General features: G+C 66.0%; 116 protein-coding genes and 2 pseudogenes (1 of these 118 cut by a window edge). 69 read left to right on the top strand and 49 right to left on the bottom strand.

Annotated features, from left to right (window positions below):
* The 3 genes from ACYQ8K_RS07690 to ACYQ8K_RS07680 all read left to right on the top strand — a co-directional run.
* Positions 1-874, top strand: the 3' portion of a protein-coding gene (locus tag ACYQ8K_RS07690; protein ID WP_459967877.1) for an acyl-CoA dehydrogenase family protein. The gene continues 32 nt to the left of window position 1, outside the view; 874 of the gene's 906 nt are visible here — the last part of the coding sequence; its start codon lies beyond the left edge, outside the window; it ends in the stop codon at positions 872-874.
* A complete protein-coding gene (locus tag ACYQ8K_RS07685; RefSeq protein ID WP_459967876.1) occupies positions 861-1,943 on the top strand; it encodes an acyl-CoA dehydrogenase family protein in 1,083 nt (360 codons plus the stop codon). Before ACYQ8K_RS07690 ends, ACYQ8K_RS07685 begins: the two co-directional genes overlap by 14 nt.
* A 63-nt stretch (positions 1,944-2,006) precedes the next feature.
* A complete protein-coding gene (locus tag ACYQ8K_RS07680) occupies positions 2,007-2,777 on the top strand; it encodes an enoyl-CoA hydratase/isomerase family protein (protein ID WP_459967875.1) in 771 nt (256 codons plus the stop codon).
* A gap of 21 nt (positions 2,778-2,798) precedes the next feature.
* Here ACYQ8K_RS07680 and ACYQ8K_RS07675 read toward each other — a convergent pair whose 3' ends face one another.
* Positions 2,799-3,653: a proline iminopeptidase-family hydrolase gene (locus ACYQ8K_RS07675; RefSeq protein ID WP_459967906.1), complete on the bottom strand. Its 855-nt coding sequence runs from the start codon at positions 3,651-3,653 to the stop codon at positions 2,799-2,801.
* 186 nt (positions 3,654-3,839) lie between these two features.
* On the opposite strand from ACYQ8K_RS07675, the gene ACYQ8K_RS07670 reads away from it, so the two are divergent.
* The 3 genes from ACYQ8K_RS07670 (at position 3,840) to meaB (ending at position 6,531) form a co-directional block, all read left to right on the top strand.
* On the top strand, positions 3,840-4,358 hold the full coding sequence (locus ACYQ8K_RS07670; protein ID WP_459967874.1) for a phenolic acid decarboxylase: 519 nt from the start codon (positions 3,840-3,842) through the stop codon (positions 4,356-4,358).
* A 138-nt stretch (positions 4,359-4,496) separates the two neighbouring features.
* Entirely contained in the window at positions 4,497-5,636 is a 1,140-nt protein-coding gene (locus ACYQ8K_RS07665; protein WP_459967873.1) for a thiolase family protein, read from the top strand.
* A gap of 7 nt (positions 5,637-5,643) precedes the next feature.
* Entirely contained in the window at positions 5,644-6,531 is an 888-nt protein-coding gene (gene meaB / locus ACYQ8K_RS07660) for a methylmalonyl Co-A mutase-associated GTPase MeaB (protein WP_459967872.1), read from the top strand.
* A gap of 203 nt (positions 6,532-6,734) precedes the next feature.
* Here meaB and ACYQ8K_RS07655 read toward each other — a convergent pair whose 3' ends face one another.
* From ACYQ8K_RS07655 to ACYQ8K_RS07640, 4 genes and pseudogenes are all read right to left on the bottom strand, one after another.
* Entirely contained in the window at positions 6,735-7,979 is a 1,245-nt protein-coding gene (locus tag ACYQ8K_RS07655) for an HNH endonuclease signature motif containing protein (protein ID WP_459967871.1), read from the bottom strand.
* A 216-nt stretch (positions 7,980-8,195) separates the two neighbouring features.
* Positions 8,196-8,967 (bottom strand): annotated as a pseudogene (locus tag ACYQ8K_RS07650) (methyltransferase domain-containing protein).
* A 201-nt stretch (positions 8,968-9,168) separates the two neighbouring features.
* The gene (locus tag ACYQ8K_RS07645; RefSeq protein WP_459967870.1) at positions 9,169-10,785 is read right to left on the bottom strand and encodes an FAD-dependent oxidoreductase; all 1,617 of its coding nucleotides are present in this window, start codon (positions 10,783-10,785) and stop codon (positions 9,169-9,171) included.
* Positions 10,786-10,799: 14 nt separating this feature from the next.
* The gene (locus tag ACYQ8K_RS07640) at positions 10,800-11,477 is read right to left on the bottom strand and encodes an IclR family transcriptional regulator (RefSeq protein ID WP_459967869.1); all 678 of its coding nucleotides are present in this window, start codon (positions 11,475-11,477) and stop codon (positions 10,800-10,802) included.
* Between the two features lie 126 nt (positions 11,478-11,603).
* Between ACYQ8K_RS07640 and ACYQ8K_RS07635 the strand changes: the two genes are divergently transcribed.
* Genes ACYQ8K_RS07635 through ACYQ8K_RS07600 form a run of 8 tightly spaced genes read left to right on the top strand, consistent with a single transcriptional unit; the run spans position 11,604 to position 20,753 of the window.
* Positions 11,604-12,467, top strand: coding sequence for an alpha/beta fold hydrolase (locus ACYQ8K_RS07635; protein ID WP_459967868.1), 864 nt, complete (start codon positions 11,604-11,606; stop codon positions 12,465-12,467).
* Positions 12,467-14,188 (top strand): bifunctional 3-(3-hydroxy-phenyl)propionate/3-hydroxycinnamic acid hydroxylase, encoded by a 1,722-nt coding sequence (locus tag ACYQ8K_RS07630; RefSeq protein ID WP_459967905.1) that lies wholly within the window; start codon positions 12,467-12,469, stop codon positions 14,186-14,188. Before ACYQ8K_RS07635 ends, ACYQ8K_RS07630 begins: the two co-directional genes overlap by 1 nt.
* Positions 14,136-15,053 carry a 3-carboxyethylcatechol 2,3-dioxygenase gene (locus ACYQ8K_RS07625; protein WP_459967867.1) on the top strand — a complete coding sequence of 306 codons (918 nt, stop codon included), beginning with the start codon at positions 14,136-14,138 and terminating at the stop codon, positions 15,051-15,053. The genes ACYQ8K_RS07630 and ACYQ8K_RS07625 overlap by 53 nt, the downstream gene beginning before the upstream one ends.
* Positions 15,054-15,061: 8 nt before the next feature.
* Entirely contained in the window at positions 15,062-16,789 is a 1,728-nt protein-coding gene (locus ACYQ8K_RS07620; protein ID WP_459967904.1) for an FAD-binding protein, read from the top strand.
* A gap of 2 nt (positions 16,790-16,791) precedes the next feature.
* Entirely contained in the window at positions 16,792-18,093 is a 1,302-nt protein-coding gene (locus tag ACYQ8K_RS07615) for an LLM class flavin-dependent oxidoreductase (protein WP_459967866.1), read from the top strand.
* Positions 18,094-18,133: 40 nt separating this feature from the next.
* Positions 18,134-18,961: a coniferyl-alcohol dehydrogenase gene (locus ACYQ8K_RS07610; RefSeq protein WP_459967865.1), complete on the top strand. Its 828-nt coding sequence runs from the start codon at positions 18,134-18,136 to the stop codon at positions 18,959-18,961.
* Complete coding sequence (locus ACYQ8K_RS07605) at positions 18,949-19,938, top strand: cyclase family protein (protein ID WP_459967864.1); 990 nt, start codon at positions 18,949-18,951, stop codon at positions 19,936-19,938. The genes ACYQ8K_RS07610 and ACYQ8K_RS07605 overlap by 13 nt, the downstream gene beginning before the upstream one ends.
* Positions 19,938-20,753: an alpha/beta fold hydrolase gene (locus ACYQ8K_RS07600; protein WP_459967863.1), complete on the top strand. Its 816-nt coding sequence runs from the start codon at positions 19,938-19,940 to the stop codon at positions 20,751-20,753. Before ACYQ8K_RS07605 ends, ACYQ8K_RS07600 begins: the two co-directional genes overlap by 1 nt.
* Before the next feature lie 3 nt (positions 20,754-20,756).
* Here ACYQ8K_RS07600 and ACYQ8K_RS07595 read toward each other — a convergent pair whose 3' ends face one another.
* The gene (locus ACYQ8K_RS07595; RefSeq protein WP_459967862.1) at positions 20,757-22,370 is read right to left on the bottom strand and encodes a multicopper oxidase family protein; all 1,614 of its coding nucleotides are present in this window, start codon (positions 22,368-22,370) and stop codon (positions 20,757-20,759) included.
* 208 nt (positions 22,371-22,578) lie between these two features.
* Positions 22,579-23,346 carry an SDR family oxidoreductase gene (locus ACYQ8K_RS07590; RefSeq protein ID WP_459967903.1) on the bottom strand — a complete coding sequence of 256 codons (768 nt, stop codon included), beginning with the start codon at positions 23,344-23,346 and terminating at the stop codon, positions 22,579-22,581.
* A gap of 151 nt (positions 23,347-23,497) precedes the next feature.
* Here ACYQ8K_RS07590 and ACYQ8K_RS07585 point away from each other — a divergent pair, with 151 nt between their 5' ends.
* The 10 genes from ACYQ8K_RS07585 to ACYQ8K_RS07540 all read left to right on the top strand — a co-directional run bounded on the left by ACYQ8K_RS07585 (position 23,498) and on the right by ACYQ8K_RS07540 (position 34,412).
* Positions 23,498-24,304, top strand: a complete 807-nt coding sequence (locus tag ACYQ8K_RS07585) for an SDR family NAD(P)-dependent oxidoreductase (protein WP_459967861.1) — start codon at positions 23,498-23,500, stop codon at positions 24,302-24,304.
* Positions 24,305-24,464: 160 nt separating this feature from the next.
* Positions 24,465-25,130 carry a TetR/AcrR family transcriptional regulator gene (locus ACYQ8K_RS07580; RefSeq protein ID WP_459967860.1) on the top strand — a complete coding sequence of 222 codons (666 nt, stop codon included), beginning with the start codon at positions 24,465-24,467 and terminating at the stop codon, positions 25,128-25,130.
* Positions 25,131-25,140: 10 nt separating this feature from the next.
* Positions 25,141-25,335 carry a ferredoxin gene (locus ACYQ8K_RS07575; RefSeq protein ID WP_459967859.1) on the top strand — a complete coding sequence of 65 codons (195 nt, stop codon included), beginning with the start codon at positions 25,141-25,143 and terminating at the stop codon, positions 25,333-25,335.
* Position 25,336: 1 nt separating this feature from the next.
* Entirely contained in the window at positions 25,337-26,593 is a 1,257-nt protein-coding gene (locus ACYQ8K_RS07570) for a cytochrome P450 (RefSeq protein WP_459967858.1), read from the top strand.
* A 153-nt stretch (positions 26,594-26,746) separates the two neighbouring features.
* The gene (locus tag ACYQ8K_RS07565) at positions 26,747-27,808 is read left to right on the top strand and encodes an amidohydrolase family protein (protein WP_459967902.1); all 1,062 of its coding nucleotides are present in this window, start codon (positions 26,747-26,749) and stop codon (positions 27,806-27,808) included.
* Positions 27,808-29,052: a M24 family metallopeptidase gene (locus ACYQ8K_RS07560; protein ID WP_459967857.1), complete on the top strand. Its 1,245-nt coding sequence runs from the start codon at positions 27,808-27,810 to the stop codon at positions 29,050-29,052. Before ACYQ8K_RS07565 ends, ACYQ8K_RS07560 begins: the two co-directional genes overlap by 1 nt.
* Positions 29,042-30,169, top strand: a complete 1,128-nt coding sequence (locus ACYQ8K_RS07555) for a M24 family metallopeptidase (protein WP_459967856.1) — start codon at positions 29,042-29,044, stop codon at positions 30,167-30,169. The genes ACYQ8K_RS07560 and ACYQ8K_RS07555 overlap by 11 nt, the downstream gene beginning before the upstream one ends.
* Before the next feature lie 2 nt (positions 30,170-30,171).
* Positions 30,172-31,170, top strand: a complete 999-nt coding sequence (locus ACYQ8K_RS07550; protein WP_459967855.1) for an enoyl-CoA hydratase/isomerase family protein — start codon at positions 30,172-30,174, stop codon at positions 31,168-31,170.
* Entirely contained in the window at positions 31,167-33,596 is a 2,430-nt protein-coding gene (locus ACYQ8K_RS07545) for a CaiB/BaiF CoA transferase family protein (RefSeq protein WP_459967854.1), read from the top strand. Before ACYQ8K_RS07550 ends, ACYQ8K_RS07545 begins: the two co-directional genes overlap by 4 nt.
* Positions 33,597-33,602: 6 nt before the next feature.
* Positions 33,603-34,412 carry an SDR family NAD(P)-dependent oxidoreductase gene (locus ACYQ8K_RS07540; protein ID WP_459967853.1) on the top strand — a complete coding sequence of 270 codons (810 nt, stop codon included), beginning with the start codon at positions 33,603-33,605 and terminating at the stop codon, positions 34,410-34,412.
* Here ACYQ8K_RS07540 and ACYQ8K_RS07535 read toward each other — a convergent pair.
* Complete coding sequence (locus tag ACYQ8K_RS07535; RefSeq protein ID WP_459967852.1) at positions 34,409-35,248, bottom strand: SDR family NAD(P)-dependent oxidoreductase; 840 nt, start codon at positions 35,246-35,248, stop codon at positions 34,409-34,411. The genes ACYQ8K_RS07540 and ACYQ8K_RS07535 overlap by 4 nt on opposite strands.
* 85 nt (positions 35,249-35,333) lie before the next feature.
* Here ACYQ8K_RS07535 and ACYQ8K_RS07530 point away from each other — a divergent pair, with 85 nt between their 5' ends.
* Together ACYQ8K_RS07530 and ACYQ8K_RS07525 are read left to right on the top strand one after the other, a co-directional pair.
* Complete coding sequence (locus tag ACYQ8K_RS07530; protein ID WP_459967851.1) at positions 35,334-35,825, top strand: MarR family winged helix-turn-helix transcriptional regulator; 492 nt, start codon at positions 35,334-35,336, stop codon at positions 35,823-35,825.
* Positions 35,826-35,842: 17 nt separating this feature from the next.
* A complete protein-coding gene (locus tag ACYQ8K_RS07525; protein WP_459967850.1) occupies positions 35,843-36,259 on the top strand; it encodes a DUF5313 domain-containing protein in 417 nt (138 codons plus the stop codon).
* A 3-nt stretch (positions 36,260-36,262) separates the two neighbouring features.
* On the opposite strand, the gene ACYQ8K_RS07520 is transcribed toward ACYQ8K_RS07525, so the two are convergent.
* Both ACYQ8K_RS07520 and ACYQ8K_RS07515 read right to left on the bottom strand, forming a co-directional pair.
* Positions 36,263-37,111, bottom strand: a complete 849-nt coding sequence (locus ACYQ8K_RS07520; RefSeq protein ID WP_459967849.1) for a mycofactocin-coupled SDR family oxidoreductase — start codon at positions 37,109-37,111, stop codon at positions 36,263-36,265.
* A gap of 238 nt (positions 37,112-37,349) precedes the next feature.
* Positions 37,350-38,000 (bottom strand): TetR/AcrR family transcriptional regulator, encoded by a 651-nt coding sequence (locus ACYQ8K_RS07515; protein ID WP_064951226.1) that lies wholly within the window; start codon positions 37,998-38,000, stop codon positions 37,350-37,352.
* 240 nt (positions 38,001-38,240) lie between these two features.
* Between ACYQ8K_RS07515 and ACYQ8K_RS07510 the strand changes: the two are divergent.
* Positions 38,241-38,858: pseudogene (locus ACYQ8K_RS07510) on the top strand (acyl-CoA dehydrogenase family protein); the annotation flags it as partial.
* 144 nt (positions 38,859-39,002) lie between these two features.
* A complete protein-coding gene (locus tag ACYQ8K_RS07505; RefSeq protein WP_459967901.1) occupies positions 39,003-39,428 on the top strand; it encodes an acyl-CoA dehydrogenase family protein in 426 nt (141 codons plus the stop codon).
* A gap of 8 nt (positions 39,429-39,436) precedes the next feature.
* On the opposite strand, the gene ACYQ8K_RS07500 is transcribed toward ACYQ8K_RS07505, so the two are convergent.
* From ACYQ8K_RS07500 to ACYQ8K_RS07465, 8 genes are all read right to left on the bottom strand, one after another.
* Positions 39,437-39,706: a DUF4190 domain-containing protein gene (locus ACYQ8K_RS07500; protein WP_459967848.1), complete on the bottom strand. Its 270-nt coding sequence runs from the start codon at positions 39,704-39,706 to the stop codon at positions 39,437-39,439.
* A gap of 126 nt (positions 39,707-39,832) precedes the next feature.
* Positions 39,833-40,663, bottom strand: coding sequence for an acyl-CoA dehydrogenase family protein (locus ACYQ8K_RS07495; RefSeq protein WP_459967847.1), 831 nt, complete (start codon positions 40,661-40,663; stop codon positions 39,833-39,835).
* A gap of 3 nt (positions 40,664-40,666) precedes the next feature.
* Positions 40,667-41,764, bottom strand: a complete 1,098-nt coding sequence (locus tag ACYQ8K_RS07490; RefSeq protein ID WP_459967846.1) for an acyl-CoA dehydrogenase family protein — start codon at positions 41,762-41,764, stop codon at positions 40,667-40,669.
* Positions 41,765-41,781: 17 nt separating this feature from the next.
* Positions 41,782-42,237: a nuclear transport factor 2 family protein gene (locus ACYQ8K_RS07485; RefSeq protein WP_459967845.1), complete on the bottom strand. Its 456-nt coding sequence runs from the start codon at positions 42,235-42,237 to the stop codon at positions 41,782-41,784.
* Positions 42,209-43,447 carry a metal-dependent hydrolase family protein gene (locus ACYQ8K_RS07480; protein WP_459967844.1) on the bottom strand — a complete coding sequence of 413 codons (1,239 nt, stop codon included), beginning with the start codon at positions 43,445-43,447 and terminating at the stop codon, positions 42,209-42,211. The genes ACYQ8K_RS07485 and ACYQ8K_RS07480 overlap by 29 nt, the downstream gene beginning before the upstream one ends.
* Positions 43,448-43,450: 3 nt before the next feature.
* Positions 43,451-43,774 carry a hypothetical protein gene (locus ACYQ8K_RS07475; RefSeq protein ID WP_459967843.1) on the bottom strand — a complete coding sequence of 108 codons (324 nt, stop codon included), beginning with the start codon at positions 43,772-43,774 and terminating at the stop codon, positions 43,451-43,453.
* Positions 43,758-45,035, bottom strand: coding sequence for an aromatic ring-hydroxylating oxygenase subunit alpha (locus tag ACYQ8K_RS07470; protein WP_459967842.1), 1,278 nt, complete (start codon positions 45,033-45,035; stop codon positions 43,758-43,760). The genes ACYQ8K_RS07475 and ACYQ8K_RS07470 overlap by 17 nt, the downstream gene beginning before the upstream one ends.
* A 17-nt stretch (positions 45,036-45,052) precedes the next feature.
* Positions 45,053-45,571: a carboxymuconolactone decarboxylase family protein gene (locus ACYQ8K_RS07465; protein WP_459967841.1), complete on the bottom strand. Its 519-nt coding sequence runs from the start codon at positions 45,569-45,571 to the stop codon at positions 45,053-45,055.
* Positions 45,572-45,957: 386 nt separating this feature from the next.
* Here ACYQ8K_RS07465 and ACYQ8K_RS07460 point away from each other — a divergent pair, with 386 nt between their 5' ends.
* From ACYQ8K_RS07460 to ACYQ8K_RS07420, 9 genes are all read left to right on the top strand, one after another.
* Positions 45,958-47,256, top strand: a complete 1,299-nt coding sequence (locus ACYQ8K_RS07460) for an amidohydrolase family protein (RefSeq protein ID WP_459967840.1) — start codon at positions 45,958-45,960, stop codon at positions 47,254-47,256.
* Between the two features lie 127 nt (positions 47,257-47,383).
* Entirely contained in the window at positions 47,384-48,550 is a 1,167-nt protein-coding gene (locus tag ACYQ8K_RS07455; protein WP_459967900.1) for an acyl-CoA dehydrogenase family protein, read from the top strand.
* The gene (locus ACYQ8K_RS07450; protein WP_459967839.1) at positions 48,547-49,374 is read left to right on the top strand and encodes an enoyl-CoA hydratase/isomerase family protein; all 828 of its coding nucleotides are present in this window, start codon (positions 48,547-48,549) and stop codon (positions 49,372-49,374) included. The genes ACYQ8K_RS07455 and ACYQ8K_RS07450 overlap by 4 nt, the downstream gene beginning before the upstream one ends.
* 2 nt (positions 49,375-49,376) lie before the next feature.
* Positions 49,377-50,531, top strand: coding sequence for a thiolase family protein (locus ACYQ8K_RS07445; protein ID WP_459967838.1), 1,155 nt, complete (start codon positions 49,377-49,379; stop codon positions 50,529-50,531).
* A gap of 127 nt (positions 50,532-50,658) precedes the next feature.
* Positions 50,659-51,273, top strand: coding sequence for a TetR/AcrR family transcriptional regulator (locus ACYQ8K_RS07440; protein ID WP_459967837.1), 615 nt, complete (start codon positions 50,659-50,661; stop codon positions 51,271-51,273).
* On the top strand, positions 51,270-51,776 hold the full coding sequence (locus tag ACYQ8K_RS07435) for a hypothetical protein (protein WP_459967836.1): 507 nt from the start codon (positions 51,270-51,272) through the stop codon (positions 51,774-51,776). The genes ACYQ8K_RS07440 and ACYQ8K_RS07435 overlap by 4 nt, the downstream gene beginning before the upstream one ends.
* A 164-nt stretch (positions 51,777-51,940) precedes the next feature.
* Positions 51,941-53,212: a cytochrome P450 gene (locus ACYQ8K_RS07430; RefSeq protein WP_459967835.1), complete on the top strand. Its 1,272-nt coding sequence runs from the start codon at positions 51,941-51,943 to the stop codon at positions 53,210-53,212.
* Positions 53,209-53,400, top strand: coding sequence for a ferredoxin (locus ACYQ8K_RS07425; RefSeq protein WP_459967834.1), 192 nt, complete (start codon positions 53,209-53,211; stop codon positions 53,398-53,400). Before ACYQ8K_RS07430 ends, ACYQ8K_RS07425 begins: the two co-directional genes overlap by 4 nt.
* Before the next feature lie 26 nt (positions 53,401-53,426).
* Entirely contained in the window at positions 53,427-53,711 is a 285-nt protein-coding gene (locus tag ACYQ8K_RS07420) for a DUF1330 domain-containing protein (RefSeq protein ID WP_067165397.1), read from the top strand.
* Between the two features lie 3 nt (positions 53,712-53,714).
* On the opposite strand, the gene ACYQ8K_RS07415 is transcribed toward ACYQ8K_RS07420, so the two are convergent.
* The 7 genes from ACYQ8K_RS07415 to ACYQ8K_RS07385 form a co-directional block, all read right to left on the bottom strand.
* Complete coding sequence (locus ACYQ8K_RS07415; protein WP_065031025.1) at positions 53,715-53,915, bottom strand: ferredoxin; 201 nt, start codon at positions 53,913-53,915, stop codon at positions 53,715-53,717.
* Between the two features lie 10 nt (positions 53,916-53,925).
* The gene (locus tag ACYQ8K_RS07410; RefSeq protein WP_459967833.1) at positions 53,926-55,131 is read right to left on the bottom strand and encodes a cytochrome P450; all 1,206 of its coding nucleotides are present in this window, start codon (positions 55,129-55,131) and stop codon (positions 53,926-53,928) included.
* A gap of 112 nt (positions 55,132-55,243) precedes the next feature.
* Positions 55,244-56,044: an NAD(P)-dependent oxidoreductase gene (locus ACYQ8K_RS07405; protein WP_459967832.1), complete on the bottom strand. Its 801-nt coding sequence runs from the start codon at positions 56,042-56,044 to the stop codon at positions 55,244-55,246.
* Positions 56,041-56,856: an NAD(P)-dependent oxidoreductase gene (locus ACYQ8K_RS07400; RefSeq protein WP_459967831.1), complete on the bottom strand. Its 816-nt coding sequence runs from the start codon at positions 56,854-56,856 to the stop codon at positions 56,041-56,043. Before ACYQ8K_RS07400 ends, ACYQ8K_RS07405 begins: the two co-directional genes overlap by 4 nt.
* A complete protein-coding gene (locus ACYQ8K_RS07395) occupies positions 56,856-57,806 on the bottom strand; it encodes an alpha/beta hydrolase (RefSeq protein ID WP_459967830.1) in 951 nt (316 codons plus the stop codon). The genes ACYQ8K_RS07400 and ACYQ8K_RS07395 overlap by 1 nt, the downstream gene beginning before the upstream one ends.
* A complete protein-coding gene (locus ACYQ8K_RS07390; protein ID WP_459967829.1) occupies positions 57,803-59,458 on the bottom strand; it encodes a thiolase C-terminal domain-containing protein in 1,656 nt (551 codons plus the stop codon). Before ACYQ8K_RS07390 ends, ACYQ8K_RS07395 begins: the two co-directional genes overlap by 4 nt.
* Before the next feature lie 138 nt (positions 59,459-59,596).
* Positions 59,597-59,920 carry a hypothetical protein gene (locus ACYQ8K_RS07385; protein ID WP_459967828.1) on the bottom strand — a complete coding sequence of 108 codons (324 nt, stop codon included), beginning with the start codon at positions 59,918-59,920 and terminating at the stop codon, positions 59,597-59,599.
* A 184-nt stretch (positions 59,921-60,104) separates the two neighbouring features.
* Between ACYQ8K_RS07385 and ACYQ8K_RS07380 the strand changes: the two genes are divergently transcribed.
* The 3 genes from ACYQ8K_RS07380 to ACYQ8K_RS07370 are packed head-to-tail and all read left to right on the top strand — an operon-like array spanning position 60,105 to position 62,752.
* Positions 60,105-61,028 (top strand): NAD-dependent epimerase/dehydratase family protein, encoded by a 924-nt coding sequence (locus ACYQ8K_RS07380; RefSeq protein WP_459967827.1) that lies wholly within the window; start codon positions 60,105-60,107, stop codon positions 61,026-61,028.
* A gap of 11 nt (positions 61,029-61,039) precedes the next feature.
* A complete protein-coding gene (locus ACYQ8K_RS07375; protein WP_459967826.1) occupies positions 61,040-61,783 on the top strand; it encodes a hypothetical protein in 744 nt (247 codons plus the stop codon).
* A 12-nt stretch (positions 61,784-61,795) separates the two neighbouring features.
* On the top strand, positions 61,796-62,752 hold the full coding sequence (locus tag ACYQ8K_RS07370) for an LLM class F420-dependent oxidoreductase (protein ID WP_459967825.1): 957 nt from the start codon (positions 61,796-61,798) through the stop codon (positions 62,750-62,752).
* On the opposite strand, the gene ACYQ8K_RS07365 is transcribed toward ACYQ8K_RS07370, so the two are convergent.
* From ACYQ8K_RS07365 to ACYQ8K_RS07355, 3 genes are read right to left on the bottom strand one after another with little or no spacing between them, the layout of a single operon-like run.
* Positions 62,753-63,928 (bottom strand): acyl-CoA dehydrogenase family protein, encoded by a 1,176-nt coding sequence (locus ACYQ8K_RS07365; RefSeq protein ID WP_459967824.1) that lies wholly within the window; start codon positions 63,926-63,928, stop codon positions 62,753-62,755.
* A gap of 27 nt (positions 63,929-63,955) precedes the next feature.
* Positions 63,956-64,252: a ferredoxin gene (locus ACYQ8K_RS07360; protein WP_459967823.1), complete on the bottom strand. Its 297-nt coding sequence runs from the start codon at positions 64,250-64,252 to the stop codon at positions 63,956-63,958.
* Entirely contained in the window at positions 64,249-65,553 is a 1,305-nt protein-coding gene (locus tag ACYQ8K_RS07355) for an NADH-ubiquinone oxidoreductase-F iron-sulfur binding region domain-containing protein (protein ID WP_459967822.1), read from the bottom strand. The genes ACYQ8K_RS07360 and ACYQ8K_RS07355 overlap by 4 nt, the downstream gene beginning before the upstream one ends.
* A gap of 36 nt (positions 65,554-65,589) precedes the next feature.
* Here ACYQ8K_RS07355 and ACYQ8K_RS07350 point away from each other — a divergent pair, with 36 nt between their 5' ends.
* Positions 65,590-66,063: a hypothetical protein gene (locus ACYQ8K_RS07350; RefSeq protein WP_459967821.1), complete on the top strand. Its 474-nt coding sequence runs from the start codon at positions 65,590-65,592 to the stop codon at positions 66,061-66,063.
* 17 nt (positions 66,064-66,080) lie between these two features.
* Here ACYQ8K_RS07350 and ACYQ8K_RS07345 read toward each other — a convergent pair whose 3' ends face one another.
* The 7 genes from ACYQ8K_RS07345 to ACYQ8K_RS07315 form a co-directional block, all read right to left on the bottom strand.
* Entirely contained in the window at positions 66,081-66,947 is an 867-nt protein-coding gene (locus tag ACYQ8K_RS07345) for an alpha/beta fold hydrolase (protein ID WP_459967820.1), read from the bottom strand.
* Positions 66,948-66,962: 15 nt separating this feature from the next.
* Positions 66,963-67,361, bottom strand: a complete 399-nt coding sequence (locus tag ACYQ8K_RS07340) for a Rieske (2Fe-2S) protein (protein WP_064882584.1) — start codon at positions 67,359-67,361, stop codon at positions 66,963-66,965.
* A 1-nt stretch (position 67,362) separates the two neighbouring features.
* Positions 67,363-68,508, bottom strand: coding sequence for an amidohydrolase family protein (locus tag ACYQ8K_RS07335; protein ID WP_459967819.1), 1,146 nt, complete (start codon positions 68,506-68,508; stop codon positions 67,363-67,365).
* A gap of 29 nt (positions 68,509-68,537) precedes the next feature.
* On the bottom strand, positions 68,538-69,629 hold the full coding sequence (locus tag ACYQ8K_RS07330; protein WP_459967818.1) for an amidohydrolase family protein: 1,092 nt from the start codon (positions 69,627-69,629) through the stop codon (positions 68,538-68,540).
* 251 nt (positions 69,630-69,880) lie between these two features.
* Positions 69,881-70,774, bottom strand: a complete 894-nt coding sequence (locus ACYQ8K_RS07325) for an NAD(P)-dependent oxidoreductase (RefSeq protein ID WP_459967817.1) — start codon at positions 70,772-70,774, stop codon at positions 69,881-69,883.
* Between the two features lie 52 nt (positions 70,775-70,826).
* Positions 70,827-71,219, bottom strand: a complete 393-nt coding sequence (locus ACYQ8K_RS07320) for a carboxymuconolactone decarboxylase family protein (protein ID WP_459967816.1) — start codon at positions 71,217-71,219, stop codon at positions 70,827-70,829.
* A gap of 11 nt (positions 71,220-71,230) precedes the next feature.
* The gene (locus ACYQ8K_RS07315) at positions 71,231-72,655 is read right to left on the bottom strand and encodes an aldehyde dehydrogenase family protein (protein WP_459967815.1); all 1,425 of its coding nucleotides are present in this window, start codon (positions 72,653-72,655) and stop codon (positions 71,231-71,233) included.
* 46 nt (positions 72,656-72,701) lie between these two features.
* Here ACYQ8K_RS07315 and ACYQ8K_RS07310 point away from each other — a divergent pair, with 46 nt between their 5' ends.
* The 6 genes from ACYQ8K_RS07310 (at position 72,702) to ACYQ8K_RS07285 (ending at position 79,195) form a co-directional block, all read left to right on the top strand.
* Positions 72,702-73,346, top strand: coding sequence for a TetR/AcrR family transcriptional regulator (locus ACYQ8K_RS07310; protein WP_459967899.1), 645 nt, complete (start codon positions 72,702-72,704; stop codon positions 73,344-73,346).
* A gap of 123 nt (positions 73,347-73,469) precedes the next feature.
* On the top strand, positions 73,470-74,816 hold the full coding sequence (locus ACYQ8K_RS07305; RefSeq protein WP_459967814.1) for a hypothetical protein: 1,347 nt from the start codon (positions 73,470-73,472) through the stop codon (positions 74,814-74,816).
* Complete coding sequence (locus ACYQ8K_RS07300; protein ID WP_459967813.1) at positions 74,813-76,207, top strand: acyl-CoA reductase; 1,395 nt, start codon at positions 74,813-74,815, stop codon at positions 76,205-76,207. The genes ACYQ8K_RS07305 and ACYQ8K_RS07300 overlap by 4 nt, the downstream gene beginning before the upstream one ends.
* Before the next feature lie 56 nt (positions 76,208-76,263).
* Positions 76,264-76,914: a nitroreductase family protein gene (locus ACYQ8K_RS07295; RefSeq protein WP_459967812.1), complete on the top strand. Its 651-nt coding sequence runs from the start codon at positions 76,264-76,266 to the stop codon at positions 76,912-76,914.
* Between the two features lie 123 nt (positions 76,915-77,037).
* On the top strand, positions 77,038-78,036 hold the full coding sequence (locus ACYQ8K_RS07290; RefSeq protein ID WP_459967811.1) for an acyl-CoA dehydrogenase family protein: 999 nt from the start codon (positions 77,038-77,040) through the stop codon (positions 78,034-78,036).
* Positions 78,020-79,195: an acyl-CoA dehydrogenase family protein gene (locus ACYQ8K_RS07285; protein ID WP_459967810.1), complete on the top strand. Its 1,176-nt coding sequence runs from the start codon at positions 78,020-78,022 to the stop codon at positions 79,193-79,195. The genes ACYQ8K_RS07290 and ACYQ8K_RS07285 overlap by 17 nt, the downstream gene beginning before the upstream one ends.
* Before the next feature lie 5 nt (positions 79,196-79,200).
* Here ACYQ8K_RS07285 and ACYQ8K_RS07280 read toward each other — a convergent pair whose 3' ends face one another.
* The 7 genes from ACYQ8K_RS07280 to ACYQ8K_RS07250 form a co-directional block, all read right to left on the bottom strand.
* Positions 79,201-80,595: an alpha/beta hydrolase gene (locus ACYQ8K_RS07280; protein ID WP_459967809.1), complete on the bottom strand. Its 1,395-nt coding sequence runs from the start codon at positions 80,593-80,595 to the stop codon at positions 79,201-79,203.
* Positions 80,596-80,838: 243 nt separating this feature from the next.
* Positions 80,839-81,411 (bottom strand): hypothetical protein, encoded by a 573-nt coding sequence (locus ACYQ8K_RS07275; protein WP_459967808.1) that lies wholly within the window; start codon positions 81,409-81,411, stop codon positions 80,839-80,841.
* Positions 81,408-82,301, bottom strand: coding sequence for a hypothetical protein (locus ACYQ8K_RS07270; protein ID WP_459967807.1), 894 nt, complete (start codon positions 82,299-82,301; stop codon positions 81,408-81,410). The genes ACYQ8K_RS07275 and ACYQ8K_RS07270 overlap by 4 nt, the downstream gene beginning before the upstream one ends.
* Before the next feature lie 32 nt (positions 82,302-82,333).
* The gene (locus ACYQ8K_RS07265; RefSeq protein WP_459967806.1) at positions 82,334-82,747 is read right to left on the bottom strand and encodes a hypothetical protein; all 414 of its coding nucleotides are present in this window, start codon (positions 82,745-82,747) and stop codon (positions 82,334-82,336) included.
* Between the two features lie 126 nt (positions 82,748-82,873).
* A complete protein-coding gene (locus tag ACYQ8K_RS07260; protein ID WP_459967805.1) occupies positions 82,874-84,238 on the bottom strand; it encodes a cytochrome P450 in 1,365 nt (454 codons plus the stop codon).
* A gap of 45 nt (positions 84,239-84,283) precedes the next feature.
* Positions 84,284-84,484 (bottom strand): ferredoxin, encoded by a 201-nt coding sequence (locus ACYQ8K_RS07255; RefSeq protein WP_007777307.1) that lies wholly within the window; start codon positions 84,482-84,484, stop codon positions 84,284-84,286.
* A gap of 53 nt (positions 84,485-84,537) precedes the next feature.
* Positions 84,538-85,239: an SDR family NAD(P)-dependent oxidoreductase gene (locus tag ACYQ8K_RS07250; RefSeq protein WP_459967804.1), complete on the bottom strand. Its 702-nt coding sequence runs from the start codon at positions 85,237-85,239 to the stop codon at positions 84,538-84,540.
* 364 nt (positions 85,240-85,603) lie between these two features.
* On the opposite strand from ACYQ8K_RS07250, the gene ACYQ8K_RS07245 reads away from it, so the two are divergent.
* The 9 genes from ACYQ8K_RS07245 to ACYQ8K_RS07205 all read left to right on the top strand — a co-directional run bounded on the left by ACYQ8K_RS07245 (position 85,604) and on the right by ACYQ8K_RS07205 (position 96,840).
* Positions 85,604-86,809: a CaiB/BaiF CoA transferase family protein gene (locus tag ACYQ8K_RS07245; RefSeq protein WP_459967803.1), complete on the top strand. Its 1,206-nt coding sequence runs from the start codon at positions 85,604-85,606 to the stop codon at positions 86,807-86,809.
* Between the two features lie 383 nt (positions 86,810-87,192).
* Positions 87,193-88,011, top strand: a complete 819-nt coding sequence (locus ACYQ8K_RS07240) for an MlaE family ABC transporter permease (protein ID WP_459967802.1) — start codon at positions 87,193-87,195, stop codon at positions 88,009-88,011.
* A 9-nt stretch (positions 88,012-88,020) separates the two neighbouring features.
* Positions 88,021-88,866, top strand: coding sequence for an ABC transporter permease (locus ACYQ8K_RS07235; protein ID WP_067832306.1), 846 nt, complete (start codon positions 88,021-88,023; stop codon positions 88,864-88,866).
* Between the two features lie 19 nt (positions 88,867-88,885).
* Complete coding sequence (locus ACYQ8K_RS07230; protein ID WP_459967801.1) at positions 88,886-90,148, top strand: MCE family protein; 1,263 nt, start codon at positions 88,886-88,888, stop codon at positions 90,146-90,148.
* Positions 90,145-91,167 carry an MCE family protein gene (locus tag ACYQ8K_RS07225; protein ID WP_459967800.1) on the top strand — a complete coding sequence of 341 codons (1,023 nt, stop codon included), beginning with the start codon at positions 90,145-90,147 and terminating at the stop codon, positions 91,165-91,167. Before ACYQ8K_RS07230 ends, ACYQ8K_RS07225 begins: the two co-directional genes overlap by 4 nt.
* Entirely contained in the window at positions 91,167-92,285 is a 1,119-nt protein-coding gene (locus ACYQ8K_RS07220; protein ID WP_459967799.1) for an MCE family protein, read from the top strand. Before ACYQ8K_RS07225 ends, ACYQ8K_RS07220 begins: the two co-directional genes overlap by 1 nt.
* 8 nt (positions 92,286-92,293) lie before the next feature.
* Positions 92,294-93,709 carry an MCE family protein gene (locus ACYQ8K_RS07215; RefSeq protein ID WP_459967898.1) on the top strand — a complete coding sequence of 472 codons (1,416 nt, stop codon included), beginning with the start codon at positions 92,294-92,296 and terminating at the stop codon, positions 93,707-93,709.
* Entirely contained in the window at positions 93,706-95,058 is a 1,353-nt protein-coding gene (locus tag ACYQ8K_RS07210) for an MCE family protein (protein WP_459967798.1), read from the top strand. The genes ACYQ8K_RS07215 and ACYQ8K_RS07210 overlap by 4 nt, the downstream gene beginning before the upstream one ends.
* Complete coding sequence (locus ACYQ8K_RS07205) at positions 95,059-96,840, top strand: MCE family protein (RefSeq protein WP_459967797.1); 1,782 nt, start codon at positions 95,059-95,061, stop codon at positions 96,838-96,840.
* A 57-nt stretch (positions 96,841-96,897) separates the two neighbouring features.
* On the opposite strand, the gene ACYQ8K_RS07200 is transcribed toward ACYQ8K_RS07205, so the two are convergent.
* The 3 genes from ACYQ8K_RS07200 to ACYQ8K_RS07190 form a co-directional block, all read right to left on the bottom strand.
* Positions 96,898-97,419, bottom strand: a complete 522-nt coding sequence (locus ACYQ8K_RS07200) for an Rv2253/PknI dimerization domain-containing protein (RefSeq protein ID WP_459967796.1) — start codon at positions 97,417-97,419, stop codon at positions 96,898-96,900.
* Between the two features lie 131 nt (positions 97,420-97,550).
* Positions 97,551-98,192, bottom strand: coding sequence for a hypothetical protein (locus tag ACYQ8K_RS07195; RefSeq protein ID WP_459967795.1), 642 nt, complete (start codon positions 98,190-98,192; stop codon positions 97,551-97,553).
* Positions 98,189-98,974 carry a hypothetical protein gene (locus ACYQ8K_RS07190; RefSeq protein WP_459967794.1) on the bottom strand — a complete coding sequence of 262 codons (786 nt, stop codon included), beginning with the start codon at positions 98,972-98,974 and terminating at the stop codon, positions 98,189-98,191. The genes ACYQ8K_RS07195 and ACYQ8K_RS07190 overlap by 4 nt, the downstream gene beginning before the upstream one ends.
* A 214-nt stretch (positions 98,975-99,188) precedes the next feature.
* Here ACYQ8K_RS07190 and ACYQ8K_RS07185 point away from each other — a divergent pair, with 214 nt between their 5' ends.
* Positions 99,189-99,578, top strand: coding sequence for a hypothetical protein (locus ACYQ8K_RS07185; protein WP_459967897.1), 390 nt, complete (start codon positions 99,189-99,191; stop codon positions 99,576-99,578).
* 3 nt (positions 99,579-99,581) lie between these two features.
* On the opposite strand, the gene ACYQ8K_RS07180 is transcribed toward ACYQ8K_RS07185, so the two are convergent.
* Positions 99,582-100,184, bottom strand: coding sequence for a TetR/AcrR family transcriptional regulator (locus tag ACYQ8K_RS07180; RefSeq protein ID WP_459967793.1), 603 nt, complete (start codon positions 100,182-100,184; stop codon positions 99,582-99,584).
* Positions 100,185-100,284: 100 nt separating this feature from the next.
* Between ACYQ8K_RS07180 and ACYQ8K_RS07175 the strand changes: the two genes are divergently transcribed.
* The 6 genes from ACYQ8K_RS07175 to ACYQ8K_RS07150 all read left to right on the top strand — a co-directional run bounded on the left by ACYQ8K_RS07175 (position 100,285) and on the right by ACYQ8K_RS07150 (position 104,260).
* The gene (locus ACYQ8K_RS07175; protein ID WP_459967792.1) at positions 100,285-101,070 is read left to right on the top strand and encodes a hypothetical protein; all 786 of its coding nucleotides are present in this window, start codon (positions 100,285-100,287) and stop codon (positions 101,068-101,070) included.
* Positions 101,067-101,882 (top strand): hypothetical protein, encoded by an 816-nt coding sequence (locus ACYQ8K_RS07170; RefSeq protein ID WP_459967791.1) that lies wholly within the window; start codon positions 101,067-101,069, stop codon positions 101,880-101,882. Before ACYQ8K_RS07175 ends, ACYQ8K_RS07170 begins: the two co-directional genes overlap by 4 nt.
* 53 nt (positions 101,883-101,935) lie before the next feature.
* Complete coding sequence (locus ACYQ8K_RS07165; RefSeq protein WP_459967896.1) at positions 101,936-102,457, top strand: cytochrome c oxidase subunit 3; 522 nt, start codon at positions 101,936-101,938, stop codon at positions 102,455-102,457.
* The gene (locus tag ACYQ8K_RS07160; protein ID WP_459967895.1) at positions 102,457-102,744 is read left to right on the top strand and encodes a cytochrome C oxidase subunit IV family protein; all 288 of its coding nucleotides are present in this window, start codon (positions 102,457-102,459) and stop codon (positions 102,742-102,744) included. Before ACYQ8K_RS07165 ends, ACYQ8K_RS07160 begins: the two co-directional genes overlap by 1 nt.
* 72 nt (positions 102,745-102,816) lie before the next feature.
* Positions 102,817-103,698 (top strand): SDR family NAD(P)-dependent oxidoreductase, encoded by an 882-nt coding sequence (locus ACYQ8K_RS07155; protein ID WP_459967790.1) that lies wholly within the window; start codon positions 102,817-102,819, stop codon positions 103,696-103,698.
* A complete protein-coding gene (locus ACYQ8K_RS07150; protein WP_459967789.1) occupies positions 103,688-104,260 on the top strand; it encodes a nuclear transport factor 2 family protein in 573 nt (190 codons plus the stop codon). Before ACYQ8K_RS07155 ends, ACYQ8K_RS07150 begins: the two co-directional genes overlap by 11 nt.
* Positions 104,261-104,288: 28 nt before the next feature.
* Here ACYQ8K_RS07150 and ACYQ8K_RS07145 read toward each other — a convergent pair whose 3' ends face one another.
* Positions 104,289-105,584 carry a cytochrome P450 gene (locus ACYQ8K_RS07145; RefSeq protein WP_459967788.1) on the bottom strand — a complete coding sequence of 432 codons (1,296 nt, stop codon included), beginning with the start codon at positions 105,582-105,584 and terminating at the stop codon, positions 104,289-104,291.
* Positions 105,585-105,779: 195 nt separating this feature from the next.
* On the opposite strand from ACYQ8K_RS07145, the gene ACYQ8K_RS07140 reads away from it, so the two are divergent.
* Entirely contained in the window at positions 105,780-106,499 is a 720-nt protein-coding gene (locus ACYQ8K_RS07140; RefSeq protein WP_459967787.1) for a TetR/AcrR family transcriptional regulator, read from the top strand.
* Here the strand turns inward: ACYQ8K_RS07140 and ACYQ8K_RS07135 are convergent.
* The gene (locus ACYQ8K_RS07135; RefSeq protein WP_459967894.1) at positions 106,415-106,780 is read right to left on the bottom strand and encodes a hypothetical protein; all 366 of its coding nucleotides are present in this window, start codon (positions 106,778-106,780) and stop codon (positions 106,415-106,417) included. The genes ACYQ8K_RS07140 and ACYQ8K_RS07135 overlap by 85 nt on opposite strands.
* Before the next feature lie 68 nt (positions 106,781-106,848).
* A complete protein-coding gene (locus ACYQ8K_RS07130; protein WP_459967786.1) occupies positions 106,849-107,604 on the bottom strand; it encodes an enoyl-CoA hydratase/isomerase family protein in 756 nt (251 codons plus the stop codon).
* Between the two features lie 110 nt (positions 107,605-107,714).
* Here ACYQ8K_RS07130 and ACYQ8K_RS07125 point away from each other — a divergent pair, with 110 nt between their 5' ends.
* From ACYQ8K_RS07125 to ACYQ8K_RS07105, 5 genes are all read left to right on the top strand, one after another.
* The gene (locus tag ACYQ8K_RS07125; protein WP_459967785.1) at positions 107,715-108,134 is read left to right on the top strand and encodes a lipoprotein LpqH; all 420 of its coding nucleotides are present in this window, start codon (positions 107,715-107,717) and stop codon (positions 108,132-108,134) included.
* An 87-nt stretch (positions 108,135-108,221) separates the two neighbouring features.
* A complete protein-coding gene (locus tag ACYQ8K_RS07120) occupies positions 108,222-109,412 on the top strand; it encodes an amidohydrolase family protein (protein WP_459967784.1) in 1,191 nt (396 codons plus the stop codon).
* Positions 109,413-109,500: 88 nt separating this feature from the next.
* Positions 109,501-110,919, top strand: a complete 1,419-nt coding sequence (locus ACYQ8K_RS07115) for a FadD3 family acyl-CoA ligase (protein ID WP_459967783.1) — start codon at positions 109,501-109,503, stop codon at positions 110,917-110,919.
* Positions 110,916-111,542: a fatty-acid--CoA ligase gene (locus ACYQ8K_RS07110; protein ID WP_459967782.1), complete on the top strand. Its 627-nt coding sequence runs from the start codon at positions 110,916-110,918 to the stop codon at positions 111,540-111,542. Before ACYQ8K_RS07115 ends, ACYQ8K_RS07110 begins: the two co-directional genes overlap by 4 nt.
* 10 nt (positions 111,543-111,552) lie before the next feature.
* Positions 111,553-111,738 carry a (2Fe-2S)-binding protein gene (locus ACYQ8K_RS07105; protein WP_459967781.1) on the top strand — a complete coding sequence of 62 codons (186 nt, stop codon included), beginning with the start codon at positions 111,553-111,555 and terminating at the stop codon, positions 111,736-111,738.
* The last annotated feature ends 73 nt before the right edge of the window (positions 111,739-111,811 follow it).

Below are 111,811 nucleotides of genomic sequence, written 5' to 3'. Positions count from 1 at the left end.
ATTACGCGATGCCGCCGCCAAGCTGGCCGACGATCTCGGGCCGGCAGCAGTGCAGGATCTCGACGACCAGGCTCGAATCACCCGTCTGGACAAGCAGATCGAGAACACCGGCTGGCGGTCGTTGCGCTCCGACGGCGCCTCTGGTGTCGAGGTGGCCATCGTGGCCGAGGAATTCGGCCGCCGGCTGGTTGACACACCGTTCCTGGGTCCCGTGCTCGCTGACGATTTGGGCCGCCACATCGGCGCCGACGTATCGGCGGCGACCGTGGCGGTCGACGAGCGAGTGATCGATGCCCGCGGCGCGCGGCGCGCCCTGTCGCTCTCGGGTGCCACGGTTCTCGCCGCCGATGTGCAGGTCGCGCCGCAGAGCGTCGACCTCACGCGGGCCGACGGCGCGATCGCGGGATCGCCGGAGGCGTTGGGCGACGTGTCCCCCGAGGTAGCCGAGCAATGGCGAACCCTCGCGCTGGTCACCACGACGGCGGATCTGGTGGGCATCGCCCGCGGCGCACACGCCGTCGCGTGTGACTACGCGAAAATCCGTGAACAATACGGCAAGCAGATCGGCTCGTACCAGGCCATCGCTCACCTGCTGGCCGAAAGCCTTGCGCTGATTGAGGGTTCGGTGAGTGTGTTGCGACACGCCGCGTGGGGCGTCGACGAGCTTGCGCCCGCCGAGGCGATTCGGGCGGCTCAAATCGCAAAGGTCTACTGCGCGCGCGCCACCCGGACCGTCTGCGAGACGGCCATCCAGGTGCACGGCGGTATCGGCAACACCTGGGAATGCGTGGCGCACGTCTACCTGCGCCGCGCCCTCACATCGACCGAGCTGTGGCCGGTCGCGTTGAAGGAGATCGATTTTGGACTTTCGTGACTCACCCGACGAAGCCGCCTTCCGGGAGCGGCTGCGCACCTGGCTTGCCGCACACGCCAAGGAGTACTCCGGCTCGGGTGACGAGTACTGGGTGCGCATGGCCGACTGGCACCGCGCTTTGTACGAGAACGGCTTTTTCGGCCTATCGTGGCCACGCGACTGGGGCGGCCAGGACCTGGCGCCGGTCTACGACGTCATCGTCGACGAGGAACTCGTGCGTGCCGGTGCGCCACCGCGCCCCAGCGTCGGCTATCTGGTGTACGGGATCGGTGCCCACGCCAGCGAGGAGCTCCGAAAGCGCTTCCTGCCCGGCATCATCAACGGCACCGAGCGCTGGTGCCAGGGCTTCAGCGAACCGGGCGCCGGCTCGGACCTGGCGTCGCTGACCACCACCGCTCGCCTCGAGGGCGACAACTATGTGGTGAACGGGCACAAGATCTGGACCAGTTATTCCGACGTGGCGGATCGGTGTCTGTTGCTGGCGCGCACCGACCCGGAAGCCAAGCGCCACCGCGGCTTGTCGGCGTTCGTCCTCGACATGAAACAGCCCGGCGTGCAACAGCGCCCGCTGCAGATGATCAACGGGGTCACCAACGAATTCGGCCAGGTGTTCTTCGACGATGCGACGGTGCCGGCGGACCGGATGGTCGGCGCGCCCGGCGATGGGTGGGCCGTGGCCATGACGGTCGTCGGGCACGAACGCGAGCCGTCCACGCTCGGCTACGCTGCCCGCTACGGCAAGCTGGTACGAGAGCTGTTGTCGCGCAACGACGGTGAACTACCCGAAGAGCTGGCGTGGGCCGCCGTCCAGTCGGATATGCTGACCCATCACGTCCGGCGGCGGCTGTCCGAACAGCTCGACGGGGTATCGCACGGCTCGGACGGCTCGCTGGACAAGCTGCTGATGACCTGGGTCGAACAATCCGTCGGGCATGCGGCCCTCGCCGTCGCGGGAACCCGCGATCCCGATCTGCTGAGCGCCTACCTGTACAGCCGGGCGCAAAGCGTCATGGGGGGAACATCACAGATTCAAAAGAACATCATCGCTTCACGGATCTTGGGATTGTAGGAGTGATCGCGAACGCGGGCGAAGCCCGGGTGAAGCGGGTCACGACCATCGAAGGAGTCTGACGTGTACGACATGCCTACCGAAATCGACGTTCAGGCCGACGGTGCCCTGCGCATCATCACGCTCAACCGTCCGGATTCGCTCAACTCGGTCAACGACAACCTGCACGTCGGACTCGCGCGGCTCTGGCAGCGACTCACCGACGACCCCACCGCCCGTGCCGCGGTGATCACCGGTGCCGGTCGGGCGTTTTCGGCCGGCGGCGATTTCACGTATCTGGAGGAGCTGGCGAACGACGCTGAGCTGCGCGCCAAAACCATCCGGGACGGGCGCGAGATCGTGCTGGGCATGGCCCGCTGCCGCATCCCGGTGGTGGCGGCCGTCAATGGCCCCGCCGTCGGGCTGGGCTGCAGCCTGGTGGCGCTCAGCGACATCGTCTACATCGCCGAAAGCGCCTATCTGGCCGACCCGCACGTGCAGGTGGGTCTGGTGGCTGCCGACGGTGGTCCGCTGACCTGGCCGCTGCACATCAGCCTGCTGCTGGCCAAGGAATTCGCCCTCACCGGCACCCGGATCAGCGCACAGCGGGCCGTCGAGCTCGGCTTGGCCAATCACATTGCGGACGACCCGGTTGCGGAGGCGATCGCCAGCGCCAAAAAGATCTTGGAGCTGCCGCAGCAGGCGGTGGAGAGCACCAAGCGGGTGCTCAACATTCATCTGGAACGGGCCGTGCTCGCCAGTCTGGACTACGCGCTGTCGGCCGAGAGCCAGTCGTTCGTGACCGAGGACTTCCGGACCAACGTCGCGAAATTCAATGCGGCCAAGAAGAACTGAGGTTGTGGCCGCAAGTCGGCTTCAGGCATCATGCCGGCGCAGGAAGTCGCGCATCACCGCGTCGAACTTGTCCGGTTCCTCGATGAACGGCATGTGGGCGCTGGCCTCGAACAGCTCGAACCGCGAACCCGGTATCCGCTGGTGCATTTCCCACATGTGCTCGGGCACGCACTCGTCGTGCCGGCCCGCGAGTACCAGTGTCGGCACAGCGATTTCGCTGAGCCGATCGACCACATCCCAGTTACGGATCGTCCCCACGATGTGAAAGTCACTGGGGCCGAACATGGTCTCGAAGACTTCGGCGCCCATGTTGCGGAACGCATCCTCGAGCTCGCGCGGCCACGGGTGTACCCGGCACAGGTAGGTCTCGTTCCAGGTTCGGATGGCGGCCTGATACTCCGCCGCGTGCGTGCTGCCGGCGGCCTCATGCCGGTCGATGGCGGCCTGGGTGGTGGGGTCCAATTCGGACTTCAAGCGTGCCACCATCTTCGCGAACTCCGGGATGGATGCGATGCTGTTAGAGATGGTCAGGCTCGCGGCGCCGGCGGGCGCCGCGTCGAGCACATACTGCTGGGCCAGCATCCCGCCCCACGAGTTGCCGAACAGGTGGAAGCGGTCCAGCCCCAGGGCGCGTACCACGGCGTCCACCTCGGCCACCGAGCGCTCCATCGTCCAAAGCTCGCGGCTGGGTGGGCATTTGGACCTTCCGCAGCCGAGCTGATCCCAGAAGATGACCTCGCGCTCCGTGGCCAACCGCCCCAGCGACCGCAAGTAATCGTGCGGCAGGCCCGGACCGCCGTGAATCACGAGCAGCGGAACACCCGCCCCGCCACCGGTCCGCTTGAACCACACGTTGCCGCCCGGGACCGCGACCATTCCCTGAGTCATTCACCCACCATCGCAAATCAACGCGATTCCTGCAGCCCTGCCCCCGAGCGCCGCTGTGCTCCTGACAGGATCTAGTGATGACGAACCGGTAAGCAGTTGGCCCGCCTGACCGATCGGCCCGACAACTGTCCGGTGGCCGCCAACGCAGTTGCTGTCCAAATGGGAGGAAAGGCAATGACCAGCGTCACGAATCCGATCCCGTCGCAAGATCTTTCGGGAATTATCGGACATCGCTTCATCTATACCTACGCCAACGGGTGGCAGTACGAAATGTACGTCAAGAACGCCACCACCATCGATTACCGCATCCACTCCGGACATGTCGGAGGCCGCTGGGTCAAAGGTCAGGAGATCAACCTCGTCCAACTCGACGACGACAGCTTCAAAGTTTCCTGGACCGAACCGACCGGCACTTGTGTGGCCGTCAACGTCCTGCCCGCCAAGCGCCGCATCCATGGCGTCATCTTCTTTCCGCAATGGATCCGCGTGCACGGTGAACACACCGTCTGCTTCCAGAACGACCACCTGGACGAGATGCGGGCCTACCGTGACCGGGGACCGACCTATCCCATCTACGAAGTCCCCGAATTCGCCTACATCACCCTGTTCGAATACGTCGGAGCCGACGACGAGACCGTCATCGACACCGGTCCCGAAAACCTGCCGGCGGGATGGTCGAACCGCACCAACTAAAGGACACTGCCGCCGCGTCGCGCAGCGCACCCGGCGCTGGTTGCGACTCTTACTCTCGTAATGAGAGAATATGATTCTCATGAATGTCCGGATGGCTCTCCGGGCGCCCGCACCTGATGGTTGAACTGGAGAAGACCCGTGGCTGAAGCCGTTATCGTGTCCGCCCTGCGCACCCCCATCGGCACCGCCCGCAAGGGCACACTGCGCGACACCAGTGCGTTCGATCTGGCGCAGCACGTGGTGACCGAAGCGGTGAGGGACCTGGACCCCGCGCAGGTCGACGATGTGATTTTGGGCGAGGGCCTCTACGGCGGCGGCGTGATCGCCCGCCACGCGGCCATCACCGCCGGGCTGTCCCACGTGCCCGGGCTGGCCAACAACCGGCACTGCGCGGCCGGGCAGGCGGCGGTGCAGAGTGCGGCGGCCAGCGTGCGCGCCGGGATGGACGAGCTGATCATCGCCGGCGGCGTCAATGCGGCGTCGACGTCACCGCGCTCACGCATCCAGGTGGACGGCGAGTGGATCGACTGGTTCCCCCCGACCCACCCCGACCGGCCCGACGCGCCGAACATGGACATGTCGATCACCGTGGGCTGGAACGCCGCGGTCAAGGCCGGCGTGAGCCGCGAGGAAATGGACGCCTGGGCACTGCGGTCACACCGCAATGCCATCGCCGCCATCGACGAAGGCCGCTTCAAGGAGGAGATCGTCCCGATCGAGACACCGCACGGCCTGTTCTCGGTCGACGAGCATCCGCGCCGCGACACCACGATGGAGAAGCTGGCCGCACTCAAACCGCTGCACCCCGAGATCGAGGGCTTTTCGATCACCGCCGGCAACGCGTGCGGCGCCAACGACGGTGCGGCGGCGCTCGTCATCGCCAGCGACCGGCTCGGCATGCCCGCGCTGGCCACCATCCGGTCCTGGGCATCCGTCGGCGTCGACCCCGCGATCACCGGCCTGGCGCCGGTGGAGGTGATACCGAAAGCCCTTAAGCGGGCTGGACTTTCGACCTCCGACGTCGATCTCTTTGAGATCAACGAAGCCTTCGCGGCGATGTGCGTGGCCACCATCAAACTGCTCGAGATCGACCCCGACACGGTCAACGTCAGCGGCAGTGGCTGCTCGCTGGGGCACCCCGTGGCGGCGACCGGCGCCCGGATGCTGGTGACCCTGGTGCACGAATTGCGCCGCCGCGGCGGCGGCATCGGCGTCGCAGCGATGTGCGCGGGCGGTGGAATGGGCTCGGCGACCGTGATCGAGGTCCCGGCTCCATAATGCGTACATGATCATCGCTGACCTGATTGCCCGCGCGCGCAATGGATCTCCCCGCGCGGCCGGTCGGCTGCTCAGCCTGGTCGAGGGCGACCAGCGCGACGAGGTCCTGGCGAATATCGGTCCCGCACCGCACGGCATGGGGCCGGTTGTCGGCATCACCGGGCCGCCGGGCGCGGGAAAGTCGACGACGGTCGCCGCGCTGGTCGCCGCCTACCGCGAGCGCGGCAACCGGGTGGCGGTGCTGGCGGTGGACCCGTCGTCCCCGTTCAGTGGCGGAGCCCTGCTAGGCGACCGGATTCGGATGGCCGCGCACATCAACGACTCCGACGTACTCATCCGTTCGGTGGCCACCCGTGGGCACCTGGGCGGCCTGGCCGCCGCGGTGCCGGCGGCCATCCGGCTGCTGGGGGCGATCGGTTACGACGTAGTCCTGCTGGAGACGGTGGGGGTGGGGCAGTCCGAGATCGAGATCGCCGCCGTCGCGGACCCGACCGTCGTCATCCTCAATCCCGGCGCGGGCGACGCGGTTCAGGCGGCCAAGGCGGGAGTGCTGGAAGTCGCCGACATCGTGGCGGTCAACAAGGCGGATCGGGACGGTGCCGAACAGACGGTTCGGGACCTTCGGGCAGAAACCAGCGCCCCCATTGTTTCGCTGATCGCGGCCCGGGGTGAAGGCATCGAAGACCTGATGGCCGCCATCGAGGACCACCGCCGCACCGACAGCCGCGCTCGTCGCCTTGCCCGCGCCCGTGCACAGATTCTGTCGCTCGCGCAAACCCGGCTGCGCACGCAGCCCGATCTCGACCGGCTCGCCGAGGCGGTCGTCGACGGCGAGCGGGACCCATACTCGGCCGCGGACCAACTGATCTCACCTCCGCCGCCCGGAACGGACTGACGCCCGCTGTCCCCCGATCGGGGGACACGCGCATTCATCACCTTTGCGGGCCGATCGGCGGAGGTGCGTCGCGTGCGATCGCCCTGAGTTGAGCGTCGGGCAGATCACTTGAGACGCGTGCACGCGGCGTTGCTGTGCGTATCGTGAACGAAACTTCTATTGCCTCAACCGGTTTGGTCTTTGATCCGGTGCTGGTGAGCTACCTAATTGGTTGTCGGTGGTGGTTGGGGTTGGAAGGGGTCGTACCACCACCACTGGGCGCGCTCGCCGAGGGGCCCGGCACACGGCGGGATGGCGGGCGGGGGTCGGGTTGGTCGGCGGGCCAGCGATCCGGGGTGCAGGGGTCGCCCGGAGCTGTCGGTGACGGTAAGCGCGTCGGCGGGTCCGGTGATGGTGATGGCACCTCGATGGTGCAACCGGTGGTGATAAGGACACACCAGCACCAGGTTGTTCAGCTCAGTAGCGCCGCCGTCTTCCCAATGCCGCAGGTGATGGGCGTGCAGACCCCGGGTGGCACCACATCCCGGCACCGCGCACGTGCGATGGCGATGCTCGAGCGCGCGGCGCAGCCGCCGGCTGATCACCCGCGTCGCCCGCCCCGCACCGATCACCTCCCCGCCACGTTCGAACCACACTTCGGCGGTGGCATCACAGGTCAGGTAGCGGCGTTCGGCGTCGCTCAGCAACGGACCCAGATGCAGCGCCGCGGCGCGCTTTTCAACATCGACGTGCACCACCACGGTGGTGTGCTGCCCGTGCGGGCGCCGCGCCGCCTCAACATCCCAGCCCGCCTCGACCAGCCGCATAAACGCCTCGGCGCTCCCCGGCATCGGCGGCGCCTGATCGCCGGCGCCATTGGCGTGATCGTGCTTCCACTCGGCGATCAGCGCCTCTCGATGCGACGCCAAGGCGGCGTCGAACTTCGCCGCATCCAGGTGAGGAAGCGTGATCCGCCAGCAGCTGCCGTGCTCGGTGCTGGTCTTGGTGACCGAGGCCTCGAGCTCGGGCCGAGGCGCGGGGTCAGGTCGCGGTTCCAGCTTGACCGCGGTACGCAACTGGTTGACCGTGGCAACCGACGCCAGCTGCGCGTAATGCTCATCGGATCCCTCACCGGCGCGCGCGGCGATCACCCCCACCTGATCCAGCGACAGCCGGCCCTCCCGCAGGCCCTGGACGCAACGCGGAAACTCCTCGATCCGGCGCGCCACGGTGGTGATCGTGTGGGCGTTCGCCGACGAGCAACCCATCTTCCAGGCCACCAACGCCGGCACCGACCGCGCACCCGTCATTCCACAGAGCCCGTCGCGATCGATCTCGGCCACGATCTCCACCATGCGCCCATCAATCGCATTGCGCTGACCCGCCAACTGCGCCAACTCCTCGAACAGCACCTCAAGACGATCCTTAGGGCGCACCTCGACGCTGGCTGCACTCGCGGTCGGGGACATAACGACATCATCGCAGCCACCTACGACAACTCCCGGCCGCCCAAACGTGCCACGGTCGCGCCCAAGGCGCCGGATGTGGGTGCTGCGGCGACCGTTGCGTCCGGCATGAGGCGATTCCCATGTGCGCTATCACCGGCGCTATCGCGAAGCAAACTCGCCTGATGGTCGCGCAGCCGCGCGAGGAGCCGCCGCGGCCTGGTCGAAAGATGGTGGGATTTACGAGGATCGATTTGAAGCTGTGTGACAACCGCAATCGCTGACCAATAGGCGATAGCCGGCGTCCAGCTGTTGTTGTCCAAGCAGCCCCGCGTGCCGTTGATGCCACCGTCCGGTCCGCAGATCGGCCGCAAGCCGGGCCAAGCCGTCCGCCAGGGGCGCCTCGCCCGCATATGCCAGCATGGAGATACCGGCGCGGACAATGGGGTCAAGGTAAGCCTCGGGACGGCGCCAATAGGCGGCGCCGAATCCGTCGGTGCAGTCATGCGGTACCCGGCACAGCCTGAATCTGGGCCCCTCCCAGCAGCTCCACCAATCGCTCGATCGGTACGTGCAGCGCATCATTCATCCGAGCCGCATCGGGCAAATATTCACGCAGCAACCAAAAGTCGGCCAACACCGTCTGATCCCAAGTGAACACCACTATCCGGCGGCGGCTGACCCGGCGTAACTCGCGGATACCGGTGGCGAGATCGCTCCAGTGATGCACGGTCAACAGTGCCATCGCGGCGTCAACGCAGTTGTCTCGCAGCGGTAATGCCTCCGCGACGGCCTGAACACACGGTGCTGACCCCGGTGGACGCTGAGCGATCATCACCATGCTGGGCTCGATTGCGGCGACGGTCTGCGCCGGCTCATAGGAGCCGGGGCCGGCCCCGACATTGACGACGGCGCCCATCGTGGCGAGCGCGGTATGCACTTGCGAAGTGATCCGCGGGTCGGGCCGGCGAGTGCTGCGATAAGTGGCGCCGATCCGGTCGTAGGCAACCATCAATTCAGAATGACTTACGTTGAATCGATTCCGCCAGCACGAGCGTGAATTTCATTAGCATCGGTGGCCGTCGCGGGCATGCTTCTCGTCCCAGCGCTGGAGGAAGGCGGACTGCGCGTCGCCGGGCTCGACGATGATGAAGAAGCTCGCGTCCTAGAGCTACCGGCCACCCGTAGCTCGGCTCCCAACGCAACTACGCCGTTATTTCAGGTCGACGGACTTCCCGGTGGCGGCCGCGTGGCCCGCTCGGTAGCCGAAAACCATTGCCGGACCCAGCGTTCCGCCGGCGCCCCCGTAGGCCCGCCCGGTCACGCCGCCCATCGCATTGCCCGCGGCGAACAGGCCCGGTATCGGCTCGCCGCCGACATGCAGGACGCGGGCGTCGTGATCAGTGCGCGGGCCGCCCTTGGTGCCCATCGCGCCGATGCTCACCGGCACCGCGTAGAACGGGGCGGTATCGATCGGGCCCAGCGTCTTACCGGCCGGTGTGGTCGCGCTGTCATCGCCCCAGTAGCCGTCGTAGGCGCTGGAGCCGCGGCCGAAGTCGGGGTCCGCGCCCGCGGCCACGTGACGGTTCCAGCTCTCGACCGTGCGGACCAGACCGTCGGCGTCGATACCCGTCTTGGCGGCCAACTCGGTGAGGTCCGCCGACTCGCAGAACCAGTCGGGGACGAGTTGTCCCGGTTCGATGCCGAGAAAACCGTAGCGCTGCAGGTGAATCGAGTCGAACACCATCCAGCCGCGATCGTTGACGTAGCCGCCGCGCGGATCGAGGTAGTGGAAGGCGCCGGCCATCGAGTTGTAATCGCATGCCTCGTTGACGAAGCGCCGGCCGGCCGAGTTGACGATGATGCTGCGCGGCCGCGTTCGCTCCAGCCGCACGCTGCGGCTGCGCGGCTTTCCTTCGATGGTGTCGCCCGGGATCTGCACGATCGGCACCCACCAGGCTTCGCCCATGTTGGCCAGGTCGGCCCCGTGCTCCATCGCCATGCGCAAGCCGTCGCCGGTGTTGTTGGGCGGCGAGACCGCACCGTGCATGGGGCCGCGCAGAAAGGCTTGTGTCAGAGCCGTATCCCACTCGAAGCCGCCGGTGCCCAGGATGACCCCGTGCCGGGCGCGGACGCTGATCGGCCGATCCGGCAGGGCCACGCGCACCCCGGTGATCTCTCCGCCTTCGGCGATGAGGCCTTCGGCCCGGGCGTTGGTGTGTGGGGTGACCCCGGCATCCAGCAGGCCCTTGAGCAGGCCCGCGATCAGCGCGGTGCCGGCGACGCACAGATGGCTGGTTCGTTCGTCGATCGCCGCGTGCAGGCGCGCCCGGGTCTCGGCGTCGAAGCCGACGTTGGACCAGTCGGCCGGGAAAGACGTTATCCGCGTTGCCCATTCGCCGAGCTGAGCCAGGTCGAACGGTGCCGCGCTGAGCGACCTGCCGCCGCCCGGCTGCCCTCCCGGTAACTCGGGACGGTAGTCGGGGAATCCGGTCGCGATCTCGAACTGGAGACCGCTGTGGGCCTCGATGAAATCGAGCATCGCCGGCCCGGTGCGCACGAACGTTTCGACCAGCTCGTCGTCCATCGATCCGAGCGACTGGGCGCGCAGGTACCGCAGCGCGTCGGCGGGCGTCAATTCGCCGTCGGGAGAACGGTTATGGGCGGGGATCCACACGATGCCGCCGGACACGGCGGTGGTGCCGCCGACGGTCGGGGCCTTCTCGTAAACCTCGACCGAGGCGCCCGTGACGGCCGCGGTCAGTGCGGCGGTGAGGCCGGCGCCGCCGCTGCCGAGCACGACGACGTCGACTTCGTGGTCCCATGACATGGACTGCTATCCCTTCAGCTCAGTAGCTCCGACAACTGCTTGGCGGCCTTGACGACCGCATCCTTGCCGCGCATCACGACGTCTTCCCGGTGCGAGATGAGGTTGATGCACGTCGGCGGGGACGGCACCGGACGGCGCACCCCCACGGCCAGGCCGTAGGTGTTCGGTTCGATTTCACCGTAGGTCGTCACCCAACCCCGTTCGCGCGCACGGGAAACCAGCTCTCGTTCCCCCGGGCGTGGGGGCATGCAGGCGAGCAGGGCGATTCCGGCGGCGCCGCGGTCCAGCGGGTAGCGGCTGCCTTCGTGGAAGGAAAGCTGGTAGGCGACATGGCTGGGCACGATGACCGCGATCGCCACCTGCTGGTCGCCCTCGGCGATGAGCAGTGACACGGTGGTGCCGAGTTCATCGGCCAGCGCCCGCAGCGTCGGCAGGCTCAGTTGTCGCACGTTGCGGTCGAAGGATGCGCCGAGCACGGCCAGGCCCGCGGCGGGCCGGTAGCGGCCGTCCTCTCCCTTGGTCACGAGCCGGAACTCGGCCAGCGTCGTCAGCAGCCGATAGGCGATCGTGCGGTGCACCCCCACCTGATCGGCGAGCTGTTGCACCGTCAGTCCGCCGGGGGAGTCCGCCACCATCTGCAGCGCGGTCAGACCCCTGGCCAGGGTCTGCGAACCGGTACCGGACCCCGTCACAGCCTTGACAGACCTTGCCGCGAGAGCGAAGCTCTATATATAACGCACATCAGTGTGCGATATTAGCACATAAGATAAGCCAAAAACGAGAACGAGATTTCCCCGATCTGGAGGCCGGACAGCACCGTGGCGGAGTTCGAGAGCATCTGGAGCGATCTCCAGGGCGTCGCGTTTGAGCAGGGCTACCTCGACGCCGGAGGAATACGGACCCGCTACCTGCGTGCCGGTGATCCGGGCAAGCCGGTCCTGGTGCTGCTGCACGGGTCCGGTGGCCACGCCGAGGCCTACGTCCGCAATCTCGGCGCGCACGCGGAGCATTTCTGGACTTGGTCGATCGACATGCTGGGCCACGGATACACCGACAAGCCGGGTCACCCGCTGGAAGTCGCGCACTACGTCGAGCACCTGATGGCGGTGCTGCGCACCATCGGCGTGGACCGCGCCTACATCAGTGGCGAATCGCTCGGGGGCTGGGTGGCCGCCCGCACCGCCGTCGACCATCCCGACGTGGTCGAGCGGCTGGTGCTCAACACCGCCGGCGGTTCGCAGGCCGACCCCGTGGTGATGCAACGGATCATCACGCTGTCCATGGCCGCCGCCGAGAACCCGACCTGGGAGACGGTGCAAGCGCGGATCAAGTGGTTGATGGCCGACAAGTCGAAGGACTACGACGACCTGGTTGCCAGCCGCCAACGGGTTTATCGCCAACCGGGATTCGTCTCCGCGATGAGCGACATCATGGCGTTGCAGGATCCGGAGATTCGCGCGCGCAACATCCTGGGACCCGACGAATACGGGTCGATCATCGCCCCGACACTGGTGCTGTGGACCAGTGACGACCCCACCGCCGACGTGACGGAGGGACGTCGCATGGCGTCGATGATTCCGGGCGCGCGCTTCGAGGTGATGCCCGGTTGCGGCCACTGGCCGCAGTACGAGGACCCCAAGACGTTCAATCAGTTGCATCTTGACTTCCTGCTGGGCCGGTGATGGTCGCACCGGGGCAGCAGGTACCTGACATCGAGACCGACGTCCTCGTGGTGGGCGCGGGACCCGTTGGGTTGACCCTCGCCAACATCCTTGGCCTGCAAGGCATCCGCACGGTCGTCATCGACGAGCGCGACACTCTCATCGACTACCCGCGCGGGGTCGGCCTGGATGACGAGGCGCTGCGGACCTTCCAGTCGATCGGGCTCGCCGAGCGGGTGCTGCCGCACACGGTGCCCAACCAGATTCTCCGGTTCGTCGACGCCAAGCGCCGCGTGCTCGCCGAAATGGCACCGCCGGACGCACGTTTCGGGTGGCCGAAGCGAAATGGCTTCGTGCAACCGCTCGTGGACGCCGAGCTGCTGGCCGGCCTGGACCGTTTCGAACACGTCCAGGTGCGGTGGGGGCGGCCGATGACGGCATGCCAGGAGAGCGGTGACGGGGTGACCGTCGAACTCGGTGGCGCCGACAACGACGGTGACACCTCACGCGTGCGGGCGCGCTATGTGGTCGGGTGCGACGGCGGGCGCAGCATGACCCGCCGGGTGATGGGTGTGTCGTTCGACGGGACGACGTCGTCGACCCGGTGGCTGGTGGTCGACATCGCCAACGACCCGCTCGGGCATCCGAACAGTGAGGTCGGCGCCGACCCCGAACGGCCGTATGCCTCGATCTCGATCGCCCACGGGATTCGCCGCTTCGAGTTCATGATTCACGCCGACGAGACCGATGAGCAGGCCGAAGATCCCGCGTTCCTCACGCAGATGCTGGCCCGGATGGTGCCACACCCCGACCGGGTTGACGTGATCCGGCGCCGGGTATATACCCACCACTCGCGGATCGCCGGCGCGTTCCGCCAGGGCCGGCTGCTATTGGCCGGGGATGCGGCCCACCTGATGCCGGTGTGGCAGGGCCAGGGGTACAACAGCGGGATCCGCGACGCGGCGAACCTGGGCTGGAAGCTCGCCGCGGTGGTGAGTGGCCGGGCCGACGACAAGCTGCTGGACACCTATGACGTGGAGCGCCGCAAGCACGCCCGCGCGATGATCGACCTGTCCACCATGGTGGGCCGGGTGATCTCGCCCACCAGCCGCCGGGTCGCGACCGCTCGGGATCTGCTGGTGCGCTCGGCGTCAATTGTCCCGTCGCTCAAGCGATATGTGCTCGAGATGCGGTTCAAGCCGATGCCACGCTACGAACACGGAGCGGTGGTACACGCCGCGCCGGGCCGCACCGATTCGCCGGTGGGGACCCTGTTCATCCAGCCTCGCGTCGACACCCGGGACCAGCAGAACGTGTTGCTCGACGACGTGCTCGGTTCGTGGTTCGCCGTGCTGTGCTGGAACAACAACCCGCGCAAGATTCTCGGCGATGTGGCTTTCGCGAACTGGAAAGCCTTGGGCGCCCGGTTCTTTGCGCTGCGCCCGGTGACCCAGCTGCACTGGACCGGACACGACGACCCCGACGTCGTGGTCGTCGGCGACCGGAACGGGGGCCTCAAATCCTGGTTCGACACCCACTCCGACTCGGTGCTGTTCCTGCGCCCCGACCGGTGCATCGCGGGCGCCTGCATCGCTCAACGCGCCCCCGACCTGAGTGCCGCACTCCTCGACGCACTCACCCTCACGCCGCGAGGGGGTGAATCGCAAAGTGGCACTGGCTCTGTGCTGTATGTCGCACAGCCCTCTCCTGAATCTTCCGGGGCCGTCGCGGGACCTGCTTGACGACATCGAGGGCGCGATCGCCGCAGCGCGCGGCTTCGTTGACGAGTATGACCCCGAACTTGTGGTCAGTTTCTCCCCGGATCACTACAACGGCTTCTTCTACAAGGTGATGCCGCCCTTCTGTATCGGCACCAGCGCCTGCGGAGTCGGCGACTACGGCACCCATGCCGGCCCGCTGAACGTGCCGGAAGTGCTTGCGACCGAATGCGCGAAGGCGGTGCTCGACGCGGGGGTCGACATCGCGGTGTCGGCGAGCATGGACGTCGACCACGGCGCGGTCCAGCCGCTGGAAAAGCTCTTCGGCGACGCCACCGCCCGTCCCGTGATACCGATCTTCGTCAACGCCATCGGCGTGCCGCTGGGACCGATGCATCGCTGCCGTGCGCTCGGCAGGGCCGTCGGCGACTACCTGGTCACCCTGGACAAGCGAGTTCTGATCCTGGGATCCGGTGGGCTCTCGCACAGCCCGCCGGTGCCGACCCTGGCGACCGCACCCGCGCCGGTGCTGGAGCGGATCGTGCACGGCCGGCCGATGACGCCCGAGCAGCGGCAGGCCCGGCAAGCCGCGGTCATCGATGCGGCCAAGGGTTTCGCCGCCGGCGAGAGCGAGCTGCAGGCGCTCAACCCGGCGTGGGACCACCGATTTCTGGAGATCATCGACGGAGGATGGCTGAGCGAATTGGATGGGTGGTCGAATTCGTTTGTCGCCCATGAGGGCGGCAGCTCCGCGCAGGAGATCCGCACCTGGGTGGCGGCGTTCGGTGCGTTGGAAGCGGCGGGGCCGTACGAGACCACCGGGCGCTACTACAAGCCCGCACCCGAACTGATCGCCGGTTTTGCCATCAGAACGGCGCTTCCGAAATGACGGAGGCGTTGGACGGTTTCGATCAAGTTGTCGACGTGCTTATCGTCGGGTCCGGCGGTGGCGGCATGACGGCCGCGCTGACGGCGCAGGCGGCCGGGCTTGACGCGCTGGTGATCGAAAAGTCGTCGCACTTCGGCGGTTCCACCGCGTTGTCCGGTGGCGGCATCTGGGTGCCCGGGGCACCCGCGCAGCGGCGGGAGGGCTATGTGCCCTCGCCCGAAGCCGTCGTGGACTACCTCAAGCAGATCACCGACGGATTGGTCAGCGAGGCCCGGCTGCGGCAGTACGTCGAGAGCGCGCCGCAAATGCTGCAGTTCCTCGAGCAGCTGTCCGGATGGTTCGAATTCGTCTGGAAGCCGGGCTATGCCGACTACTACCCCGAGCTGCCCGGCGGCTCCGAGCTCGGCAGCACGATCAACGTGCCCGCGATCGACCTGCGGAAGTTGGGGCCCGACGAGCAGAGGCTGCTCGCGCCCCTGGCGCTGGCCCCGAAGGGAATTTGGTTGGGACCCAAGGACCTGCGCACGTTCTATCGGATCAGGCAGTCGTGGGCGGGCAAGGGCGTGCTGCTCAAGCTGATCGGGCGCATGGTCCGGGCGAGGGTGTTCGGCGAGCGGATGGCGGCGATCGGACAGTCGCTGGCGGCCCGGCTCCGGCTGGCGTTGCGGGAAAGCGGCATCCCGCTCTGGCTGGACTCGCCGATGTTGCAGTTGCTCACCGACGCCGACGGGTCGGTCACCGGCGCGGTGGTCGAGCGCGAGGGCCAGCCGCAGCGGATCGGTGCGCGGCTGGGCGTCATCCTGGCGTCCGGTGGGTTCGACCACGATCTCGCCTGGCGCAAAGAACTGCTGCCCGAGGTGGATCAGGACTGGAGCTTCGGCAATCCCGCGGCCATGGGCGACGGCATCCGCGCCGGCCAACAGGTCGGCGCAGCAACGGATCTGCTCGACGAGGCCTGGTGGTTTCCGGCGATCCAGTGGCCGGATGGCCGTATGCAATTCATGCTCAACGAACGGATGATGCCGGCGCAGTTCATCGTCAACGGTGCCGGCAAGCGATTCATCAACGAGGCGGCTCCGTACATGGACTTCGGCCACGCCATGATCGACGGCCAACGATCCGGTGTCACCCACATCCCGTGCTGGCTGATCACCGACCACAGATCGTTCAACCGCTACGTCGTCGGGGGGCACCTGCCGATACCCAAGATTCCGGGAGCCCCGGTGCCCACCGGCCGCAAGATCCCACCGGCCTGGCTGGAATCGGGCGTCGTCAGAGCGGCCGCGACGTGGGACGAAATGGCGGCCAAGATCGGCGTGCCCGCGGACCAGCTCGCCGAAACCGCCCGCCGCTTCAACGAACTCGCGCGCAAGGGCCACGACGACGATTTCAACCGCGGCGACAGCGTGTACGACAACTACTACGGCGACCACACCCTGCCCAACCCGAACCTGTATCCGGTTGGCGATCCGCCGTACTACGCCTTCCGCATCGTTCTCGGGGACCTCGGGACCTCGGGCGGCCTGCTGACCGACGAACAGGCCCGCGTGCTGCGGGACGACGGCAGCGTGATTCCCGGCCTGTACGCGGTGGGTAACACGGCCGCGCCGGTAATGGGCCGCAGCTACGCCGGTGCGGGCGCAACCATCGGCCCCGCCATGACCTTCGGCTATGTCGCGGCGAAACACGTTGCGGCCCAGGCAGCCAACCGAGCCATTAATACTCATAGGAGGTAACGATGAAAATCTCACTGTTCTACGAATTCGCTCTGCCGCGGCCCTGGGCACCCGACGACGAACACGTCATGCTCCAGGACTGTCTCAACGAGGTCGAGGCCGCCGACAAAGCGGGCTTCTCCACGGTGTGGCTGACCGAGCACCACTTCCTCGAGGAGTACTGCCACTCGACGGCACCGGAGATCTTCTTGGCTGCGGCCAGCCAGCGGACCAAGAACATTCGCCTGGGATTCGGCATCATGCACCTGCCGCCGGTGGTCAACCACCCCGCCCGGGTGGCCGAACGCATCGCCACGCTCGACCTGCTCTCCAACGGCCGCGTCGAATTCGGTACCGGCGAGTCGTCGTCGGTCGGTGAACTCGGCGGGTTCAACATCGACCCCGCCGACAAGCGCGCACAGTGGGAAGAGGCACTCGAGGTCTCGATCCGCTGCATGATCGAGGAACCGTTCACCGGCTTCAGCGGCGAACACGTTCAGATGCCCGCGCGCAACGTCGTGCCCAAACCGCTGCAAAAGCCGCACCCGCCGGTCTGGGTCGCCTGCACCCGGCCGGCCAGCGTGCAGATGGCCGCCCAAAAGGCGATCGGCGCATTGAGTTTCGCCTACACCGGCCCCGGACCCCTCACCGAGCGGGTCAACGGCTACTACAAGGAGTTCGAGGAGAACGGCGTGCCGGTCACTCCCCGGATCAACCCGAACATCCTGGCCATCGGCGGGGACCTGTCCATGATGGTGGCCAAGTCCGACGAGCAGGCGTTGCAGCGGCTCGGGCAGGGCGGGGGGTTCTTCTCGTTCGGAATCATGCACTACTACATGACCGGAGTGCACACGCCGGGGCGCACCGGAGTCTGGAAGCGCTATCTCGAAGAGGTGGAGAAAGATCCGACGCTGGCGTACGGGCCCGGCCGGGGTGCCATCGGCTCGCCGGCCACGGTGCGCGAGTTCCTGCGCGGCTACGAAGAGAGCGGCGTCGACGAGATCATCTTGCTGCTCAACCCGCGCAGCCACGAGGGCACCATGGAATCCATCGAGCTGATGGGCAAAGAAGTGCTGCCCGAATTCATCGAGCGCGACGCAAAGGCCGTGGCGGAAAAGGCGAAGCGGCTGGAGCCCGTCATCGAAAAGGTGGAGGCGCGCCGGCCGAAATCGACCGCGCCGCAATTCGACGAGGATTACTCGTTTGGTGGACTCCCGACCGGTCGCGGCGGTAAGTTCACCGCCAGCGAGATCCCCGAAGCCATGGCGGAGATCAACGAAGGCCGCGTGCAGGCCGCGCAGCGCGCAAAGGAACAGCAGAAGTAGGGCCGGACGGCATCTGAGCCGGGAGATTTCGAGGCGAGCCTTGGGAGAGATCGACGAGCTGTGGCGCTACGACGGCCGTCGTGCGGTGGTGACCGGATGTGCCTCTGGCATCGGCGAACACGTGGTGCGTCAGCTCACCGAGCTTGGTGCCGAAGTCATCGGGTTGGACAAACGGCGACCGGACTTCGCGATGGACGAGTTCCACGAGGTCGACCTCGCCGATCAGGCGTCGATCGAGTCGGCGGTGGGCGCGATGACGGGTCAGGTCGATGCGCTGTTCAACGTTGCGGGCGTGTCGTCCGGGATCGGCGATCCGCCACTCGTCGTGACCATCAACTTCCTGGGGATGCGCCACGCCACCGAGGCACTGATCCCGAAGATGGCCGCGGGGTCGTCCATCGTGAGCGTGTCGTCGCTCGCGGCGGCCGCATACCGCGAGCACCTCGGTGAGGTGGCGCCGCTGCTTTCCACCGCGACAATGCAGGAGGGAATCGACTGGTGCGCCGCGCATCCCGACGCGCTGGGCACCGGCTATCAGTTGTCCAAGGAAGCGGTCATCCTGTACACCATGCGCAGCGCCACGCCGCTGGGCGCGCGTGGAATTCGCATCAACTGCACCGGCCCCGGAGTAACCGAGACGCCGATCCTGGACCAGCTGCGCACGGCGTACGGACAGGGCTTCCTCGACGACATTCCCAAGCCGCTGGGCCGCGTCTCCGGCCCCGCCGAGCAGGCCTCGGTGCTGCTCTTTTTGAATAGCAATGCCGCCAGCTATATTTCGGGCCAGGTGTTGTGGGTCGACGGCGGTAACGTGGGCGCCGCAATCGCGCGTGAACTCGAGGAAGGGCGTGCCCCGTGGCCAGTGTGAGCGACTTTCGCCGGACCGCTCGCGATGTCAGCAACTGGGGCCGCTGGGGTGATGACGACGAACTCGGCACACTGAACTTCATCACCGAGGAGAAGATCGCCCAGGCCGCAAGCCTGGTCCGGCACGGCAAGGTGTTTCCACTCGGCGTGGACTTCGGTTCGTCGGGGCCGCAGGGCGCCTTCGGCTTTCGGCACAATCCGATCCACGTGATGACGGTCGACGGCGGTGACGCCAGCACGCTGGCCCAGTACGGGCCGGATTGGGAACGAAACCCGACGGCGGCGCAGATGGGCCCGTACTTCGTCGACAACCTGTTCCGGTTCAACGACGACATGATCATCATGCCGTTGCAGGCGGCCACCCAATGGGACGCGTTGTCGCATGTCTATTACGACGACCAGCTCTACAACGGAATCCCCGCGGGATCGGTGACCAGCCTCGGCGCCCGCCGGCTGGGCATCGAAAAAGTGGACGGTAAGGGCATCACCTCGCGTGGTGTGCTGCTGGATCTGGTGCGTCATCGCGACGCCGAGGTCTTCCTGGAGCACGGAAACCCCATCACGCCCCAGGAATTGGACGATGTGGTCCGCGCTCAGGGTGTGACGATCGAACGTGGCGACGTCCTGCTCATCAAAACCGGTTGGTGGACACGGTATCTGCAGACGGGCAACAAGACCGAACGATATTCCGGCCTGGACTGGCGATGTGCCCAGTGGCTGCACGACCACGAGATCGCGGCGGTCGCGTCCGACAATCTTCAAGTCGAAGACCCGGTGTCCGGGGTCGACGGCGTGTTCCTGCCCTTCCACCTGCTGACGCTGCGCGACATGGGGCTGATGCTCGGTGAGTACTGGGACCTGACCGCACTGGCGGCCGACTGCGCCGCCGACGGCGTGTACGAGTTTCAACTCGTCGCCCCGCCGCTGAGATTCGTTGGGGCAGTAGGCTCACCGGTGAACCCGATCGCGATCAAATGATGCAGCGCACGACCTTGTCGGTGGACGGCCTGGCCACCAGCTATTTGGAAGCCGGCGACGGCGACCCGGTGGTGTTGCTGCACGGGGGTGAGTTCGGCGCCGGGGCCGAACTCGGCTGGGAGCGCAACATCGCCGCGCTCGCCGCCCGCTATCGGGTCCTGGCGCCGGACCAGCTGGGATTCGGAGAGTCCGCGAAGGTCATCGACTTCGTCGACGGCCGCGGCATGCGGATCCGGCATGTGGCGCGGTTCTGCGAACTGCTCGGGGTCGACTCGGCGCACTTCGTGGGCAATTCGATGGGTGCCATCAACCTGCTCACCGACGCCACGTCCGACGCACCGCTGCTCCCGGTGCGCAGCTTGGCGATCATCTGTGGTGGTGGCGAGATCCAGCAGAACGAGCATTTCGAGGCGCTGCAGAACTACGACGCGACGCTGCCCGCGATGCGCCGCATCGTTGAGGCGCTGTTCTTCGACTCCGGCTATCCCGCCGACGACGACTACGTACGCCGTCGCTACGAGTCGAGCACCGCACCGGGAGCCTGGGAAGCCATCGCCGCGGCCAGGTTCCGCCGCCCCGGCGCCACGCCATCCGCAACCCCCTCGACCACCCGGGCCTACGAACGCATCGGCGTGCCAACACTTGTCGTCGAAGGGGCGGGGGACAAGCTCCTGCCAACCGGTTGGGCCGCCGAGATCGCCAAGCAGATCGACGGGGCCCGATCGGTTGTGATCGATAAGGCCGGACACTGCCCCCAGATCGAGCGGTCCTCGGTGGTCAATGATCTGCTGATGGATTTCCTGGGCGCACGCTGAACCTCAGAAAGCGTAATCCAGGCGGGTCATCATTCCGGCCATCTGATGATAGGTGTTGTGGCAGTGCATCACCCAGGTGCCGGGATTGTCGGCAACCAGGACGGCGGCCAGCTTCTGTTTCGGCAACACCATGACGGTGTCCTTGCGGGCCCCGGGGCTGCCGTCGGCCCTGATCACCTGGAACGTATGGCCGTGCAGGTGAATCGGGTGATACATCATCGTGGTGTTGTCGAACGTGATGGTGGGCCGTTGGCCCTGCCGGACGTGCAGCGGATTCGTCTTGCCGTAGGGCTCCCCGTTGATCGTCCAGTTGTATTGCATCATGTTGCCGCCCAGGATCACGGGGAGATCGAGGCCGGAATCGGGGCGTCCTAAGTTGACCGGCGTTGTGGCCGTGAACATCTCGACGGTGCCCACCCGCTTGGTGAGTTCGGCCGGCTGGAACTGCGGGTCGGGGGCGCTGCCCGAAGCCGTGGAGAACAACGCACGTGCCAGGCCATTCTTGCCTTCGGCGACAGCGACCAGTGGGAAGACGCCGTCCGCGGCGGTAACGGCTACGTCGTAGCGTTCGGCCATCCCGATGAGCAGCGCGTCAACCTGTGCGGGGACCACCGGGTAGCCGTCGGTGTGAGTCACCGTCATCGCGTGGCCGGCCAGTGCGACCCGAAAGGCGGTGTCGGACGCGGTGTTGATGAAGCGGATCCGGATGCGCTGGCCCGGATTGGCATTAAATGTCATGGGGGAGGCGGGAATTCGCCCGTTGATCAGGTAGTACGGGTAGGCGATGTCGCCGGCGTCGCCACCGAGCAGGTCGCTGGTGCCGACCCGTCCCGCCGCGGCCGGCGGTGCCGGACTGGCTGACGTCGTCGGGCTGGTCGACGTCGCCTCGGTGGACGATGTCTCGGTCGTCGTCGTCTCGCTCGTCGTCTCGGAAGTCGTCGTTTCGGGCGGGTTCTGCGGCGGTTTGTTCGGGTTGCTCAGTTCGCCGTAGAGCTGCTGCGGGCTCTTCGAGACGCCGTCGGTCCAATCGTCAAGGACGACGATCCATTCGGCGTCGTAATTGCCCTCGGTCGGGTCGTCGACGATGACCGGCAGATAAAGGCCGGTGTCCTCGTCCAGGCCGTTGTGCGGATGCGCCCAGTAAGTACCCGAATTCGGCACGGAGAACCGGTAGGTGAAGTTGTGGCCGGCCGCGATGTCGGGTGTGGCCGGCTCGGCGCCGTCCATGTCGTTGCGCAGCGCGATGCCGTGCCAATGCACCGATGTCGGATGATCGAGCCGGTTCGACACCGTCACCTCGACCTCGTCACCGATGCGGGCGCGGATCACCGGGCCCGGGATGCTGTTGCCGTAGGCCAGCGTGCGCACGACCGGCCCGCCCAGGTCGACCTCGACCTGCTGGGGTACCAGGTTGGCGGTGACGGTGCGGCCGCTATGCGGCCGGGCGGCCTCGGTTTCGGTGATGGCGGCGGTCAACCGGGCATTGCCCGTCGCCTCCGGTTTCGTTTGGCCGCACGCCGTCAGCGCCAATCCGCCGGCGATACCGGCGGCCATGAAACCGCGTCTGGTGAGCCGAGTTCTGTCGACAGGGACACCGCTTGTGGGCTGCACGGGCAATCGGTGCTCCTCGTCTTTGGCTCGCCCCAACGTTCTCGTGCTTGGATGCTAGGCGGAGCGCAACCGCGAGCGCTAGACCCTCGGATGATCGCGCGCAGGCATACCCTCGAGCGCGGTGATAATACGCAATCACTTCAATGTGATTCCGCGTAAACGTATCTGGGGCATCGCGCGATACTCGATGTCCCCACTTGCGCACTTCCCGACCCTACTGAGTACCGCTCTTTGCCTGCGCGGCCATCCAGTCGCTGAAGGTGGTGGGATAGACGGTCACTTCTTCGTCGTCGGTGGGAACGATGCTGCGGTCGTCGAGAACCGCACCGTAATAGCGTGCCGCGTTATCTGTCACCACCGTGCGCGCATCACCTGTGGCCGCAAACCGCATGCGGATGAAGTCGTCCATCCCATGCTTTTCCGGACCGGCGATGTTGATCACCGAGTTGACCGGATCGTCCGTCGCCGCGCGGGTGACCGCCAGGGCCACATCCGCGGCCGCAATCGGCTGAAACGCCCCGTGCGGGGCGCGGACGGTGTCGCCCTCGACCAACGAATCAGCAATGCCGTCAACGAATTCGAAAAACTGCGTTGCCCGCACGATCGAATACGGCTGTCCCGATTCTACGATCACTTTTTCCTGCGCGACCTTGGCTCGCATGTAGCCGCTTTCGGCCGCCCGGTCGGCTCCCACGATCGACAGGGCGACGTGATGCTGTACGCCCGCGGCCCGTTCCGCATCCAGCAGGTTGCGGGTAGACGTGGTGAAGAAATTCAGGACATCGTCGTCGGCCCACGACGGCGAGTTGGCGACGTCCACGACCGTGTGGACTCCGGCGACGGCGTCGGTGACACCTTCACCGGTCACGGCATTGACGCCCGTGCTCGGCGACGCCGGGACCGCCTCGTGTCCCAGTTCGGTGAGCCTGGCGACGACCTGGGATCCGATCAGCCCGCTGCCACCTATTACCAACACCTTCATGATCACGCCTCCCGTTTCCCAACGAACTGGCCTTCTCAGCATGGCCTTGACCGCGGCGGGCGGGAAGGCCGGGAGGTGCGCGGAGCGCGCCCCTTGCGAGCGTTAAATCAATTGCTTGACTTAACGCGGCGTGCGCCGATTAACTCGTCGTGTGGTTAACGAATTGGAGGGCAAGGTCGCCGTCGTCACCGGCGCGGCATCGGGCATCGGCCGCGGCCTCGCGGAGCGATTTGTGGCCGAGGGCGCACGAGTCGTCATCGCCGACGTCGAGGCCGACCGGGGCGAGGCGCAGGCGCAGTCGCTCGGTGCCAACGCCGTCTTCAGGCAGACCGACGTCTCCGACCCCGAGCAGGTGGCAGCGCTGGTGTCCGGCGCCGTCGAGACGTTCGGCGGCCTGCACGTCATGGTGAACAACGCCGGGATCTCCAGCCCGCTGCGCAAGCTGCTCGACGACGACCTCGCCGATTTTCACCGCGTCATGGGCGTCAACGTGCTGGGCGTGATGGTCGGTACCCGGGATGCCGCGCGGCACATGGCCGAACACGGCGGCGGGTCGATCATTAACATCACCTCGATCGGCGGCATCCAGGCCGGCGGCGGTGTGATGATCTATCGCGCGTCGAAGGCCGCGGTCATCCAATTCACCAAGGCCGCTGCAATTGAGTTGGCGTACCACGAGATTCGGGTCAACGCCATCGCACCCGGCAACATCCCGACGCCGATCTTGGGAAAGTCGGGGACCGGCATGGACCCCGAGCAGCTGAAGCAGTTCGAGGCCCGGATCCGCGAGACGATGCGGGAGGATCGGCCGCTGAAGCGCGAGGGAACGCCCGATGACGTCGCCGAGGCCGCGCTGTATTTCGCCACCGACCGCTCGCGCTATGTCACCGGGACGGTGCTTCCGGTCGACGGTGGGACGGTGGCGGGCAAGCCGATCCGATCCAAGAAGCAGGCCTGACGTCGCCGGAAGGAGCGAGCGTGACGATGCGGTCACGGTCGGCCTCCAGCGTGACGATGCGGTCACGGTCGGCCAGGGCACGGCGGGCGCGGGGCCCGTGGCGGCCATCAATTTAAATCAATCGCTTGACTTAAACTGGGCCAAGAGGTTGACTGATCCAATGACCACCGTCGGCCGGACGGTTCGCACCGAGCGGGCCAGTTCCACCCAAGAGGCGATCCTGGTGGCGGCCGAGCGCCTGTATGCCGAGCACGGCATGTTCGCGGTGTCCAACCGGCAAGTCAGCGAGGCCGCGGGCCAGGGCAACAACGCTGCCGTCGGGTACCACTTCGGCACCAAGGCCGACCTGGTGCGTGCGATCGAGCAGAAGCACCGCGGGCCCGTCGAGCACCTCCGTGAGCGGATGGTGTCCGAATTGCTCGACACGGGCGGTTCGACCGAAATGCGCAACTGGGTGGCCTGTTTGGTGCGCCCGCTCACCGATCATCTGGACGAGCTCGGCAACCCGACCTGGTACGCGCGTTTCGCCGCGCAAGCCATGACCGATCCGGCCTACTACAACATCATCGTCAAGGGCGCGCTCAGCTCCCGGTCGCTGGTCCAGGTGGTCGAGGGCATCAACCGCTGCCTGCCCGAACTTCCAGTCGAAGTGCACTTCGAGCGCAACATTATGGCCCGAAACCTGTTGATGCACACCTGCGCCGACCGTGAACGCGCGCTTGCCGCGGGCGCGGTGACGTCTCATCGTTCGTGGCGGGCCGCGGCATCCGGGCTCATCGACGCGATCGTGGGCCTGTGGCTGGCGCCCGTGACGGCGTACGAGTAAGGACTCGAAGATGAAAGTGACTGTCGATCAAGATATTTGCGCTTCTTCGGGGAACTGCGTGATGAACGCGCCCGACGTTTTCGACCAGCGCGATGACGACGGCGTCGTCGTCCTGCTCAACCCCAACCCAACACCCGAACAGGCCGAAGGGGCGCGGCGGGCGGCGGCGGCCTGCCCCGCGCTTGCCATCCACATCGAGGAATGACATGTCAGACACAATGACAAGCACCGCGACAGCGCAGACCTCCGATATCCCGGACTACCCGATGGCCAGGGAGCCACGCTGCCCGTTCGCGCCGCCACCAGACGTCATGGCGCTCGCCGCGGCCAAGCCGCTGTCCCGGGTGCGGATCTGGGACGGCAGCACTCCGTGGCTCATCACGGGCTACGAGCAAGTGCGCGAACTGTTTTCGGATTCGCGGGTCAGCGTCGATGACCGCCAGCCCGGCTTCCCGCACTGGAACGAAGGCATGCTCTCCACGGTGCACAAGCGCCCGCGGTCGGTTTTCACCGCCGACGGCGAGGAGCACACCCGATTCCGGCGCATGCTGTCGAAACCCTTCACGTTCAAGCGAGTCGAGAACCTGCGCCCGACCATCCAGCGGATCACCGACGACCACATCGACGCGATCCTCGCCGGACCGCGGCCCGCCGACCTGGTCGCCGCGTTGGCGCTGCCGGTGCCGTCGCTGGTGATCAGCCAGCTGCTGGGCGTTCCCTACGAAGACGCCGACATGTTCCAGCACCACGCCAACGTCGGCCTCGCGCGTTACGCCACCGGTGAGGACACCGTCAAAGGCGCGATGAGCCTGCACAAGTACCTCGCCCAGCTGGTCGAAGCCAAGATGGAGAATCCGGCCTCGGATTCCGCGCCAGACGCGGTGTCCGACCTCGCCGAGCGGGTGAAGGCCGGCGAGCTCAGCGTCAAGGAGGCCGCCCAGCTGGGCACCGGCCTGCTGATCGCCGGGCACGAGACCACCTCCAACATGATCGGGCTCGGCGTGCTCGCCCTGCTGGAAAACCCCGACCAGCTGGCCGTCATCCGCGACGCCGAAGATCCGAAGGTCGTCGCCAGCGCGGTGGAAGAACTTTTGCGCTACCTCAGCATCATTCAGAACGGTCAGCGCCGCGTCGCGCTCGAAGACATCCACATCGCCGGCGAGACGATCCGTGCCGGCGAGGGCATCATCATCGACCTTGCCCCGGCCAACTGGGATGCGGACGCCTTCGCTGAACCGGACCGCCTCTACCTGCATCGCTCGGGAGCCGATCGCAATGTCGCCTTCGGCTACGGCCGGCACCAGTGTGTGGGACAGCAGCTGGCGCGCGCCGAGCTGCAGATCGTCTTCCACACGCTGGCCCGGCGCATTCCCACACTGCAACTTGCCATTCCGATCGAGGAGGTTCCGTTCAAGGACGACCGACTCGCCTACGGCGTCTACGAACTGCCGGTGACCTGGTAGCCCAGCTCGCTACTTATCAAAACTGCGGATCCGAATGGAGGGTCAACGATGACGACTCAAGCAAGCACGCTCTACCCGCCCGGAGGTTATGGCGCTCCGAAGGATCGACGGGGCCACGCCGCGGGCAGCGACGTCGGTCTGCCGCAGGGGACCGTGGTCTTCTCGGCCGACAACCACATCTCGTTGGCGGATGACATCTTCTACCAACGCTTTCCCGACGATCTGAAGGACAAGGCGCCGCGGATCTGGTACGAGGACGGCGCCTACCAGGTCGGCCGCAAGGGACAGTCGTTTCTGCCGGGCGACTTCAGCGCCGTGCTGATGCAGTACGACGACCTGCCCGGCGCCGCCAGCACCAACATCGAGGCCCGGATCCAGGAGCTGCACGACGACGGCGTCGAAAAGGAACTGGCGTTCCCCAACGCGGTGCTGGCGCTGTTCCACTACCCGGACAAGCAGCTTCGCGAACTCGCCTTCCGCATCTACAACGAATACATCGCCGAGCTGCAGGAACGCTCGAACGGCCGCTTCTACGGCGCGGGCCTGATCAACTGGTGGGACCCACAGGGCACGCGGAAGACGCTGGAAGAACTGAAGTCCCTGGGCCTCAAGACCTTTCTGCTTCCCCTGAACCCGGGCAAGGATGACGACGGCAACGTCATCGACTACGGCAGCACCGCGATGAAACCCGTCTGGGACGAGATCGAGGCCGCGGGCCTTCCCGTGACCCACCACATCGGCGAGACCCCTCCGAAAACCCCCTGTCAGTTCAACAGCGTGGTGGTCGGCATGATGATCAACATCGACGGCTTCCGCGAGCAGTTCGCCAAATACCTCTTCACCGGGATTCTCGATGATCATCCTGGGTTGCGAATCGGCTGGTTCGAAGGTGGGATCGCCTGGGTACCTTGGGCTTTGCAGGACGCCGACCACCTGATGGGGTCGTACCAACACATGTTCAACCGGACGCTCGAGCACGAACCGCGCTACTACTGGGACACCCACATGAGCGCATCCTTCATGGTCGACCCGCTGGGCCTGCAGCTGATCGACCAGATCGGCGTGGACAAGGTGATGTGGTCCAGCGACTACCCGCACAACGAGAGCACCTATGGCTATTCCGAGAAATCGCTGAAAGCCGTTGTGGACGCGGTGGGGCCGGAGAACGCGGTGAAGATCGTCAGCGACAACGTCACGAACTTCCTGGGACTGTAGTGACGACGTTCGCGCAACTGGACACCAACACCGGCAACGGACTGGTGATCCCGGAAACAGCCGACCTGGCCCGCTTGCGCCGCGAGACGGGGGCCCGGCTGCGTTCGGCGATGGCCGAGCGCGGGGTCACCGCGATGATCCTGCTGGGCAACAACGCGGTGGTCTACGCCACCGGGGCCAGCTGGCCACTCGGCGACGCCGGATTGTCCTACGTCGAACGGCCGGTGGCCGTGGTGCTCGCCGACGACGAGTGGCCGCACCTGTTCCTGCCCTTCCGCGAGGGAGCGGCGCAGGAATCGGACCTGCCCGCCGACCACCTGCACGGTCCGGTGTATCTCGAATTCGACGAGGGCGTGCGGCATTTCGCACGTCAGCTGGCCGGGCTCGTTCCGGCCAACGCGGTAGTCGCCGTCGACGAGTTCACCGGCGCCATGTCGCGTGCCGCGAAGCTCCTGTTCCCGGGCGGTGCGCCCGTTGACGCCGCGGCCATCGTCGGCGCCGCCAAGTCGGTGAAGACGCCGGACGAATTATCGTGCATGCGCACCGCAATCCGGATCACCGACGAGGCGATGGTCGAGGTTCAGAAGAGCCTCGCCCCCGGAATCCGGCAAATCGATTTGTCGGCAAGCTTTTTGCGTCGTGCCTTCGAGCTGGGCGCCACGGCCAGCATGCTCGAGCCGATCTGGCAGGTGATGCCGCCGAGCAAGGCCGAGGGAGTGTGGACCACCCACGGCGATTTGGCGCTGCCGCTGCTGACCACCGAGCGCGAGCTGGCCGAAGGCGACGTGCTCTGGACCGACGTCAGCATCACCTATCAGGGCTACTGCTCCGACTTCGGGCGTACCTGGATCGTCGGGCGGGACCCGTCGCCTCGTCAGCGGGCGCAATTCGACAAGTGGTTCGAGATCATGAGCGCGGTGCTCGGGGTCGCCAAGGCCGGCGCCACCGCGGCGGACCTGGGACGGGCCGCGATCAAGGCGAACGGCGGCGCCAAGCCGTGGCTGCCGCACTTCTACCTGGGCCACGGCATCGGGGTCAACGCCGCCGAAATGCCGATGATCGGAACCGATCTCGGGCAGGAGTTCGACGAGAACTTCGTCTTGCAAGCCGGGATGGTGCTCGTGTTGGAGCCCGTGGTGTGGGAGGACGGCACCGGCGGCTACCGCAGCGAAGAGGTCCTGGTGATTACCGAGGAAGGCTGGATCCGTTTGACCGACTACCCCTATGACCCCTATGGCAACTGAAGTCCTGCCCGACGAGCGCACGCTGCGTTCGGGGCGCCGCCAGCGGGCGCTGGCTCAGATGGCGGCACACGATCTCGACATCCTGGTGCTCGGCCGCCAGGCCAATGTCCGTTACGTCACCGGGGCGCCGCAGCTGTGGGTCGCCGGTACCCGGCCGTTCGGCCCGACCTGCGTGCTGGTGCGTGAGACCGGCGCCGTGCACCTCCTCAGCACCTGGGACGAGGGCGTTCCCGAGGACATCCCTCACGAGAACCTCTACGGCATCTCGTGGGACCCGATGAACACGATGTCCGCCCTGCAGCGCGTCGACGGCGCGGCGACCGCGCAGCGCGTCGGAACCGACGCCCTCTCACCGGTTTTCGCGCAACTCCTGCCCACCGCGTTTCCGAACGCACAGCTGGTCGACGGCGAGCTCGCCATGCGGGCCGCGCGCCGGATCAAAACGGACGAGGAGATCGCCGCGCTGCGCGAGTCCGTCGCGGTGGCCGAGGCGGCCCTGGCGGCCGCGGTCTCCGAGTTGCGGCCGGGCGTAACCGAACAGGCGCTGGCCGGCGTCTTGCTCGAGGCCTCCGCAGCCGGCGGTGTGAGCACACCGTCGAATCAAGATGTCGCATGGGTGACATCGCGCACGCACCCGTGGCGGCGCGCCCACGGCGACGGCCGTATTCAGGACGGCGACCTGGTGGCATTCTCCGCCGGCGTGCTGGCGGGAGGCTACGTCGGCGAAGTGGGTCGGACCTGGCCCGCCGACAACCGACACGCGCCCGACGGCGCCACCGCCCTGCGCGGGCGATGGGAAAGCCTGTGGGACAAGCTGATTGCGTCCTGCCGGCCCGGTGCGGGCGCGAGCGAACTGCTCGAAGCCTACCGGGCCGCGGGCGAGCCCGAGCCGCCGATGCCGGTGGCCCGCGGCCTGGGCATGGGGTTCGACCCACCCGTCGTCTCCAAGCACCTGCCTGCCACCGCGGCCGACGAACGTCTGGAACCCGGGATGGTGCTGGCCGTGACGGGCTACGTGTGGGAAAAAGGAGTCGGCGCGGTATTCGGGCGAGAAGCGGTCCTGATCACCGCGGACGGCCCGGAAGTGCTCACCGCGAGCCCGTTCTGGCAGCCCTAGCCATGCCCGAGCCCTCGGAGCCGGCGGCCGAAGAAATCATTCGGTACCACAAGGACGCCGCGACGCGGATCGCCACGATCACGTTCGACCGGCCGGACCATCTCAACGCGCCTACGGTCGCCGCACGCCTGCGCTACGCGGATTTGTTGCACCGGGCCGGCATTGACGACGACGTCAAGGTTCTGGTGGTCCGCGGAGCGGGCGACGACCTTGGTTCGGGTGCGGACCTGACCGAGGTCATGCGGATGCGGGACGCGAAGGACCAGAGCCCGCGCCTGGCCGAATACCGGATCGGCGTCGACGAAGTCCGATACCCGCCGCAGGGTTCCTTCCGCAACGGCGCCACCCTGGGCCAGTGGTACGCGAACCCCAATTCGGGCATCCGCGGCCTGCAGGACTTCAAGAAGATCTCCATCCTGGAAGCCAAGGGCTATTGCTACGGCTGGCACTTCTACCAGGCCGCCGATGCCGATCTGGTCATCTCCAGCGACGACGCGCTGTTCGGACATCCGTCGTTCCGGTACTACGGTTGGGGTCCCCGGATGTGGTGGTGGGCGCAGACCATGGGCATTCGCAAATTCCAGGAAATGGTATTCACCGGAAGGGCTTTCACCGCCGCCGAGATGTATGACTGCAATTTCCTCAACAGTGTGGTGCCGCGCGACGAGCTCGAGGCGGAGGTGGAGAGGTATGCGTTGGCCTGCGCGAGTAACCGCCCCACCGACACGGTGTTCATGCAGAAGGTCTTCTTCGAGATCATGAAGCAGTTCCAGGGCGAATACCTGGGCAGCATGCTCAGCGGCGTCTTCGAGTCGATGGGCTCCCACGTGCGCCCGGATGGCGGCGATGAGCTGATGCTGGACGACGCGATGAGGCGGGGCCTGGGCGACGCGGTCAAGGACAACGACGACAAGTTCCCCGCCGAATGGCGGCTGAGCAAGAAGGCGCGCAAGAAGGCCCGTGCCGACAAAGACGCCAAAACAAAGAAAAAGAAATCATGACGCCACACCGCGTCGAACCGCCACTGGACGGCTATACGGTGATCGACTTGTCCACCGGTATAGCCGGCGCCTACTGCACCAAGCTGCTCGCCGACGGCGGTGCCGACGTGGTGAAAATCGAGTCACCCGAGGGCGATCCGCTGCGCCGGTGGTCCGCATCGGGCGCCACCATCCCGGCCGGCGGCGACGGCGCCCTATTCAGCTTCCTGGCCGGGGCGAAACATAGCGTCGTGGCCGATGCCGCCGACGAGGCCGATGCCGAACTGGTGAACCGGCTGCTCGCCTCCGCGGACGCGGTGGTGTGGTCGGCCGGCTCGAAAGTGGCCGAGCATCCGGACTTTGCGCCGGACGCCATTCACCGTCGCCACCCCCATCTCACCGTCACATCGATCACGCCGTTCGGGCTGGAAGGTCCCTGGCGCGACCGCGCCGCGACCGAGTTCACCCTGCAGGCGTGGTCGGGAGGGGTCGTCGGGCTCGGCCGCGGCGAGCAGGAGCGTCCGCCCGTCTTCGTCGGCGGTCAGGTCGGCGAGTACCTGGCCGGCGTCTACGCCAGCGCGGCCACCCTGGCGTCGCGGTGGCGCCGAATCGACGGCGGGGCAGGCGAATTGCTGGACCTGTCGATGCTCGAGACACAGATCCTGTGCCTCACCTATTACCCGGTGTCCTACTTCGAACTGCTCGGACGGCCGTGGCGCGACATGCGACGGCCGACGATTCCGGGGGTGGCCCAGGCCAAGGACGGGCTGGTGGATCTCGGCTGCGGGACCGCGCAGCAGTGGTTCGACCTGTGTGCGATGGTCGGCCACCCGGAGTGGATCGATGAGGAATCGCTGCTGTCGATCACCGAGCAGGCCAACATTCACGCCGAGGAGCTCTTCGCCTGGCTGGCGGAGACCCCGGTCGACGAAATCCGGGAACTGGCCTCGGCCTTCCGCATTCCCAACGCGCCGGTAGCCAACGGCGCCAACGTCACGTCCCTCGATCAGTTCGTGGCGCGCGATTCGTTCGTGCGCAATCCGCGCGACGGCTTTCAGCAGCCGAGCCACCCGTATCGTATGCGGCCCGCGCAACTGCGCCCGGCGCAGCCGGCGCCGCGGCTGGGTGAGCACACCGAGCGCTACCGCGGCGCACCCCTTACGGCGCGGCCTGCGCCGACCGGAGTGGCGAAAGCGCTGCCGCTCAACGGTATTCGGGTACTGGACATGACGATGTTCTGGGCGGGGCCGAGCTGCACCCATTCGCTGGCCCTGCTCGGGGCCGAGGTCATCCACGTCGAATCCACCCGCCGCCCGGACGGCGCACGCATGATCGCCGGCATACCGATCACCGAGGACCAATGGTGGGAGAAGTGCCCGATCTTCGAGGCCCTCAACACGAACAAGAAGGGCCTGACCCTGGACCTGCAGAGTCCGCGCGGCCGGGAGTTGCTGCGGGAGCTCGTCGCGACGTGCGACGTCGTGGTGGAGAATTTCACGCCGCGGGTGCTGGATCAGATCGGGCTGGATTTCGCCACGGTGCAGTCGATTCGGCCGGACATCGTGATGGTGCGGATGCCCGGCTTCGGCCTCGAAGGCCCGTGGCGGGACAACCCCGCTTTCGCGTACGTCATCGAATCCGCGTCCGGCCTGAGTTGGCTCACCGGCTACCCGGATCGAACGCCGTATGACCCGTATTCGATCGGTGACGCATGCGCGGGTGTCCACGCACTCAACGCGATACTGATCGCGCTCGAGCACCGGCGCCGCACGGGTGAGGGCGTGTTCATCGAGGCGGCGATGGTCGACGCCGCCCTGAGCATCGCCGCCGAGCAGGTCATCGAGTACACCGCGTACGGTGCGCTGCTGCAGCGGGCCGGCAACAGGGGGCCGACCGCCGCGCCGCAAAATCTCTACCTCAGCGCCGACGCCGACGAATTCGGCCGGCTCGACAGCTGGGTCGCCATCGCGGTGGCCACCGACGATCAGTGGGACGGTCTGTGCCGTGCACTCGGATCACCCTCCTGGGCAACCGATCCCAAGCTCTCTACCGCATCCGGCCGGCGCGCACACCACGATGCGATCGACGAGCAACTCGCGGCCTGGTGCGAGCACCGCAGCCGCGACGAAATCGTCGCAACCCTGTGGGGCGCCGGTGTGCCGGTCGCCAAAGTCATGCAGCCACATCGTCAAACCGAACTGGAACAGTTGGCGTTCCGGGATTTCTTCGAAGTGGTCGACCATCCGGTCAACGGCCCGGCTAGGCTCAGCAGCGTGCCGATGAGGTTTTCAGCCGGGCCCCACAAGTTCCACACTGAGCATGCGCCGCTGCTGGGGCAGCACAACCACGAACTACTGTCCGGCCTGGGCCTGTCCGATTCGGAGATCGCCGGCCTGGAAACCGACGGCGTGATCGGCAGGGCTCCGGCCATGCGCACGAGTAGCTGATCGGCCATGGCGATCGATCCCTCGAACATTCTGCTCACCAGCCGGGTGGCGGTGGTTACCGGTGGGGGAGCCGGCATCGGGCGCGGCATCGCCGCCGGGATGGCGGCATTCGGTGCCCGGGTGGCGATTTGGGAGCGCGATCCGCACACCTGTGCGCAGGCAGCCGAATCCATTGGCGCCCTGGGCATCGTCACCGATGTCCGAGACAGCGAGCAGGTCGACGCCGCGCTGCAGCGGACCATCGCCGAACTCGGCGCCCCCACGATCCTGGTCAACAACGCCGGCGGCGTGTTCTCCTCGCCGTTGCTGGAGACCAGCGAAAACGGTTGGGACGCCTTGTATCGCGCCAACCTGCGCCACGTGCTGCTGTGCAGCCAGCGGATCGCCCGGCAGATGGTGTCCGCGAACATGCCCGGCAGCATCATCTCGCTCACCTCGATCGAGGGCGTACGAGCAGCACCGGGCTACGCGGCCTACGCCGCGGCCAAGGCCGGTGTCATCAACTACACGAAGACCGCGGCGCTGGAACTGGCCCCGCACAACATCCGGGTCAACGCGATAGCGCCGGATATCACGCTCACCGAAGGTTTGGCGAACCTCGGCGGCGACGCCGCGACGGCCGCCATGGGCGACATAGTGCCGCTGGGACGTCCCGGCCATGTCGACGAAATCGCCAGTGCCGCGGTGTTTCTGGCCTCTAATATGTCGGCCTACCTGACCGGCCAGACGCTACACGTCGACGGCGGCACCCAGGCCTCCAGCGGCTGGTATCACGACCCGCAGACCGGCGACTACCGGTTGGGGCCGGCGAGCTAGTGCGTCCAGCCCTCGGCGGCCTGTTCGTCGAAGGTGCGGTCGATGCGCTCGAACCTGCGCTTGACCGACGCCCGGGCCGCCTCGTGCGGCAGGATGTACAAGCGGTTGGCCAAAATCGCGTCGGCCGTCAGCCGAGCCACGCCATCGACCGACACCGTGTCGTCCTGCGTCGGCGGGAGCTGTCCGAAGCCGCTCGTCAGGTCGGGCGCTGTGGCGAGCCCGTCATCCGCGCCGCGAATGCGTTCCGAGTTGGCGACCAACCCCGTCTCGATGACCATCGGGCAGAGCACCGAGACGCCGATGCCATGGTCCCTGACCTCGCGGGCCAGCGTCTCGGCCAGCCCGACGACGCCGTACTTGGCAACGCCGTATGCGCCGAGGCCGGCGTTTGGCACCAGCCCCGCAAAGGAAGCGGTGAACGCGATGTGGCCGCCGTTGCCCTGCTCGATCAACTTCGGCACGAAGGCCTCGACGGCGTGGATCGAACCCCACAAATCGATATCGATGACCCAGCGCCAATCCTCGTGCGTCATCGCCGCGAGCGGCCCGGCGACGACGATGCCCGCATTGCTGAAGACGACATCGACCTGACCCAGCAGCCGGAAGGACTCGTCCGCGAGGTGAACCATGTGATCGAGATGCCGCACGTCGCACGTCACCCCGTGCGCGTCGAAGCCCTCGGCCGTCAGCTGCGCCACGGCTCGCTGCAGCGCGGCCTCATCGACGTCCGCCAGGACCACGCGGGCCCCGCGGCGGGCGAATTCGGTGGCGGTGGCCAGACCGATGCCGCTCCCACCTCCGGTGATGACTGCCCCGCGTCCCTCGAAACCGTCCATGGATTCCGAGCGTATTACTCGCGCGGGAAACGCTGTGAGAGACATCATGTAGATAGGGCACTAACTATTAGGGCACCATACAAATATGGCCGCTCCGACTGCGCGCGACATCGACCCCCTGGCTCTTGAACGCCAGGTGTGCTTCGCGCTGGCGACGACCAACCGGGCGGTCCTGGCGGTGTACCGCCCGCTGCTGGAGCCGCTCGGCCTGACCCATCCGCAATACCTGGTAATGCTGGCGCTGTGGGATCACCGCAAAAACCCCGCGGCGGATCAGTTTCCGTTGTCGGTCAAGCAGATCGCCGCCGCGTTGCAGCTGGATTCCGCCACGCTGTCGCCCATGCTCAAGCGCCTGGAGGGGCAGGGGCTGATCACCCGTGCCAAGAACGCGGCCGACGAGCGCACCACCGACGTGATGCTGACTCAGCGCGGGATCGCCTTGCGGGAGCGAGCGGTTGAGATTCCGCCCGCGGTGGTGGCGCGTTTGGGTGTCGAGCTGGCCGAACTCGAGAACCTGCATCGGGTCCTCACTCGTATCAACGCCGCCGCCGTGGCGGCCGGCGCATTGCAATCCTGACACCCCGAGGAGCCATCGTGACCGACGCGAAACCCAATCTCTGGCAGCGGATCGGCTTTTCCTACGGCCGGCGACTGCCCGACTCGATGCGCACCTGGGTGGCCCGAGATCTGGCGGGGGAGGGAGCGATTCGGCGGCACATGATCAGATGGGCGATACCGCCCCTGCTGGTGCTCGCTCCGTTCTGGCTGCTGCCCGCGTCGCTCTACGTGCACACGGAGATGACCGCGCCGCTCTACATCTGGGCCCTGCTGATAACTCTTGCCCTGAACAAGGTTTGGCGCCGGTACCGGCTCGCGGTCCATGGGCTGGATCCGAACCTGGTCGACGTGATCGCCCGCCGGAAGCAGGCCCGGATGCACGAGGACTACATCGCCCGCTACGGGCCGCGACCCGAATCGGGCGAATGGCAGTCCAACAGCAGCCCCTTCTAGCGGCTACTTCAGGCAGCTGCCCGCGTCGATGGGCAGCGTCACGCCGGTGATGTAGCGGGCTTCGTCCGAGGCGAAGAACAGCACCGCGTTGCTGATGTCGATCGGCTCGACCCAGGGGATCGGCAGCGTGTGGAACAGCTGGCAGATCGGCGCCATGTCGTCCGGGCCCGGGTTTTCCAGATCCGGACGGAACATCTTGAAAGTGCCCTCGTTGTGCAGCATGGGCGTCTTGACGTGGGTCGGGTGCACGGAGTTGACGCGAATCATGTGCTGTCCCAGTTCAACTCCGAAGGCACGCATCAGCCCGACGACGCCGTGCTTGGCCGCGACGTAGTGGCCGGTGTGGGGGTAGGCCTTGAGCCCGCCCACCGAGCTGGTCAGGATGATCGAACCGCCGTTGCCGCCCGCGATCAGGTGTGGCACACCGGCTTTCACCGTCTTCCACACACCCGCGAGGTTGATGTCGATCATCTCGGTCCAGTCTTCTTCGCTGGTCTTGTCCAAAGTCTCGCCGCCGTTGCCGATTCCGGCGTTGGCCACGATGATGTCCAGCCGGCCGAGCTGCTCGACGCCGGTGTCCACCGCCGCCTTGAGCGCATCGAAGTCGCGCACATCGACCTCGGCCGTGAAGATCCTGCGGTTGTGCCCCTTGACCAGGTCGGCGGTCTCGGCGAGGTCTTCGGGCGTCGACGCCGGGATCGCGGTGTCCACCACGCCCTCGCGGATGGGCTTGCAGATGTCGACAGCGATGATGTCGGCACCCTCCTGGGCCAACCGCACCGCGTGGCTGCGGCCCTGACCGCGCGCCGCTCCGGTGACGAAAGCGACTTTGCCCTCAACACGTCCGGTCATGGCTACCTCAACTCCTGACTTGATCCGATCGGCATGCCTCAGCGGGGAGCAAACGTGTTCCACGGGCCCGCGGGTCTTGCCGCCCTTGAACTCTGTCATTCGGCCGTCGCGGGTGTCAATGACGAATCCGTTTCGGCTATCTCCGGTTCTAGATATTAGAGAATCTCATTCTCACCGGCAAACGGCGTGCGCTATTTGCTCATCGCGAGATGAGGGGAGTGGGGAGTGCTCGGATGTACTACGCGACGAATCCGCGTGAGCAGAAGTCCCATACTTCTTCGGCGGTGATGGGGTGCATCGTGGCGTCGTCGGGCCCGCCGCTGGATTGCGCGATGAACATGACGGTCTGCATGGTCATGGCGGCCACCCGCTTGGGATTGATGGTGGTGCGCAACTTGCCGGCGTCGTGAGCCGCGTCCATCAGCTCCGTTAGCAACGCGAGCAGGGGCGCGTGAGCGACCTTGACCTCGGCGGGATGGGTCACCAGCAACCGTGGAGCAAAGTCGGTGAACAGGGGGCGCTTGGCCGTGGGGTCCGGGCGGGACGCCTCGTAGAGGAGCTGGACCGCGACCTGCAGCCGCTCCAGGGGATCGGCTTGGCTCTCGGTGGCGGCGCGGATCTGGTCGGCCGATCGGCTCAGGGCGTCCTCGAAGAGCGCCAGCAGCAACTCGTGCTTGCCGTCGAATTGCAGGTAGAAGCTGCGCAGCGACTGCCGGGAGCGGTCGACCACCTCCTGCACGGTAAAGTCTGTGCTGCCCTTTTCGATGATGATGGCCTGGGCCGCGTCGAGGAAGCGCTGAACACGTTGCGCCGCGCGCAGTTTCGCAGTCTTGATGGACCGCTCGACGGCACGCTGCTTCCAGGCCGGCTCTTCACTGGGATTGGTCACGGCCGGCTCGGGTGATTGCCGCGAGGGGAGAACATGATTGGACTCTACCGGAGAACGCCGTGACATCGCTGCGCTCGACCCCCTCACGGATCACGTGTCGGAGATTGTAACTTTCTTACCACGAGAATACTATTCTCTTAGACGTGTGTATGGAAGCGTAATCGTAAGAGTGAACCCCGTCGTCGGCGGAAACCCGAATCTACCGACGGCGCGGCGCTCGAAATCATCCCGGGAAGTGCCGTGCAGCTGACGTTTGACGCCGAGGTGGAGGCGTTCCGAGCCGAATTCGTGGCTTTCCTCGACGCACATCTGCCTGCCGAGGCCGAGGCGCTGGTGCGGCCGCAGTCCAGTTCGGACATTCCGGAGTGGGCCCGCCGCTGGCAACGCCTGCTGTTCGACAGCGGATGGCTACAGCCCGGCAACCCGCCGGAGTTCGGCGGGCGCAACGCCACGCTGTTGCAGCAGTACGTGTACCAGGAGGAGCTGTCCCGCCGACGCATCTATCAGAGTTTCAATCCGCAGGGCGTGGGCATCATCGCCGCCTCATTGCTGTCGTTCGGCACACCCGAGCAAAAGCAGCGTTGGGCGATGCCGATCCTGCGCGCGGAGATCACCGCATCGCTGGGGATGAGCGAACCGGGCGCGGGCTCGGATCTCGCGTCGCTGAAGACGCGCGCGGTGCGCTCGTCTGATTCAGAAGGCGACCACTTCGTCGTCAACGGCCAAAAGGTGTGGACGTCGGGCGCCCATCACGCCGATGTGTTGCTGACATTCGTGCGCACCGACCCGGACGCGCCAAAACACAAGGGTATCAGCGCTTTACTGATCCCGACCGACACCCCCGGCGTGGTCCGTCGCCCCTTCGCGTCGGTGGGCGACATCGAAGACGTCGACTTCAACGAGGTCTTCTTCACCGACGCGCGGGTGCCGGCCGAGAACTTGGTGGGGGAACTCAACGCCGGCTGGCGCGTCGCGACCGGTTCGCTCGGCCGCGAACGCGCAATGCTGTGGCTGGATTACGCGGACATGTTGCACGCGTTGACCGTCGAGTCCAGGCCCGCTGGGTCCGTGCAGCGGGATCACTACGCGACGCTGGTGATGGATTTCTACGCGATGCGGCTGCTGGGGTCGGCGACGCTGGCCAAGGCCGCGCGCGGCGAGGAGGACGTGCCCGCCCAGTCGGTGCTCAAGCTGCTCGGCTCGGAGGCGATGCAACGCGCCAGCGAGGACGCGCTGGCCGCCAAGGACGGCGACGGATTGGCACTGCGTGCGGTCACCGCTCCGTTCGCGCCGCTCAATCTGGACAGTCACTATGGCAGCTGGTTCGACCGGTACACCCGGACCTTCGCCGCGACGATCGCCGGCGGTACGTCGGAAATCCAGCGCAATATCATCGCCGAACGCGTGCTCGGCCTGCCGCGCAATTGAGCTGTGCGTCAGTGATTCCGGGCGTCCAGCTGGGCATAGTAGCCGATGGCGACGAGACCCGCGACTATCGCGATCGCCCCTAACACCATGCCGGCGAGGGCGGTTCGTGGGTTGTTCGCCTCCCCGCGGGCGACCCTTCGGCGGGCGATATCGCCCGTCACCACCGCAGCGATGCCGAAGGGCACTCCGAGCAGCAACCAGCAGGTGAGGAGCCCGACCAGGCCGAGCAGCAGCGAGGCGACGCCGAACTGGTTCTGCGGTGCGTCGGGGTGACTCATTACGTCCCAACCTCCTCGGGCTGACGGCCGGCGCCGGTTGGTCGCCGCGCCCAGTCTGCTCCGAGCCGCGCCCGCGGGACAAGAAACCGGGTGCACCGGCGGCCCGACGGCCTCTGGGGGCGCCCGTTACAGCTGCGCGAGCCGTGGCGCAGATCCGGCCTCCACCACCGCTTTTCCGGCGGCACGCGTCAGTTCGCGAGAGCTGCCCAGCAGCCCGTCGAGAATCAGCGACCGCTTGACGTGGTGGTGCAGCGGATGCTCGGCGGTAAAGCCGATGCCGCCCAGCACCTGCTGGCAGTGGCGTGCGGAGGTCAGCGCGGCCTGGCCGGCCGCGGCCTTGGCCAGCAGGGAAGCGAGTCCCTGCGGGTCGTCACACTCCGTGGCGGCCTGCAGTGTGGCCTCGGCACCTTCGATCGCGACGAGCGTCTCGGCCAGCCGGTGCCGGATCGCCTGGAACGAGCTGATGTGCCGGCCGAACTGAACGCGGTCCAGGGCGTGCTGGCGGGCGAGTGACAGCATGGCGCGGCTGGTGCCGACCAGCCACCACCCCATGGCCCGCCAACCCGCCCGCAGTGCGGCTGACGGCAGCGGATCGTCTTGTGGCACATGATGTATCGGCAGCAGCTCGTCGATCGCCGAGCCCGGATGGTCGCGGCGCTCCCAGAGCACCCAGGAGCCGCCGGCGAACGGCAGCGGCAGCGTGCCCCCGGGCGCGTCGCCCGCCGCGCGCAGCATCACATCGTTGAGGACGGGGGCGTGCGCGCCGGTCTCACCGAGCAGCTTGAACACCAGAGGGATTGCGACGTCGGGCATTTCGTCGAGCATGTCGCGCCAGCCAAGGTCGGTCAGGGCCGCGTCAAGCTTGGCTCCGGAGGCGGCGCTCATCGTCGTGCGCAACGAGTCCGCCAGCAGGCGCAGCGATTCGGGGTCTGACTCAGTGTCTGCCGAGGGCGCCACGGTTCACTCCTTCCCGAGGTCGAGCAGCCGGCGGGCGATGATGTTGCGTTGGATCTCGGCCGTGCCGCCGTAGATCGTTGCCGCGCGCGAGTACAAATATTCCGAACGCCACGGCGTGTCTTCGAGCTCCAGCGTCCCGGGCAGCACGTCGCGGACGGTGTCGTAGAGCCGTTGCTCGGCGGAGGCCAGCAGCACCTTGTCGATGGAGGTGTCGGGTCCCAGGCGGGCCCCGTCGCGCATGCGGTGCTGAGTGGCACGCGACCGGCAGCGCAACGTGTGCAGCGCGAGATAGGCTCCGCCGAGCGCGGATTCGTCGGGCTCGGCGGTTTTGGACTCTGCTGCGATCAGGTCGTCGAAACGCGAATAGAGGTAGGCGATGCGCTGCCAGAAACAGGCGGAACGCTCGAAGGGCAGCAGGTCCATGGCCAGTCGCCAGCCATCCCCGGGCTTGCCAAGCATGCGGCTGGCCGGGATCACCACGTCGTCGTAGTACACCTCGCAGAATTCGTCGACGCCGTGCATCGTCCGCAGCGGGCGGACGGTGATGCCCGGCGTATCGAGGTCGACGAAGAACGCGGTGATGCCGTCGTGCCCGGGTGCGGTGCGAGTGAGCAGGACGCACCGGGTGGAGAACTGCGCGAAGCTGGTCCAGACCTTTTGGCCGTTGACGATCCAGTTATCGCCGTCTTGGACCGCGCGGGTGGTCAGCGATGCCAGATCGCTACCCGACCCCGGCTCGGAAAAGCCTTGGCACCATTGCTCTTCGCCGCTGAGCAGGCGCGGCACCATCTCCTTGGCGAGCTCCGCCGGCGCGTAGTCGATCATCGTGGGCGCGAGCACCTCGAGCATCGAGTAGGGGCCGGGTTCGGCCAGCCGGCGGCCCACCACCTCTTCGCCGACGATCGCGCGCAGCACCGCGGGGCCGCCCAGCCCACCGACCTCGACCGGCCAGCCGAACCGCATCCAATCGGCGTCGTAGAGCGCACGGCTGACCCGGGCGAACTGCCGCATGTGCCCCTGCAGCGTGTGGTCGGGCTCGGGGGTCAGGTCGTTGTCGTCTAGCCACGCGCGCAGGTCGGCCCGGAACTGCTCGACATTCACTTCGATGGGTCGGCTCCTTAAGTCGTTGCCTGGGCCGCGGAGTCACCGGCGGGACGCCCGATGGCGTGCGGGCGTCCGGAGTCGTGCACACCGCTGCGGCGGATGAAGGTCATGGCGCGGGTCTTCAACCGCCAACCGTCGGCGGTTCGCAGATAGGTGTCGCGGTAGTAGCCGATCCGCATGTCGTGGGTGGCGTGATCGATGAAGCACAGCGGCTGGGTGCCGCTGGCCGCATCCCCGTCCAGGTCGACCACCGCGGTTCCGGTGAGAAACAAGCCCTTTGGGGCTGCCGCCACCAATTCCGGGAATCGGCTGAGGCTGTAGGTCTCACCGAAAGCGCTGTAGGTGCCGTCGGGAGTGAACACGGCGACGAGGCCCTCGATATCCCCCTGGGTGATGGTGACCGCGTAGCGGCCGAGCAGCTGCTGGATCTCGACCAGGTCGTCAGTTCTGCTGGGCTGATTTGTCGACATAAACCTTGCCGCCTTTCATCACGAAGCCGACGTTGCGGGTAACGGTGATGTCTTCCAACGGGTTTCCGGGTACCGCGATGATATCGGCGAGCTGGCCCGTCGCGAGGCGCCCCCGGTCGGTGACATCGATCAGGTCGGCCGCGGTCGTGGTGGCGGCCCGCAGCACCGCCAACGGCGGCATGCCCCATTCCACCAGCGTGACGAGCTCGTCGGCGTTTTTGCCGTGTGGAATGGCGGGGGCATCGGTGCCGACCGCGATCTTCACCCCGGCCTCGTAGGCGGCCTTGATCGACGTTTCGGCCTTGGGGAACATCTCGGCCGCCTTGTCCTGCAACGCCTTCGGGGCGCGAGACACGTCCATCGCCTGGGCAAGTCGACGGGTGGTCACCAGGAACCTGTCGTTGTCGACCAGCATTTGGATGGCCTCGTCATCCATCAGGAAGCCGTGCTCGATGCAGTCGATACCGCACGCGACCGCGTGCTTGACCGCTTCCGCTCCGTGGGTGTGCGCGGCGACGCGCAGCCCGCGCCGGTGCGCCTCGTCAACGATCGCGCGCAGTTCCTCGTCCGAATAGTGTTGTGCGCCAGCCTCACCGGTCAGTGACATCACGCCGCCGGAAACGCACACCTTGATCAATTGGGCGCCGTGCTTGATCTGATAGCGCACGGCTTTGCGGATCTCGTCGACCCCGTTGGCGATGCCTTCTTCGATCGTGAGCTCGAGTGCGCCCGGCATGAACGCGGCGAACATCGTCGGGTCCAGATGCCCGCCGGTGGGTGTGATCGCGTGGCCGGCCGGGACGATTCGCGGCCCTTCGACCCACCCCGCGTCAATGGCCTTGCCCAGCGCCACATCGAGCAGGTAGCCGCCGGTCTTGACGAACAGGCCCAGGTTGCGCACGGTGGTGAAACCGGCGCGCAGGGTGCGTCGGGCGTTGCCGATCGCGCGCAGCACCCGCGTCGGCGGGTCGTCCTGCACCTGGGACAGCCCGGGCGTCTCGCCGCGCCCGCCCATCAGGAGGTTTACCTCCATGTCCATCAGACCCGGCAGCAGAATCTGGTCGCCCAGATCGATGACAGTGTCATCTGGGCCCGTCGGGCCCGAACCCCCGACGCCGACTATCCGATCGTCGTCAATCTTCAGGATGCCGGGCCGAACGATCTCGCCGCTGTCAACGTCGAGCAGCCCTGCGGCCTTGAGCGTCAGCACGTGTCAGATCACCGGCTCCCGGATCACTTCGACCCATGCCGCGCCGCTGTCGGGTACCCGCGGCTGCTTCCACGCCTCGATCGGGAACGACACCATGACCAACGACTGCATCATGTGCATCAGGCTCTTCGCGTCGTCCGGCAGGTCGTCCAGCGGGAACTTGTCGCAGTATGCGATAACGTCGTTCAGCTTCGGGAACGCGACGTCGTAGAACGCCTGCATCTCGGCCATCGTCGAGGCCAGCCGCTTGGCGTAGCGCTCGGGCTCGGTGGCCAGATCCCACTCCAAATAGGGCTCCAGGTCGGCGAATTCAGACGGTAGCGCCATTGCGCTGGTACTCCTTCACGTAGTTACTGGTCGTCTTGTGCAGGTGGCGGATCAGAACTTCCTGGTCGCACAGCAGGAATTCCTTGACCGCCCGGGTGCCGATCATGGTCTGGGTCGCTTCCAGGGTGTTGGCGTCCTGCAGCGCGTACTCCTTGAACGTCACGGCGGCCAGCTCCTGGGCCAGGCGCTCCCGCGCATTGCGGGGCGGCACGAAGTACAGCGTGGACTCGAAGATGTGCTTGTCGACCGCTGTAGGCCAGTAGTGGTAGGTGAGGAACCAGCCGGGCTCCCAGATCAGCAGCATGAAGTTCGGGTAGAAGAGCCACGAGTCGATACCCCACTGCGGCACCCGCTTCACGTTGACACCCGGTGGCAGCTCGAGGTTTTCGATGATCTCCGGCTTGTCCCACGGACCGAACAGACCGCTGCGCAGCACCTGGTCCATCGGCTTCACCATGCTCATGTCCACTGGCGGAGCCTGCCCACCCCACGTCGATTGCAGGTTGTGCGGGCCGGCCAGTTCGTAATGCAGCGCCTCGTAGCCGAACTTCTGGATCTTGGCGGCTTCTTCCTTGGTGTACTGCCCCTGGTGCAGGATCGGCGCGTGGTAGAACTCGACGAACGCGTCGATGAACAGCTTCCAGTTGCTGCCGACCTCGGCCCGGTAGGAATAGGTTTCCGTCATCTCGCCGAACGGGTAGCCCTCGATGCTCTTGGCCAGCGGCCCGAGGTAGTCGATCAGCGGCGCCGCGTTGTCGTCGAAGTTGATGAAGATGAAGCCTTCCCACACCTCGCAGCGGACCGCGGCCAGGCCGTAGTCGCTCTTGTCGACATTGAAGAACTCTTCCGGCTGCTGAATGAAGGTCAGGTCACCGTCGAGGCTGTAGCGCCAGGCGTGGTACTTGCAGGTGAACTGCCGGCAGGTGCCGGAGGTCTCCTCGTTGGGAAAGTCGTTCCACACCAACTTGTTTCCGCGGTGCCGGCAGACGTTGTGGTACGCCTTGACGGTCCCGTCCTTGGTCTTGGTGATGATCACCGAGGTGCCCTTGCCGGCCGACGGCAGTTCCCTGGTGAAGTAGCTGCCGGTGCGGGGGAGTCGCTCGACACGGCCGACGTTGAGCCAGGTCCTCTTGAAGACGGCTTCGCGCTCGGCTTCGAAGAACGCCGGATCGATGGAGTCGGTGTAGTCGACCGGCTCGGTCCCCAGGTCGGGGTAGTTTTCTGTCCAGCTGCCGGCGGCTGGCTTGGGGAAGTGCGGCAACGTTCTTACCTCTCTCGTCAGTGCTGTTCGGCGTGTTCGAGCTGAATGCCAAAAGTGTTGAAGGCCATGGCCAGCAGGGCGTAGCAGCCAACCGTGAAGACGAAATCCATGCGTTGCTGGTCATTGAGATGCTCACCGAGCGCCGCCCAGGTCTGGTCGGACAGCTCCGATTTCTCGTCGAGCTCGTCGACCCCGGCGATCACGGCCTGGTCGAACGTGTCGGCGGCCTCACCCCTCTGCAGGGCCGCGATTTGATCGTCGGTGATCCCTTCGTCCTTGGCCATCCGCACGTGGTGCGACCATTCGTAGGCGCACTGCCGGCGATGGGCCATCCGCAGGATGGCCAGCTCGCGGATGCGTGGCGGCAGGGTGGACGTCATCAATAGGTGGACGTTGAATCGGAGAAACGACTTGGCCAGCGCGGGGTGGTGAGCCAGCGTGGAGAGCGCGTTGTTGGTGTCCGCGCCCCGCATGGCCGAGAGCGCCTGCCGGGTCGCCTCGTCCCACTGGTCAGCGGGCAGCGGCTGCAAGCGCATTAGCAGTGTCCTCTCGGTGAAAGAGAATCAGATTCTCATTTGCAACTAACAGACTGGCACGAAACGCTCGTCCGGTCAATGCCGACGCGTCGCGCGGGTAGGAGGGCGTCGGCATCTGGCGCGCGGCCCGGCCAGGCGGCTCAAAACTCGGCGGCGTCCTCCGCCGGCATGTCGTGCCGCGTTCTACCTCATTGCATTGCCCCTGGGCGCCGGGAAAGTCGCCGCTTTGCTAGGCCGCTGGTCAGGCGGCTTGAGCCGACCGCAGCAACTGCTGGATGTTGATTCTCGTCTGGCGAGAAGATAGTTTTCATTTTAGTGATCTTGGCATGGGACAGCGATTCGCCGAGGCTGCAATCGATCCACTGGATCCGATGGAAGGGACGGCCATGAACAAAGAAGACATGATCCTGATCAGCGTCGACGACCACACCGTCGAGCCGCCTGACATGTTCAAGAACCACCTTTCGAAGAAGTATCAGGACGACGCTCCCCGGCTGGTGCACAACGCCGACGGTTCGGACATGTGGAAGTTCCGCGACACCGTCATCCCCAACGTGGCGCTCAACGCGGTGGCCGGACGGCCCAAAGAGGAGTACGGCATCGAGCCGACGGGGCTCGACGAGATCAGGCCGGGCTGTTACAACGTGGACGAGCGCGTCAAGGACATGAACGCCGGCGGCATCCTGGCCTCGATCTGCTTCCCCTCCTTCCCGGGCTTCGCGGGCCGCCTGTTCGCCACCGACGACAACGACTTCTCGATCGCGCTGGTGCAGGCCTACAACGATTGGCACATCGACGAATGGTGCGGCGCCTACCCGGCGCGGTTCATCCCGATGGCGATACCGGTCATCTGGGACGCCGAGGCGTGCGCCGCCGAGGTGCGACGGGTCGCCAAGAAGGGTGTGCACGCCCTGACCTTCACCGAGAACCCGGCCGCGATGGGCTATCCCAGTTTCCACGACGACTACTGGGCCCCGCTGTGGAAGGCGTTGTGCGACACCGACACCGTGATGAACGTGCACATCGGTTCCTCGGGGCGGCTGGCGATCACCGCGCCGGACGCGCCGATGGACGTGATGATCACGCTGCAACCGATGAACATCGTGCAGGCCGCCGCCGACCTGCTGTGGTCCAAGCCGATCAAGGAATACCCGGACCTCAAGATCGCGCTGTCCGAGGGCGGAACCGGCTGGATTCCTTACTTCCTCGAGCGCGCGGACCGTACCTTCGAGATGCACTCCGCCTGGACGCACCAGGACTTCAAGGGCAAGCTGCCCAGCGAGGTCTTCCGCGACCACTTCCTGACCTGCTTCATCAGCGACAAGGTCGGTGTGGCGCTGCGCAACGAGATCGGCATCGACAACATCTGCTGGGAAGCCGACTACCCGCACAGCGACTCGATGTGGCCGGGCGCGCCGGAAGAGCTCTGGGATGTCTTGTCCATCAACAACGTTCCCGACGACGAAATCAACAAGATGACGTTCGAGAACGCCATGCGGTGGTACTCGTTCGACCCGTTCACGCACATTTCGCGCGAACAGGCGACGGTCGGTGCGCTGCGCAAATCCGCCGAGGGGCACGACGTGTCCATCAAGGCCAAGGGCCACGATAAGGACAGCCGGGGCGGCTCGTCCTTCGCGGATTTCGCGGCCAACGCCAAAGCCCTTACCGGCAACAAGGACTGAACAACACGTCGCCGGAGGGCAAGTGCGCCCGTGGCGGTCGCAAGCGCGGCGCAGCCGGGCGCAGCGGGCCGACACTGAATGCCGGTGCATGTCGATCGAAGGAGAATGAGCAGTGCCCGGCGCTGGAATGAACTTTGAGCTGACCGATGACCAGGAATTGATCCGTCGGTCTGTCGCGGAGCTGGCGCGCAAGTTCGACGATCAGTACTGGATGGAAAAAGACCAGGCGCACGAATTCCCGACCGAGTTCTACCGCGCCATCGCCGATGGCGGCTGGCTGGGAATGACCATCCCCACCGAATACGGCGGCCACGGACTGGGCATCACCGAGGCGACGATCCTGCTCGAGGAGGTCGCCAAGTCGGGCGGCGCCATGAACGCCGCCAGCTCGATTCACCTGTCCATCTTCGGCATGCAGCCGGTCGTGGTGCATGGCTCCGCTGAACTCAAGGCCCGGACGTTGCCCGCCGTCGCGACCGGTGAGGTCCACGTCTGCTTCGGTGTCACCGAACCCGGTGCCGGGCTTGACACTTCGCGTATCACCACGTTCGCCAAGCGTGACGGAGACAAGTACATCGTCAACGGTCGCAAGGTCTGGATCTCCAAGGCACTGGAGTCCTCCAAGATCCTGCTGCTGACGCGGACCCAGAGCTACGACGAGGTCACCAAGAAGACCGACGGGATGACGTTGTTCCTCACCGACCTCGATCGCAGCCGCGTCGACATCCGCCCGATCCGCAAGATGGGCCGCAATGCCGTCAGCTCCAACGAGTTGTTCATCGACAACCTCGAGGTGCCGGTCGAGGACCGAATTGGCGAGGAAGGCAAGGGCTTTCAGTATATCCTCGACGGCCTCAACCCGGAGCGGATGCTGATCGCGGCCGAGGCCCTCGGCATCGGCCGGGTGGCGCTGGACAAGGCGGTGAAGTACGGCAACGAGCGCGAGGTCTTCGGTCGGCCCATCGGCATGAACCAGGGATTGCAGTTCCCGCTCGCCGATTCACTGGCCCGCCTCGATGCCGCCGAGCTGATGCTGCGCAAGGCCACCTGGCTTTACGACAACGGCAAACCGTGTGGGCGCGAGGCCAATACGGCCAAGTATCTGTGCGCCGACGCCGGTTTCACCGCGGCGGACCGGGCGCTGCAAACCCACGGCGGCATGGGGTATGCCGAGGAGTACCACATCACGCGATACTTCCGCGAGGCCCGGTTGATGAAGATCGCGCCGGTCAGTCAGGAGATGATTTTGAACTTCCTGGGAGCCAATGTCCTGAAGTTGCCGAGGAGCTATTGACCACAACCGATGGCCCCGTGCTGCTTTCGGAAGACCGCGACGGGGTACGCACCCTCACGCTCAACCGGCCACGCCGCAAGAATGCGATCAATCCGGAACTGTGGCTGGCCCTGCGAGACGCGCTCGATACCGCGGGCCACGATCCGGGCGTGCGCGCCCTGGTGATCACCGGTTCCGGGGGCAGTTTCTGCTCCGGCGCGGACATCTCGACTCCCGAGGACATTCACCCCAAGTACAAGCTGCAGCGGTTGACCGACGTCGCGCTGGCCCTGCACGAGCTGTCCGTGCCCACCATCGCCAAGGTGACCGGGGTCGCCGTCGGTGCGGGTTGGAACCTGGCGCTGGGCTGCGACCTGGTGGTGGCCACACCGGAATCGACGTTCTGCCAGATCTTTTCCAAACGTGGCCTGTCGATCGACCTCGGCGGTTCCTGGCTGTTGCCCAAAATCGTTGGCCTGCAACAAGCGAAGCGGCTGGCGCTGCTGGCGGACACGATAGATGCCGAGGAGGCGTGCGCCCTCAACCTGGTGACCTGGGTGGTGTCGGCCGCGGAAATCGACGTCTTCGTCACGGATCTCGCCAACCGCTTGGCCGCCGGCCCGCCGATCGCGCTGGCCCACACCAAGGCGTTGCTGAACGAGGGCGCCGACGGCACCCTGCGTGAGGCGCTGGCCAACGAGGCCCGCGCGCAGGGAGTCAACTTCGCAACGGCCGACACCGCCGCGGCCTATGCCGCTTTCGCGCAGCGGCGGGAGCCATCGTTTACGGGTCGGTGGGCCCTGTCAAAATCTGATGTGAATTCGGGCGAGAAGCAATCGGAGTAGATATGCGTGAAACAGTCATCGTCGAGGCCGTGCGTACACCGGTGGGGAAGCGCAACGGCGCGCTGTCCGGCATGCATGCCGCCGACCTCTCCGCGGTAGTCCTGACCGAACTCATCGAACGCACCGGCATCGGTCCCGACATCGTCGACGACGTGGTCTGGGGTTGCGTGTCCCAGGTGGGCGACCAGTCCAGCAACATCGGCCGCTACGCGGTCCTGGCCGCCGGTTGGCCCGAGACCATCCCCGGCACCACCGTCAACCGCGCCTGCGGGTCCAGCCAGCAGGCGCTGGACTTCGCCGTGCAGGCGGTGATGTCCGGCCAGCAGGACGTCGTCGTCGCCGGTGGGGTCGAGGTCATGAGCCGCGTTCCGCTCGGTTCGGCCCGGGCCACCGGTATGCCGTACGGCCCGAAAGTCCTTGCCCGCTATGACGATTTCTCCTTCAACCAGGGTCTGTCCGCGGAGATGATCGCCAAGAAGTGGGGATTCTCGCGCACCCGGCTCGACGAATTCTCCGTCGAATCCCACGAGCGCGCTGCCGCGGCGCTGGATGGCGGCGCATTCACCGAGCAGATCGTGCCGGTCTTCGTCGACGGGGCCGACAACAACGTCTTCACCGCCGACGAGGGCGTGCGGCCCGGCAGCACCGTCGAGAAGCTCGGCACGCTCAAGCCGGCCTTCGCCGAAGACGGCGTCATCCACGCGGGCAACTCCTCACAGATCTCCGACGGCGCCGCCGCGTTGCTGGTGACCACCGCCGAGATGGCGGTCGAGCTGGGCCTGACCCCGATCGTGCGGTACCTGGCGGGCGCCGTAACCGGGGCGGACCCGGTGCTGATGCTGACCGGCCCCATCCCGGCCACCGAAAAGGTGCTGAGCAAGGCCGGCGTCGCGTTGTCCGACGTGGGTGTCTTCGAGGTCAACGAGGCATTCGCGCCGGTGCCGCTGGCGTGGCTGGCGGAGACCGGGGCGGATCCGGCCCGGATGAATCCGCTGGGCGGCGCCATCGCGCTGGGGCACCCGTTGGGCGCGTCCGGCGCGGTCCTGATGACACGCATGGCGCATCACATGCGCGACAACGGGATTCGTTACGGCCTGCAGACCATGTGCGAGGGCGGTGGGACCGCCAACGCCACGTTGGTGGAGCTGGTCAGCTGACGGCGGCAGCCCGACGCGCGTAAAAGTGTGCACCGCGTGACCCTTGTCACAGCGGCCAAACTAACCTACTGTGTGTTCACTAGGTTGGTTTTCCGGCGTCGCAACAACTTGGGTTGAGGGGGTTCTGGTGCCCGTCGCACGGCGGTACGACACGCTCCTCGCCAAGGGCGAGGACCGCAAACAGCGGATTCTCGACGTCGCGCAACGCCTGCTCACCCGCAACGGCTGGCGCAGCACGACGCTCGCCCAGATCGCGGGCGAAGCCGGCGTCACTCCCGCGGGGCTGCTGCATCACTTCGAATCGAAGGAGCAGCTGCTGCACGCCGTGCTCGATGCCCGCGATCTCGACGACGACACCCACGCCGACCGGACCGGCGACCTGTTCGACCAGATCGCCGCGGTCGCGGACCGCATCCACCGGGCGCCCGAACTGGTGGGCACGTTCACGGTGCTGCTGGTCGAGAACATCCTGCCCGAGGCACCGCTGCACGACCGCATGCTGTCCCGGTACCGCGCCGCGACCGACATCGTCGCCGAGCTCATCCGTCGCGGTCAGGCCGACGGCCGGTACCGCGACGACATAGACCCCGCCGTCAAGGCAGTAGAAATCCTCGCCTTCGTCCACGGAATGGAAACGACATGGTTACTCGATCCTTCGATACCGCTAGCCGACGCGTTCAAGCAGTACGCCGAGACGCTGGCGCGGGATTTCGCGCCCCCGAAGAAGTCCGAGACGACATGAGGTACCGGCTGGACGTCGTCGCCGCCACCGTCGTCGACGTGGTGAGATTCGCCGGCGGCTGGATCTTCGACCGCTCGATGGCGGGCTGGGACGTCACCGTGCTGGTCGCCGACCACCCCGACGACCGGCCGCTGCAGATCATCGGCGCCCGGGTGCTCGACCTCGAGGAGGCGCTGGCGTCGGTGCACTCGCGGCCCCGGCCACAGGCCCTGGCCGCCGCGGCGGACCTGTTCGGCTGCGATGCGCGGGTGCGCCAGGGCGTGCTGCAGGCCCTCGATCACGGCGTCACCGAGGTCACGCTGTGGGGGGAGAGCTGGCCCTCCGAGCTCGACGAAAGCGTCGGCCTGGTGCAACACCAACTGAGCACGGCCGCGCAGACGTTCAAGGCCCAGGCGTTGGCGGCCGCGGCGGCGCCGCACGCCCCGGTCGGCCATGTGGAGACCTTCCGCAGCGGGCTGCTGGCGTGGCCGTCGGTCGCCGCCGACCTGGTGCCCGCCAGCTAGCTGCGCGGCCCGGCAAGCGCGCCACCACACAGACCGGCCGCTTGCGTGGGGCGGTCCGGCGCCGGGGCAGGGGCCCCGTCGTTGACGCCCACCAGGCCGTGTGGAAATGTAATACTCATCCGCGAGAGGCACGTTCTCACTAGCCGAGATTCAAGGAGCAGGAGATGGCGAAGGAATTCTCCGAGTTGGACTTCTTCCGCGGCACCGAGCTCATCGAGAATCCCTACCCCTACTACGAGGCGCTGCGCGAGCGCTGCCCCGTCACGCGGGAGAGTCATTACGACGTCACCATGATCACGGGTTGGGACGAGGCCTGCGCGGTGCTCAACGACGCCGAGACGTGGTCCTCGTGCATCTCGGTCACCGGCCCGTTTCCCGGCTTCCCGGTCCCGATCGAGGGTGACGACATCACCGAGCTGATCGAGCAGCACCGCGACGAGCTGCCCTTCAGTGACCAGCTGCCCACGCTCGATCCGCCGACCCACACCAATCACCGCTCCCTGATGATGCGGCTGATCACCCCCAAGCGCCTCAAGGAGAACGAGGACGCCATGTGGGCGCTCGCCGACCAGGCGCTCGACGACTTTCTCGCGCCGGGGCGTGGCGAGTGGATCAAGGGCTTCGCGGGGCCGTTCACGCTGCTGGTCATCGCCGACCTGCTGGGCGTGCCGATGGAGGACCGTGACAAGTTCGTCAAGGGCATCGCTGAGCACGCGGGTGGCGGCATCGGGGGCACCAAGGGGTCGCTGGCCCACAGCCCGCTGGAATTCCTCTACGGCCTGTTCTCCGACTACGTCCGCGACCGCCGCAGCGAACCCCGCGACGACGTCCTCACCGGGCTGGCGACCGCGACCTACCCCGACGGCTCGATTCCCGATGTCGAAGACGTGGCCCGCGTCGCCAGCAACGTCTTCTCCGCCGGCCAGGAGACCACCGTGCGGCTGCTGGGTGCGTCCCTGCAGACCCTCGGCGAGCGCCCCGACATCCAGGCGCAGTTGCGCAAGGACCGCAGCCTCATCCCGAACTTCATCGAGGAGTCGCTGCGCCACGAGAGCCCCGTGAAGGGGGACTTCCGGATGAACCGCAGGCCGGTCAACGTCGGCGGCGTCGACCTGCCCGCCGGCACCACGGTGATGATCGTGCAGGCCGCCGCCAACCGCGATCCGCGCCGGTTCGAAGACCCCGCCACCTTCGATCCGGCCCGCAAGAACGCCCGTCAGCACATCTCGTTCGGACGCGGCATTCACAGCTGCCCGGGCGCGCCGCTGGCGCGGGCCGAGACCCGGGTGGCGATCGAGCGGTTGCTCGACCGCACGACGGACATCAGGATCGACGAGAGCGTTCACGGGCCGGCGAATGACCGCCGCTACCAATATGTTCCGACGTACATCCTGCGCGGCCTGACCGAACTGCACCTGGAGTTCACGCTCGCATGAAAGTTTGGGTAGACGACCAGAAGTGTCGCGGTCACGGCATGTGTCTCACGCTGTGCCCCGACGTGTTCAGCCTGACCGATGACGGCTACGCCGAGGCCATAGACTCCGACATTCCAACGGAATTGGAGGCCGCGGCGCAAGAGGCAATCCAGTGCTGTCCCGAGCAGGCGATCAGCGAAAATAACTAATACACAGGCAGGCAAGGAGATTCGGCGTGGCAAAAGGTTATGTCATCCTCACCGAGGCGATCAAGGACCCGGAAGGCATGAAGGCATACGCGCAAGCCGCCGGATCGGCGATGAGTGGCGCCACCATTCTCGCGGTGGACACCGCGCCCAAAGTCATCGAAGGCGACTGGCACGGCGACCAAACCGTGGTCCTGGAATTCGAATCGGTGGATGCCGCCCGGGCGTGGTACGAGTCCGAGGGCTATCAGAAGGCGGCGAAATTGCGCCAGTCGGCGGCCGACTGCAACGCGGTCATCCTCTCCGGATTCTGATCGCTACTCTCCGACGATGGAAATCGCCTGCCGGGGGCATTGACGGACGGCCTCGCGCACGTCGGCCTCGTTCTCCGGGGTGACTTCTTCCTGGTGGACCGTCAGCATGTCGTCGTCGCCGAGCTCGAATATCTCGGGGTTGATGCCCATGCAGACGCCGTTGCTCTCGCAGAGTCCCCAATCGACTTCGATCTTCTTCGTCACAGCGATCCCCTTATCGAAGCACCTTGACGGGCACGTTCTTCCAGCCCGCGACGTTCTGCATGTTCACTCGTTTGCACCCCGCCCAGTCCACTTCGTAGCGCGGCATGAAGTCGAGCAGCCGCTCCAGCGCGATCCGGCTTTCCAGGCGGGCCAGCGCGGCGCCGAGGCAGCTGTGGATGCCGTACCCGAGTCCGAGGTGCTGCGCCTCGGTCTGGTCACGCTCGATGTCGAAGGTGTCGGCGTCGGTGAACGCCTCCGGGTCGCGATTCGCCGCGGCGCCGCAGAGGAATACGGGTTTGCCCGGAGGAATCACGCCACCGCTGACGTGGGCCTCTTTGAGGGTGTAGCGGACGTTGTATTGCACCGGTCCCTCGTAGCGCAGTAACTCTTCGACGGCCCCGGGGATCTTGTCGCGGTCCTCCTGCAGCTTCTGCCACTGGTCGGGGTGGTTGGCGAAGATGACCGCCGCGTTGCCCATGAGTTTGGTGACTGTCTCGGCGCCCGCGCCGCCCAGAAGGGTTGCGAATCCGCAGATCTCGATGTCGTCGAGCTTGCGCAGCTCGCCGTCTTCGCCGGGGATCTCGGCCGCGATCAGCCGGCTGATCATGTCTTCCTGCGGCTCCTGGCGCCGCTCCTGGACCAGGCTGAAGTAGTACATCGCCGTGTCGATGTTGGCCTGCATGCCGGCTTCGCTGATCTCGATCTGTCCCGGCTCGTGATGCAGGCTGGTGTCGATCCAGTGGCGGACCTGCTGGCGGTATTCCTCCGGCACGCCGGCCATCCGGGTGATGACCTCGACCGGGAACGGTCCGGAGAAGTCCTGCACGACGTCGAAGTTGTCGGAGTCGACGGCGCCCAGGTACTTGTCGATCACCTCGATGATCGTCTCGCGCTGCGATTGGATGGCCCGCGGAGTGAACGCCTTGTTGAGCAGGCTGCGCATGTGGCGGTGCTCCGGCGGGTCCATGAAGATGATCGACTTCTGCTCGGGGGAGATGCCCCGGCGCACCATCGCCAGGTCGCAGCCGCGCGCCGACGAATACGTCTCGAAGTCCTTGAACGCGGCCGCCACGTCTTCGTGACGCGTCAGCGCGTAGAAGTCCTCCTTCTCGTCGTAATACAGGGGCGCGTCCTCGCGCATCCGTCGATAGATGTCGAACGGATTGTTGAAGTAGTCCTCGGAGTACGGGTCGAAGACAACCTTCGCTTTTGTCACTGAATCCTCCTCAGCGGCGAGGTCGGGCTGAAACCTTTACAGCGGAGTCCCCGACTGTAACGCTAACGGTAATACCTTCGTGACGAACCGGAAAGACCAAAACGCTGGCATTTCAAACCCTCTTCGCGAAGTCGACCTTCTCGATGACGTGTTCCAGCGCACCCAAGCCGCCACCCCGTTCCCCGGCGATGCCGCGGACGACGGCCACGTCTTTACCCACGAAGCCGCCGGCGACCTCGACGAACGACGCGACGGAACCGCCTGCCGCGACGAGGTCCAGTACGCGGCTGGTCGCGCTGCCGTGCTGTAGGGCGGTTAGCAGCGTCGATTCCGGCAGGCCGAGGCGCTCTCCCAGGCGGATCGACTCGGCGAGCAGCCCGATCTGCGCGGCGAACAGCGCGTTGTTGACGAGCTTCACCTTCTGGCCGGCGCCCCTCGGCCCGACGTGCAGGACGGGATCTCCGTAGCAGCCCAGAAGCGGTCGCACCCGGTCAACCGCTTGGTCGGCGCCGCCCACGAACAGCGTCAGCCGGCCGGCCTCGATGTCGTGCGGCCCGCCGCTGACCGCGGCGTCGACGACGTCAACCCCGTCGGCGCGCTCGGCGATGGTCTCGATGGTGTCCGGGTTCGCGGTGGTGTGCACCACCAGCGCCGAACCGGTTCGCATGCTCGGCAGCAGCGCGCTGTCCAGGCAGACATCCCGCACCTGTTGGTCGGTGAACACGCAGAGCACCACCACATCGGCGTCCGCACCGGCCTCGGCCGCCGCGTTGACCGCCCGCGCGCCCAGTTGCTCGAGCTGACGGCACTTTTCGACCGTTCGGCCCACCGCGTGAACGTCGTGTCCGGCCGCCAGCAGACGGCCCACCATGGGGCGACCCATCCGCCCCGCGCCGATGAATCCGACCCTCACCGTGGGTGGTCCATCAGGGCCAGCGCCGCGTCGGCCGCATCGAGCACGGCGCCGCCGTTGGCCCCGACGCGGTCGGCGAGGTCGACCACCAGCCGGACGTCCTTCTGCAGCAGGCCTCCCGCGACACCGGCCAGCCGATCCAGGCCGCCGATACCGCCGAGGGCGTTGAGCGCGAAGCTGTTTCCGCTACTGCGGGAGACCACCTCGGTGAGACGGTCCGGCTCGACGCCCAGCTCTTTGGCCAGGGACAGGGCGGCGGCCGCCGTGGCCAGGTTGGCGGTGAACAACAGGTTGTTGAGCAGCTTCGTGGTTTGTCCGGAACCCAGCTCACCGAGGTGAACGACCGGATCGGCATAGGTTTCGAAGACCGGACGACAGCGCTCGACGACCTCGGACTCGCCACCGACCATCACCAGCAGCCGGCCCTCGGTCGCCGCGCCTCCGCCTCCGCTCACCGGCGCGTCGATGACGGAAACACCCTGCGGGGCGGCCTTGTTCGCAAGCTCTCGGCAGGTGTTCGGATGCACGGTGCTGTGGACGGCGATGACGCTGCCGGGTTGCATCGTCGTCAATAATCCGTTCTCGCCGCAGGCGAGTTCGTCGATGTCGGCATCGCCGATCACGCAGAGGCACACTAGATCAGTTGTCGCGGCCAGTTCGGCCGGAGAGCCGGCGAGTTTCGCCGGCGTGTCGGCGAACGCCTCGAGGGCCTCCGGCCTGCGCGCCCACAGTATGGTGGGGTACCCACCCTCGGCGATCCGCCGCGCCATGGGCCCGCCCTGGCTGCCCAAGCCGATGAATCCGACGCGCATCAACCGGCCTCCTCGTCCGCCGAGCGTGACATTGCCGCCACGTTCGGGCTCGAAAGTGACTGTGGCGTCGTATTCGAGGAGCCGTCTGGGCGTGAGGCCGCCTCGGCCACGCATTCCCGCACGAAATCAAGGACTTTCGAGTGATAGGCGGGGGCGGCGTGGCTGAGGCTGATGTTGTGCCCGGCGTCCGGCTGTCGATGGACGACGAACCGCGGCGCCCCGGTGAACAGGGCACCGACCTCGGCGACCGCCGCATCGTCGGCCTGCCAGACCTTTTCGTGCTCGGCGATGCTGTAGTGCACCGGGACACGCACGCCGGGCGCGAGCTCCGGGAAGGTCTGGCGCGCCCAGTCCGACACCATCTGGTCCTCGTATGACGGAGCCGACGGCGAAACCGTCGCGCCGCCGAGGACCTCGGCCGGATAGAGTTCCTCTGGGCTCCACAGCAATTCGCGCATACCCGACGGGCGACGTTCGCGGGTAGCGGTTTTCAGTATCTCCTTGGCAGCGGCGTGGTAGTGCCGGCCGGTGCCGGCCAATTCGATGCCGAGCAGCTCGGCGCCGCGCTCGTCGGCGGCCATCCGTATCGTCAGCTCGCAACCGCCCGAATGACCCCACACGAATACGCCCGCGCCCCGCGGTCGTTCGCCGAGGATGCGATCGACAGCACCGTAAGCCAGGTTGACGCGCTGTTCGCCGGAGATCATCGCTTCGGGATAGGGCGCCGAGCTGCCATAGCCGGGCCGATCCAGGGCCAGCACGGTGAATCCTGCTGCCGAGCCGGTCCGGGCGAGGGAATACGACGGCTGGCCCGGGCAGTCGAAATACATTGCGGTGGTACCGCCCCCGTGAATCGCCACGATCACGGCCCTGGGGTCCTCGGCGTCGGCGACCAACGCCGACATCGGCACCCCGTCCACGATCACCAGCCTCGGGCGCGGCGTACTCATCCGTCGGCCCGCAGCAAGAGCACCCCGCTGGGAGTGAGGCCGCCACTGCTGACCACACCGACGCGGGCGTCGGCGACCTGGCGGTCACCGGCCTCGCCGCGCAGCTGGGTGATCGCCTCGTGCAGGAGTCCCATGCCGTGCGTGCGGCCGTGCGAGAGTTGGCCGCCGTGGGTGTTGAGCGGCAACAGGCCGTCGCGCGCAATGTTCTTGCCGCCGTCCAGGAATTCCTTGGCTTCGCCGATTCCGCAGAAACCCAGCGCCTCGATCCAGGACAGACAGTTGAAGGAAAAGCCGTCGTAGAGCTCGGCGACGTCAACGTCGCTGGGCCGCAGCGAGGTACGCGTCCATACGTGTGCCGCCTGCCCCAACACCTGGGGCTCGTGGGTAAGGGTGCTCTGGTCCCAGTCGAGTCGCTCGACGATCTGCGTACCTACCGCCTCCACCAGCACCGGCGGCTTGGCCAGGTCGCGGGCGGCGTCGACGGCCGAGACGATGACGGCGATGGCGCCGTCGCATGGCACGTCGCAGTCGTACAGCCCGAACGGCGTGGTGATGGGCCGCGCGTTGAGGTAGTCGTCCATCGTCATCGGTGTCCGGTAGATGGCGGTCGGGTTGAGTTCGGCGTTGGCGCGCTGGTTCAACGCGATCCAGCCCAGCGTTTCCCTGGTGGTGCCGTACCGGTGAAAGTGCCGCTGCGCGTTCATCGCCAACGTGTGCGCCGCCGACGTCGCGCCGAATGGCATCTGCCAGCCCGACATTCGGCCCATCGACGGGGTGATCTTGCCCTGCTTCATCAGCTCGCCGTTGGTGGCTTCCCACAGCGTGCGAAAGCACAGCACGTGGCGCGCCAGCCCGCAGGCGACCGCGAGCATCGCGGCGATCACCGAACCGCCCGGGCCGAACGTCTCCATGGCGCCGTTGTGCCAAGTCGGGCGGATGCCGAGCGCGCCCTCGAGGGCGGTGGTGCCGCCCTCCCCGAAGCCGCCGACATTGATCGCGCCGGGGTAGGTGGACAGGCCGTCGATGTCGGCGTAGGTCAGGCCGGCGTCGGCGATGGCCGCTTCGCATGCCTGCACCGTCAACGCCAGCGGCAGCTGCATCAACCGGCGCCCGATCGGCGATGCGCCGATCCCGGTCAGCGCGACCTTGTCCTCGAACTTGTCGGCGGTCAGCATCGGCCGGACGTGCTCGCCGAACCGCTCCGGCGCGATCTCGTCGTCCGGCAAGGGGGCGGACTGCCCGTCGGCGCTCGGCTTGAACAGCGGAAACCACACGTCCTCGACCTGCTCGAACACGACCTCGACCTGCTGGCCGAGTTCGAGCTGATCGGGTTCGCACTCGACGATGTTGGTGGTCAATCGCACCCGGGGGTCCTCGGCGATCGCCACCTGCGCGATCACGTAGGGCGCCGCCAGGCCGGGCAGGCTGAATCGCTCGTTGATGGTGAATCCGGCGAGCGTCGCCCTGCCCGAGACCTCCCGTACGCCCACATCGAGCGAGCGGCAGTATCGGCAGACCGGCGCCGGTGGATGGATCAGCGATGCACAGGCTTTGCATTCCTGCAGCCGTAGTTTTCCGTCCGCGCCCGAAGTCCAGAAAAACTCGTTCTCCTGCGTGACCTGGGGCAATGGGCGGCCCGGTGCTGCTGACACGTCACCTCCGGGGGTCGCATGGCCGGCCCGGTAGGGCCATTATGCAAATCGGAGAATTACGTTATCACTCCAGCCAGGCGCGATCCAGACGCGTTGGCAGCGCTCGTGACGCAGGTCGGGTGAGATCGGCGCCCGCCGTCAGTACGGCACCCAGGTGCCGGTGAAATAGGTGCCCCATTGGTGAAAGCCGGCATTCCACATCGGTTCGTTCGGTGACCACCATGGCCGCGGCGGGGGCGGCGGTGGCACGTCCTGTGCGGCAAACGGCGGTGCATACGCGGGCGGGGATGCATACCACTCCGGCAACGCCGGAGGTGGTTTGCATTCGAACGTCGACACATTCCACGACATATTGGGATCGCACTGCGCCGAGCTGATTGCCGGCGTCGCGATCACCGCGACAGTCATCGCGACGAACGCGACAGCAATGACAGCGGTCAGGCGACCAAATAACCACCTCATGGCGGGCCTCCCCATTGGGGCCGTTCCGGTCCCGGCTGGTGCCAGCTTATTCCGTCGATTCCGCCGTGACCAGAGGAAACACTCGGCGCGACGCAACGCCGCGCCCGGTCGTCGTGGCGTTTCCTGCCGGCCGGAGGTTATGCTCGCTCCGGCGATATCAAGTACTTAACATTCGGAGGGCTGGTTGCTCGACGCACAGAAGGTCCTGATCACCGGGGCGACGGGCAAGATCGCGTTTCCGATCGCGCGTGCCCTGGCGGCGGCGGGCAATGAGGTGTGGGGCGCCGCGCGCCTGAAAGATCCCGCGGCCCGACAAAAACTAGTCGACGCTGGGATCAAGCCCGTGGCGCTGGATGTCAGCGCCGGCGACTTCTCCGCTCTCCCCAACGATTTCACCTACGTCTTTCATGCGGCCGTGGACCCGGGCACCGACGACTGGAGCCGATGCGTTGAAACCAACGCACACAACTCCGGCGAACTGCTCCACCACTGCCGCGCCGCAACGGGTTTCGTTTTCTGCTCCACCGGGTCGATCTATGCCTATCAGGGCCGCAGGCCCCTGACCGAGACCGATCCCCCGGGGGCGCCGCTGCGGGCGAACTACAGCTTCTCCAAGGTCGCCGCGGAAGCGGTGTGCACCTGGATCGCCAAGCGCTACCGGATTCCGCTGACCATCATCCGGATCTGTTCGACATACGGCCCTCAGGGCGGTGCGCCCGCAGACCGCCTCGATGCGATGTTGGCGGGCAAGCCCATTCGGCTGCATCCCGACAAGCCGAACAATTACAACCCCATCTACGAAGACGACTACGTGAAGCTGGGCATCCGCGCGATGGAAGTCGCCGCGATACCGCCCGTCGTGGTGAACTGGGCCGGGAGCGAGACCGTCAGTGTCGAGGAATACTGCGCGTTCATGGGTGAGCTGGTGGGTGTCGAGCCGATTTTCGAGTACACGCCCGAGGCGCACACCCCGCTATGGCCGGACGTGAGCCACATGCACGACGTTCTCGGCCGCACCCAGGTGCCCTGGCGCGAAGGGTTCCGGCGCATGGTCGCGGCTCGCCATCCCGAAATCGCGCTGCCAGAACACGATTCGACGAGACCCTGAGGACTGACGCCATGCAGCTGCCCGGCACACCATCGGACGATGTCGCCGAGATACTCGCCACCGGCGGTGGCGAGATCACCACCCTGTTCGTCTCGATGGCGACCCGGCACCCCGACGGCAAGGACGCCGAGTACCTGCGCTGGCACAGCCTGGACCACCGCCCCGAGCAGCACCGGCTGGCCGCGGTGCGCGCCTCGTTGCGCCTGGTGTCCACACCGGACTGTCGTGCCGCACGCGCGCTCAGCGGCGGCCCCTTGGACGCGGTCGACCACGTGATGACGTACTTCTTCACCGACACGGCCGGGCTGCAGGATTTCAATGAGTTGTCAACGGCGTTGGGCAATGCCGACCGCAAACTTCCGCTGCTGCCACCGGTGGAGCGTGGCGTGTACGAGGTGCAACGCAAGGCGGCCGCGCCGCGCGTCAGGGTCGGGTCCGACGTCCTGCCCTGGTTGCCCGTGCGCGGCGCGTTCGTATTGGTCGAGCGCGGATCGGCACCGCCGAACCCGCTGCTGGAGGTCGACGGTGTCGCCGGTGTCTGGTCCGCGCTGTCGCGCCGGGTCGACGCTAGCCTGGCCAGCGCCCGGGAGAACCAGACGATCACCTACTGCTTCCTCGATGACGATCCCATCGCCACCGCCGAACGGCTGCGCCCGGTGCTGAAGGACCGCTGGGTCGAATCGGACATCGAACCTCTTTTCGCCGCACCATTTTTCGCGGTCGTCCCATACGAGTGGGATCGGCATGTGCCATAGGGAAGGGGCAACGTGCGCGTCGGCTTGATGGTTGGTTCCGACAAGGAGCGCTCGCGCGCGGATCGGCTAGCCGGGCTGATCGCCGATGGTGTCGCGGCCGAAGGCGACGGGTTCACCGCGTTCTGGATGCCGCAGGTCCCCGGCTACCTCGACGCCATGACCGCGGTGGCCCTGATCGGGCAGGCGACCGATCGCATCGAGATCGGAACGGCAGTCGTTCCGATTCAGACTCGCCATCCGATGATCATGGCGCAACAAGCCCTGACCACCCAGGTCGCGTGCGGCGGGCGGTTCACGCTCGGCATCGGGCCCTCGCATCACTGGATCGTCAACTCGCAACTGGGCTTGCCCTACGATCGCCCGGCGCACCTGATGAGGGATTACCTAGCCGTGCTCGACGCGTCCTTCGCGGGACCGGGGACTGTCGACGTCGACAACGAAAACTATTGCGTCCATTCGCCGGTCGACGTCACGGACGCCTTCGGCATGCCGGTGCTGTTGTCGGCGCTCGGGCCGACCATGCTGCGTCTCGCCGGCGAGCGGGCCGATGGCACCATCCTCTGGATGGCCGACGAGCGGGCAATCGGAGACCACGTCGTTCCGCGCATCACCGCGGCGGCCGAACGGGCCGGGCGGGCCCCGCCGCGGATCGTCGCCGGTGTTCCCGTCGCGCTCTGCTCGGACAGCGAGGCGGACGACGCTCGCTCCTACGCGAGCGAGGTGCTCGGGCACGCGGACTTCTCGCCGAACTATGTCCGACTGCTGCAGCACGGTGACGCCGAAGACGTCGGGGACACGATGGCGGCCGGCGACGAGACGGCCGTCCTGGATCGGCTGCGCCGATATCGGGACGCGGGCGTCACCGACCTGGCGGTGCGAATCGTGCCGCTGGGCAAGGACATCAGCGAGCGGGTTACATCGCGACGCCGGACCCAGGAGTTCCTGTCGTCGCTATGTCCGGGGCTGTGATCAGCGTGACGGCAGTCCGAGCACGCGCTGGGCGATGATGTTGCGCTGGATTTCCGACGTGCCGCCCGCGATGGTGCCCGCGTAGCTGCTGATGTAGCGCGCGAACCAGCTGGCGGTGAAAAGGTCAGGCGCGTAAGGGTTGTACGGGGCGGTCAGCATTCTGTCGGGTAATCCGTCGACACCGGCCGCGTCGAGCGCGTGCCGCAGCGCGCTCTGCTCGGCCTCCGAACCGAAAACCTTCAGCACGGACAACGCGGCCATGTCCACTTCACCGCGGGCCGCTCGGCCCAACGCGGCCGATCCGAGCAGCCGCAACGCGTAGTAGTCCATCACGATGGTGGCATAGTGGTCCGCGTTCACCTCGTCGGCGGGGCGGTAGTCCTCCAGCAGTTGCTCGAGCCGGTTTGCGAAGGCCATCCACATCAGGGTGCGCTCGTGACCGAGCGAGCCGTTGGCGACCTGCCACCCGCCATTGAGCGGGCCGACCAGGTTGTCCGCGGGCACCCGGACATCGTTGAAGAACACCTCGTTGAAGTCCAGCTCGTCTGAGTCATAGACCGAGGGGAAGGGGCGACCCACCACCCCGGGAGTGTCGGTCGGGATGAGCAGTGCGCTGATTCCCTTGTGGCGGGGAGCGTTTGGGTCGGTGCGCACGAAGGTCAGGATCACATCGGCGTCATGGGCTCCGGAAGTCCATACCTTCTGTCCGTTGACCACGAACTCATCGCCGGCCAACTCCGCCTTCGTGCGCAGCCCGGCGAGGTCAGAGCCGGCTCCGGGTTCGCTCATTCCCAGCGACGCGGTCTTGTCGGCGCGCAGGATCGGAACGGCCCAACGCCGCTTCTGCTCCTCGGTGCCGAAGGACAACAGCGATGCCGCGATGATGCCGACGCCTTGGGGATTGAAGCAGTGATAGATCCGGCGCCGTGACAGCTCCTCGCGATGCACGAACTGCTGCAGGATGTTTGCGTTGCGGCCGCCGAATTCCGGTGGGTTGCCGGGCAGTAGCCAGCCGTGGTCGAACTGGAGCCGCTGCCAGCGACGCGACCATGCGGGCACGTGCGAGGTCGACGAGGGACGCTCCGCGGCTTGAGCCTGCGTCGGCAGGTGTTCGGTGAGGAAGCTGACGAACTCGGCGCGAAACGCTTCCACGTCGGCGTCAAAGGTCAGTTGCACGGCATTACATCTCCGGGCGGGGACCACTCAGCGCGTGAATCCCCACTCCGCCTCGTTCTCTTCGGTTTTGAGGTGCTGGGCCGGATCCTCGGTGTCGGCGAGGGGCGGCGCAGATGCGCGCGAGGTCCGCTGACCGATCTCGGTGATGGCATGCACGGGGCAGTCGAGCAGCGCGCGCATGACCGCATCGCGATCCGGCTCGGCCACCGTGCCGTCCCCGATCAGCGATGCGTAGCCCCAGTCGTCCAGCGAAAAATAGCCCGGAGCGTGCTTGGCGCAGATGCCGAAGCCGTCGCAAATGGTGCGGTCCAGACGGATTTTCATGCTTGCCTCACAGGTTCCGCCTCGTAGGGACGGTCCGCGCGGAACGCGTCGCGGGTGCAGTCCGCACAGGTGCCGTCGAGATGTGCGGCGACTTCGTCCGGGAACTGATCGAGCAGGCTGGCGGCGATGTTGGTGGCGGCATCCAACGTCGCGCACGCGCCGCGTCCGCGCAGCAGCACCGACCAACGGCGCAACCGTTCGACGTCCTCCGTCGTCGCGGCGCCGTCGCGCAGCGCCCCGGCCGCCGCGGCCATCGCCGCCGTTCCGTTGAAGCACGACCCGCATTGCCCGGCGTTTTCGCGGTCGAAGTACGCGAGCACCGATGCCGCCACCGCAACGGGGCAGTCGTCGGTGATGACCGAAATCGCGCCGCAGCCCAAACCGCTGCCGACGCGTCGCATCGTCTCGTGGTCCAGGGTCGTCTCCAACACGGAGCGGTTGAGCAGGCCGGCGAAGTAGCCGCCCATCAACGCGCCTCGCACCCGGTCGGCTGGAACACCGTGCAAGGTAAGCAATTCGGTGAACGCCAGGCCGTGCGGGAGTTCGTAGAGCACCGGCGGCTTACCGGCCCCGGTGATGGTGGCCAGGAAGGTGCCGGGCGACAACGTCGTGCCTTGCGACCGGTAATCAGCCGTGCCGTGGACCTGCAGGTAGGGCAGGTTCGCCAGAGTCTCGACGTTGCTTACCAAGGTGGGCCGGTCATCGACTCCCGCTTCGAAGGGCCGCGGCGGTTTGTCGGTCGGCTTGGCCGGGCCGCCGTTGATCGCCCGAACGGCGGCGGTCTCCTCGCCGGCGACGTATCCCGGCTGCACGGTGAGCATGTCGATGGTGACACCGAGCGCGTCGGGACCCAGTTCGTCCAGCGCGGATTCGACGCTGTGCGCCGCCTCCGGGTCGGACACGTAGATACAGGCGCGGTCAGCGGCGACGATCGTCGCGGCGAGGCGCAGCCCGTCCAAAACAAGATGAGGGCGATTGCGCAGCAGCCAGCGGTCCTTGGCCGAAGCCGGTTCTCCCTCTTCGCCATTCGCGACGACCACGGGAACGCCCAGCGAGCGTCCGTTGTCGCGCACCGTTCGCAGCTTTACCGCAAGGGGAAACGCCGCACCGCCACGCCCGATCAGGCCACTGGAATCGATTTCGCTCAGGAATGCGTCGGGGTCGGCAAGCGGGCGGTAGCCGCCGAGCTTGCGGTAGGTCGCCAGATCTTCGCGGGCCTGGGCGGCGTGCTCACTCAGCAGCCGCGGTGAGCACCCGGGGATGGTCGCGGTGGTGATGGTTGTGGACTCGGTGGTGTTCAAAGCTGGCCTGCCATCGTCTTAGTTAGGCTTGCGCACATGCGAACTGCGGTGGTGCGTGTCAACGTCGACCCGGACAGCGTGCTCACGCCCGCACAACTACGTGACGGCATGGCGGCTCTCCTCGAACTGGTGGCCACGGCCGGCGTGGGCGTGGTCGAGAACGACCTCGTGTCCATGCCCGCACACCGCCGCGAGGTCGAACTGCTCATTGCGGCCGACGACGGCGGCACGGCCAGAGACACGGCGATCGGATTGTGCGCCAGCGCGTTCGGCGGTGCTCCCGTTCCAGGCGTGATCACATTTGTCAGCCGGGGCACCGACGACGACGCGCACGGGGTCTTGTCCGCGTTCGGGTTGACCGGCGACATCGAGCGGACGCCCGGCGATGACGGATTCGACATCGTCCATGTGACGCTGCGGGAGTCCGACCTCGAGCGGATTCCGGAAAGCCGGGTTCACACGGCGCTGGAGGCGTCGCTCAACTGTGAGGTCCACATCCACACTCGGTAATGCACCGTTTCGCGCCATTACGAGCCCAGGAATTCGAGGATCGCGGGCGCCGCCTGCACCCACGTGTCGAACATGTTGAAGTGTTGCACCCGGCCCGCGGCGCGGTCTTCGGATGCGCGCTCCCAGGCGTCCTCGGGCCATGGCGGGTCGATGAGCTTCGATCCCTTGATCAGGCAGCTGACCTCCAGCGACGTCCGTTTCGGGTGATCCATGTCGTTCTCACCGCCACGAATGATCAACGTGGGCACCTTGATCCGGTCGAACATCTCGTCCTCGACACCCGGAATCGTTTGTCCCGGCTTGGAGACGAAGGCGTTGAGCCAGCGCAGCATCAGCTTGAGGAACTCATCGGAGTCGAAGTCGAGGAATCGCTGCTTGTTGTTCGGGTTCTCCTCGATGCGCTCACGCCATTCGGCCACCTTCATCACGCCGTCCATGCCGGTGCCGCGGACCGCGAGGATGCTGGGAATGATGTAGAACGAACCGAGCACGAAGGTGCCGTAGGTGCCGCCGACGATGTTCCACACCACGAGCTTGGTGACCATCTCGGGGTAGAGCATGGTGGTCAGCATGGAATCCCTTGCGCCGCCGGAACCTCCGGCCAGGATGCAGCGCTCGAAGCCCAGTCCGGTCACCAGCTTGTGCAGTGTCTCGGCGCGCATGTGCGATTCGCTCTGCCCATAGAACTGCACATCGGAGGCGCCGCAGTTGGGCCGGTCCCACAGCAGCACCCGGTATCCGCCGGCGGCCAGGGCGTCGGCCAGCGGACGCAGGCCGGGGATCTCCTTGCTGAACCGGCCGCCCGGCGTCAGGGTAATGAGATCGCCAGAGTCACCGAGGATTTCGTAGACGACATTTCCCCCGTTGATCTCGATAGAAGGCACCCGATTCTCCTGTAGTTAGGCCTGAACCAAAACGTCGTTGCCGACGACGCGCACCGGATAGGTACGGATACTCCATTCGGGCTTGACCGCGGTGGTACCCGTCGCCAGCTCGAAACCCCATTGGTGCCAGGGGCAGTAGATGTATTCCAGGTCGCGCACCATGACGGAGTCACCCGGCGCGGTCTCGTCGACGATCGTGCGTCCCCGCGCTCGTCCGGAACACAGCGGCCCGCCCTGGTGGGGGCAGTAGTTCGCGATGGCGTAGAAGGTGCCGTTGACGTTGTAGACGCCGACTCCGTGCCGCCCGATCGGTACCAGTTTGTGTGTGCCCGGCGGGATTTCGTCTACGGTTGCGACTACGTGCTCGCGGCCCTGGGCGAGACGTGGCTCGGGCCGTTTGGTCTCCTCCGTCAATTCAGAGCACCCGGGTCTGACCCTCGAGGACCGGAACGGTCTCGGGCAGGTGATAGGTCGCGATGCCGTTCTTGTACATGACCGCGTCGCGGGCGTGCTTGGGCAGGTGCTTGACCAACCAGCGCGGGTCGTCGAACGTCCAGTGCGGGTAGTCGGAGGAGAAGAGCAGGATCTTCTCACACTCCATCCATTCCAGCGCGCGGGTGAGTTCCGTCTTGTCCTCCGGGTAGTCCAGCGGCTGGGTGGTGAACTTGATGTGGTCCTTGACGTACTCGGACGGCTTGCGCTTGATATCCAGCCACGACTTGCGTGCGTCGTAGATCGCGTCCATGCGCCACATCAGCGGCAGGATCCAGCTGAACGCGTGCTCGACGAAGACGATTCGCAGCGTCGGGAACCGGTCGAAGACGCCGTCAAAGATCAGGCTCATCACCTGATTGGCCGCCAGCAGCGAGTAGGTGACCATGAAGTCGTGGTTGTAGCTGGGGAACCCCACCGGCGGGATCGGCAGCTCATCGAACTGGCTGCGTGACAGGTGGCAGCTCACGGTGATGTCGTGCTTGGTGGCCGCCGCCCAGATTGGGTCGTACTTCGGGTGGCCCCAGGACGGCCGCGGCTCGGCCTTGATCAGGATCTGCGCCATGAAGGGGTGGCCGGCCCAGCGTTCGATTTCGCGGACCGACTCTTCCGGCTCCTCGATGGCGATGCAGATGGACCCGCGCCACCGTTCGTGCCAGTTGTTGTGGTTGTCCAGCCAGTGATTGGCCTGCCAGTCGTTCAGCGCGGCCGACATCGCATGCTGCGCTTCGGGAATGCGCGCCGGGTAGGCGGCGGGTTCTAGGATCGCGATGTCGGAGCCGGCCTCCATGATCAGCTGACGGAACGCCAAATCCGGGTCGCTGCAGGGGAACTCGCCGTTGGCGGGGAAGGAGTCCACGCGCATGGCGTAGGAGTGTGCGTAGTCCGGGGCGTCGTAGTAGATCTGCTCGCCAACGGAGCGAGTGAGGAAGTACTTGCTGCGCCACGGCTCGGGGATGTACGGGAGCAGCTCTCCGCGCTTGGGCGCCGGGTGGACATCCGAGTCGACGCAGCGGACGGCTATGCGCTCGGTAGCGGGGACCCGCTCCTGCGAATGGGTCAACGTCATCTGGCTCTCCTCAGTCTTTCGCGGTACTTCTACTCTGCGCTCACCCCGGCGGGAATGTCTATGCCGTAGAGCTGCGCCGCGTTGCGCCAGCACAGCTTCTCGCGCTGCTCGGCGGACAACGCGCTGGGCAACGTCGTGACATCACCGCACTGCCAGTGTGGATAGCTCGAGCCGAACATCACCATGTCCTCTTTACCGGTGAAGCCGAACCATTCGCCGGCGAACTCGACGTCGCCGGGGCCGTCGAGACTGCCCTGAACGAAGTACACATGGCCGGGCAGGTAGTCGCTGGGAATCCGCGGGGCCCATGGCGTCTGCTCCAGGTGCGGCCGGCCGAAGGTGTCCATCCGCCAGATGAACGGCGTGATGAAGTCGGCGGCGCCGTCGCCCCACACGAACTTGAGACCGTCGAACCGCTCGAAAACTCCCTCGGCGATCATGTTCATCTGGTGATACAGGTAGTTCAGCGCCATGAAGCTGACGTACTGCTCGTAGGTACGGGTGTTCCCGGACGGCGTCGGCGGAAACGCAATGCCCGAGCCGACTTCGATGTGCGCGGCGACCGGCAGCCCGGCGTCGACGGCGGCCTCCCAGATCGGCCAGAACTGCGGTTTGCCGTAGAGCTCGCGCGACTGCAGCGGGACGCCGATCTGCACCACCCGCGGGTGGGCGCGCCACCTCTCGATCTCGCGCAACGCGCCGGGGATGTCGTCGGGGTTGACCCGGATGGTGCCGCGGAATCGCTCGCCGAACTCGCTGGACTCCAGCCAGTTCGACACCATCATCTCGTTGTGCGCGGCGTGCAGCGCGCTGCCCAGGTGCCGGTCGGGCATGATGCCACGCGCCATCGGATGAAGGACCGCAACATCGACGCCGCGCTTCGAAAACAGTTCATTGGCAACGAAATCCGGATCCGAACCGGGGTACTGGCGGTCCGGCCCCTCGGTGTTGGGCGCGTACTCACCACCGGGGGCGCCGTACCAGTCCATCTCGTAGTCGGGGAACCCGCGGCTCTTGAACGGCTCGCGCAGGGTCTTCCGCAGCGCCTTGTTGGACGGGAAGAAGATGTGCACGCTCGCGTCGATCAGCGGTGTGCTGGTTCCGTCAGCGTGTGTGATCACGAGAGCCATCCTTCGGCTCCGCCGGCCGAAGCCGGCCGTGCGAGGTCATATGATAGCCAATCTAACATTTTCTGCAGCGGTCCATCAATGGGTTTCCGGTAAGCATTTCGTTTAATCATCATCCCTGGTAGCGGGGCGTTTTGCGATCCTCTGAGCAAGTCGGGTTCTTATTTCCGGATAATACCATTCTCCGGGTTGCGGACGGATGCGATCCTGGCTGCTCGCCACCACGACGGCCGGGTCACGACGGGCTACTTTGAAGACCCACCCACCGTGACGCCGGCGGCCCGCTCGAACGGTTTGATCACCGTCGTGAAATCGGAGTCGGGCCCTTCGGCGCGGACGAGCGCCTCCCACAGCCGGCCGACGGTCTCGGCAACCTCGGCGGGCACACCGAGCGCTCTGGCTTCGTCGAGGTACAGGCGCACATCCTTGAGCATCAGCCCGGTGGTAAAGCCGTAGTCGAAGGTGCGCGGCAGGATCGCCCGGGGGAACTTGTCGCGGCTCGCGCTCGTCGCACCCGACCCCGCATTGAGCACCTCGATCATCACGTCGGGATCCAAGCCGGCCTTGACGCCCATCACGACCACTTCCGCGGTCGCGGTCAAGACGTTCGCCGCCAGAATGTTGTTCGCCAGCTTCATCGTCTGCGCCGAGCCGGGCTTGTCGCCGACGTACACCGGCCGGCCCAGTGCTTCCAGCGTGGTTCGCACGGCGTCGAATTCGCCGCGCGGGCCGGACACCATCAGCGCCAGGGTCCCTTTCCCGGCACCGCGGACACCGCCGCTCACCGGGCAGTCCATCGCCACGATGTTGCGCTGCGCCAGCAGTCCGTTGATCTGTACCGCCATTTGGCTACCGACAGTGGACAAGTCGACAAAGCGCTGCACCCGCGCGCCTTCGATCACTCCAGCCGGCCCGGTGGCCACCTCGAGTGACGCTCCCGGAGTGGGCAGGCTGGCCAGCACCGTTTCGGCGTGATCGGCGACGTCTCGGGGGGATGAGGCCGGGCGTGCTCCCAGGGCGACGACGCGCTCGAGGGCCTCGCCGCGCGTGTCGAAGGCGACGACGTCATGGTTTTCTTCGATGAGGCGACATGCCATGGGAAGGCCCATGTTTCCGAGCCCGATGAATCCGACGTCCATGATGCTCCCCTTACCCCGATGGTGGCGACCCGCCGCGCCCGGCTCCGCCGCGCTAGCGATCGCCACTGCCCCGGTCCAGTTCGGCGAACGCCTCGTTCGCGATGCGAAAGCTGTCGACGGCGGCCGGCACGCCGCCGTAGATGGCCACCTGCAGCAAGACCTCGCGGATCTCCTCGCGGGTGACGCCGTTGGTCAGTGCCGCCTTGACGTGGGTGCGTAATTCGTTGGGCCGGTTGAGCACCGAGATCATCGCCAGGTTGAGCATGCTGCGGGTCTTTCGCGGCAGTTCCTCACGGCCCCACACGGCACCCCAGCAATATTCGGTGACGAGGTCTTGCAGGGGCCCGGTGAAGTCGTCCGCGTTGGCCAATGCGCGGTTGACGTACTCCTCGCCGAGCACCTCGGAGCGGATTCGGAGTCCCCGCTGGTAGGTTTCGCGATCCAATGTTTTCTCCTTCAAAGGCGAACGATGACGGTCTTGGTGGCGCTGAATGTGTCCAGGGCTTCATACCCCTTCTCGCGGCCATAGCCGGACCGCTGGAAGCCGCCGAACGGCAATTCCACTCCGCCGCCCGCGCCATAGGTGTTCACGTAGACCTGGCCCGCGCGGATCTGGGCCGCCAGCCGGTGCGCGCGGGCCAGGTCGGTCGTCCATACGGCGCCGAGCAGCCCGTAGGGCGTGCCGTTGGCCAACTCGATCGCCTCGTCTTCGGTGCGGAATCGGTTGACCGTCAGCACGGGACCGAAGATTTCCTCTTGGGCGATCGGCGATGCGGGGTCTGCTCCGTCGATGATGGTGGGGAGGAAGTAGGCGCCGTCGGTCAGCCGCGGGTCGCACGGAGGCTCTCCGCCGCAGAGGATTTCGCCTTCGTCGTTGTCGGTGAGCATGGATTGGACCCGATCCTGCTGCTTTCGGGAGATCAGCGGTCCGAGGTCGTGGTCCTCGATCCCGGGCCCGATTGTCGCCGATGTCAACCGTTGTCGGACCATCTCGACCACTTTGTCGTGAATCGCGTCGTGCACGAGCAGCCGCGATCCCGCCGAGCATGTTTGTCCGGCGTTCTGCAGAATCGCCTTCGTGATCGACTCGGCGGCGGCGACCAGATCCGCGTCGGGAAAGACGATTTGTGCGGACTTGCCGCCCAGCTCGAGGGTGGTGGGGACCACGCGCTCGGCGGCGGCATGAGCGACTATCGATCCGATCTGAGTCGATCCGACAAAACCGAGGTGGTCGACATCGGGATGCGCGGTAAGCGCCGCCCCGGCCTCGGCGCCGATGCCGGTCACCACATTGAACACGCCCTGCGGCAGGCCGGCCAGCTCCGCCAAAGTCGCGAATTCCACTGCCGTTCTGGGTGTTTCGTCGGCGGGCTTGACCACCGCGCAGTTACCCGCCGCGATGGCGGGAGCCACCGCGCGCGCGAGCAGTTGCATCGGGTAGTTCCAGGCGATGATGTGACCGGTCACCCCGAACGGCTCGCGTCGCGTGTACACGTGCAGATCCGTTGAGAGCGGGATGGTTTGGCCGTAGTAGGAGTCGACGGCGTGGCCGTAGAACCGGAAGTACCGCGCGGCGACGCGGGCGTCGGCGCGCGCCTGGCTCAGCGGCTTTCCGGTGTCCTCACACTCCATTCGGGCCAACCGCTCGCGGTCCTCGTCGATGGCATCGGCGATCCGTGTCAGCAGGGTGGCCCGGGTCTCCGGTGCTGTGTCCGGCCAGTGCTTCGACGCCGATCGCGCCGCCCGGACGGCGCGATCCACTTCATCGCTGCCGCCGCGCGCTACGGGCCCCAGGGATCGGCCGGTGGCCGGATCGATGTTGTCGTACACGTCCGGTGAGGACACGGATTCGCCGTTGATGAAGGACTGCGTGATGGTCACGGTGGCCCTGGCCTCTTTCGTCGCGCCGACGGGTATCTACACGTTAATGTATATTTCCGTGGTCACGACAACCCGGCGTGGACGCCCGACGCAGGCCGAAGCCAAGAAGCTGCAACAGAAGTTGCGCAGGGCGGCCGTGGCGACGTTCGTCAAGCACGGTTACGACGGCACCAGCATGGACGCGATCGCCAAGGCGGCCGGCATCACGCGGCGCACCCTGTATGCGCGCTATCCCGACAAGCGCGCGGTTTTCCTCGACGTCATTCCCTGGGCGCTCACCCGCAGGACGGAACGTGAAGGCACCCACGGAGTGGAAGAGGGTGATCTGCGGACCGCCCTGGTCGAGGTCGGCCGGGCCGGTCTCGAGCGGGCGACCGATCCGGACATCGTGCGCCTGAAGCGCATCGCGATGAACGAATCGGCACGGTTTCCCGAATTCGCGGTCAGTGCGCACTCCATGACCTGGTCCCCACGCCACCGCCAGGTCATGGACCTGCTTCGTCGCCACCAAGAGGCGGGGGCCATCGAGATCGATGATCTCGAGTTGGCCGCCGGTCACTTCATCGCACTGGTCGAGCACCTACCGGCGCGATTGGCCGACTGCGGAATCCATCGCAGTCGCGAGGAGGACGAGCACCACCTACAGCACGCCGTGGACCTCTTCCTGCGCGGCATCCTGCGTCGGGACTGAGCCGAGGCCGTCGAATCAACCAGGGAAGCAACGGAATCTGTGCGTAAATCGCGGCCACCCCTGGACCATTAATATACGATAGTGTTTACTTAACTGCGGTGGTGTCAACCTAGGGAGCGCCGGATGACCTCTGCAGTAGAGCGCCTGGTAGCGATGGTCGGAGCGAAGGACTGCTTCGACATCGAGCCCACCGAACTGCTGCCCCTGCAGTTGCAAGCGGCCAACGAGCGGTTCGAGGCCCAGTCGCGACGCATTCCGCTGTTGGCCAACCGCGCGGAATCGGGCGGGGTCGAGCGCATCAAGCAACCCGCCGACCTGGTGCCGTTGCTGTTCGCCCACACCACGTACAAGACGTACGTCGAGGGCTGGCTCAGCGACGGTCGGTGGGACCGCATGGGCAAGTGGCTGGCCACCGTCTCCACCCGTGACGTCGACGGCCTCGACACCGGTGGCGTGCAGACGCTGGACGACTGGCTGAAGCGGCTGGAGACCGTCGGCCATTACCTGTCGTGTTCGAGTGGTACGACCGGCAAGCCCGCGATGCTGTCGTGCACCGAGGGCGACATCGAACTCTCGGCGCGGATCAACGTCGAGGCGCTGCTGTGGGCGACGGGCTTGACCCGCGGCGAGGATCGCAAATTCCTGGGCCTGGGCCCACAATTCGCCGCTCCCCGTGAGGATGCGATCCGCCAGGCGATGGTCGACTGTTTCTCGTCGAAATATCCGCCCTACCAGTTCGGCGAGGGCGAACCGATCACCGTCGGGTCGATGGTCGACATGATCACGTTGCGGCGCAAACTGGCCGACGGTACCGCACGCCCGAGCGAAATCGCGGACTTCGAACGCATCGCCGCGCGACGGGGCGCCGACATGGAGGCTTCGGCCAAGAAGGCCGTCGACGCGGTGATCGAGGCCCGGGCCGTGCCGCTGCTGGCCACCGGCATGTTCGCCACCTTGTATCAGATCGCGGAAGGCATTCGCGCCAACGGACACGGCGGTGACGATTTTCATCCCGGCAACGCGATGATGGTCGCCGGCGGCCTCAAAGGTGCTGTGCTGCCGGACAATTACCGCGAATACGTCTTGGACACGTTCAACGTCACGGAGGACCGGCTGTATCACGCTTATAGCATGCGTGAGATCAACGCGACCTTCCCGCTGTGCTCCGCGGGGCGGTATCACGTGTCGCCCTGGGTGATCATGCTGCCGCTGGATACTGCCGGCGAGAAATTGCTGGATCCGGCCGATGGCGAGATCGAGGCGCGGGCAGCCTTTTTCGACGCGTCGATCGAGGGCCGCTGGGGTGGCGTGATCAGCGGGGACCGGGTCAGTGTCAGCTTCGGCAAGTGTCGCTGCGGCCACCGGGGGCCGACGGTGGGCCGCGAGATCACCCGGTACGCCGATCTGCCCAGCGGCGACAAGATCACCTGCGCGGGCAGCATCGACGCCTACGTGCGGGGTGTCGCATGACCACATTGGTGGCGCCACACTTCGTGCGGGGCGTATTGGTCGAAGGGGAGGCGGACCGTCACCGGTCGCGCGACCTGGGCGCCGATTTCGTCACTCCCGCAATCGATCTCGATGCGCTCGTCATGCCACGGTCGCAGCTGCCGCCGCTGCTGGACGTCAAGCTCGCGGAGATCGTCGACTTCCTGGTGGAAACCGGCGAGCGCCTGCATCTGGATCGCAACCCGCACCTGCAGCAATGCCTGGAACTGATCGCGGCCACGAATCCGTTGCCGCGGCGCGTGGTGGAGAATCTCTATCGCCAAGCCCCGATGTATCTGAGCAGGCCGCTGCTGAACAGCATGATCGATTCGAACTTCGCCGATCGCGAGGCGCTGGACGGGTGGGTCGAGCGCGTCGACGTTCACGGCAACAAGGGGGCGGTACGCGCCTTCCCGTCCCGAATGATCCACATGCTGGCGGGCAACGCCCCGTCGGGCTGCGTCGCCTCGATTGCGCAGGGCGCCCTGGTCAAGGCTGTCAACGTGTTCAAGCTGCCCTCGAGTGACCCCTTCACCACGGTGGCGGTGCTGCGGACCATGGCCGAAATAGATCCGAAACACCCGGTGGTGCAATCGATGTCGGCGATCTACTGGCGGGGCGGTGACACCACCATCGAGCGCACGCTCTACCGGCCGCAGTACTTCGACAAGATCGTCGCCTGGGGAGGCGGCGAGGCGATCAACCACGTGATCCAGTACCTGGGCCCGGGCATCCAACTGATCTCCTTCGACCCCAAGTCCTCGATCTCGATGATCGGGCGCGAGGCTTTCGAGTCCGAGGACTGCGTCACCGACGTCGCCGATCGCCTGGCGGCCGACACCACGGTGTTCAACCAGGAAGCCTGCCTGGCGAGCCGCTTCGCATTCGTGGAAGGTGAACGGCCCCAGGTCGAATCGTTGTGTGCGGCGGTGGCGCAGCGGCTGGCCGTGGACCGCGATTTCGCCTCGGCCGTGGGGCCGCCGCTGTCGTCGGAGGTGCGCGACGAGATCCAGGTGATGGAGGCCATGGGCGACCTCAAGGTCTGGGGCGGCTTCGACGGGCGTGGCCTGGTGATCCTTTCGGACCGTCCCGTCGAATTCCAGCCCACCAACAAGACATCGAACCTCGTCATGGTCCCGTCGCTCGACGACGCGGTCCGCCATGTCAACGTCGCCACTCAAACCATCGGTGTGTACCCCTACGAACGCAAAGCGCAACTGCGGGATCGGCTGGCAAGCGCGGGCGCCCAACGACTGTGCCGGCTGGGAACCGCGAACGCGCACGTGCTCGGTAGCCCGCACGACGCGATGTATCCGTTGCAGCGGTTCGTGCATTGGATGGGCGACGACGACATCGCGGCGACCGACGGGTGAGCCCCGCCGCCGCTGCACGCTAGGTTGCGTGAGGGAGCCAGAGCTAAGGAGCGGCAATGACCGGAGCAACCGCGGACGTCTGGGAAGTGATGTCCACCGCCCGAACCATCCGGCGCTTCACCGACGAGCCGGTGGACGATGCGACGCTGGCGCGCTGCCTCGAGGCGGCGAGGTGGGCCCCTTCCGGCGCCAACGCGCAGGGCTGGCGCTTCGTGGTGCTGCGCTCGCCCGAGCAGCGGGCCGTGGTGGCCAAGGCCGCGGCCCACGCGCTGGACGTGATCGAGCCGGTCTACGGCATGAGCCGGCCCGCCCCCGACGACAACAGCCGCCGCGCCCGCACCTACCGCGCGACGTACGAATTGCACGACCGCGCCGGCGAATTCACCTCGGTTCTGTTCGCCCAGGCGCACTACCCGACCGCCTCGGAACTGCTGCTGGGCGGTTCGATTTTTCCGGCCATGCAGAATTTTCTGCTGGCCGCCCGCGCGCAGGGGCTGGGCGCGTGCCTGACCAGCTGGGCCTCGTACGGCGGTGAACAGCTGCTGAGACAGGCCGTCGGCATACCGGAGGGCTGGATGGTCGCCGGCCACATCGTGGTCGGCTGGCCGAAGGGCAATCACGGGCCGCTGCGCCGCCGCCCGCTCGCCGAGTTCGTGAACCTCGACCGCTGGGACAACGCCGCCGACGACCTTGTGACCAGCGGTTAGGTCGCCGCAGGAATTCCGCTCGTCACCGGCCTTCCGGTGACCCCATGCCCGGAATCCGAGATTATTACTTCCGCAACCGAGAATGTTATTCTCGCCTGACAGTCACGACGAGAGGCGGCGCGGATGCTGTTGGAGTTCGATGCTGATCAGCGACTGTGGCAGGACACCGTGCGCGACGCCGTCGCGAAGCAGTGCCCGCCGTCGCTGGTGCGCAGCGTGGCCGAAGAGGGCGTCGACCCGAGCCCGCTGTGGAAATCGTATGTAGACCAGGGTTGGACCGAGCTCAGCGAAGCGGACAGCGCCGTCGAGCTGGCCATCGTGCTCGAGGAACTCGGCCGCGCCACCGACCCCACCCCGTTCCTGGCGACGATGAGCCAGTTCGCGCCGCTCGCCGGGGACCGATTCGACCCGCACCAGTCGGGCACCGCGGTCTACGGCGGGGTCGCGGCGCACCGCGACGCCGAGGGCTGGGTGCTCGACGGCACGGCTCGCCATGTGCTCGACGGTGACCGCGCGGATCGGCTGGCCGTGGTGACCGACGCGGGGGTGTTCCTCGTGGAATCCAGTCAGGTATCGGCCCGGCGCTCGGCGGTGTTCGACCCGGTGCTGCACGTCGCCGACCTGTCGTTCGCGGAGGTTCGGGTGCCCGACAGCGAGCGGCTGACGGTCAATGCCGAGCGCGCGCATCACTTCGCGCTGACCGGCATGGCCATCACGATGGTCGGCGCCTGCCAACGCATCCTCGACCTGGTGCTCGAGCACGTCAAAAGCCGTCAGCAATTCGGCGTGGCGATCGGCTCGTTCCAGGCCGTGCAGCACAAGGCCGCCGACATGCACGTCGCGGTGGAACGCGCCCGCGCCCTCGCGTACTTCGCCGCGCTGACGATCGCCGCCGACGATCCCCGCCGCCGGCTGGCGGCCGCGATGGCCAAGGCATCGGCGGGGGAGTGCCAGTCGCTGGTGTTCCGGCACGGCCTACAGCTGCATGGGGCAATGGGATTCACCTGGGAAAACGACTTGCAGTTCGCGCTGAAACGAGCCAAAGCGGGTGAGCTGATGCTCGGCGGCGCGGCGGAGCACCGGGCGCGGATCGCGGAGGAATACCGTGCAGCTGACTTTTGATTCCGACGTCGAGGATTTCCGGGCGGAGTTCTCGGCGTTCCTCGACGAAAACCTGCCTCCCGCAAGCGAAACGCTGGAGCGGCCCCGGTCGGTCTCGCACATGCCGCAGTGGGCGCGCGAGTGGCAGCGGCTGTTGTTCGACAACGGCTGGCTGCTGCCCAGCCAGCCACCGGAATTCGGTGGCCGCAACGCAACGGTCATTCAGCAGTTCGTCTACCTCGAGGAACTCAGCCGTCGCCGGATCTACCACAGCTTCAACCCGCAGGGCGTGAACATCGTTGGGGCGTCGCTGTTGTCGTTCGGCAGCGACGAACAGAAGCGCCGCTGGGCGGTGCCGATCCTGCGGGCCGAGATCACCGCGTCGCTCGGGATGAGCGAACCGAGCGCGGGCTCCGACCTGGCGTCGTTGCGGACCCGCGCGGTGCGCGACGGCGATCACTTTGTGGTCAATGGGCAGAAGGTGTGGACCTCGGGTGCCCACGACGCCGACGTCCTGTTGACGTTCGTCCGCACCAACCCAGATGCGCCGAAGCACAAGGGAATCAGTGCGCTGATCATTCCCACCGACACGCCGGGCCTGGTGCGCCGTCCGTTCCCATCGATCTGCGGCATCGACGATCTGGATTTCAACGAGGTGTTCTTCACCGACGTGCGGGTGCCGGCCGAGAACCTGGTCGGCGAGCTCGACCAGGGTTGGCGGGTGGCCAACGGATCGCTGGGGCACGAACGCACGATGATGTGGCTGGGTTTCGCCGATCGGCTCGAGAACATGATCGACGACTTCCATCCCAGCACCGAGGTCGAGCGCGACCAGTACGCCAGCACGATCATGGACAGGCAGGCGCTGCGCCTGTTGGGTTCGGCGGCGCTGGCCCGCGCCGCGCGCGGTGAAGATGACGTGGCCGCGATCTCGGTGCTCAAGCTGCTGGGTTCCGAAGCCGAGTTGCGTGGCATGGAACTGGCGTTGACGTCCGCGGGATCCGAGGGGCTCGTGCATCCCGGGCTGACGGGCCCGTATGCCCACATGAACCTCGACCACTACTTCGCCAGCTGGTTCGAGCGTTACGCCCGCAGCTTCTCCGGGACCATCGCCGGCGGTACCTCCGAGATTCAGCGCAACATCATCGCCCAGCGGGTGCTCGGCCTGCCGCGCGGCTAGCGCGGTCAAAGGGCTTGCTGAGAGACGTTGCCGGCCAACGGCGTCCGGGGCACACCCGGAGTGCCCAGCTGACCTGCCAGCCACGGCAATGCGGTGGCAAACACCGTGCCGGCGGTCGGCCAGTCGTGCTTTCCGGGCTGGGCGACCACCGCGCAGTCGATGCCGTTCGCCCGGCCGAGCTGGCACAGGGAGGCGGCGGCCGCGGCCGGGTTGCCCGGGTCGGAGGCCGCACCTCGGCTTGCGACGGACAGCGCGGCGTTGTCGACGATGGTGATGTTGCGATGCGGCGTCGGCGAACCGCCAGAGGTGATCGCGAACCAGCCGGACACCCCGGAGTAGCGGCCATGCCGATTGATCACCGTGGTCGGGTCGAACTTCGCCCACGCGTTGGCGTCGCCGTCGAAGAGGTTGGCGATGGTTTGTTCCCTGGTTCCGGTGTTGGGGGTCAGGTCGCCCTCGATGTCGACGAACGAGCTGAACATGTCGGGGTGCATGACGGTGAGATCCACTGCGGTCGTCCCCCCCATCGACCAGCCGACGATGCCCCACCGGGACGGGTCGGGGCTGACCCCGAAGTTCGAGATCATATAGGGTACAACGTCTTTGGTCAGATGGTCGGCCGCATTGCCTCGGGTACCGTTGACGCCTTCGGTGTCATTGTCGAACGCCCCGCTCGGGTCCACGAACACCAGCACCGGCGCGTTGCCGTCGTGCGCGGCCGCAAAAGCGTCGACAGTCTGCACGGCGCTGCCGGCGCGCACCCAGTCGGCGGGTGTGTTGACCATGCCGCCGATCATCATCACCGTCGGAAGCTGCGGCGGCGGGGAACTCGCAAACCACGCGGGCGGCAGGTAGACGAGTTCCTCGCGGTGCTTGAAATGCGATGCGTCATCCGGAATCTGCACCGACACGAGGCTGCCGTGCGGCGGCTTGGTTCGCTTCGCCGCCAACGCGATCACGGCGGCCTTGTCGGTCTGGTTGGGCAACCGAGCTGAGGTGATCTGCTCCCACGCGCTCTGCACGGTTTGGAAGTAGCCGACCCATTGGTTGAGCACGAGCAGCGAGCAGAGCAGGCACAGCGGCACCGCCAGCATCGACAGCGCACGTCGCCACCACCGTGCGCCGCGCCAGCCGAGGATTAGCACCGCCGCGGCCATGCCGACCAGCGCGATCCACACATACAGCGCGTCCGGTGCCGACTTGGAGGCGCCGTCGGCGATGAGGGCGTGCGCCCCGACAGCCGTCATGACTCCGGCGACGGCGGCGGCCGGCAGCCACAGCAGACGCCAACGACGCGAGCGCCACCCCGCGGCGATCCCCAGCGCGATCGGCGTGACGATCTGGGCCGTGATCGGCACCCACCCGTGGATCAGAGATATGTGGTTGCCCAGAAGCGACATGGCGATTCCTCCTCTCAGCTGCGTGCGATCCAGCTGCGTGAGAAAAGGATCGGATGCCGACCTCGGCGGATCCTTGATGGATTCTTGGGCGGCGTATCGGGGTGGCCGGGCGGCGCCACAACCTCGGGTGTGAACTGATGGCGTCGCGTGTGCAGCCACGGCGGCTGCCGTCGGCGTGTCGCCGCCGTCAGCTCAGCGTCAAAACCGTGGGTTCACACTCGACGGTCGAACGGTTGAAGCGGCTCAGACCGGATCGAACTTGGTGATCAGCCAGCTGCCGTTGACCCGGGTCAGACTCACCAGCACGCTGCTCGATGCCATCGCGGGGTCGGGATTGTCCTTGCTCGTGGTGCTCTGGTCGACCAGCACCAGCACCACGGCCGAATTCGGATGCAGTTCCTGCACCGCGGCCCCCAGCACCCTGGCGTTGGTTTTCAGTGACTTCTCCTTGGCCGCCGGAGCCACGATTTGTTCGGTGAACTGGTTGTAGTACGACAAGAAGTCGCCGGACAGGTGAGTCTTGGCGGCGGCGAAGTCTTTGTCGAGTGTGTCGGGCGAGTACGACAGCAACGCGACCGTTCCGTCGGACGCCGCGTTGGCGACCGCGCTCGCGACGGTGGGGTCGGTCTGCTTATCCGGCCGGTACTGCTTGAAATACAGCCATGTCGCCGCGCCACCGGAAAGCAGCAGCAGCACAAGCAGAACCACGGGAACGACCTTCACCTTGCGCCGCGCACGTGGAGCGCTACTTTCCTCGCGGACGGCGTCCTCGGCAGAGTCCTCGACGGTGTCGATGCTGGGCTTGTCCTCGCTCATGGAATGAACTCCACGTTGGACATCTTGTATTGCCCGCCGTCGTTTTTGACGGTCACCTTGAGCCGCCAATTGCGTGGTGCGTCTTTGGCGCCCGCGGCGTTGGTGACGTGCGATGTCGCCGCGACGAGAACCAACGCGAAATCCCCGTTGATGGATTGCAGGGCCGCCGCATTAACAGTTCCTTGGGTGACCACTTTGGACTGCTCCACCACAGTCGTGAAATCTTTTGCCCGCGCTTGGAAGTCGTCATGGAACTGGCCGGTCGAGCTGTCGATCACCCGCTGGACGTCCTCCTTGGCCTTGTTGAAGTCCATGGAAGTCAGGTTGACGACGCCTTGTCGGGCCCCCGCGATGAAATTCGCGGCGCGCTGGTTGCGCTCGACGGTTTCATGACGCTGCCACATCATGTATCCGCTGGCCGCGACGAAGGCACAGATGAGGAGTATGACGACAGCCTTCCATGCCACGGACCACGAGGGCAGCCGCAGGCGTCGCCGAGAGCGGGCAGGCTTGGATTGCGATTCTGCGTCTTCGGTGGTGCCGTCGGAGACTTCTTCCTCGGTTTCCGCTTCGTCGGCGTCGGTCGCTTCCGCGGTATCGGCAACTTCGTCAGCGGCCGTCGCCTCGTCGGTCGCCGGCTCACCGGTGACGGTTGCGTCCTCGTCGGCGTCCGGGGCTTCTTCGACGGTCTCGGTCTCGGTCTCGGTGTCGGTCTCTTCCTGAGCTTGGGCCAGCGCTTCGCGCCGGAGCCGGGCCGCACGGGCGCGGGCGCGCGCCGCGGCGGCCAGCGCCTCGGCTTCGGCTGCCTCGGCCTCGGCTTCCTCGAGCAATGCCCTTGCCTCGGCTTTCGAGGTGGCCGAATCGTGTGGCGCTTTTTTCGCGTCAGCCATCGTGCTTACTGACTCCTGTACGTCTCACGCGGCTACCATCGCACGAGCGAGAACGGCCAACTGTTGGAGCCCCCCGGTCCGCCGCCGCAGCCGGTGTCGAACGTCGAGTCGACCTGACCCGCCAGCGTCACCGGATCCCACGAGTAGACGTCATGCGAGGGAAAGAACTGGACCACGCAACGCACACCGAAGGGATCGTCAGCGGCCATGACATAGCGGCCGTCGGTCAGGTGGGCCTCCCCGCGCCAGGGCGCGGCCTGCCCGTTGGGCTGCGGCGTTGCGTACACCTGCAGGCATCCCGGCGCTGGATGAACGCACGGGTTGATCGACCAGATCCAGCTGTGGCCGGGATCCCGGTTCGTGTCCACCCGGTAATTGGAATACAGCATGTCCGCGTGGGCGCTCGGCGTGACGGTCAGCGCAGCCATGGCAAGCGCAAGGCTCATTGCGAAAGTCTTCACCGATGCGTCTCCCTCTCTGCGCACGTGCCTGGCCCAAATATAGGGCGCTGTCATGCCGAACAGGCCTAGTCGGAAAAACTGCGGCGGTGCCGCCCGGTCGTCCGCGCCCACTCAGTCGATGACGGCGGCTTCCTTGCGTTCGGTGATCGGCCGGGCCAGTTCTTGCTCGTCGCAGATGCGTTGCAGCTTCTCCAGCGTCTCGTCCAGGCCGGCTCCGACCTTGCGGCCGGGCGTGAAGGTGGCCGGCAGCTTACGCATGCCCTGGATGACACCGATCGTTTCGTAGTGGACCGTGCCCTCTGGATCGCACCGGTAATCGGGCATCCGGTCGAGGACCGCGGTCAGCATGGATTTGAACACGGTGCGTGCCACGTTCGAGCCGATGCACCGGTGAACGCCCAGCCCGAAGCTGAAGTGCCGGTTGCCCTTACGGTCGAGGATGATCTGGTCCGGGTCGTGGAACACCGAGGGGTCGCGGTTGGCCATCGCCCACGAAATCCAGAGTCGCTCACCCTCTTTGAACTGCGTGCCGTCGAGCTCGGTGTCGTCGGCAAAGGTCCGGCCATCGCCGGGCGCCGGGGTGAAGTAGCGCAGGAACTCCTCGGTCGCGGGGTCGAGCAGGGTCTTACGCTCGTTGCTGAGCAGCTGTCGTTGCTCGGGGTGTTCCGAAAGCCATTCCAGTGAATGGGCGGTCAGGGCGGTCGTGGTGTCGAAGCCACCGCCGATGACCAGGCCCAGGTTGCCGAGGATTTCCAGGTCGGGGGCCGGCTCACCGTCGATGCGCATCTCGAGCAGGCCGTTCACGATCCCGGGCCGAGGATTCTCGCGGATCTCGTTCATGTTGTTGATCATGTCGATGCCCATTTCCCGGTGCATCGCGGTGACGCGCTCGATGTCGGGGGAGTGCTCGGGCGTATACACCGCCGCGTGCACCGGCTCGCTGTACATGTTCCACTTCTTCAGCGGGATGCCCAGCATTGCCAGCGTGAAGACGGCGGGCACGATGTTGGCCAGGTCGTCGACGAAGTCGATGCGGCCACCCTCGATCTTCTCGTCGAGGCAGGCGCGGGTCACGTCGTCGATGAAGGGTTCCCAGCGCTTGATCGCCGCCGGCGACAGGTACGGGTTGAGCACGGTTCGGTAGGTGCGGTGCTCCGGGTCGTCCATCTCCAAAATCCCGCCGCGCACCGCGCTGACCCGGCTGGCCGTGGGGATCGAAATGCCCTTGTAGCCGCGGCGTTCGCCGTGGATGTCGTGATCGTTGGAGACGGCGGGGCAGCGGGCCAGCTCGAACACCTCGTGGCTGCCGGCCGCAACCCAGTGCCCGCCATAGGTTTCCGTCCAGGCCATGGGGCACTTGGCGTGCATCTCTTCGGTGATCGCCTTGAACTTCGACCGGTACTCCGAGGAATGCCGGTCGAAGTGGTACCGGTTCTTCTTGCGGTCGCTGTCATTGACGACGTCGTCGACACTCAACGCTGCAGTCTCCCTACGTGTTTGGATGCCCGAGTACCGTGCCGCTCAGGCGTCGTCGGTGATCATGATGGCCTGCTCCGGACAGGACTGCGCGGCTTCACGCACCTGGTCCTCGCGATCGGCGGGCACCACCTCGTCGATTGCCGATGAACTGCCGTCAATGTCGCTGAGCTGGAACGATTCCGGAGCGATCATCGCGCACAGGGTGTGGCCCTGGCACCGCTGCGAATCCACCCAAACCTTCACGGGCTGTCTCCTCTCACACTGGTTGCCGGGCACCGCTGACGAATCGCCACCGCTCAGGTGTTTCGACCGCCGTTGACACCCAAGATCTGACCGGTGATGTAGCCGGCTTCCTCGGACACCAGAAATGCGCATGCCGCCGCGATGTCCTCGGGGGTTCCCATCCGGCGTACCGGGGTCCGCGCGATGGTCTCGTCGATGTTGCCGAGGAATCCGTTCTTCTCGGCCGCGCGCAGCATCGGGGTGTCGATGAAGCCCGGCGGCACCGCGTTGACGGTGATGCCCTTGGGCCCGTACTCGAGTGCGAGCGACTTCGTCAGGCCGTTGACCGCCGACTTGGCCGCCACGTAGTGACTCATATAGGGAGCACCCGAATGCGTGCTCGACGACGAGATGTTGACGATGCGTCCCCAGCCCGCCTCGACCATGTCAGGCAGCACCGCCTGGACGGTATGGAAGACGCCGTTGAGGTTGACGTCGATCACCCGGTACCAGTCCTCGAAGCTGATGTTGTTGAACTTCTTGAACCCGTCGAGGCCGGCCGCGTTGACCAGAACCGTCACGGGCCCGAGCTGAGTGCGAATGTCCGACAGCGCCGCATCGACCTGCGACCGGTCCGTGACGTCGGCCGTGAAAGCGAAGTCGACTTCCGACGGACGCAGGTCGATGGAGGCGACGTTCAAGCCGTCGGCGCGCAGGCGTTGCGCGACGGCCAGACCGATGCCGGACCCGCCACCGGTGACTACCGCAGTCTTCATGTTGAGGCCTCTGCTCCGAAGGGGGCCATTTCAGTCACAAAGAATCTCCCTTACAATTATGAGAACCTTACTCTCCACGCCGAGCGGCGTGCAACACGCGCACAACACCGCGTCCAGCCTGCAGGGAGAGGCCCAGGCCGACGGCGTACTGCCAGTTGAGGCGCAGGTCAGCACGCCGATCTCATTCCTGAGAGTTTCTTGAATTATCGAAACTCGAATGTAAGATTCGCCGGGGAAGAGAATGAAGTTATCGTGATCGCCACCACACTAGGGGGTACGGAATGCCTGCCCAGGACACGGCAAAGCCCGCCACTGGGACAGCAGTGACCATCGCGTTTGCCGTCTCAGCGAAGGGAGCCGGCGCATGAGGCCGCTCGAAGGCATCCGCGTCCTTGAAGTCGCCATGTACGGGTTCGTCCCGTCGGCGGGCGCCGTGCTCGCCGAATGGGGCGCGGACGTGGTCAAGGTTGAACACGCGGTGACCGGTGATCCCCAGCGCGGGCTGCGGCAGACCGGGATGCTGCGCGTCGAGGGCGATCCCAACCCGAACATCGAGCACGCCAACCGCGGCAAGCGCAGCATCGGGCTGGACATGTCGGTGCCCGAGGGCAAGGAAGTGCTCTACGAGCTGGCCCGTCGCGCCGATGTCTTCCTGACCAGCTTCCTGCCCGACCACCGGCAGAAGTTCGGCATCGACGTCGACGACATACGGGCGATCAACCCCAAGATCGTCTACGCACGCGGGAGCGCCCTGGGCCCGCGCGGCGAAGAGTCCACCAAGGGTGGCTACGACATGACCGCCTTCTGGTGCCGGGCCGGAACCGCCGCCACCATCACTCCCGCCGGCATGCCGGGCATGATCGCGCCGCCCGGACCGGCGTACGGCGACACCATCTCGGGTACCAACCTCGCCGGCGGCATCGCGGCGGCGCTGCTCAAGCGTGAGCGCACCGGCGAACCGTCCGTCGTCGACGTGTCTCTGCTGGGCAGCGGGCTGTGGTCGATGGGACACACCGTGGCGCTGACAAAACATTTGAACCAGCGGCTGGAGGCGCCGCCGCCCGGCGTGCACGGCGCCCCCAACAACCCATTGGTGGGGCTGTACACGACGTCCGACGGCCGCTATATCTCCTTCGTGATGATGCAGCCCACCAAGTTCTGGGCCGACGTGTGCCGCCACGTTGACCTGCCGGAGCTGGCCGACGATCCGCGCTTCGACACGGTGGAGAACATCGCCGCCAACACCGCCGACGCGGTGGAGTTGCTGACCAAAGCCATCGCCACCCGCACGCTGGCCGAGTGGAGCGAGCGCTTCGCCACGCTCTCCGGGCCGTGGGCACCCGTGCAGGACACCCTGCAGGCGGCCGACGACGCGCAGATCCGCTCGAACGAGTACATGGTCAAGGCGGGCGAACTCGAGCTGGTGGCCAACCCGGTACAGTTCGACGTCGCAGCGCCACAGACCGGGCCGGCCCCCGGGTTCGCAGAGCAGACCGACGAGATCTTGATGGAGCTCGGCCTCGACTGGGACCGGATCATCGAACTCAAGACGGCCGGCGCCGTCACCTAGGACTGGAGCAGCACTGACATGCTTGAGCCGACCGTCGCTTCCGTTGGGACGCAGTTACCTTGCCTCACTGCGCCGGCCGCGAGATGCGCGATAACGGTTATGCATTTTTTGCTCCGCCTGGACTCGGCATGAGTCATAATCGCCGGACGCTTCAAGACGTGGAGCCCCTCGTTTTGCGGCGCCATTTCACGCGACGGAACGGAGGTCTGTGGTGAGCGGACTCGCGGCTGTCGCATCGCAGACGGACGCCCGAACATGGCTGCCCGCTGAGCATTTCGCCCTCGTCAGCGCACCTATACAGCTGTCAATTAAGCCGAATGTACCGCACTCGTTGCGCCACAACAAGACTGTCGGTCTCGTAGCTTGGGAAGGGGCCGCCGCCGATGGCAACCAAGGGAGCTGACCACTGGTCGACGGGATTGCCCGCGCTCAAGCTCAAGTTCGACTTCTCTGGGCCGATGCACGCCGTCGGAGCGTTGTTCGCAATGTCGGCCGATGCGGTCAAGTTCCTGTTCCGCCGGCCGTTTCAGTGGCGTGAGTTCTTGGAGCAGTCCTGGTTCGTCGCGCGGGTGTCGCTGGCCCCGACCTTGTTGGTGGCGATCCCGTTCACCGTTCTGGTCAGCTTCACGCTCAACATCCTGTTGCGTGAATTGGGCGCGGCGGATTTGTCCGGTGCGGGTGCCGCGTTCGGTGCGGTAACCCAGCTCGGCCCGTTGGTCACGGTGTTGATCGTGGCCGGCGCGGGTGCGACCGCAATGTGCGCGGACCTGGGTTCGCGAACGATTCGCGAAGAGATCGACGCGATGGAAGTGCTGGGCATCAACCCGATCCAGCGGTTGGTCACACCACGAATGCTGGCTTCCGGTCTCGTCGCCTTCCTGCTCAACAGCCTCGTCGTCATCATCGGCGTCCTTGGCGGCTACGTCTTTTCGGTGTTTGTCCAAGACGTCAATCCCGGGGCCTTCGCCGCGGGCATCACCTTGCTCACCGGCGTGCCCGAAGTGGTCATCTCCTGCATCAAGGCAGCCCTCTTCGGTCTCATCGCGGGATTGGTCGCGTGCTATCGGGGCCTGTCGATCACCGGCGGTGGCGCCAAGGCCGTCGGCAACGCGGTGAACGAAACCGTCGTTTACGCCTTCATGTCCCTGTTCGTCGTCAACGTGGTCGTCACCGCGATCGGCATCAAGATGACGGCGAAGTAGGGGCTGCACATGGCGCTGAGGGCCGCGTATCCGCGATTAACCCGCCAACTCGAGAGGCCGGTCGCCCTGATGGGGCGGATCGGTGACCACACCCTGTTCTACGGCAAAGCGCTCGCCGGGGTGCCGTTTGCGGCCACCCACTACACGCGCGAAGTCGTCCGGCTGATCGCCGAGATCAGCATGGGCGCGGGCACTTTGGCGATGATCGGCGGAACCGTGGTGATCGTCGGCTTCCTGACGCTGGCCGCAGGCGGCACGCTGGCCATTCAGGGTTACACCTCGCTGGGCAACATCGGCATCGAGGCGCTGACGGGCTTTTTGTCCGCGTTCATCAACGTGCGTATCGCGGCACCGGTGGTGGCCGGGATCGGTCTGGCGGCCACGTTCGGTGCCGGGGTGACCGCTCAGCTGGGTGCCATGCGGATCAACGAAGAAGTCGATGCGTTGGAGAGCATGGCCATTCGGCCGGTTGCCTATCTGGTGAGTACCAGGATCCTGGCGGGAATGATGGCCATCACGCCGCTGTACAGCATCGCGGTCATCCTGTCGTTCGTGGCCAGTCAGTTCACCACGACGTTTTTGCTCGGCCAGTCGCAGGGGCTGTACCAGCACTACTTCAATACGTTCCTGAACCCGATCGACTTGTTGTGGTCGTTCCTTCAGGCCATCCTGATGGCGCTTACCATCCTGCTGATCCACACCTATTACGGCTATTTCGCGTCGGGCGGGCCGGCCGGTGTCGGCAACGCGACCGGCAACGCGGTGCGTACGTCGCTCATCGTCGTGGTGTCCGTGACGCTGTTGGTCTCGCTTTCTATTTACGGCACGAACGGCAACTTCAACCTGTCCGGTTAGCAGAGGAGGTGAAACAGCAGTGACGCAGAATGTTCCAGCGGGTCGCGGCGCGGTCGCGGGCCGACCGGCGCGCACCGGCCATGCGCGGCCGCCCGCCGGACGGAATTACCTGCCGCCCTTGCTCGGACTGGCCACCGTCCTCATCATCGGTCTGATCTTCGCCGTAGCGGTGGGTCTGTTTCAGGGCTCCTTCACCGAAACCGTTCCGGTCACGGTGATCTCGCAACGAGCCGGCCTGGTCATGAACCCGGACGCCAAGGTCAAGTTGCGCGGCGTGCAGGTGGGCAAGGTTTCCTCGATCGAGCCGCTGCCCAACGGCGAGGCGGCCATTCACTTGGCGATGGACCCGTCGCAGATGCACTTCATCCCCGGCAACGTGCTCGTGAACATCGCGTCATCGACGGTGTTTGGCGCGAAGTCCGTCGAGCTGGTGCCACCCGACCAGCCCTCGGCGCAGCGGCTCCGCGCCGGCCAGACGCTGCAGGGGCAGCACGTCATGGTCGAAATCAACACGGTGTTCCAGCAATTGGTGTCGGTGCTGAGCCACATCGACCCGCCGAAGCTCAATGAGTCACTGGGCGCGCTGGCACAGGCGTTCAGCGGGCGGGGCCCACAGCTTGGCCAGTCGCTGAGCGACCTGGATTCGTTCCTGGCCAGGCTGGAGCCCAGCCTCCCCGCCTTCCGTCATGACCTCGCGGTTTTACCGGCGGTGTCCAACGCCTATGCCGACGCGGCACCCGACCTGGTGAAGACCGCGGCCAACGCGACCAGGATCAGCAAGACGCTCGTCGATGAGCAGCACAACCTGGATGCGTTGCTGATCAGCGCGATCGGCTTGGCCGACATCGGCAACGACGTCTTGTCGACGAACCGCCAACCACTGACAAATGTGCTGCATCTGCTGGTGCCGACCACCGATCTGACCAATGAGTACGCGCCGGCGCTCAACTGCGCCTTCGCCGGGCTCGCACAGATGTCGCATGCCGCGCCATTGTCGGAACCGAGCATCAACATCTCGGCGAGTCTCACGTGGGGCGCCGAGCGTTACCGGTACCCGACAAACCTGCCCAAGGTTGCGGCGACGGGCGGCCCGCAGTGCGTGGGACTGCCGAAGCTGCCGTTCAACACGGCCCCACCGCAGCTGATTGCCGATACCGGTGCGAACCCCGTGAACTACGGAAACCCCCAGCTGTTGATCAACTCCGATCTCCTCAAGCAGCTGTTGTACGGGCCGATCGCCGGACCGCCACGCAACTCCGCGCAGATCGGAGAACCCGGATGAGAACGCGCGCAACGCTTATCAAGTTCGGCATCTTCGCGGTCGTGATGGCGATGCTGACCGCCTTCCTGTTCTTCATCTTCGGCCAGTACCGGACGGGTGCGACGACCAAGTATTCGGCGGTGTTCACCGACGTGTCGCGTCTCAAACCCGGCCAGTCGGTGCGTGTCGCCGGCATCCGGGTGGGCACTGTCAATAGTGTTTCGCTGCAACCGGATAAAAAAGTTGTCGTGAACTTCGACGCCGACCGCAACGTCGTCCTCACCGAGGGCAGCAGGGCGGCGGTCCGCTATCTCAACCTGGTGGGCGATCGCTACCTCGAACTCGTCGACGGTCCGGGCTCGCCCAAGCGGCTGCCGCCCGGCGCGCAGATTCCGGTCAGCCGCACCGCGCCGGCGCTTGACCTCGATCTGCTGCTCGGTGGGCTGAAACCCGTTACCCAGGGCCTGAACGCGCGCGATGTCAACGAGCTGACCTCTGGGTTGCTGCAGGTCTTCCAGGGGCAGGGCGGGACGCTCGAGTCGCTGTTCGCCAGGACGACGTCTTTTTCAAATGCCTTGGCCGACAACGACCAAACCGTGCAGCAACTGATCGACAACCTCAACATCGTGATCGGCACGGTTGCCAAGGACGGCAAACAATTCTCCGGCGCGATCGATCGCCTCGAGCAGCTTGTCAGCGGCCTGTCGGGTGACCGCGACACCATCGGATCCGCCATTGACGCCCTGGACAAGGGAACCGCCTCGCTGGCGGATCTGCTGGCCGAGGCCCGCCCGCCGCTGTCCGGCACCATAGCCCAGTTGAATCGGTTGGCGCCGATACTCGACGGCGACAAGGACCGCCTCGACGGGGCCCTGCAGAGGGCGCCGAAGAACTACCGCAAGCTGGTCCGACTCGGCGTGAACGGCGCCACCATCCCGTACTACATCTGCCAGTTCGGGCTTCGCGGCACGGACCTTTCAGGTAAAACCGTGCGCGCCAACATCTTCAGGTCAGATGCAGGAAGGTGCACGGAACCCTAATGCTCAAGTATCGCGGAGCGGGGCTGGTCAAGCCCGGACTCATCGGCGTCATCCTGGCGGTGATGGTCATCCTGGTGGGCCTGTCGCCCGACCGATTCATCGCATGGGCGACGATGGTTCGCTACCAGGCGCTGTTCACCGAAGCCGGCGGTCTGGCCGTGGGCAATCCCGTAGTCGTGTCGGGAATGAAGGTCGGCTCCGTGTCGGATGTGAAGCTGAGCCACGGCGACGCTCTGGTGACGTTCGCGATGAAGGGCAACATCCTGCTCGGCTCGGAGACTTCCGCGCACATTCGCACCGGCACGCTGTTGGGCGAGAGGATGCTGACGGTGGAGTCCGCCGGCAGCGGCACGATGCATCCGATGACTCTGATTCCCGTCTCGCGCACGTCTTCGCCCTACTCGCTGACGGAGGCTGTCAGCGACCTGACGTCGGACACGGCCGGCACCAACACCGCGGCGCTGAATCAGTCGCTGGACACGCTGGCGGCGACGCTCGACCAGATCGCACCCCAGATGGGGCCGGCCTTCGACGCGCTCACCCGGCTGTCGCGAACCCTCAACAGCCGCAACAAGAACCTGGGCGAGTTGTTCAAGAGCGCCGGCGACGTCACCGGGATACTTTCCGAACGCAGCATGCAGGTCAACAAGCTCATCCTCAACTCCGATTCTCTGCTCCAAGTGCTGGTCGCACGCCGGCAGGAGATCGTGGACCTGCTGGCCAACACCTCGGTGGTGGCCAAGCAGCTGACGGGCTTGGTGCACGACAACGAAAGCACGTTGGCGCCAACGCTGGAGCGGCTGAACCGGGTGACCGGGGTCTTGGAGAAGAATCGCGACAACATCGGCAAAGCGCTGCCGGGTCTCGCCAAATTCCAGATCACCGTCGGTGAGGCCATCTCCGGTATGTACGCCTACCAGGCGTTCGCCCCGAACTTCCTTATCCCGCAACTGTTCCAGGAGTTGTTCGACTACCTCTGGGGATTCCGCACCTTCGATACTTCAAAGGGCCCCGGCTTCCCGTCGCCGGTACCTCGGGCGCTGACCCCCTGGCCGTACAACTCCATTCCACAGTGCCCTGGCTGCACGTTGGGCGGACGGATCGGAGGATCACAGTGACCTCCCGGATGTCCCGGATTCCGCGCAAGCGGCTGGCGGCCGTGACGGCGGTCGTCCTGGTCGGGCTGATCGTTGCCGGCGCCGCCATGGTGGTCCGTAACACATTCTTCGGGCCGCGGACGATTACCGCCTATTTCACCACCGCCACCGCGATCTATCCCCATGACGAGGTGCGGGTATCGGGTGTCAAAGTCGGCAGCATCAAATCCATTCAGCCGCAAGGCACCCAGGCCAAGATGGTCTTCAAGGTCGACCGCGACGTGCCGATACCGGCGGATGCCAAGGCGGTCATCGTCGCCCCGAATCTGGTGGCGGCCCGCTATGTCCAGCTCTCACCGGCCTATCGCGACAGTGGGCCCGTCATGCGCGACGGGGCAGTGATCCCGGTTGAGCGCACCGCGGTGCCGGTCGAATGGGACGAGGTCAAAACCCAGTTGATGCGGCTGGCAACGGATTTGGGGCCCAAGAGCGGGGTATCGGGCACGTCGGTGGGCCGGTTCATCGACAGCGCCGCGAACGCGCTCGACGGCAACGGCGACAAGCTGCGGCAAACACTCGGTCAATTATCCGGGGTGGGCCGGATCCTCGCCAACGGCAGCGGCAACATCGTCGACATCATCAAAAACCTGCAGACCTTCGTCGGCGCGCTGCGCGACAGCAACGTGCAGATCGAGCAGTTCAACGGTCGTCTGGCCACGCTCACCAGCGTGGTCAACGACAGCAAATCCGACCTGGACGCGGCGCTGACCGATCTGTCGACGGCGGTCGGCGAAGTGCGGCGGTTCATCGCCGGGACCCGCAACCAGACCAGCGAACAGATCGCCCGGTTGGCCGATGTCACGCAGAACCTGGTCGATCACCACATGGCACTGGAAAACATTCTGCACGCGGCCCCGAACGCGTTCGGAAACTTCTTCAACGACTACAACGCCGACACCGGAACCATCGTCGGAGGGTTCGGGTTGATGAATATGTCGAATCCCACGTGGGGCGGTCAGGTCCTGCTGTCCGTATCGGGCTGCACGCAAATCGGCGCCGTCGAGAACATCACCGCGGTCGAATCGGGCAAGCTGTGCTCCCTGTTCCTGGGTCCCGGATTGCGACAGACCAGCTGGAACAACTCGCCAATTCCCATCAACCCGTTCATATCCAAATCGGTTGACCCGTCCAAGGTTCTCTACACCGAACCGCGCCTGGCGCCCGGCGGCGAGGGCCCGAAACCCGCAGCGCCCGAGATCCCGCCGGAGGTGTCGGCCTACACCGGCCTGCCGGGCGATCCGGTCGGACCGCCGGGGGCGGTGCCGCCGGAGCGGATACCGGGCGCGGCGATGCCGCTGCCGCCGCCACCGTCGACACCGGCGCCACCACCGCCGGCGCCGAGCGTGTCGGGCATGCTGCTGCCGGACGGAGGGCCACAACAATGAGCGCGCGGGTTGCGGTCAAGCGGGTATTCGCCACGGGCTGTTGCGTGGCGGTGACGGCGACGGGATGCGCGTTCCACGGCCTGAATTCACTACCGCTGCCCGGTGCGGTCGGACGCGGGCCCGGGGCCAACATCTACCACGTCGAACTCCCGAATGTCGGTACGATGGAGTCGAATTCGCCGGTGATGGTCAACGACGTCGTCGTCGGCAGTGTCGGTGCGATGAGGGTGCAGGGCTGGCACGCCGACGTCGAGATCTCGGTCAAGCGCGACGTGGTGGTCCCGGCCAACGTGGTGGCCACCGTCGGCCAGACCAGCCTGCTGGGGTCGATGCATGTGGAGCTCAACACTCCGCCCGGCCAGCAGGGAAGCGGACGGCTGCAGCCGGGCGCCACCATCCCACTCAGCCGGTCCTCGGCCTACCCGTCGACGGAGCAGACGCTGTCGTCGTTGGGTGCGGTGGTCAACGGGGGTGGACTTGGACAGATCGGGGAGGTCATCCACAACTTCTCGGCCGCCCTGTCCGGGCGCGAGGGGGCGGTGCGCGATCTGATCACCCGGCTGGACACGTTCGTGGGCACCCTGGACGACCAGCGGGACGACCTCGTCGCCTCCATCCAGGCGCTGAATCGGCTCGCCGGCACATTCGCCGAACAACGCGACGTCGTCACCGACGCGCTGCGGAAGATACCGCCGGCGCTCGAGGTGTTGGTCAAGGAGCGGCCGCGTCTGACCGCCGCCCTGGACCATCTTCGGGTGTTCAGCAACACCGCCACCAGGCTGGTCAACGATTCCCAGGCCGACCTGGTCGCGAACCTCAAAAACTTGGAGCCGACCATCAAGGCGCTCGCCGACGTCGGACCGGATTTCGGCGCGGCCATCGCGGCCTCGTTCGTGTTCCCGTTCACCCAGAACTTCGTCGACCGAGCGGTCCGCGGCGACTTCTTCAACCTGCATTTCGATTTCGACCTGACGATTCCGCGGCTGAAGAAGGGCCTGCTCCTCGGAACCCACTGGGGGCAGCTGGACATGCCCGTTCCACCGGTGCCCGGGGACCCGTATCGCATGAATTACACGCTCGATCCTTTGCATAACCCGCTGAGGCCGCCATGGGTCGATCCCAACGCGCTGCCGCTGCCGCCACCACCGCCGGGTGCGGTACCGGCGCCGGGGCCGGGGAACTATGGACCGTTGCCCGGGCCCCCGCCGGCCGCGGCCCCGCTGCCCGGTCCTCCGCCGAACGCGGTTCCGCTGCCCGGTCCTCCGCCGGGCGCGGCACCGGTGCCGGACGCGGGTCTTGGTCAATCGCCGGCGCCCGCAGAGGCGCCTGGAACGGGAGCGGGTGGATAGATGCTGACGCGCTTCGTCCGGATCCAGCTGGCGGTCTTTGTGATCGCCGGAATCATCGGCGTGATCGCGATGGTCCTCTTCTACATCCAAGCGCCGACCCTGCTGGGCATCGGTCGGATGACGGTGACGCTGGAGCTGCCGGCCACCGGCGGCCTGTACCGGTTTTCCAACGTGACCTACCGTGGGGTTCAGCTCGGCAAGGTGACCTCGGTGGGTTTGACGCCGACCGGCGCGAAAGCGACGCTGTCGCTTAGCACTTCACCCAAGGTCCCCGCGGACCTGACCGCGGAGGTGCTCAGTGTGTCCGCGGTGGGTGAGCAGTACGTGGACCTGCGGCCCAAGACCAATTCGCCGCCCTACCTGCACGACGGCTCGGTGATCGCCGCGCGCGACACGACGATTCCGCAGCCGGTCGGCCCCATGCTCGAGCAGGTCAATGCCTTGGTCCAAAGCATCCCGAAGACCAAACTCGGCCAATTGCTCGACGAGTCCTTCCAGGGCTTCAACGGTTCCGGTTACGACCTGGGGTCATTGATCGATTCCTCGAAGACGCTGTCGCGCGACGCCAACGGCGTCGTCGATCGCACCCGGGCCCTCACCGAGGACTCCGGCCCGCTGCTGGATACCCAAGCGCGCACCACCGATTCGATCAGAACGTGGGCACACAGCTTCGCCGGCATCTCGGATACGTTGGTGAACAACGATTCTCACTTCCGCACCATCCTGGAGAAGGGGCCCGACGCCGCGAATGAAGCGTCCCGGCTGCTCGAGCAAATCAAACCGACGCTGCCGGTGTTGCTTGCCAACCTGACCACCATCGGCCAGATCGGGATCACCTACCACCCCTCGATCGAGCAGCTGCTGGTGTTGCTGCCGTCGGGTGTCGCTATCGAGCAGGCCGCTGAGGGTGAAAACCATCCCGACGGTAGGGCGTACGGCGACTTCGCGGCCACGGTCGACGATCCGCCTATTTGTACGGTCGGCTTCATGCCACCCAACACCTGGCGATCCCCGGACGACCTCAGCGACATCGACACGCCGGACGGGTTGTATTGCAAACTCCCGCAGGATTCACCGATCGCGGTTCGCGGTGCCCGTAACTATCCCTGCATGGGGCATCCGGGTAAGCGCGCGCCGACCGTCGAAATCTGCAACAGCGACAAGCCGTACATGCCGCTGGCGATGCGCCAGCACACGCTCGGCCCCTACCCGCTGGATCCGAATCTGCTAGCGCAGGGCGTCCCGCCCGATGACCGGATCACGACCAATGACAGGATTTTCGGCCCGGTCGAGGGAACGCCGCTGCCGCCGGGGGCGGTGCCGCGCGGCGCCCCTGCGGGGCCGCGTGGGGAAAATCCCCCGCCGGGCACGGTCGGCGCCGCCGTTCCCCCCGTGCCGTCGTCGGGACCGGCGCTGGCGCCGATGTCGAGAATGTCGGCGGACCTTCCGCCCATCGCACCACTCGACGTCCCTGTGCCGGGGGAACTTCCGCCGCCGCCCGCCGCGCCGCCAGCGCTGCCTCTAGCCCCGCTCGTTCCTCCCGATCCCGCCCCGCCCACTGCTCCCGGTCCCGCGCCCGCCGACGCGGCCGGCGGTGGAGGGCCACAAGCCGCGCCAAGCTCGTTCGGAGCCAACGCATCTAGGCCCGCGCCCTCGGTCGTGGTGGCGAAGTACGATCCGCACACCGGTCGCTATGTCGGTCCGGACGGGAAGTTGTATCAGCAGTCGGATCTCGTCGCTCCGAAAGCGCCCAAGACGTGGAAGGACATGCTTCCCACCTGAATTCGTCCTGAGCCGTAGCTGCCCGAGGGGCGGGGCATTGAAGCTACGGCCGCCCGGTCAGGAGAGCTGGTCCAGGCGCAACGGCATCGCAATATCAAGCCAATTGTTTTGCCCGCAGGCACCGCTGGGGCCGACGGTCTTGTCCTTGCCCGAGAGGACCTTCGATCCGATTTGGAACCCACCGTTGTCGTTCACCGGGTAGAAAAAGAAGGTCTGCGTTCCGGTGAACGCGGAACCGTCTTCGCACCGCTCCCAGTTCGGCACCTCGCGTCTGACCTTCCACATCTCCCCGTCATTCATATACAGGGGTGCGCTCCATCCCTGGTCGCTCGTCACCGTGCCATGGCAGTCCAGGGTCGTGTCGCACGACGAACTGATGGTCCAAACTTGGTAGACCGTCGGTTCGCCGAAGTACTGATCGTTTCTCTGGGCCCAATCGCCAATGGACGTGGCGCGGTAAGTCCCGTTGAGGGCCACGTCTTCCTTGGTTATCGCGTGGGCTGTAGATGCGGTGCACACACCGCCGAATGCAGTGGCAGCCACCAGCGTTGCGGTGGTGAGTGTTTTGACTGAACGCATCAGGTGCTCCTCGAAGCGCGTAATCCGAGGGTGCCTATGGCACCTTTTCGCCGTCGGTTGCGGCGTTCTCGAGCGATGACGTTACACCGCTTCGGCCTGCTAGGTAATGGTTGGGACAAGATCTGCCGCGCTTATCCGGACGGGTCGAATTTCGCGATCAACCAGGAACCGTTGACTTTCGACAGCGTGACCAAGATGCTGCTCTGCGTCTTCTCGGGATCCTTTTTTTGCACGCTTGCCGTGGTCTGGTCGACGAAAACCAGCACGACGGCCGAATTGGGATGCAATTCCGAGACGGCCGCCCGAATCACCTTGGCGCTCGCCGTAAGTTGTCCTTTCTGCGCCATCGGCGCGACGGCCTCGTCGGTGAATTTGCTGTAATAGGTCAGAAAGTCGCCGGTCAGATGCGATTTCGCGTTGTCGAAATCGCGGTTTAAATGGGCGTAGGAATACGACAACGCCGCCACGGCGCCATCCGACGCCGCCTGGATTGCCCGGCGCGCCGCCGCGTCGCCGACCTGCTGGTCCGGCCGGTAGACGATGAAGTACACGCCGGCGGCGACTCCCACCGCGGCGACAACCAAGGTCGTCGCGAGGATCGAACGCCACCGTGCCCAATACCGGACGGCTCGGCGCCGGATCGCTGCCAGCCGGCGCGAGCGTGCAGGGCCCTCGGCAGCGGGTGGCGGCCCGTCCTCGTCGGCGGGGGAAGTCTCCACGTCGTCAATCGCCTTTTCCGTGCCGTCCGGCGACGAGCCATGCTCGACAGTCATTGCAGGAAGTCAACTTTCGACATCTTGAGCTGGCCGTCGTCGCGGTCCATATTGACGCTGAGCCGAAACAAGGCCGGTGGCGGTTTGGCGTTGTCTGGCCCGAAGGGATCGGTTTTCGCCGCCACCAGCACGACTCCCGAATTGTCGCTCAACGACTGGACGGCGACGGCCTCGATGGTGACCTTGTTGCCGACCTTCGTCTCCTCGGCCTTGTTGACTATGAGGGTCGACAGCACAGCTAGCTGGTTCTTCTGGTCGCCTGTGGAGGCGTCGATCGCGCGCTGCACATCGTCCTTGGCATGCGCGGGGTCGATCGACATCAGCGCCGTGACCCCTTGTCGGGCCGCCGCACTGAACTCCGTGGCGAGTTGGCGATTATGCACCGCCATGTGGTGCTGCCACAGCATGTAGCCGGTCGCGGCAACGGAGGCGGACGCGAGCACGATGCCGGCGCTGACAGCTGTCGTTTTCCGTCCCGGGCGCCGTAGCCACCGCGGTCGCGTACGGCCCCGCAACCGCAGCCGTTTCCGGGTCCACTTCGCGGGGCGCTGCCCGCCCTCTCGGCCGTCGTCGTCCGCACTCCCGGTTCCGGCCGCCTCATGCAGTCGCAAAAGGCGTGCCCGTGCCGCCTCGGCGCGCGCTTCGGCCTTGGCGACTTCGTCCTCCGCGTCGACTTCGGACGCGGCCGCCGCGTCGCCTGCGCTTGACTGTGGTTCGTCGGGATCGGTCACATCCCTCGGGCCACCAGAATCGTCGGCGTCGGGCCCCTCCGGATCGTGCACGGAGAAGCAGCTTATCACTGGAACCTGGGCCCAAAGTTGGCGTCGGGCAGCCGCCTTCGTGCCCCTAACATGCGGAAACACTCGGTCGCCGGGAAATGGGGCGGGGTGGCGTTGGCGATGGACCGGCGCTGACCACCGGTTCAGGCCGGCTGATCTTCTCCAACCAGGAGAATTTTCTTTTCAGGTGTGGCAGAGTAATCGGGTGCGATCAATCGTGGCTCTCGTTGCCGCGTTGCTCGGCGCCGGTGTGGTGGCGGCGCCGCCAGCCTCGGCCGGACCAACTGTCTGCGACTACCCCGCCTGCACCCCTGGCATCATGCCCCATCAGGTCTTGGGTGCGCCGTGCGACAACACCACCTACTACGCCTTCGGCGTGGCCGACGGATACGTTTCCTTCGCCTCGGAGCCCGGACGGCTGATGTTCTGCGGCTCGCCGAGGCGATACCAGCCCCGGTGGTTCCGGTCCCCGCCAATGGCGGGAGTCAAGGAAGAAAACGCGGACTGCCAGAACTATCTGAACTACGTCGCGCAGGCGCCGGACGGTCTGTTCCTGATCTGCATTGCTCACGACGGCATATCGAGCTGGGTCCGCGCCGACACGTAGCAGTCAGCCGCGGGACTTTCGGGGCAGGCCGAGCAGCCGCCGGCTCAGATCGGTGACCCGTTCGAGCAACGTCTCGTCGTCGATGTCGGCCACCAGCGGGTGCATGACCGCGGTGCTCAGCGCCCCGGAGAACATGGCGGCCTCGATCCGCCCGTCCAGCCCCGCATCGCTCAGCAGCACCCGGTACAAACGGTCCATGAAAAGTTGAAAGGGCTTGTGCTCGGCCAGCAACCGGACGACGACGGGATCGAATTGCAGCGTGCGCACCAACCGGCGATCGCGAACGGCCATCTCAACCACACGAACCAGTAACGCATCCCGCGCCTGAGGACCATCGTCGTATGCCTCGGCCTCCGCGAGGGCCGGCTCGAGCCGCCCGAGTTCGCGCTCGGTCACGGCGATGACGATCTGCTCCTTGGTCCGGAATTGATGATAGACAGCAGCTTTCGTGATCCCGACGGCATCTGCGATCATCTGCAGCGACGTACCGCTGACACCGTGGGCGGCGATCAGATCCAGCGCGGCATCGAGCACCCGCGTCCGGGCCGGGCTGTGCGCGACCAGCCAGAATTGCTCATCGGTGACCGGCTGGCGTGCTGTTCCCACGCACCGAGACTAGACGACGCTATTGACCGTGGCTAGCCGATCGGCTAGCTTCGCTCACTAGCCGAGTTTCGGCGACCATTTCGCGTGGGAGGGAATACCGATGTCCGACGTCGGCGGGAACGATGCAGGCGGTAGCCGATCCGCGCGAACCGTCTCGCGACGGACCGATGGAGAGCTGATCCTGCTCTGGACATTGCCGGCGGCGCTGATCCTGTGGATCGCCGCCTTCTTCCTGTTTCCCGGATTCAACCCGCCGATGTCACCCACCATGCCGGCGGAGCAGGTGGCCGCGTTCTACCGCGATCCGGGGCACATCCCCCAGATCCGTTACAGCATGATCCTATTCAACTGGTTCGGCGTGTGCCTGGTACCGATCCTGGCGCTGATCGTGCTACAGATCCGCAGGATGGCCCACCGGACGCCGATCTTCTCCTACGCGATTCTGGGTTGCGCGGCAGGTGGGCCGACGCTGTTTTTGGTCGCCAACGTCTGCTGGCTGCTGGCCGCCTTTCGGCCGGAACGCAGTCCTGAGCTGACGCAGTTGCTCAACGATCTCGGCTGGGTCACCTTCACCGTCCTGGTCCCTTATTTGATCGGGCAGAGCGTGATCCTTGCTGTGGCGATCTATTTCGATGATCAGCCGCGCCCGGTATTGCCCCGGTGGGTAGCCCTCTTCAATCTTGTCGTGGCGGCCGCCCTGGTGCCAGCGGCGTTCGTCGGCGTTTCCTTGACGGGCCCCTTTGCGTGGGACGGCTTTCTCTCGTTCTGGGTAAAGAACGTTGCCATCGCCGTCTGGATCATCGTGATGGGTGTGGTCCTGGCACAAGCCGTTTATCGCGAGCGCGCCGAAAATCACGGCCGCCCAGATGAATTGATCACCGCATGAGCGCGGTGATCACACCGACGACATCCTCCGCAACGCCACCCGCCGGGCCGCTGCATCGCCGGATCGCCTGGCACGCACGCCACAATCCCAAGCGCGAGCTCTGGTTGGCGTGGTGGGCGATGCTCGTCTTCTACAACGCTTTCTTCCCGGTGTTCTTCATCGTGGCCCAAGTTCAGCCCCCGCCGGAGCCCACCTGGGACCTCGCGACGCAGGTGCACTGGTTCCAGGAGCGTCACCTCGGGATACCGCTTGGCTTCGGGGTCATCTTCGCCATCAGCGGCATGACCGCGGTCAACAATGCCCTCATCGCGTATTCCATGCGGCGCATGTCGGTCAGCCGCGCGTTCGGCTATTCGTATCTCGTCATCTACTCGCTCGCCGCGGTTCCCGGCATGATCCTGCTCAACATCGCGCTGATCGTCGGGACGATGCGACCGGACCGCGACCCCCAAGTGATCGGCTGGCTGTATGACTTCGCCTTCCTGTCCTTCGACGGAACGATGGGAGTGTTCCTGATCGGTTCGCTGATCTGGATGGTGGCGATCCTGTTGGACAAGAATCGGGTATTCCCCAAGTGGTTCGGCTATCTCAACCTGTGCAACGCATTGACCGAGGTGGTCGTGGCGCCCTGTTGGATCTTCCGGCGTGGTGTGTTCGCGTGGGACGGCGAGATCGCCTGGTGGCTGGACATGGTCGTATTCGGTGTCTATCAAGTCACTTTCATCGTCATGCTGTTCCGGATGATTCGGCGCGAAGACTTCGGGACCGGGGAGCTGCCGAACCTGCCCCGCAAGAAGGCAGTGGCGCAGTGACCACCCTAGCCGAGCGGCACGGACGGGTAAGGGCCGTGCCGGGCCAGCCCGACATGTGGGCCTTCGTCCTGTTCGAGACCCTGGTATTCACCGGCTATTTCGGCTTCTATCTATTCTCGCGGGGACGCAATCCCGAGCTGTTCCTGCACTCGCAGGCGCACCTCGACCTGCGCGTCGGGGTCTTCAACACCCTGGTCCTGCTACTCAGCTCATGGTCGGTGGCGCGATGTGTTCAATCGGCCCGCGCCGGCGCCTATGGGGCGGCTCTCAGGGATGCCTTCATCACGGCGGGATTCGCCGTGGTGTTCCTGTCTTTCAAGGTGTTCGAGTGGGCCCGGTTGGTACAGGCCGGAAATGGCATGGAGCGCAACGACTTCTTCATGTTCTATTTTTTCCTCACCGGAATCCACTTCGTCCACCTGCTGATCGGCTTCGTCGTCCTTGGCGTGATCGTCTACCAACTCCGGAGCCCGGCGCGGCGCTCCCAGGAAATCATCGAAACCGGCGCAACCTATTGGCACACCGTCGATTTCCTTTGGGTACTCATCTTTGCGCTGCTCTATGTGGTGAGGTGATCAAAATCAGATTCAACAAGAGGCTGCTGTTCGTCTGGGTTATCCTGGCCGCGCTGACGCTGGCCTATCTGTGGATAGACCGCGCCGCCGACGGGGCGCTGAAAGCCAGCGCGGTGGTGACGTCGAGCGTCATCGTCATCGCACTGGTCAAGGTGCGCATCATCTTTCGCGAATTCATGGAGGTGCGAGACGCTCCGGTCCTGCTGTGCCGACTCACCGACGCGTGGCTGGTGATCATGGCGGCCGCAATGCTCAGCTGCTATTTCGTCGGTCTGAACATCAGCTAGTGGTATTACTTGATGATCAGATAGAGAACCTACCCGCTGATCCAGCCACGGTTCATTGCAGGTTGGAGAGACATGAAGACGCTGTCGGGCAAAGTCGCCGTCGTCACCGGGGCTAGTCGCGGTGTCGGTAAAGGCATTGCGCTTGCCCTTGGCGATCAAGGCGCGACGGTATACGTCACGGGCCGCACCGTCCGCGACGGTGACTACGAATTGTCCGGTTCCGTAGGCGAAACCGCGGCCGAGGTCACCCGACGCGGCGGCGCGGGGGTTCCCGTTCGGGTCGATCACGCTGATGACGTCCAGGTCGCGGCGCTCTTCGATCAAGTCCGCAGCGAGCACAGCCGCCTGGACATACTCGTCAACAACGCCTTCACCCTGCCGGAGGACCTCACCGACCAGAAACCGTTCTGGGACAAGCCGATATCGGACTGGGAGATGGTTGATGTCGGCGTACGATCCAACTTCGTGGCCGCCCGGCACGCCGCGCAGATCATGGTTCCGCAAAACTCGGGACTGATTGTCGCCACATCCGGCTACGTCGGCGTCACCTACACGTACGGCGTCGTCTTTGGACTCTGTAAGGTTGCCGTCGACCGGATGGCCCGCGATATGGCCATCGAATTGCTGCCTCACAACGTCGCCTCGATTTCGTTGTGGCAGGGACTGACGATGACCGAACGCGCCCAACGGAACCTAGCCGCCGACCCCGAAATGGCGGACTCGATAGTCACCAGTCCTGCCGTCGGCTGCTCTCCGGAATATCCGGGGCGAGTCATTGCCGCGCTGGCCACCGACCCAGACTTGATCAAACTGTCCGGTGGCACATTCATCACCGCCGAACTGGCAACTCGTTACGGGGTCACCGATATCGACGGGAGAACGATTCCGTCGCTTCGAGCCGAACGCGGATCCCCGATTTGGCGGCCCGTCATGGAGGCCGGACGTGGACGCTGACCGCTCAGCCCGACTCGAACACCTCTTGGATCGCCAGGACATCATCGACTGCCTGGTCCGGTTCAGCCGGGGCATAGACCGCTTCGACGAAGACCTGTTCTTGTCCGCATTCCATCCCGACGCCGTCATCGCCGCCGGCAACTTCGTCGGCGGGCCGGTAGACCTGTACGCGTGGGCACGGGACATGCACGAACAGGGCCAGATCGCCACACAGCACAACCTGCTCAACAACACCTGCGACATCGACGGTGATACGGCGCACTCCGAGACCTACTATCTCTTCGCGGCCCGCAACCGCGACGACACCAATTGGACCGCTGGCGGCCGATATTTCGACAGACTCGAACGCCGCGGCCGAGAATGGCGAATATCATTGCGTACCAACGTCATCGAATGGTGCGGCGCGATGCCCACCCTGCCGATCCCGTTTGCCGATGTTCCAGATATCGCAGAAAACGGCCTGGCCGCGCGGGACCGAACCGACCCGTCCTATCGGCGACCTCTCAGAAACTACCGGCAACCCCACAACCCGCTGGGGACGCCGGGCGGACCCCACCCGTAGGTCCGGTAGCGCCCGCGAGCGGAAAGCGCTAAGCCACCGGCGCGATCGCGTCCGCGGTGGTGAACGACAGGTGCAGTTCGCTCAGGCCACGCAGGATGTACGTCGGCTCGTAGGTGTAGCGGCGCTCGGCGGCCGGCCCGTGATGGGCTTCGTTGATCTCGATGTGTGGCATCCGGTCCAGGATCCGCTCGATCGAGACACGGCCTTCGACGCGGGCGAGCGGGCCGCCGGGGCAGGAGTGCACGCCACGGGCGAACGCCATGTGTTCGCGAACGTTCTTGCGGCGCAGGTCGAACTCGTGCGGGTTCTCGAACCGGCGAGGGTCGCGGTTGGCCGCGCCCGGCAAAATCATCACCACGGTGCCGGCGGGGATGTCGACCCCGCCGATGGTGGTCGCCTTGCGGGCCAGCCGGGAATCGCTCTTCACCGGGCTCTCCATCCGCAGCGACTCCTCGATGAACGCCGGAATCAGGCTGCGGTCCTCGCGCACCTGCTGCTGGATGTCGGGCCGGTCGCCCAGGACCTGCAGGGCGGCGCTGAGCAGCTTGGCCGTGGTCTCCTGGCCGGCGGCGAAAAGGAATGTCGCCGAGCGGACGACCTCGATCACCGGTGGCGTCGAGCCGTCCGGGTACTTCGCTTCCGCCAGGAACGTCAGCACGTCGCCGCGCGGTTCGCGGCGGCGATCCTCGATGTAGTGACAGAACTTGTCGTCGAGCCACTCGAGCGGGTTGATGCCCACCGACTCGTGGTCCAGGGCGCCCACGCGCGCCTCCGGCCGGTCGGCGCCCAGGACGACGCGGAACTCCTTGTGGTCGTCCTCCGGGACGCCGAGCAGGTCGGCGATCACCAAGGTGGCGAAGGGCTTTGAGTATTCGGCGATGAATTCGCACTCGCCGTTGTGCAGGAACTCGTCGAGCTGACGATCGGCGAGGCGCCACATGAACTCCTCGTTCTGCTTGAGCCGGCTCGGGGTCAGCAGCTTGGCGAGCACCGACCGGGCCTTGGTGTGGTCCGGCGGATCCATGGTGACCATGTGCTCGAACATGGGGAAGGAGCTGCGGTGCTGGTCGATCTGCGCGCTGATGTCGTCGCCTTCCGGCGTGAAGGGGAGCGGCGGGAACGGCCCGCCGAGCGCGACGATGTTGGAGAACGTCTCCGGGTCCTTGTAGATCTCGGTGGCTTCTTCGTAACCGGTGACCGCGACGACGCCGTAGTGCGGCAGGCGCAACACGGGGTTCTGGCTGCGCAGGTAGTCGAAGTATGGGTGTGGATCTGGGACCAGTGACGGATCGGTGAAGAAGTCGATCGAGTCGAAGGTGCTCATCGGATTGCGTCTCCCTGGGCTGGGTTTACCGGTGTCATTCGGCGGCACATCGCTTCCGCCGGCCGATTTCGAGATCGAAAATGTGCTGAGCACCTGCTTAGCATGGCGGTAATGTCAGGGTCAAGGTCGAGGGCGCTGCGCCACGATACGATCCGTGTGGTCGGCACGGGATGGCACACAGTACGGAGCAGGGACATGACATCGGCCCGCAGAATCGGGGCGCCGGACGCGAAAAACCGCGTCTTGTTGCTCGATGCCGCCGAACAGCTGATGCTCGAAGAGGGCTATGCCGCGGTGACGTCGCGGCGCCTGGCGAACAAGGCCGGGCTGAAGCCCCAACTGGTGCACTACTACTTCCGCACCATGGAAGAGCTGTTCCTGGAAGTCTTTCGGCGCCGGGCCGAAGAGGCGCTCGAGGTGCACGCGCAAATGCTGAAGTTGCCCCAGCCGTTGTGGGCGCTCTGGCGATTCGGCACCGATCCCGCGTTCACCCGGATTTCGATGGAATTCATGGCACTGGCCAATCACCGCAAGGACATGCGGGCCGAAATCGCTTATTACGCAGAGCGTTTCCGCGAAGAGCAGCGCCAAGCGGTGGCTACGGCGCTGGAGCGCTACGGCTCCAGAATCCAAGACGAGGGCCAGGACATCGACATCCCTCCGGTGGTGTGGACGGTGCTGATGAGCAGCCTCTCGCGCTTCCTGGTGCTCGAGCAGGCGATCGGTATGTCCGCCGGCCATGCCGAGACGGTGGAGTTGGTCGAGAACTACTTGCGCCGCCTGGAAGGCGAACCGCAGCCGATCGAGGGTGTGCCGGAGACCTGGCTGGTTCACCAGTTCCGCAGCGAGCAGAGCACCCCTTTGGGGCCATCCTTGGATACGACGACGGCGCCGTCTACCGCCAGATCGCAGTGAAGCCCCGGCGTGCCCGGCTCGGTGCCCGTGCTCGCCACAACCATCGCGTAATGGTCGGGATCCGACATGTCCAGATCGAAGCCCCACGGCTTGCCGGGGGCGAGGTCGATGTCGACGTGCGGCGTGAACGAGTACGGATTGTGGCTGTAGTCGGAAAATTTCGCCGGCTGATGGTCCAGGTAGTAGATGCTCGTATAGATCGGATTCTGCGCGCTGACGGTGTATCTGACGTGATGCATGACCGGATCATCGGCATGTGCCCGTCCGCTTCCCACCAGCAGACTCGCTGCTGCCAATAGGGAAGCCAACGACACGATGGGGCCGACGCCCATCACTGTCTTCCTCGTGGTCATGACGCTCCTCCGGCTGCCGGGCGCGGTTCGGCGTTGCGGTTCATCACCCGTTCTGCGGCCTGCCAGTGCGGGTCGGCAACCCATAACCGTGCGAAGGATGCTATCGCCTCCTCAGGCGAAACTCCGCGGATTACCCGCTTTATCTCGGTCGCCGGCCGGCGTGCCAGCGAGCGTGCGACGGCTCGCCACCCCTGGTCGGGCGAGTCGAACGCGCCGCGGGGCACGATCTGATCCACCAGGCCGAGGCGTTCGGCGTCGACCGCGGTGAGGGCGGTTCCCGAGCCGGCCAGCAGCAGCGCCTTGCTCTGTCCGACCAGCGCGGCCAGCCGCTCGGCTCCGCCCCAGGCCGGCATGATCTCGAGCTGCACCTGGTTGAAGGCGATCTTGATGTCGTCGGCGGCCACCCGGATGTCGGCGGCGACGGCGACTTCGGCCCCGCCGCCGAACGCGTGGCCGTTGAGCGCGGCGATGACCGGGGCGGGGAAATCCGCCAGCTGATCACAGATGGACCGCATCCGCCGGGCCATGGCGGCGGCGTCCTCCTCGGTCCGCAACGCGCTCAATTCCTTGAGGTCGCCGCCGGAGACGAAAGCCTTGTCCCCGGCACCCTTGATCACCAGCGCCTGCGCGCCGGCCGCCGCGTCGAGCGCCTTCTCCAGCTGGTCCATGGTGTCCAGGCCGATGGCGTTGCGCGCGTGTGGGCGGTCGATGGTGATCACCGCCAACCCGTCGTCGATCTCCAGGTCCACCATGTGTGTAATCGCTCCTCGACAGGAACCCGATATTGGCATTCTCTTTTCGCGAGAATAACATCATCGCTGCAGGCTAAAGAACTTTCGTCAGCGAGGATGGAGGTGACTCGATGCGCAACCGCATTGTGGCCGCCGCGGCGGTCCTGACCGTTGCTTTGGTCGGCGCGTGCACGGCGCGGCCACCCGACCAACTCGCCGCCACGGCGTCGGTCACCGTGAACGGTAACGACCGCAACTTCCACATCGTCAAGTGCAGTCAGCGGGAGTGGAGTCGGACGATCGAAATCGGCGGCAACTTCGCCGGTGCCAAACTCATCATCGACGAGAGCGCCCAACCGGCGACGGTCGAGTCGGTCCACATCCAAAACCTGGGTGGCTTCAGCGGCATGTATTCGCGGGGCGATGGCGGCAGCGCGGACATGAGCATGACGGGCGACAAATTCACGGTCTCCGGCACCGCCAACGGTTACCGAACCGACAAGCCCGGCGAACCGGCCGACGCCACCTACAAGATCTTCGTCTCGTGCTGACCACGTCGAACCGGGGTTCGGCGGGGCCACGTTGCGATTAGGCGCCTGCAGAGAATAGTATTCTCACAAATCAAGAAGGAGGATTCCATGGGCCAGTTGTCGCACAAGGTGGACGTTCCGTTTCCGATCTTTGACGCGGATAACCATCTCTACGAGCCGCCGGAGGCGCTGACCAAGTTCCTGCCCAAGGAGTACAAGGACTACGTCCAGTACGTGCAGATCAACGGTCGCACCAAGATCGCCATCCGCGGCCAGATCAGCAACTACATTCCCAACCCGACCTTCGAGGTCGTCGCCCGACCGGGCGCCTGGGAGGAGTACTTCAAGTACGGCAACCCGGACGGCAAGAGCAAGCGCGAGCTGTTCGGTGAGCCGATGCGCGCGATCCCGGCGTTCTTCGAGCCCGGCCCGCGCCTGGAGACGATGAACGAGCTGGGCTTGGACAAGACGCTGATGTTCCCGACCTTGGCGAGCCTTCTCGAGGAGCGTCTGCGTGACGACCCGGTCGCCATCCATGTTCTGGTCCACGCGCTGAACGAGTGGCTGGACGAGGTCTGGGGCTTCAACTACCAGAACCGGATCTTCACCACCCCGGTCATCACCCTGCCGATCGTCGAGAAGGCGATCGAGGAGCTGGAGTGGGCGGTCAAGCGTGGCGCCCGCGCCATCCTGGTCCGCCCGGCGCCGGTCCCCGGCTTCCGCGGCCCTCGGTCCTTCGCGGTGCCCGAGTTCGACCCGTTCTGGGAGCGCGTTGTCGAGCACGACGTGTTGGTCGGCATGCACTCCAGCGACAGCGGCTACTCCCGGTACACCTCGGAGTGGGACGGCGCCGACCAGGAGATGCTGCCGTTTCAGACCAACGCGATGGGCATCCTCAACGAATGGCGGCCGATCCAGGACTCGGTGGGGTCGTGGGTCATTCACGGCGCGCTCTATCGCCACCCGAAGCTGAAGGTCGCGATCGTCGAGGCCGGCTCGAAGTGGATGACCCCGCTGCTGGACGGCCTGGCGGAGGTCTTCCGCAAGGCCCCGGAGGCGTTCCCGAGCGACCCGGTCGAGATGGTCAAGAACCGGATCCACGTCAGCCCGTTCTTCGAGGACGGCATCGACGATCTGGTCAACCTCGTCGGTGTGGATCAGGTGCTCTACGGCTCGGACTGGCCGCACCCCGAAGGGCTGGCGGAGCCGACCTATTACATCGAGGCGCTGTCGCACCTGCCCACTGAGGACCAGGCGAAGATCATGGGCGGCAACCTCGGTCGTCTCGTCACGGTGTGACGACCCCGCCGATGGGCGGCGACGACGCAGAGCGCGCAGCGCGATGAGGAGGAGCCGGCCAAATCAGGCATGGCAGACCATCCCCGAGATGGTCTTGAGCGCGGCGGACCGTTTCGGCGACGCGGAAGCAGTCGTCGACGGTCCGCTGCGCTTGACCTTCAGGCAGGTGGTCGAGCGAATCCGGTGTGCTGCAGGGGCTTTCGCCGACCTCGGCGTCGAGAAGGGTGACCGGGTCGCGATCTGGGCGCCCAATTCGGCCGAGTGGATCATCGCGGCGTTCGGGTTGCTCACCGCGGGGGGCGTGCTCGTCCCGGTCAACACCCGGTTCAAGACCGAAGAAGCCGGCGACATCATCGCCCGCAGCAAGGTGAAGGCCGTCCTGATCCAGAAGGGCTTCTTGGACCAGGATTACACCCTGTCCACTTCGAAGCCCTTCGGGCTTCCGCCGGTCATCGACCTGAAGTCCGACTTCCTGTCCAGCGGTTCACCATTCGAGCGACCGGTGAGTGGCACCGACACCTCGGACATCATCTTCACGTCGGGCACGACCGGGCGTCCCAAGGGGGCGATGCTGAGTCACGGTCAAACGCTGCGCATGTACGAGGAGTGGGCGACGCTCGCGGACCTGCGCGAGGGTGACCGCTACTTGCAGATCAACCCCTACTTCCACACTTTCGGGCTGAAGGCGGGTCTGGTCACGTCCTTCCTGCGCGGCGCCACGATGCTGCCCGTCGCGGTGTTCGGCATCGACACGGTCGTGGATCTCATTGCGCGCGAACGCATCACGATGCTCCCGGGACCGCCGACGCTGTATCACTCGTTGTTGACCGTGCGGGACAAGTCCGGGCTGTCGTCGTTGCGCGCGGGGGTGACCGGCGCCGCCGACATCCCCGTCGAGCTGGTCCGCCGCATCCACGACGAACTGCCGTTCCAGACACTGATGACGGGTTACGGGCTCACCGAGGCCGGCAACGTCACCCTCTCACTGCCCGGCGATTCCTTCGAGGACGTCGCCACCACCGCGGGCGTGCCGTGCGACGGGGTCGAGGTGCGCATCGCCGACGACGGCGAGGTCCTGGTCCGCGGCTACGGGGTGATGAAGGGCTATCTCGACGAACCGGAGGCCACCGCTCAGGCGATCGACGACGATGGCTGGCTGCACACCGGAGATCTGGGCGACTTCACCGAGACCGGGCGGCTGCGCATCGTCGGCCGGAAAAAGGACATGTTCATCGTCGGCGGCTTCAACGCCTACCCGGCCGAGATCGAGGGCTTCCTGCTCAACCACCCGGCCGTCGCGCAGGCGGCCGTCATCGGCGTGCCCGACGAACGGATGGGTCAGGTCGGCAAAGCGTTCGTGGTCCGCAAAGGCGACGTCAGCGCCGACGAATTGATCGGCTGGTGTCGCGACCGGATGGCCGGTTTCAAGGTGCCGCGCACGGTAGAGTTCCTCAATTCACTTCCACTCAACGCGACGGGGAAAGTGATGAAGGACCAACTCCGATGAACAACGGCGATATCCACTCGATGGTGATCGCCTCGGATTACCGGGTTCCCGATCCCACCCGGGTATGGCCGCTGCTGGAACGCAACAAGGCCGCCCTGGCCGATATCGGCGCGCATCACGTGCTGGTCTACACCTCGACCCACGACCACGGTCGGGTGTTGGTGATGATCGGCGTGCACAGCCGCGAGCCGATCGTGGAGCTGCTGCGCTCCCGCGTCTTCTTCGATTGGTTCGACGAAGCCGGCGTCGAGGACATCCCCGCGGTCTTCGCAGGCGAGATCGTGGACAGGTTCATCGCGCAGCCGCCGAAGACCCCGGCGGCGCCGGGTGTCGTGGTCGCGGCCATCGCGTCCGTCAACGACGTATCCCTGCTGACCTCGGAAGTCAGTACCGCGATCGACAGGTTCACCACGGCCGGCATCCGAAAGACCTGGGTATTCCAGGCATTTGACGACGACCACGAAGTGCTGATCTTGCAGGAATTCCCCGACGAAGACACCGCCCGGGAGTGGATCGACCACCCCGACGCCGCGGCGCAGTGGATGTCCGGGGCGGGCATCGGTGCCTACCCGCCGTTGTTCGTCGGCCGATTCTTCGACATGATGCGCATCGAGGCGGACTGAGGACTCGCCGTTGTACGTGTGCCTGTGCAATGGAGTCACCAGCCAAACCGTGACCGAGGCCGTGTCGTGCGGGGCGTCGACCACGAAGGAGGTCGCCCAGGCGTGCGGTGCGGGCGCCGATTGCGGTCGCTGCCGGCGGACGGTGCAGGCCATCCTGCGGTCATCCAGTGCGGATCGCACGCCGAACCCGCGCTAGTTGTTCTTCACTGGCAGGTTGTGAACGCGTAGGCGGTCGATGGGTGTTTTTCCGCCGATGCCGGTGTGGGGTC

It is taken from the genome of Mycobacterium sp. MUNTM1, assembly GCF_054660795.1.
Note: the sequence above shows the minus strand (reverse complement) of the source record. Positions and strands in the feature narration are given on the sequence as shown.

What these genes read in the sequence shown, in the direction of transcription:
- ACYQ8K_RS07300 (WP_459967813.1), top strand. Translation starts at nt 74,813, where the DNA reads ATGACCACATTGGTGGCGCCACACTTCGTGCGGGGCGTATTGGTCGAA.
- ACYQ8K_RS07555 (WP_459967856.1), top strand. Translation starts at nt 29,042, where the DNA reads ATGGCAACTGAAGTCCTGCCCGACGAGCGCACGCTGCGTTCGGGGCGC.
- ACYQ8K_RS07170 (WP_459967791.1), top strand. Translation starts at nt 101,067, where the DNA reads ATGAGCGCGGTGATCACACCGACGACATCCTCCGCAACGCCACCCGCC.
- ACYQ8K_RS07590 (WP_459967903.1), bottom strand. Translation starts at nt 23,346, where the DNA reads ATGAAGGTGTTGGTAATAGGTGGCAGCGGGCTGATCGGATCCCAGGTC.
- ACYQ8K_RS07240 (WP_459967802.1), top strand. Translation starts at nt 87,193, where the DNA reads ATGGCAACCAAGGGAGCTGACCACTGGTCGACGGGATTGCCCGCGCTC.
- ACYQ8K_RS07275 (WP_459967808.1), bottom strand. Translation starts at nt 81,411, where the DNA reads ATGAGCGAGGACAAGCCCAGCATCGACACCGTCGAGGACTCTGCCGAG.
- ACYQ8K_RS07505 (WP_459967901.1), top strand. Translation starts at nt 39,003, where the DNA reads ATGCTGTGGCTGGATTACGCGGACATGTTGCACGCGTTGACCGTCGAG.
- ACYQ8K_RS07570 (WP_459967858.1), top strand. Translation starts at nt 25,337, where the DNA reads ATGTCAGACACAATGACAAGCACCGCGACAGCGCAGACCTCCGATATC.
- ACYQ8K_RS07485 (WP_459967845.1), bottom strand. Translation starts at nt 42,237, where the DNA reads ATGTCGACAAATCAGCCCAGCAGAACTGACGACCTGGTCGAGATCCAG.
- ACYQ8K_RS07675 (WP_459967906.1), bottom strand. Translation starts at nt 3,653, where the DNA reads ATGGTCGCGGTCCCGGGCGGCAACGTGTGGTTCAAGCGGACCGGTGGC.
- ACYQ8K_RS07120 (WP_459967784.1), top strand. Translation starts at nt 108,222, where the DNA reads ATGGGCCAGTTGTCGCACAAGGTGGACGTTCCGTTTCCGATCTTTGAC.
- meaB (WP_459967872.1), top strand. Translation starts at nt 5,644, where the DNA reads ATGATCATCGCTGACCTGATTGCCCGCGCGCGCAATGGATCTCCCCGC.
- ACYQ8K_RS07200 (WP_459967796.1), bottom strand. Translation starts at nt 97,419, where the DNA reads ATGCGTTCAGTCAAAACACTCACCACCGCAACGCTGGTGGCTGCCACT.
- ACYQ8K_RS07360 (WP_459967823.1), bottom strand. Translation starts at nt 64,252, where the DNA reads ATGAAAATCCGTCTGGACCGCACCATTTGCGACGGCTTCGGCATCTGC.
- ACYQ8K_RS07500 (WP_459967848.1), bottom strand. Translation starts at nt 39,706, where the DNA reads ATGAGTCACCCCGACGCACCGCAGAACCAGTTCGGCGTCGCCTCGCTG.
- ACYQ8K_RS07435 (WP_459967836.1), top strand. Translation starts at nt 51,270, where the DNA reads ATGAGGTACCGGCTGGACGTCGTCGCCGCCACCGTCGTCGACGTGGTG.
- ACYQ8K_RS07350 (WP_459967821.1), top strand. Translation starts at nt 65,590, where the DNA reads ATGCGAACTGCGGTGGTGCGTGTCAACGTCGACCCGGACAGCGTGCTC.
- ACYQ8K_RS07545 (WP_459967854.1), top strand. Translation starts at nt 31,167, where the DNA reads ATGACGCCACACCGCGTCGAACCGCCACTGGACGGCTATACGGTGATC.
- ACYQ8K_RS07265 (WP_459967806.1), bottom strand. Translation starts at nt 82,747, where the DNA reads ATGAGCCTTGCGCTTGCCATGGCTGCGCTGACCGTCACGCCGAGCGCC.
- ACYQ8K_RS07110 (WP_459967782.1), top strand. Translation starts at nt 110,916, where the DNA reads ATGAACAACGGCGATATCCACTCGATGGTGATCGCCTCGGATTACCGG.
- ACYQ8K_RS07430 (WP_459967835.1), top strand. Translation starts at nt 51,941, where the DNA reads ATGGCGAAGGAATTCTCCGAGTTGGACTTCTTCCGCGGCACCGAGCTC.
- ACYQ8K_RS07210 (WP_459967798.1), top strand. Translation starts at nt 93,706, where the DNA reads ATGAGCGCGCGGGTTGCGGTCAAGCGGGTATTCGCCACGGGCTGTTGC.
- ACYQ8K_RS07305 (WP_459967814.1), top strand. Translation starts at nt 73,470, where the DNA reads ATGACCTCTGCAGTAGAGCGCCTGGTAGCGATGGTCGGAGCGAAGGAC.
- ACYQ8K_RS07395 (WP_459967830.1), bottom strand. Translation starts at nt 57,806, where the DNA reads ATGAGTACGCCGCGCCCGAGGCTGGTGATCGTGGACGGGGTGCCGATG.
- ACYQ8K_RS07375 (WP_459967826.1), top strand. Translation starts at nt 61,040, where the DNA reads ATGCAGCTGCCCGGCACACCATCGGACGATGTCGCCGAGATACTCGCC.
- ACYQ8K_RS07655 (WP_459967871.1), bottom strand. Translation starts at nt 7,979, where the DNA reads ATGTCCCCGACCGCGAGTGCAGCCAGCGTCGAGGTGCGCCCTAAGGAT.
- ACYQ8K_RS07530 (WP_459967851.1), top strand. Translation starts at nt 35,334, where the DNA reads ATGGCCGCTCCGACTGCGCGCGACATCGACCCCCTGGCTCTTGAACGC.
- ACYQ8K_RS07125 (WP_459967785.1), top strand. Translation starts at nt 107,715, where the DNA reads ATGCGCAACCGCATTGTGGCCGCCGCGGCGGTCCTGACCGTTGCTTTG.
- ACYQ8K_RS07625 (WP_459967867.1), top strand. Translation starts at nt 14,136, where the DNA reads ATGTCGCACAGCCCTCTCCTGAATCTTCCGGGGCCGTCGCGGGACCTG.
- ACYQ8K_RS07155 (WP_459967790.1), top strand. Translation starts at nt 102,817, where the DNA reads ATGAAGACGCTGTCGGGCAAAGTCGCCGTCGTCACCGGGGCTAGTCGC.
- ACYQ8K_RS07630 (WP_459967905.1), top strand. Translation starts at nt 12,467, where the DNA reads ATGGTCGCACCGGGGCAGCAGGTACCTGACATCGAGACCGACGTCCTC.
- ACYQ8K_RS07175 (WP_459967792.1), top strand. Translation starts at nt 100,285, where the DNA reads ATGTCCGACGTCGGCGGGAACGATGCAGGCGGTAGCCGATCCGCGCGA.
- ACYQ8K_RS07600 (WP_459967863.1), top strand. Translation starts at nt 19,938, where the DNA reads ATGCAGCGCACGACCTTGTCGGTGGACGGCCTGGCCACCAGCTATTTG.
- ACYQ8K_RS07325 (WP_459967817.1), bottom strand. Translation starts at nt 70,774, where the DNA reads ATGGACGTCGGATTCATCGGGCTCGGAAACATGGGCCTTCCCATGGCA.
- ACYQ8K_RS07215 (WP_459967898.1), top strand. Translation starts at nt 92,294, where the DNA reads ATGTCCCGGATTCCGCGCAAGCGGCTGGCGGCCGTGACGGCGGTCGTC.
- ACYQ8K_RS07385 (WP_459967828.1), bottom strand. Translation starts at nt 59,920, where the DNA reads ATGAGGTGGTTATTTGGTCGCCTGACCGCTGTCATTGCTGTCGCGTTC.
- ACYQ8K_RS07140 (WP_459967787.1), top strand. Translation starts at nt 105,780, where the DNA reads ATGACATCGGCCCGCAGAATCGGGGCGCCGGACGCGAAAAACCGCGTC.
- ACYQ8K_RS07310 (WP_459967899.1), top strand. Translation starts at nt 72,702, where the DNA reads ATGTATATTTCCGTGGTCACGACAACCCGGCGTGGACGCCCGACGCAG.
- ACYQ8K_RS07475 (WP_459967843.1), bottom strand. Translation starts at nt 43,774, where the DNA reads ATGGCGCTACCGTCTGAATTCGCCGACCTGGAGCCCTATTTGGAGTGG.
- ACYQ8K_RS07205 (WP_459967797.1), top strand. Translation starts at nt 95,059, where the DNA reads ATGCTGACGCGCTTCGTCCGGATCCAGCTGGCGGTCTTTGTGATCGCC.
- ACYQ8K_RS07280 (WP_459967809.1), bottom strand. Translation starts at nt 80,595, where the DNA reads ATGTCGCTTCTGGGCAACCACATATCTCTGATCCACGGGTGGGTGCCG.
- ACYQ8K_RS07460 (WP_459967840.1), top strand. Translation starts at nt 45,958, where the DNA reads ATGAACAAAGAAGACATGATCCTGATCAGCGTCGACGACCACACCGTC.
- ACYQ8K_RS07270 (WP_459967807.1), bottom strand. Translation starts at nt 82,301, where the DNA reads ATGGCTGACGCGAAAAAAGCGCCACACGATTCGGCCACCTCGAAAGCC.
- ACYQ8K_RS07400 (WP_459967831.1), bottom strand. Translation starts at nt 56,856, where the DNA reads ATGCGCGTCGGATTCATCGGCTTGGGCAGCCAGGGCGGGCCCATGGCG.
- ACYQ8K_RS07235 (WP_067832306.1), top strand. Translation starts at nt 88,021, where the DNA reads ATGGCGCTGAGGGCCGCGTATCCGCGATTAACCCGCCAACTCGAGAGG.
- ACYQ8K_RS07290 (WP_459967811.1), top strand. Translation starts at nt 77,038, where the DNA reads ATGCTGTTGGAGTTCGATGCTGATCAGCGACTGTGGCAGGACACCGTG.
- ACYQ8K_RS07455 (WP_459967900.1), top strand. Translation starts at nt 47,384, where the DNA reads ATGAACTTTGAGCTGACCGATGACCAGGAATTGATCCGTCGGTCTGTC.
- ACYQ8K_RS07225 (WP_459967800.1), top strand. Translation starts at nt 90,145, where the DNA reads ATGAGAACGCGCGCAACGCTTATCAAGTTCGGCATCTTCGCGGTCGTG.
- ACYQ8K_RS07520 (WP_459967849.1), bottom strand. Translation starts at nt 37,111, where the DNA reads ATGACCGGACGTGTTGAGGGCAAAGTCGCTTTCGTCACCGGAGCGGCG.
- ACYQ8K_RS07115 (WP_459967783.1), top strand. Translation starts at nt 109,501, where the DNA reads ATGGTCTTGAGCGCGGCGGACCGTTTCGGCGACGCGGAAGCAGTCGTC.
- ACYQ8K_RS07220 (WP_459967799.1), top strand. Translation starts at nt 91,167, where the DNA reads ATGCTCAAGTATCGCGGAGCGGGGCTGGTCAAGCCCGGACTCATCGGC.
- ACYQ8K_RS07670 (WP_459967874.1), top strand. Translation starts at nt 3,840, where the DNA reads ATGACCAGCGTCACGAATCCGATCCCGTCGCAAGATCTTTCGGGAATT.
- ACYQ8K_RS07465 (WP_459967841.1), bottom strand. Translation starts at nt 45,571, where the DNA reads ATGCGCTTGCAGCCGCTGCCCGCTGACCAGTGGGACGAGGCGACCCGG.
- ACYQ8K_RS07130 (WP_459967786.1), bottom strand. Translation starts at nt 107,604, where the DNA reads ATGGTGGACCTGGAGATCGACGACGGGTTGGCGGTGATCACCATCGAC.
- ACYQ8K_RS07335 (WP_459967819.1), bottom strand. Translation starts at nt 68,508, where the DNA reads ATGACGTTGACCCATTCGCAGGAGCGGGTCCCCGCTACCGAGCGCATA.
- ACYQ8K_RS07165 (WP_459967896.1), top strand. Translation starts at nt 101,936, where the DNA reads ATGTGGGCCTTCGTCCTGTTCGAGACCCTGGTATTCACCGGCTATTTC.
- ACYQ8K_RS07575 (WP_459967859.1), top strand. Translation starts at nt 25,141, where the DNA reads ATGAAAGTGACTGTCGATCAAGATATTTGCGCTTCTTCGGGGAACTGC.
- ACYQ8K_RS07295 (WP_459967812.1), top strand. Translation starts at nt 76,264, where the DNA reads ATGACCGGAGCAACCGCGGACGTCTGGGAAGTGATGTCCACCGCCCGA.
- ACYQ8K_RS07250 (WP_459967804.1), bottom strand. Translation starts at nt 85,239, where the DNA reads ATGAAGACTGCGGTAGTCACCGGTGGCGGGTCCGGCATCGGTCTGGCC.
- ACYQ8K_RS07535 (WP_459967852.1), bottom strand. Translation starts at nt 35,248, where the DNA reads ATGGACGGTTTCGAGGGACGCGGGGCAGTCATCACCGGAGGTGGGAGC.
- ACYQ8K_RS07445 (WP_459967838.1), top strand. Translation starts at nt 49,377, where the DNA reads ATGCGTGAAACAGTCATCGTCGAGGCCGTGCGTACACCGGTGGGGAAG.
- ACYQ8K_RS07615 (WP_459967866.1), top strand. Translation starts at nt 16,792, where the DNA reads ATGAAAATCTCACTGTTCTACGAATTCGCTCTGCCGCGGCCCTGGGCA.
- ACYQ8K_RS07540 (WP_459967853.1), top strand. Translation starts at nt 33,603, where the DNA reads ATGGCGATCGATCCCTCGAACATTCTGCTCACCAGCCGGGTGGCGGTG.
- ACYQ8K_RS07580 (WP_459967860.1), top strand. Translation starts at nt 24,465, where the DNA reads ATGACCACCGTCGGCCGGACGGTTCGCACCGAGCGGGCCAGTTCCACC.
- ACYQ8K_RS07550 (WP_459967855.1), top strand. Translation starts at nt 30,172, where the DNA reads ATGCCCGAGCCCTCGGAGCCGGCGGCCGAAGAAATCATTCGGTACCAC.
- ACYQ8K_RS07145 (WP_459967788.1), bottom strand. Translation starts at nt 105,584, where the DNA reads ATGAGCACCTTCGACTCGATCGACTTCTTCACCGATCCGTCACTGGTC.
- ACYQ8K_RS07425 (WP_459967834.1), top strand. Translation starts at nt 53,209, where the DNA reads ATGAAAGTTTGGGTAGACGACCAGAAGTGTCGCGGTCACGGCATGTGT.
- ACYQ8K_RS07645 (WP_459967870.1), bottom strand. Translation starts at nt 10,785, where the DNA reads ATGTCATGGGACCACGAAGTCGACGTCGTCGTGCTCGGCAGCGGCGGC.
- ACYQ8K_RS07195 (WP_459967795.1), bottom strand. Translation starts at nt 98,192, where the DNA reads ATGACTGTCGAGCATGGCTCGTCGCCGGACGGCACGGAAAAGGCGATT.
- ACYQ8K_RS07245 (WP_459967803.1), top strand. Translation starts at nt 85,604, where the DNA reads ATGAGGCCGCTCGAAGGCATCCGCGTCCTTGAAGTCGCCATGTACGGG.